101 protein-coding genes, 3 tRNA genes and 1 riboswitch (2 of these 105 cut by a window edge) are annotated in these 115,343 nt (G+C 32.7%); of the genes, 51 read left to right on the forward strand and 53 right to left on the reverse strand.

From position 1 onward, the window contains the following. The 12 genes from ACI5KZ_RS11315 to tsaB form a co-directional block, all read left to right on the forward strand. A protein-coding gene (locus tag ACI5KZ_RS11315; protein ID WP_109309816.1) for a cytochrome c oxidase subunit 3 crosses the window boundary here: on the forward strand, window positions 1–844 show its 3' portion. Its footprint begins 137 nt before the window's first position; the window shows 844 of its 981 coding nt (coding positions 138–981); its start codon lies beyond the left edge, outside the window; its stop codon occupies window positions 842–844. 54 nt (window positions 845–898) lie between these two features. Further along, window positions 899–1,285, forward strand: coding sequence for a cytochrome C oxidase subunit IV family protein (locus ACI5KZ_RS11320; RefSeq protein WP_109309815.1), 387 nt, complete (start codon window positions 899–901; stop codon window positions 1,283–1,285). A 145-nt stretch (window positions 1,286–1,430) separates the two neighbouring features. Continuing rightward, window positions 1,431–2,153 (forward strand): hypothetical protein, encoded by a 723-nt coding sequence (locus tag ACI5KZ_RS11325; RefSeq protein WP_406847681.1) that lies wholly within the window; start codon window positions 1,431–1,433, stop codon window positions 2,151–2,153. Beyond that, window positions 2,143–2,886 carry an SCO family protein gene (locus ACI5KZ_RS11330; RefSeq protein WP_406847682.1) on the forward strand — a complete coding sequence of 248 codons (744 nt, stop codon included), beginning with the start codon at window positions 2,143–2,145 and terminating at the stop codon, window positions 2,884–2,886. Before ACI5KZ_RS11325 ends, ACI5KZ_RS11330 begins: the two co-directional genes overlap by 11 nt. Then, window positions 2,879–3,424: a DUF420 domain-containing protein gene (locus tag ACI5KZ_RS11335; protein ID WP_109309812.1), complete on the forward strand. Its 546-nt coding sequence runs from the start codon at window positions 2,879–2,881 to the stop codon at window positions 3,422–3,424. Before ACI5KZ_RS11330 ends, ACI5KZ_RS11335 begins: the two co-directional genes overlap by 8 nt. Window positions 3,425–3,436: 12 nt before the next feature. Next, window positions 3,437–3,664: a hypothetical protein gene (locus tag ACI5KZ_RS11340; RefSeq protein WP_406847683.1), complete on the forward strand. Its 228-nt coding sequence runs from the start codon at window positions 3,437–3,439 to the stop codon at window positions 3,662–3,664. Between the two features lie 82 nt (window positions 3,665–3,746). Further along, on the forward strand, window positions 3,747–4,448 hold the full coding sequence (locus ACI5KZ_RS11345) for an ABC transporter ATP-binding protein (protein WP_109309810.1): 702 nt from the start codon (window positions 3,747–3,749) through the stop codon (window positions 4,446–4,448). Then, entirely contained in the window at window positions 4,441–5,670 is a 1,230-nt protein-coding gene (locus ACI5KZ_RS11350; RefSeq protein ID WP_109309809.1) for an ABC transporter permease, read from the forward strand. Before ACI5KZ_RS11345 ends, ACI5KZ_RS11350 begins: the two co-directional genes overlap by 8 nt. A 1-nt stretch (window position 5,671) precedes the next feature. Further along, the gene (locus ACI5KZ_RS11355) at window positions 5,672–6,916 is read left to right on the forward strand and encodes an ABC transporter permease (RefSeq protein ID WP_406847684.1); all 1,245 of its coding nucleotides are present in this window, start codon (window positions 5,672–5,674) and stop codon (window positions 6,914–6,916) included. 75 nt (window positions 6,917–6,991) lie between these two features. Continuing rightward, on the forward strand, window positions 6,992–8,107 hold the full coding sequence (locus ACI5KZ_RS11360; RefSeq protein WP_406847685.1) for an efflux RND transporter periplasmic adaptor subunit: 1,116 nt from the start codon (window positions 6,992–6,994) through the stop codon (window positions 8,105–8,107). Beyond that, window positions 8,094–9,431 carry a TolC family protein gene (locus tag ACI5KZ_RS11365; RefSeq protein WP_406847686.1) on the forward strand — a complete coding sequence of 446 codons (1,338 nt, stop codon included), beginning with the start codon at window positions 8,094–8,096 and terminating at the stop codon, window positions 9,429–9,431. The genes ACI5KZ_RS11360 and ACI5KZ_RS11365 overlap by 14 nt, the downstream gene beginning before the upstream one ends. Window positions 9,432–9,436: 5 nt before the next feature. Continuing rightward, window positions 9,437–10,111: a tRNA (adenosine(37)-N6)-threonylcarbamoyltransferase complex dimerization subunit type 1 TsaB gene (gene tsaB, locus ACI5KZ_RS11370; protein WP_109309806.1), complete on the forward strand. Its 675-nt coding sequence runs from the start codon at window positions 9,437–9,439 to the stop codon at window positions 10,109–10,111. A 4-nt stretch (window positions 10,112–10,115) separates the two neighbouring features. On the opposite strand, the gene ACI5KZ_RS11375 is transcribed toward tsaB, so the two are convergent. From ACI5KZ_RS11375 to ACI5KZ_RS11395, 5 genes are all read right to left on the reverse strand, one after another. Further along, entirely contained in the window at window positions 10,116–10,928 is an 813-nt protein-coding gene (locus ACI5KZ_RS11375) for a mechanosensitive ion channel family protein (protein WP_109309805.1), read from the reverse strand. A gap of 77 nt (window positions 10,929–11,005) precedes the next feature. After that, on the reverse strand, window positions 11,006–11,362 hold the full coding sequence (locus tag ACI5KZ_RS11380; RefSeq protein WP_109309804.1) for a DUF1304 domain-containing protein: 357 nt from the start codon (window positions 11,360–11,362) through the stop codon (window positions 11,006–11,008). Next, window positions 11,359–13,404: a thioredoxin domain-containing protein gene (locus ACI5KZ_RS11385; RefSeq protein ID WP_406847772.1), complete on the reverse strand. Its 2,046-nt coding sequence runs from the start codon at window positions 13,402–13,404 to the stop codon at window positions 11,359–11,361. Before ACI5KZ_RS11385 ends, ACI5KZ_RS11380 begins: the two co-directional genes overlap by 4 nt. A gap of 146 nt (window positions 13,405–13,550) precedes the next feature. Beyond that, complete coding sequence (locus ACI5KZ_RS11390; protein ID WP_109309803.1) at window positions 13,551–13,751, reverse strand: dodecin family protein; 201 nt, start codon at window positions 13,749–13,751, stop codon at window positions 13,551–13,553. A gap of 50 nt (window positions 13,752–13,801) precedes the next feature. Continuing rightward, the gene (locus ACI5KZ_RS11395) at window positions 13,802–14,704 is read right to left on the reverse strand and encodes a NifU family protein (protein ID WP_406847687.1); all 903 of its coding nucleotides are present in this window, start codon (window positions 14,702–14,704) and stop codon (window positions 13,802–13,804) included. 222 nt (window positions 14,705–14,926) lie between these two features. On the opposite strand from ACI5KZ_RS11395, the gene ACI5KZ_RS11400 reads away from it, so the two are divergent. The 3 genes from ACI5KZ_RS11400 (at window position 14,927) to ACI5KZ_RS11410 (ending at window position 17,044) form a co-directional block, all read left to right on the forward strand. Then, complete coding sequence (locus tag ACI5KZ_RS11400) at window positions 14,927–15,937, forward strand: type IX secretion system membrane protein PorP/SprF (protein WP_109309801.1); 1,011 nt, start codon at window positions 14,927–14,929, stop codon at window positions 15,935–15,937. A gap of 95 nt (window positions 15,938–16,032) precedes the next feature. Next, window positions 16,033–16,551, forward strand: coding sequence for a gamma carbonic anhydrase family protein (locus ACI5KZ_RS11405; protein WP_109309800.1), 519 nt, complete (start codon window positions 16,033–16,035; stop codon window positions 16,549–16,551). 1 nt (window position 16,552) lies between these two features. Continuing rightward, the gene (locus ACI5KZ_RS11410; RefSeq protein ID WP_406847688.1) at window positions 16,553–17,044 is read left to right on the forward strand and encodes a DUF6265 family protein; all 492 of its coding nucleotides are present in this window, start codon (window positions 16,553–16,555) and stop codon (window positions 17,042–17,044) included. 7 nt (window positions 17,045–17,051) lie between these two features. Here ACI5KZ_RS11410 and murI read toward each other — a convergent pair whose 3' ends face one another. The 8 genes from murI to ACI5KZ_RS11450 form a co-directional block, all read right to left on the reverse strand. After that, a complete protein-coding gene (gene murI, locus ACI5KZ_RS11415) occupies window positions 17,052–17,831 on the reverse strand; it encodes a glutamate racemase (RefSeq protein ID WP_109309798.1) in 780 nt (259 codons plus the stop codon). 68 nt (window positions 17,832–17,899) lie between these two features. Continuing rightward, complete coding sequence (locus tag ACI5KZ_RS11420; protein ID WP_109309797.1) at window positions 17,900–18,409, reverse strand: OmpH family outer membrane protein; 510 nt, start codon at window positions 18,407–18,409, stop codon at window positions 17,900–17,902. 31 nt (window positions 18,410–18,440) lie between these two features. Beyond that, the gene (locus ACI5KZ_RS11425) at window positions 18,441–19,448 is read right to left on the reverse strand and encodes an OmpH family outer membrane protein (protein WP_406847689.1); all 1,008 of its coding nucleotides are present in this window, start codon (window positions 19,446–19,448) and stop codon (window positions 18,441–18,443) included. A gap of 162 nt (window positions 19,449–19,610) precedes the next feature. Continuing rightward, a complete protein-coding gene (locus ACI5KZ_RS11430; protein WP_109309857.1) occupies window positions 19,611–22,214 on the reverse strand; it encodes an outer membrane protein assembly factor in 2,604 nt (867 codons plus the stop codon). Window positions 22,215–22,224: 10 nt separating this feature from the next. Next, window positions 22,225–22,965, reverse strand: a complete 741-nt coding sequence (locus tag ACI5KZ_RS11435) for an isoprenyl transferase (protein ID WP_109309796.1) — start codon at window positions 22,963–22,965, stop codon at window positions 22,225–22,227. Continuing rightward, window positions 22,966–23,655 carry a DUF6089 family protein gene (locus tag ACI5KZ_RS11440; protein ID WP_109309795.1) on the reverse strand — a complete coding sequence of 230 codons (690 nt, stop codon included), beginning with the start codon at window positions 23,653–23,655 and terminating at the stop codon, window positions 22,966–22,968. A 100-nt stretch (window positions 23,656–23,755) separates the two neighbouring features. Further along, window positions 23,756–24,640, reverse strand: a complete 885-nt coding sequence (locus ACI5KZ_RS11445; RefSeq protein ID WP_109309794.1) for an NAD kinase — start codon at window positions 24,638–24,640, stop codon at window positions 23,756–23,758. Window positions 24,641–24,645: 5 nt separating this feature from the next. Then, window positions 24,646–25,305, reverse strand: coding sequence for a CBS domain-containing protein (locus ACI5KZ_RS11450; RefSeq protein WP_109309793.1), 660 nt, complete (start codon window positions 25,303–25,305; stop codon window positions 24,646–24,648). Between the two features lie 89 nt (window positions 25,306–25,394). Between ACI5KZ_RS11450 and ACI5KZ_RS11455 the strand changes: the two genes are divergently transcribed. The 6 genes from ACI5KZ_RS11455 (at window position 25,395) to clpX (ending at window position 30,825) form a co-directional block, all read left to right on the forward strand. After that, window positions 25,395–26,108: a pyridoxine 5'-phosphate synthase gene (locus tag ACI5KZ_RS11455; protein WP_406847690.1), complete on the forward strand. Its 714-nt coding sequence runs from the start codon at window positions 25,395–25,397 to the stop codon at window positions 26,106–26,108. A gap of 56 nt (window positions 26,109–26,164) precedes the next feature. Next, the gene (locus tag ACI5KZ_RS11460; protein ID WP_109309791.1) at window positions 26,165–26,941 is read left to right on the forward strand and encodes an alpha/beta fold hydrolase; all 777 of its coding nucleotides are present in this window, start codon (window positions 26,165–26,167) and stop codon (window positions 26,939–26,941) included. A 45-nt stretch (window positions 26,942–26,986) separates the two neighbouring features. Next, on the forward strand, window positions 26,987–27,328 hold the full coding sequence (locus ACI5KZ_RS11465; RefSeq protein WP_109309790.1) for a phage holin family protein: 342 nt from the start codon (window positions 26,987–26,989) through the stop codon (window positions 27,326–27,328). An 86-nt stretch (window positions 27,329–27,414) separates the two neighbouring features. After that, window positions 27,415–28,743 (forward strand): trigger factor, encoded by a 1,329-nt coding sequence (tig, locus tag ACI5KZ_RS11470; protein WP_406847691.1) that lies wholly within the window; start codon window positions 27,415–27,417, stop codon window positions 28,741–28,743. Between the two features lie 95 nt (window positions 28,744–28,838). Continuing rightward, window positions 28,839–29,513: an ATP-dependent Clp endopeptidase proteolytic subunit ClpP gene (gene clpP / locus ACI5KZ_RS11475; RefSeq protein WP_109309788.1), complete on the forward strand. Its 675-nt coding sequence runs from the start codon at window positions 28,839–28,841 to the stop codon at window positions 29,511–29,513. A 79-nt stretch (window positions 29,514–29,592) separates the two neighbouring features. Continuing rightward, complete coding sequence (gene clpX / locus ACI5KZ_RS11480; RefSeq protein WP_109309787.1) at window positions 29,593–30,825, forward strand: ATP-dependent Clp protease ATP-binding subunit ClpX; 1,233 nt, start codon at window positions 29,593–29,595, stop codon at window positions 30,823–30,825. Between the two features lie 176 nt (window positions 30,826–31,001). Here the strand turns inward: clpX and ACI5KZ_RS11485 are convergent, their stop codons facing one another. Then, the gene (locus ACI5KZ_RS11485) at window positions 31,002–32,426 is read right to left on the reverse strand and encodes a fasciclin domain-containing protein (RefSeq protein ID WP_109309786.1); all 1,425 of its coding nucleotides are present in this window, start codon (window positions 32,424–32,426) and stop codon (window positions 31,002–31,004) included. 151 nt (window positions 32,427–32,577) lie between these two features. On the opposite strand from ACI5KZ_RS11485, the gene ACI5KZ_RS11490 reads away from it, so the two are divergent. Then, complete coding sequence (locus ACI5KZ_RS11490) at window positions 32,578–33,450, forward strand: MerR family transcriptional regulator (protein WP_406847692.1); 873 nt, start codon at window positions 32,578–32,580, stop codon at window positions 33,448–33,450. Between the two features lie 328 nt (window positions 33,451–33,778). Here the strand turns inward: ACI5KZ_RS11490 and ACI5KZ_RS11495 are convergent, their stop codons facing one another. Continuing rightward, complete coding sequence (locus ACI5KZ_RS11495; protein WP_109309784.1) at window positions 33,779–35,293, reverse strand: GH3 auxin-responsive promoter family protein; 1,515 nt, start codon at window positions 35,291–35,293, stop codon at window positions 33,779–33,781. A 41-nt stretch (window positions 35,294–35,334) separates the two neighbouring features. On the opposite strand from ACI5KZ_RS11495, the gene ACI5KZ_RS11500 reads away from it, so the two are divergent. Beyond that, on the forward strand, window positions 35,335–36,129 hold the full coding sequence (locus ACI5KZ_RS11500) for a DUF2797 domain-containing protein (RefSeq protein WP_406847693.1): 795 nt from the start codon (window positions 35,335–35,337) through the stop codon (window positions 36,127–36,129). A gap of 1 nt (window position 36,130) precedes the next feature. Here the strand turns inward: ACI5KZ_RS11500 and ACI5KZ_RS11505 are convergent, their stop codons facing one another. From ACI5KZ_RS11505 to ACI5KZ_RS11525, 5 genes are all read right to left on the reverse strand, one after another. Then, window positions 36,131–36,574, reverse strand: a complete 444-nt coding sequence (locus ACI5KZ_RS11505) for a GNAT family N-acetyltransferase (RefSeq protein WP_406847694.1) — start codon at window positions 36,572–36,574, stop codon at window positions 36,131–36,133. Between the two features lie 5 nt (window positions 36,575–36,579). Further along, window positions 36,580–36,774, reverse strand: a complete 195-nt coding sequence (gene rpsU, locus ACI5KZ_RS11510; protein ID WP_109309781.1) for a 30S ribosomal protein S21 — start codon at window positions 36,772–36,774, stop codon at window positions 36,580–36,582. A 41-nt stretch (window positions 36,775–36,815) separates the two neighbouring features. After that, window positions 36,816–37,679: an RNA polymerase sigma factor RpoD/SigA gene (locus ACI5KZ_RS11515; RefSeq protein WP_109309780.1), complete on the reverse strand. Its 864-nt coding sequence runs from the start codon at window positions 37,677–37,679 to the stop codon at window positions 36,816–36,818. A 167-nt stretch (window positions 37,680–37,846) separates the two neighbouring features. Beyond that, window positions 37,847–40,477: an AsmA-like C-terminal region-containing protein gene (locus ACI5KZ_RS11520; protein WP_406847695.1), complete on the reverse strand. Its 2,631-nt coding sequence runs from the start codon at window positions 40,475–40,477 to the stop codon at window positions 37,847–37,849. Window positions 40,478–40,569: 92 nt separating this feature from the next. Further along, entirely contained in the window at window positions 40,570–41,286 is a 717-nt protein-coding gene (locus ACI5KZ_RS11525) for a queuosine precursor transporter (protein WP_406847696.1), read from the reverse strand. Between the two features lie 71 nt (window positions 41,287–41,357). Between ACI5KZ_RS11525 and folK the strand changes: the two genes are divergently transcribed. Continuing rightward, window positions 41,358–42,500, forward strand: a complete 1,143-nt coding sequence (gene folK / locus ACI5KZ_RS11530) for a 2-amino-4-hydroxy-6-hydroxymethyldihydropteridine diphosphokinase (protein ID WP_406847697.1) — start codon at window positions 41,358–41,360, stop codon at window positions 42,498–42,500. Beyond that, window positions 42,487–42,978 carry a GyrI-like domain-containing protein gene (locus tag ACI5KZ_RS11535; protein WP_109309776.1) on the forward strand — a complete coding sequence of 164 codons (492 nt, stop codon included), beginning with the start codon at window positions 42,487–42,489 and terminating at the stop codon, window positions 42,976–42,978. The genes folK and ACI5KZ_RS11535 overlap by 14 nt, the downstream gene beginning before the upstream one ends. 22 nt (window positions 42,979–43,000) lie before the next feature. Here the strand turns inward: ACI5KZ_RS11535 and ACI5KZ_RS11540 are convergent, their stop codons facing one another. From ACI5KZ_RS11540 to ACI5KZ_RS11550, 3 genes are all read right to left on the reverse strand, one after another. Continuing rightward, window positions 43,001–43,660, reverse strand: coding sequence for a class I SAM-dependent methyltransferase (locus tag ACI5KZ_RS11540; protein WP_406847698.1), 660 nt, complete (start codon window positions 43,658–43,660; stop codon window positions 43,001–43,003). Beyond that, a complete protein-coding gene (locus tag ACI5KZ_RS11545; RefSeq protein ID WP_109309775.1) occupies window positions 43,661–44,200 on the reverse strand; it encodes an RNA methyltransferase in 540 nt (179 codons plus the stop codon). It lies immediately after the preceding gene. 68 nt (window positions 44,201–44,268) lie between these two features. Further along, window positions 44,269–44,718: a DUF1573 domain-containing protein gene (locus tag ACI5KZ_RS11550; protein ID WP_406847699.1), complete on the reverse strand. Its 450-nt coding sequence runs from the start codon at window positions 44,716–44,718 to the stop codon at window positions 44,269–44,271. 155 nt (window positions 44,719–44,873) lie between these two features. Here ACI5KZ_RS11550 and mutS point away from each other — a divergent pair, with 155 nt between their 5' ends. The 3 genes from mutS (at window position 44,874) to ACI5KZ_RS11565 (ending at window position 47,764) form a co-directional block, all read left to right on the forward strand. After that, window positions 44,874–47,486 carry a DNA mismatch repair protein MutS gene (mutS, locus tag ACI5KZ_RS11555; protein ID WP_109309773.1) on the forward strand — a complete coding sequence of 871 codons (2,613 nt, stop codon included), beginning with the start codon at window positions 44,874–44,876 and terminating at the stop codon, window positions 47,484–47,486. A 97-nt stretch (window positions 47,487–47,583) separates the two neighbouring features. Further along, window positions 47,584–47,655, forward strand: a tRNA-Gly gene (locus tag ACI5KZ_RS11560). Window positions 47,656–47,680: 25 nt separating this feature from the next. Beyond that, window positions 47,681–47,764 (forward strand) — tRNA-Leu (locus ACI5KZ_RS11565). A gap of 206 nt (window positions 47,765–47,970) precedes the next feature. Here the strand turns inward: ACI5KZ_RS11565 and ACI5KZ_RS11570 are convergent. From ACI5KZ_RS11570 to ACI5KZ_RS11605, 8 genes are all read right to left on the reverse strand, one after another. Continuing rightward, complete coding sequence (locus ACI5KZ_RS11570) at window positions 47,971–48,855, reverse strand: ChaN family lipoprotein (protein ID WP_406847700.1); 885 nt, start codon at window positions 48,853–48,855, stop codon at window positions 47,971–47,973. A 9-nt stretch (window positions 48,856–48,864) separates the two neighbouring features. Beyond that, entirely contained in the window at window positions 48,865–49,620 is a 756-nt protein-coding gene (locus ACI5KZ_RS11575) for an NYN domain-containing protein (RefSeq protein ID WP_109309771.1), read from the reverse strand. A 57-nt stretch (window positions 49,621–49,677) separates the two neighbouring features. Next, window positions 49,678–49,974 (reverse strand): chaperone modulator CbpM, encoded by a 297-nt coding sequence (locus tag ACI5KZ_RS11580; RefSeq protein ID WP_406847701.1) that lies wholly within the window; start codon window positions 49,972–49,974, stop codon window positions 49,678–49,680. A 2-nt stretch (window positions 49,975–49,976) separates the two neighbouring features. Further along, the gene (locus ACI5KZ_RS11585) at window positions 49,977–50,864 is read right to left on the reverse strand and encodes a DnaJ C-terminal domain-containing protein (protein ID WP_406847702.1); all 888 of its coding nucleotides are present in this window, start codon (window positions 50,862–50,864) and stop codon (window positions 49,977–49,979) included. Between the two features lie 38 nt (window positions 50,865–50,902). Next, window positions 50,903–51,358, reverse strand: a complete 456-nt coding sequence (locus ACI5KZ_RS11590) for a pyridoxamine 5'-phosphate oxidase family protein (protein WP_406847703.1) — start codon at window positions 51,356–51,358, stop codon at window positions 50,903–50,905. Window positions 51,359–51,440: 82 nt separating this feature from the next. Continuing rightward, window positions 51,441–52,535, reverse strand: coding sequence for a metallophosphoesterase (locus ACI5KZ_RS11595; protein WP_406847704.1), 1,095 nt, complete (start codon window positions 52,533–52,535; stop codon window positions 51,441–51,443). Window positions 52,536–52,839: 304 nt separating this feature from the next. Further along, window positions 52,840–53,217 (reverse strand): hypothetical protein, encoded by a 378-nt coding sequence (locus ACI5KZ_RS11600; RefSeq protein WP_109309766.1) that lies wholly within the window; start codon window positions 53,215–53,217, stop codon window positions 52,840–52,842. 118 nt (window positions 53,218–53,335) lie between these two features. Continuing rightward, window positions 53,336–54,526 carry a 3-deoxy-D-manno-octulosonic acid transferase gene (locus tag ACI5KZ_RS11605; protein WP_406847705.1) on the reverse strand — a complete coding sequence of 397 codons (1,191 nt, stop codon included), beginning with the start codon at window positions 54,524–54,526 and terminating at the stop codon, window positions 53,336–53,338. Between the two features lie 127 nt (window positions 54,527–54,653). On the opposite strand from ACI5KZ_RS11605, the gene ACI5KZ_RS11610 reads away from it, so the two are divergent. From ACI5KZ_RS11610 to ACI5KZ_RS11620, 3 genes are all read left to right on the forward strand, one after another. Continuing rightward, a complete protein-coding gene (locus ACI5KZ_RS11610) occupies window positions 54,654–55,787 on the forward strand; it encodes a DegT/DnrJ/EryC1/StrS aminotransferase family protein (RefSeq protein WP_109309764.1) in 1,134 nt (377 codons plus the stop codon). Then, window positions 55,780–56,802 carry a UDP-glucose 4-epimerase GalE gene (gene galE, locus ACI5KZ_RS11615; protein ID WP_406847706.1) on the forward strand — a complete coding sequence of 341 codons (1,023 nt, stop codon included), beginning with the start codon at window positions 55,780–55,782 and terminating at the stop codon, window positions 56,800–56,802. The genes ACI5KZ_RS11610 and galE overlap by 8 nt, the downstream gene beginning before the upstream one ends. Before the next feature lie 169 nt (window positions 56,803–56,971). Continuing rightward, window positions 56,972–57,163, forward strand: a complete 192-nt coding sequence (locus ACI5KZ_RS11620; protein ID WP_109309855.1) for a hypothetical protein — start codon at window positions 56,972–56,974, stop codon at window positions 57,161–57,163. Between the two features lie 32 nt (window positions 57,164–57,195). Here ACI5KZ_RS11620 and lspA read toward each other — a convergent pair whose 3' ends face one another. From lspA to ACI5KZ_RS11690, 14 genes are all read right to left on the reverse strand, one after another. Beyond that, window positions 57,196–57,693, reverse strand: a complete 498-nt coding sequence (lspA, locus tag ACI5KZ_RS11625) for a signal peptidase II (RefSeq protein WP_406847707.1) — start codon at window positions 57,691–57,693, stop codon at window positions 57,196–57,198. Next, window positions 57,693–58,586, reverse strand: a complete 894-nt coding sequence (fabD, locus tag ACI5KZ_RS11630; protein WP_109309761.1) for an ACP S-malonyltransferase — start codon at window positions 58,584–58,586, stop codon at window positions 57,693–57,695. The genes lspA and fabD overlap by 1 nt, the downstream gene beginning before the upstream one ends. A gap of 165 nt (window positions 58,587–58,751) precedes the next feature. Beyond that, the gene (locus tag ACI5KZ_RS11635) at window positions 58,752–60,308 is read right to left on the reverse strand and encodes an NAD(P)/FAD-dependent oxidoreductase (RefSeq protein ID WP_406847708.1); all 1,557 of its coding nucleotides are present in this window, start codon (window positions 60,306–60,308) and stop codon (window positions 58,752–58,754) included. A 120-nt stretch (window positions 60,309–60,428) separates the two neighbouring features. Then, window positions 60,429–61,709: a chloride channel protein gene (locus ACI5KZ_RS11640; RefSeq protein ID WP_109309759.1), complete on the reverse strand. Its 1,281-nt coding sequence runs from the start codon at window positions 61,707–61,709 to the stop codon at window positions 60,429–60,431. A 24-nt stretch (window positions 61,710–61,733) separates the two neighbouring features. Then, window positions 61,734–62,636, reverse strand: a complete 903-nt coding sequence (locus ACI5KZ_RS11645; protein WP_109309758.1) for a dihydrofolate reductase — start codon at window positions 62,634–62,636, stop codon at window positions 61,734–61,736. A 43-nt stretch (window positions 62,637–62,679) separates the two neighbouring features. Then, the gene (locus tag ACI5KZ_RS11650; RefSeq protein ID WP_406847709.1) at window positions 62,680–63,504 is read right to left on the reverse strand and encodes an energy transducer TonB; all 825 of its coding nucleotides are present in this window, start codon (window positions 63,502–63,504) and stop codon (window positions 62,680–62,682) included. 173 nt (window positions 63,505–63,677) lie between these two features. Beyond that, window positions 63,678–66,218 (reverse strand): M4 family metallopeptidase, encoded by a 2,541-nt coding sequence (locus ACI5KZ_RS11655; protein ID WP_406847710.1) that lies wholly within the window; start codon window positions 66,216–66,218, stop codon window positions 63,678–63,680. 229 nt (window positions 66,219–66,447) lie between these two features. Beyond that, the gene (locus ACI5KZ_RS11660; protein ID WP_406847711.1) at window positions 66,448–68,586 is read right to left on the reverse strand and encodes a helix-turn-helix domain-containing protein; all 2,139 of its coding nucleotides are present in this window, start codon (window positions 68,584–68,586) and stop codon (window positions 66,448–66,450) included. Window positions 68,587–68,684: 98 nt separating this feature from the next. After that, entirely contained in the window at window positions 68,685–69,509 is an 825-nt protein-coding gene (locus tag ACI5KZ_RS11665; protein ID WP_406847712.1) for a thymidylate synthase, read from the reverse strand. A 192-nt stretch (window positions 69,510–69,701) separates the two neighbouring features. After that, window positions 69,702–71,414: a NupC/NupG family nucleoside CNT transporter gene (locus ACI5KZ_RS11670; protein ID WP_109309754.1), complete on the reverse strand. Its 1,713-nt coding sequence runs from the start codon at window positions 71,412–71,414 to the stop codon at window positions 69,702–69,704. Between the two features lie 17 nt (window positions 71,415–71,431). Continuing rightward, window positions 71,432–72,046 carry a bifunctional nuclease family protein gene (locus tag ACI5KZ_RS11675; RefSeq protein WP_109309753.1) on the reverse strand — a complete coding sequence of 205 codons (615 nt, stop codon included), beginning with the start codon at window positions 72,044–72,046 and terminating at the stop codon, window positions 71,432–71,434. A gap of 120 nt (window positions 72,047–72,166) precedes the next feature. Then, window positions 72,167–73,126, reverse strand: coding sequence for an electron transfer flavoprotein subunit alpha/FixB family protein (locus ACI5KZ_RS11680; RefSeq protein WP_109309854.1), 960 nt, complete (start codon window positions 73,124–73,126; stop codon window positions 72,167–72,169). A 102-nt stretch (window positions 73,127–73,228) separates the two neighbouring features. Further along, window positions 73,229–73,975, reverse strand: coding sequence for an electron transfer flavoprotein subunit beta/FixA family protein (locus tag ACI5KZ_RS11685; RefSeq protein ID WP_109309752.1), 747 nt, complete (start codon window positions 73,973–73,975; stop codon window positions 73,229–73,231). Window positions 73,976–74,173: 198 nt separating this feature from the next. Further along, window positions 74,174–75,310, reverse strand: coding sequence for a T9SS type A sorting domain-containing protein (locus ACI5KZ_RS11690; RefSeq protein ID WP_406847713.1), 1,137 nt, complete (start codon window positions 75,308–75,310; stop codon window positions 74,174–74,176). Between the two features lie 122 nt (window positions 75,311–75,432). Between ACI5KZ_RS11690 and ACI5KZ_RS11695 the strand changes: the two genes are divergently transcribed. Further along, on the forward strand, window positions 75,433–76,410 hold the full coding sequence (locus ACI5KZ_RS11695; protein WP_406847714.1) for a pyruvate dehydrogenase complex E1 component subunit beta: 978 nt from the start codon (window positions 75,433–75,435) through the stop codon (window positions 76,408–76,410). Between the two features lie 65 nt (window positions 76,411–76,475). Then, entirely contained in the window at window positions 76,476–78,977 is a 2,502-nt protein-coding gene (locus tag ACI5KZ_RS11700) for a DUF5686 and carboxypeptidase-like regulatory domain-containing protein (RefSeq protein ID WP_109309749.1), read from the forward strand. A gap of 20 nt (window positions 78,978–78,997) precedes the next feature. Here ACI5KZ_RS11700 and ACI5KZ_RS11705 read toward each other — a convergent pair whose 3' ends face one another. Then, entirely contained in the window at window positions 78,998–81,223 is a 2,226-nt protein-coding gene (locus ACI5KZ_RS11705) for a M1 family metallopeptidase (protein ID WP_406847715.1), read from the reverse strand. Window positions 81,224–81,524: 301 nt separating this feature from the next. Here ACI5KZ_RS11705 and ACI5KZ_RS11710 point away from each other — a divergent pair, with 301 nt between their 5' ends. Further along, complete coding sequence (locus tag ACI5KZ_RS11710) at window positions 81,525–82,052, forward strand: inorganic diphosphatase (protein ID WP_109309747.1); 528 nt, start codon at window positions 81,525–81,527, stop codon at window positions 82,050–82,052. 119 nt (window positions 82,053–82,171) lie between these two features. After that, entirely contained in the window at window positions 82,172–84,628 is a 2,457-nt protein-coding gene (locus ACI5KZ_RS11715; RefSeq protein WP_109309746.1) for a sodium-translocating pyrophosphatase, read from the forward strand. 72 nt (window positions 84,629–84,700) lie between these two features. Here the strand turns inward: ACI5KZ_RS11715 and ACI5KZ_RS11720 are convergent, their stop codons facing one another. Beyond that, window positions 84,701–85,315 carry a deoxynucleoside kinase gene (locus ACI5KZ_RS11720; protein WP_007647993.1) on the reverse strand — a complete coding sequence of 205 codons (615 nt, stop codon included), beginning with the start codon at window positions 85,313–85,315 and terminating at the stop codon, window positions 84,701–84,703. Window positions 85,316–85,321: 6 nt separating this feature from the next. Then, window positions 85,322–86,098, reverse strand: coding sequence for a hypothetical protein (locus ACI5KZ_RS11725; RefSeq protein ID WP_109309745.1), 777 nt, complete (start codon window positions 86,096–86,098; stop codon window positions 85,322–85,324). Between the two features lie 176 nt (window positions 86,099–86,274). Here ACI5KZ_RS11725 and ACI5KZ_RS11730 point away from each other — a divergent pair, with 176 nt between their 5' ends. Continuing rightward, window positions 86,275–87,153, forward strand: a complete 879-nt coding sequence (locus ACI5KZ_RS11730; protein WP_406847716.1) for a GLPGLI family protein — start codon at window positions 86,275–86,277, stop codon at window positions 87,151–87,153. A 30-nt stretch (window positions 87,154–87,183) separates the two neighbouring features. After that, window positions 87,184–89,889: an outer membrane beta-barrel protein gene (locus ACI5KZ_RS11735; RefSeq protein ID WP_406847717.1), complete on the forward strand. Its 2,706-nt coding sequence runs from the start codon at window positions 87,184–87,186 to the stop codon at window positions 89,887–89,889. Window positions 89,890–90,025: 136 nt separating this feature from the next. Here ACI5KZ_RS11735 and ACI5KZ_RS11740 read toward each other — a convergent pair whose 3' ends face one another. Continuing rightward, window positions 90,026–91,621, reverse strand: coding sequence for a T9SS type A sorting domain-containing protein (locus ACI5KZ_RS11740; protein WP_406847718.1), 1,596 nt, complete (start codon window positions 91,619–91,621; stop codon window positions 90,026–90,028). Between the two features lie 187 nt (window positions 91,622–91,808). On the opposite strand from ACI5KZ_RS11740, the gene ACI5KZ_RS11745 reads away from it, so the two are divergent. Next, entirely contained in the window at window positions 91,809–95,849 is a 4,041-nt protein-coding gene (locus ACI5KZ_RS11745) for a choice-of-anchor J domain-containing protein (RefSeq protein ID WP_406847719.1), read from the forward strand. An 86-nt stretch (window positions 95,850–95,935) separates the two neighbouring features. Here ACI5KZ_RS11745 and ACI5KZ_RS11750 read toward each other — a convergent pair whose 3' ends face one another. Both ACI5KZ_RS11750 and ACI5KZ_RS11755 read right to left on the reverse strand, forming a co-directional pair. Then, a complete protein-coding gene (locus tag ACI5KZ_RS11750) occupies window positions 95,936–96,637 on the reverse strand; it encodes a response regulator transcription factor (protein ID WP_406847720.1) in 702 nt (233 codons plus the stop codon). Further along, the gene (locus tag ACI5KZ_RS11755) at window positions 96,612–98,015 is read right to left on the reverse strand and encodes a sensor histidine kinase (protein ID WP_406847721.1); all 1,404 of its coding nucleotides are present in this window, start codon (window positions 98,013–98,015) and stop codon (window positions 96,612–96,614) included. The genes ACI5KZ_RS11750 and ACI5KZ_RS11755 overlap by 26 nt, the downstream gene beginning before the upstream one ends. 267 nt (window positions 98,016–98,282) lie before the next feature. Between ACI5KZ_RS11755 and ACI5KZ_RS11760 the strand changes: the two genes are divergently transcribed. Continuing rightward, window positions 98,283–99,839, forward strand: a complete 1,557-nt coding sequence (locus ACI5KZ_RS11760) for a M20/M25/M40 family metallo-hydrolase (protein WP_109309742.1) — start codon at window positions 98,283–98,285, stop codon at window positions 99,837–99,839. 198 nt (window positions 99,840–100,037) lie between these two features. After that, a tRNA-Tyr gene (locus ACI5KZ_RS11765) sits at window positions 100,038–100,119 on the forward strand. A 282-nt stretch (window positions 100,120–100,401) separates the two neighbouring features. Here ACI5KZ_RS11765 and metK read toward each other — a convergent pair. After that, window positions 100,402–101,691 carry a methionine adenosyltransferase gene (gene metK, locus ACI5KZ_RS11770; protein ID WP_109309741.1) on the reverse strand — a complete coding sequence of 430 codons (1,290 nt, stop codon included), beginning with the start codon at window positions 101,689–101,691 and terminating at the stop codon, window positions 100,402–100,404. Between the two features lie 255 nt (window positions 101,692–101,946). Next, a riboswitch (SAM riboswitch) is annotated at window positions 101,947–102,069 on the forward strand. Between the two features lie 282 nt (window positions 102,070–102,351). Between metK and ACI5KZ_RS11775 the strand changes: the two genes are divergently transcribed. The 8 genes from ACI5KZ_RS11775 to ACI5KZ_RS11810 all read left to right on the forward strand — a co-directional run bounded on the left by ACI5KZ_RS11775 (window position 102,352) and on the right by ACI5KZ_RS11810 (window position 111,583). After that, window positions 102,352–103,527: a PLP-dependent aspartate aminotransferase family protein gene (locus tag ACI5KZ_RS11775; RefSeq protein WP_109309740.1), complete on the forward strand. Its 1,176-nt coding sequence runs from the start codon at window positions 102,352–102,354 to the stop codon at window positions 103,525–103,527. Further along, window positions 103,514–104,596, forward strand: a complete 1,083-nt coding sequence (locus ACI5KZ_RS11780; protein ID WP_109309739.1) for an aspartate kinase — start codon at window positions 103,514–103,516, stop codon at window positions 104,594–104,596. Before ACI5KZ_RS11775 ends, ACI5KZ_RS11780 begins: the two co-directional genes overlap by 14 nt. Before the next feature lie 68 nt (window positions 104,597–104,664). Continuing rightward, window positions 104,665–105,663: a homocysteine S-methyltransferase family protein gene (locus ACI5KZ_RS11785; protein WP_406847722.1), complete on the forward strand. Its 999-nt coding sequence runs from the start codon at window positions 104,665–104,667 to the stop codon at window positions 105,661–105,663. 20 nt (window positions 105,664–105,683) lie between these two features. Continuing rightward, window positions 105,684–106,043: a four helix bundle protein gene (locus tag ACI5KZ_RS11790; protein WP_406847723.1), complete on the forward strand. Its 360-nt coding sequence runs from the start codon at window positions 105,684–105,686 to the stop codon at window positions 106,041–106,043. Between the two features lie 2 nt (window positions 106,044–106,045). Further along, the gene (gene metH / locus ACI5KZ_RS11795) at window positions 106,046–108,748 is read left to right on the forward strand and encodes a methionine synthase (protein ID WP_406847724.1); all 2,703 of its coding nucleotides are present in this window, start codon (window positions 106,046–106,048) and stop codon (window positions 108,746–108,748) included. A 2-nt stretch (window positions 108,749–108,750) separates the two neighbouring features. Continuing rightward, a complete protein-coding gene (gene metF / locus ACI5KZ_RS11800) occupies window positions 108,751–109,707 on the forward strand; it encodes a methylenetetrahydrofolate reductase [NAD(P)H] (RefSeq protein WP_406847725.1) in 957 nt (318 codons plus the stop codon). A gap of 34 nt (window positions 109,708–109,741) precedes the next feature. After that, window positions 109,742–110,833 carry an acyloxyacyl hydrolase gene (locus tag ACI5KZ_RS11805; protein ID WP_406847726.1) on the forward strand — a complete coding sequence of 364 codons (1,092 nt, stop codon included), beginning with the start codon at window positions 109,742–109,744 and terminating at the stop codon, window positions 110,831–110,833. A 3-nt stretch (window positions 110,834–110,836) separates the two neighbouring features. Further along, window positions 110,837–111,583, forward strand: coding sequence for a head GIN domain-containing protein (locus ACI5KZ_RS11810; protein WP_406847727.1), 747 nt, complete (start codon window positions 110,837–110,839; stop codon window positions 111,581–111,583). A gap of 1 nt (window position 111,584) precedes the next feature. On the opposite strand, the gene gldA is transcribed toward ACI5KZ_RS11810, so the two are convergent. Continuing rightward, complete coding sequence (gldA, locus tag ACI5KZ_RS11815) at window positions 111,585–112,481, reverse strand: gliding motility-associated ABC transporter ATP-binding subunit GldA (RefSeq protein ID WP_406847728.1); 897 nt, start codon at window positions 112,479–112,481, stop codon at window positions 111,585–111,587. Window positions 112,482–112,758: 277 nt separating this feature from the next. Here gldA and ACI5KZ_RS11820 point away from each other — a divergent pair, with 277 nt between their 5' ends. The 3 genes in view from ACI5KZ_RS11820 to ACI5KZ_RS11830 are tightly spaced (at most 1 nt apart) and all read left to right on the forward strand, a layout consistent with a single transcriptional unit that may run on beyond the window. After that, window positions 112,759–113,589 carry a prephenate dehydratase gene (locus ACI5KZ_RS11820; protein WP_406847729.1) on the forward strand — a complete coding sequence of 277 codons (831 nt, stop codon included), beginning with the start codon at window positions 112,759–112,761 and terminating at the stop codon, window positions 113,587–113,589. Then, window positions 113,582–114,727 (forward strand): pyridoxal phosphate-dependent aminotransferase, encoded by a 1,146-nt coding sequence (locus ACI5KZ_RS11825; RefSeq protein ID WP_406847730.1) that lies wholly within the window; start codon window positions 113,582–113,584, stop codon window positions 114,725–114,727. Before ACI5KZ_RS11820 ends, ACI5KZ_RS11825 begins: the two co-directional genes overlap by 8 nt. 1 nt (window position 114,728) lies before the next feature. Continuing rightward, window positions 114,729–115,343, forward strand: partial view of a prephenate dehydrogenase gene (locus tag ACI5KZ_RS11830; protein WP_406847731.1) — the 5' portion only. Its footprint extends 237 nt past the window's final position; 615 of the gene's 852 nt are visible here — the first part of the coding sequence; its start codon is at window positions 114,729–114,731; its stop codon lies off the right edge, out of view.

The raw sequence follows: 115,343 nt of genomic DNA on the forward strand, positions 1-115,343 counted from the left end.
AGCATCTTACGGATTCTCAAGATTTAAATTTGCCGACATTTGGCCTATTGCAGATAATGTGTTTACACACGTTCCTTTTATTCATGGAAATTATCCAATGATTTTCGTGGCATTCATGACCTTTATTTTAATTATGTCATCGGTAACTATGGTGTTAGCTGTAGATGCTGGTCATAAAATGGATAAATCAAGAACCACCATATATATGTTCTTAACAGTAATTGGAGGATTGATATTCTTAAGCTCACAGGCTTATGAATGGACTACATTTATAAAAGGAGAGTATGGAGCTGTTGGAACTCATAGCGGAAATATTATTCAGTTTGTTGATACCGATGGAAATCGTGTAGCTTTAAAAGATTTTGCAGTTGCTGAAGAAAAACAACGTGTTGTACATGAGAGCAAAAGTGGATTGTGGTTTATTAAAGAAGGAACCTTACCAACCTATACGGTTGAAGAAGTAATAGCTGGTTTCGAAGCCAATCAAAATTTATTGGTTAAAACAACTTATATAGACGAAGCTACAGGACATAAAACTATTTTATCTAGAAATGAATCTTTAAAAGAATTAAAAACTAAAGGGAAAAATGTAGTTGAAGGTGCTAACCTTATTCAAAACGAATACGGACCACCACTATTTGCAAACTACTTCTTTTTTATTACTGGTTTCCACGGTTTCCACGTTTCAATTGGAGTATTACTAAACATCATTATTTTCTTTAACGTCATTCTTGGAACATACGAACGAAGAGGAAGTTATGAAATGGTTGAGAAAGTAGGATTGTACTGGCACTTTGTAGATTTAGTTTGGGTATTTGTATTTACATTCTTCTACCTGGTTTAATTAAATAAAATATATTTCATCCCAATAGAAAAGGGATTTAAAATACAGTAAATAATGGCAGACACACACGCACATAAATTAGAAATATTTAGAGGATTAATTAAATTTAAATCCAACACTCAAAAAATTTGGGGTGTATTAATCTTTTTATCGATTGTTACAGCTATTGAAGTTGTTTTAGGTATTTATAAACCTGAAATCTTGATGGGACACTTGATGGGTATGAAAATTTTAAATTGGATTTTTATTATCTTAACAATTGTTAAAGCATATTACATTACTTGGGATTTTATGCATATGAGAGACGAAGTAGCGGCTTTAAGACGCATGGTTGTTTGGACAGGTGTTTTCTTAATTTGCTACCTGGTATTTATTCTTCTACAAGAAGGAGGTTATGTAGGAAGTGTTTTAACGAATGGCTTCGTTAAAAGTGATTTTTAAAAGCTATATTATAGTTAAATAGATATTAAAAGGCGGTTTTTCAACCGTCTTTTTCTATTTTTGCACTATAAGACTTAGAGCAAGTTTAAAATTTATTATTATCGATTTTTATGAAGGTAAAATCGATTCTTTTTACAGCTTATAAATGAATAAAAAGCTTATAAAACGTTATACTACCTTAGGAATATTATTCTTTCTTCCTGTCATTTTCTTATTAATGTTGTTCCCAGCTAAACATCATTATAACCCGTTAGATGTTGTGCATCGTAATGTTGCCGATTTAAACAATTTTATTTCTGAAGAAAACCAACAGATTGTTTTAAAAGATCACATTACAGTTCTTGGATTTTTGGGAAAGAATCCTATCAATAATACCATTGCCGCTTCAAATTTAAAAGAATTGGTTTACGATAAGTTTAAAGGGTTTAAAAAATTTCAAATTGTGTTGTTATTACCTTATGGAACAGAAAATCAAATAGACCTTTTAAAAAGAGAAATAAAATCTTACGAAGATTTAAAATATTGGCATTTTGTTTTTGGCGAGGAAACAGATATAAAAAATGTCTTTAAAAGTTTAAAGTCCACACATTCATTAAAAGAAGACTTATCCACACCAGATGTATTTATAATAGATAAAGACTTAAACCAACGTGGAAGACTTGACGACAGAACAGATAATGAAAAAGAGAAGAAAAAAGCTGCATACCCTCTTTATGCCTATAACTGTATAGAGGTAGCCGAAATAAAAAATAAAATGAGTGCCGATGATTTACGTGTCTTATTTCAAGAATACAGAGAAAAAAGAAAAGGAAATTTCGACTCATCTTCAAGAAGAGCTAACGATTTAAATAATAGTCATGAGCAATAAAACAACTTATTCATACGTAGGAATTGCATTTATTATCCTAGTATTCGGAATTTTATTTATTCCAAGAATAATAGATAGAATATCAAATAATTCAATAGTTCAAGAGGACAGATTGAATGTAAAAACAGGAAATATTAATAAATCTGAAAGCGATTTAGCTTTTATGGTAATCGACGGAGAATCTAAAAAAGTGCCGTCATTTTCTTTTACAGACCAAAATGGGAACCTCATATCAAATAAAGATTACGAGGGGAAAGTATACGTAGTAGAGTTTTTCTTTACCACTTGTCCTACCATTTGTCCTAAAATGAACGATAACTTAGTTCAAATTCAAAACGCTTTTAAAGAGAACGAAGATTTTGGAATCGCTTCTTTTTCAATAAACCCAGCACACGATACCATTCAAGTTTTAAAAGATTATGCCGAACAATATGGAATTACAAATCCAAATTGGCATTTAATGACTGGAAAACAAGAAGATATTTATGAGTTAGCAAATCAAGGATTTAATCTTTATACAGCTCAAGAGGAAGACGTAGAAGGAGGTTTTGAGCATTCTGGTAATTTTGCTCTAATTGATAAAAACGGTTTTATTCGTTCTAGAATTTTAAACGGAAACCCAATTATTTATTATAATGGAATTATTTCTGAAACAGAAAGAATAGATGATGATGGTCAGGAACAACAAATCACAATGCTTAAAGAAGACATAAAAAAATTATTAAATGAGTAGTCATTCTCCAAAAGACATAAAAAAATATAATAGATGGATAGTTGTACTATCCATAGTAATTCCTTTAGTTGTTGCTGCATTGTTTGGAATTAATTTACGAGACTTAGGTTTTAATGTACAGCCCTTAACCATGTTGCCTCCAATCTATGCTACCATTAATGGTTTAACAGCCGTTATTTTAATTATTGCATTTATTGCAATTAAAAATAAAAACATAGTACTCCACGAAAATTTAATGACAACTGCAATTGGATGTTCAGCTGTATTTTTAATTTTATATGTGGCGTATCATATGACTAGTGATTCAACGAAATTCGGAGGCGAAGGTGCAATAAAATATGTCTATTACTTTATATTAATAACTCATATTATACTTTCTGTAATAATCATTCCATTTGTTTTAATAACTTTTGTTAGAGCTATCACAGAAGATTTTGAAAAACATAAAAAAATTGCAAGAATTACTTTCCCATTATGGCTATATGTAGCTATCTCTGGTGTTTTGGTTTATATTATGATCTCCCCTTATTATGCTTAAATATTTCTGATTATGAAACGTAAAATATTCTTTTTCTTAATTACTTTCTTCATTTTTCTACAAACAAATGCTCAATGCGCCATGTGTCGTGCTGTATTAGAAAGCGAAGAAGGCCAAGAAACAGCAAAGGGCATTAACGATGGTATTGTTTATCTAATGGCCATTCCATACATACTTGTTGGGGGGCTTGGCTTTTTAATTTATAAAAAGTTTAACAAGTCAAAAAAAACGACCCCTTAAAATATATTTACTTTTGTTGTAACATTTTAACCTTTATATAGTCTAACTTTTATAAGGCTATTAAAAGCAACAAAAAATAAATATGTTAAATATTAAAAAGCTTCATAAATCCTATCCAATAGGAGATTCTAGTTTACATGTATTAAAAGGAATCGATCTGTCTGTTGATAATGGCGAGATGGTTGCGATTATGGGTTCTTCGGGATCTGGAAAATCTACCTTACTAAATATTATTGGTATGTTGGACGAAGCAGATGATGGAGAATATATTCTAGACGGTGTTCCAATTAAAAATCTAACAGAAAAAAAAGCAGCTATTTATAGAAATAAGTTTCTTGGATTTATCTTTCAATCTTTTAACTTAATAAACTACAAGAATGCTTTAGACAATGTCGCTTTGCCTTTGTATTATCAAGGTATAAAAAGACAGGAAAGACAAGAAAAAGCCTTGTTCCATTTAGAAAAAGTTGGATTAAAGCCTTGGGCAGAACATTTGCCTAACGAATTATCTGGAGGTCAAAAACAGCGTGTCGCCATTGCCAGAGCTTTAGCTGCAAATCCTAAATTGTTATTGGCAGATGAGCCTACAGGAGCACTAGACACCAAAACATCTTACGAAATAATGGACTTTATCCAGAGTCTAAACGATGAAGGAAAAACTATCCTAATAGTTACACATGAAGAGGATATAGCCCATATGTGTAAGCGTATCGTTCGTTTAACAGATGGTGTAATTCTGGAAGATGAAAAAGTTGAACAAGTAAGAGCCTCTCAATATGTTTGATAGAGACCTTTGGAGAGAGATATTTCAAAGTATCAATATGAATAGAACCAGAAGTGTACTTTCTGGTTTTACAGTCGCATTTGCTATTTTATTGTTTACCATACTTTTTGGAATTGCAAACGGTTTAAATAACACCTTTGCCGAAGCTTTTGCCGACGACGCCAACAACTCCATTTTTATCCAATCTGGTACAACTACCAAAGCAAACAAAGGGTATCAAGCTGGAAGACAAATTCAATTTAAAAATAAAGATCTCAATTACATTAAAGAAGAATACAACGAAAAAGTACAATATATTACGTCTAGAATTTACTTAAATGTAAATGCTTCTTTTAGAAATGAAAAAGATTCATACTCGGTAAGAGCTGTAAATCCAGACCACCAGTATTTAGAGAATACAAAAATTAAGGAAGGCCGATTTATCAATCAATTAGATATTGATAATAAATCCAAAGTTATAGTAATAGGAAGGTTGGTTGAAGACGATCTATTTTTAAAAACAACAGCATTAGGGAAGTATCTTAGTTTGAATGGTCTACAGTATAAAATTGTTGGGACTTTTGAAGATGATGGAGGAGATAACGAAGAGCGTTTAATCTATATGCCAGTAAGTACAGCTCAAAGAGTCTATGGGAATAACGATTATATAGATCAAATTAACTTAACCTACAATCCAGAAATGGATTACGATAAAGCTATTTCATTTAGTAATGCACTTACCAAAGATTTAAAAGACCGTTTTGATGTAGCAAGTAGCGACCAAAGGGCTATTCGTGTTAGAAATTTAGCAATTGAATCGAAAACAGTAAACCAAATGACTTTTGGGTTAGGAGTTATTATTATCGTTATTGGTTTTGGTACTCTTATCGCTGGAATTGTTGGCGTAAGTAACATTATGATTTTTATTGTAAAAGAACGAACTAAAGAAATTGGTATTCGTAAAGCTTTGGGTGCTCAACCTAAATCTATTATTACTATCATTTTAACAGAATCGGTTTTAATTACTGCTATTGCAGGTTATGTAGGTTTATTGGTTGGGATGGGAGTTCTAGAATTAATAGGACCAAGTTTAGAAACCTATTTTATAAAAGACCCTAGTGTTAGTACAAGTTTGGTTGTTGGAGCAACCATAACACTTATTGCTGCTGGTGCAATAGCAGGTTATTTGCCAGCTAAGAAAGCATCACAAATTAAACCAATTGTAGCCCTAAGAGACGATTAATATGATAAAGTTTTTATTAGAAAGAGATACATGGCAAGAAGTATGGGATAGTCTTAGTAAAAACAAACTAAGATCTATGCTAACCATGGTTGGTGTTTGGTGGGGAATTTTATTGCTTATTGGACTGCTTGGTTCTGCTAAGGGTTTAGAAAATTCTTTTAATAGACTCTTTGGAAGTTTTGCTACAAATAGTGTTTTTGTTTGGGGACAAAGTACCAGTAAGCCCTTTAAAGGATTTCAAGAAGGGAGACGTGTAAAACTAACACTTACAGACGCTAAATTGGTTGAAGAAAATGTTGAAGGTATCGAGTTTGTAGTGCCAAGAAATCAAAATCAATCCTTAGTTGTTAGAGATTTTTTATCTGGAACTTATAGTGTTAATGGCGACTTCCCGTTGCTTGATAAGGTCCAAAAAAAGAAAATGATGTTTGGTCGCTTTATCAATCAAAGCGATATAGAAGAAAATAGAAAAGTAGCTGTTATTTCAGAAGATATTTACAAGCAATTGTTTGAGAAGGACGAAGAAATGATTGGCCAATATATTAAAATCAATGGCATGAATTTTACCATTATTGGCATGTTTGAAAATGGCAATGTTAATATGGGGCCAACTAGCGATATTCATATACCATTTACTACGTTTCAGCAAATATATAACCAAGGAAACCAAATAGGATGGATGATGCTTACTGGGAAACCAGATGCAGATATCTCTCAAATTGAAGCAGATGCCAAACTCATTTTAAGAAATTTAAACAACATACATCCAGAAGATAAACGTGCTTTTGGAAGCTTTAACCTAGGTAAAGAATTCGCCAAAATAACAGGCTTTTTAATAGGAATGCAATTTTTAACATGGTTTGTTGGTATAGCAACCCTAATTGCAGGTGTGTTTGCTATTGGAAACATACTCTTAATAACAGTAAAAGAAAGAACCAAAGAAATTGGAGTACGTCGAGCTTTAGGTGCAACACCGTTTGAGATAAAAAGACAAATCGTGGTTGAAGCTGTTTTTATTACGCTTTTAGCTGGAGTTTTTGGAATTATCACTGGAGGTTGGATATTGATAGGTATCGATTCTGCTTTTGGTCAAGGAGACGAAGCTGTTATTGTAAATGCATCTGTGTCTATTGCAGTTGTATTTATTGCATTAATCATATTAGTTGTATTAGGTACTTTAATAGGATTAATTCCAGCATTTAAAGCAACTAGTATCAAACCAATAGATGCCTTAAGAGAAGAATAAATAATCAAATAATAAAACAGAGTGAATCATTATTAATGAGTCATTTAAACCAATCAAAACAATAAAAAGAGAGAAATGAATAAAACAGTAAAAATCATAATTGGAATTGTATTGCTGATACTTTTTGTATGGGTAATTAAATATTTTAAAGATTCAAATTCTAAATCTATTGAAGATTTTAAAGTAGAAGAACCTTTCTATACTTCCATTAAAACAAAAGTGGTTGCAACAGGAAAACTTAATCCTGAAGAAGAAATTGAGTTAAAACCTCAAATTGCTGGAATTATTGACAAAATATTTGTTGAAGAAGGAGACATTGTTAAAAAAGGAGACTTAATTGCTAAAATTCGTGTTGTACCAAACGAACAAAATTTAGCAAGTGCGAATAGTAGAACACGTACTGCAAGATTAGCCTTAGATAATGCTCAAATTCTTTACGATAGAAATAAAGGCTTATTTGAAAAAGGAGTTATTTCTAAACAAGATTTCGAAAACAGCGAGTTATCTTATAATCAGGCAAGAGAATCTTTAATTCAAGCGCAAAACGATTATCAAATTATTAAACAAGGGTCACTTTCTGGTGGAGGTTCTGCAAATACCAATATTGTAGCCCAAATACCTGGAACAGTATTAGAAATTCCGGTTCGTGAAGGAGATCAAGTTATCGAATCTAATAGCTTTAATGCAGGAACAACAGTTGCTACTATTGCAGACATGAGTAAAATGATTTTCGAAGGAAAAGTAGATGAAGCTGAAGTAGGTAAAATAGAAGAAGGTAGAGAAATAATCGTAGTTCTTGGAGCATTAAACGAACAAGAATTTCCAGCAAAATTAACTTTTGTAGCTCCTAAAGGACAAGAAGAAAATGGCGCAGTACAATTTACAATTAAAGCCGATGTTTCTGTAACACCATCTACAAAAATAAGAGCTGGTTACAGTGCCAATGCAGAAATTGATTTAGAAAGCAAAGACAGTGTTTTAGTAATTAAAGAAGCTTTATTACAGTTTAATAGAATTACCGAAAAACCTTTTGTTGAAATTTCAAATGGAGATAATTCGTATGAAGAAGTTTATGTAGAACTTGGGATTTCTGATGGAATTAATGTAGAAATCACCGAAGGTGTTAAAGAAAGTGATAAAATTAAAGTGTGGAACAAAGCATCTAAAGAAAATAACGATGATGAAGATTAATAAAAACATATTTACAACAGTTGTATTAACTATTTTTATAGGTGTTTCTTCCTTCGCTCAAGACAAATTATGGACGCTTGAGGAATGTGTAAATTATGCTTTAGAAAATAATATTACTGTTAGAAAAGGAACTAATGTTCTATTGTCTAATGAACAAGATGTAATTGAAACTAAGGGTAATTTTTTGCCAACTGTTAGTGCAAACGCTAGTCAGAGTTTGAACTTAGGGAACCAGGAAATTTTTCAAGGACAGTTTGTCGACAGAACAAGTCATAGTACTAATCTTGGGATTAATATTAATCAAACTATTTTTAACGGATTTAGAAATACGAATCTATATAAACAAGCACAACTTAATTTGGAATTAAACCAGATGGAGTTAGATAGAATAAGAGACGATATATCTTTAAATGTGGTTAATGCCTATTTAAATGTGCTATTTAATAAAGAAAATTTAGAAATAGCTAAGGCACAAGTTGCATTTTCAAAAGAGCAATTAGAACAAGTAAATAAATTAGTTGATGCTGGAGTTCAGGCTAAAGCAAACACATACGATGCTATAGCTACTTTAAGTAAGGATGAACAAAATTTAACCATAGCAGAAAACAATTATGATTTAGCATTGCTTAGCTTATCTCAATTACTACAATTGCCTTATGAAGGGTTTCAAGTCGCCATTGAAGAAGTTGAAAGCCCTTCAGCAGCTTTAATGTATAATGATGTAAAACCAATCTTAGAATATGCTTATGAAAACAGACCTGAAGTTAAAGTCGCTGAAAAGAATATAGAAGGCTCTTTATTAAGTACAGAGCTAGCTAAAAGTGGGTTTTTACCAAGAGTATCTTTTGGCTATGGTTTTGGTTCCAATGTGTTTTTCTCTAATTTAACTCAAGATGAAGAAACTTTTTTTAACCAATTGAATGACCAAAAGTCTCATAATTTTCAATTGAGTGTTGCAGTTCCAATATTTTCAGGTTACGATAATAAAACAAATGTGGCTAAAACGAAAATTCAGCAAGAAAACAGCTTGTTGGATCTAGAACAAACCAAATTAAATTTAGAAAGCAATATTCAACGTGCTTTTACAGATGCAAAAGCTGCATTTAAAACATACGAAGCTTCAAAAAAATCTTTAGAAGCTCAGGAAATGTCATTTCAAAATGCACAAGAACGTTATAATTTGGGTGCACTAAACGCATTCGATTTAGAACAAACCAGAATTCAGTTAGTGAATGCACAATCTAATCTTACTAATTCTAAATACGATTTTGTATTTAAAACAAAAGTATTAGATTTCTATCTTGGAAAATCATTAGTAGATTAAATAAAGTGGATATTATATTAAGCATAGAAACATCGACAACAAATTGCTCAGTCTCTCTTTCTAAACAAGGAGAGACTTTTGCGCTTTTGGAAGATAATAGCAAAGAGTATTCTCATGCAGAACGCTTACATGTCTACATTGAAAAGTTATTATCAGATAATAATATTGAAGCCAATCAATTAGTAGCTATTGCCGTTAGCAAAGGTCCTGGCTCCTATACTGGGTTAAGAATTGGCGTTTCGGCAGCAAAAGGACTTTGTTTTGCTTTAGATAAGCCTTTAATTGCTGTTTCCACTTTAGAAGCTTTGGCACATCAGGTTTCTATTGAAAAAGGCATGGTAATTCCTATGTTGGATGCCAGACGTATGGAAGTCTATTCAGCAGTTTTTGATCAAGATTATAAAGAAGTTAGACAAGTTGAGGCACAAATTCTAGAAGCAGATTCTTTTTCAGCATATCTAGAACAGGGGGCTGTTTATTTTGTAGGGAATGGAGTTGAAAAAACAAAATCTCTTATTAAACATCCAAATGCTTTCTTTGTAGAAGACATATTACCTTCAGCTAACCAAATGGGTCAAATAGCTTATTATAGGTACAAAAAAAACGACATCGAAGATGTCGCTTATTTTGAACCTTATTATTTAAAAGATTTTATAGCATTAAAGCCAAAATCTAAATAAATAATTATTCGTTTTTATGAATTTCAACTTGATGTGGATAAGGAATTTCAATTCCAGCAGCATCAAGAGCTTCTTTAGTTTGTTCGGTAACGTCGAAGAAAACAGCCCAGTAATCTTCAGTTTTACACCAAGGTCTTACAGCAAAATTTATAGAGCTATCAGCTAATGCAGATACATTGACTGTTGGAGCTGGATCTGCAATAACTTTAGGATGTGAACTTATTACATTCATTAAAACCTCTTTGGTTTTTTTAATATCAGAATCGTAACCAACGCCAAAAGTTAAATCAACTCTTCGAGTTCCTTCGGTAGAATAATTTACAATGTTTCCATTTGACAGTGCTCCATTTGGAATGATAATTTCTTTATTTGAAAGGCCGATAAGTTTCGTAGTAAAAATTTCAATTTCTTTAACTACGCCTATTTCGCCTTGAGCTTCAATTAAGTCGCCAATTTTAATAGGTTTAAAAATCATAATTAAAACACCTCCAGCAAAATTCCCTAAAGAACCTTGAAGTGCTAAACCAACAGCTAAACCAGCAGCAGCTAAAATAGCAGCAAACGAAGTGGTTTCAACGCCAAGTTGCGATAAAATAGCAAGAATTAAAAGTATTTTTAATATCCAACCTACTAGATTTAATAGGAACTTTTGAAGACTAATATCAAAACCTCTTTTGGTCATGACTTTACTAGTTCCATTAAGCATTTTTTTAATAATCCAAGAACCAATAATCCAAATAATAATGGCTCCTATAATTTTTAAGCCATATTCGGTTGCTAATTCAATTCCTTTTGTTGTCCACTTTTCTATATCCATAGTTTTGATTTTAAATTAGTTGTAAAGTTAAAGAAAATGATTGAAACTAGTTGTTTTATTGAATACATAAAAGAATATTATCTAAATATTAATAAGCCTAAAGTTATTATGGCTGGTATGGATTGTAAGTAAAATAATTTTATTTTTTTAGTTGAATAAGCTCCGTAAATGCCAGCAATAGTTACGCAAACCAAAAAGAATATGGTTGTTTTTGGATCTTTTATTAGTAATGAAAAAATAAGACCAGCAGCTAGAAACCCATTATAAAGACCTTGATTGGCAGCTAATACTTTCGTGTCTTCTGCAAATTCTTTAGTTTTTAATCCAAAGGCCTTGATGCCTTTGGGTGTGGTCCATAAAAACATTTCTAATATTAAAAAATAAAAATGTTCTAAAGCTATAAGAGCAATTAAGATGGTTAAAATTAAAGTCATAGGTTATCAGTTTTTATTAATTCAACAGCTTCTACAGCTTCTTTAACAGGTAGCTTACAAGCTTTATTAACACATACATATATATATGTTTCATTTTCAATATATCTGTTTTTTAATAATGGTAAGTTAGATTCTTCAGTACTTCCAATAAGTAATTTATTGGGTAAATATGTTTTATTTAGTTCTTTAGTTTTTTGATGTGCTTCAATTCCAGAAATAGCAACTTCATAAAATGGATGTGTATAATTTAGCATTAAATCTAACCAGTTTGAATAGTTAGATCCATAATTTGCTATTTCAGGTTTTACATTATTCAACATATTAGTTGCTGTGTTGAAATAATAATCATTCTCAAAATAATGAGATAGTTTGAATAGATTCTTAGCCATAATGGAATTACTTGCTGGAATAACATTGTCTCTATATTCAATATTTCTTGTTACTAGAGCAGGATCTTCGTTTGACGTAAAATAAAACATGTTATTCGTTTCTTCGAAAAAATGATCGAATACATAATTGGTTAAATCTCTGGCTGTAAGTAACCATCTATTGTCTAATGTGTTTTCGTAAAGAGAAATAAAAGCTTCAATTGTTGTTGCATAATCCTCAAGATAACCATTAATTGTACTTGTGTTGTTTTTATAATTATGATTCAAACCACCATCTTCACGTAATTGGTTGTTCAATATAAAATGAGCATTTTTTTTAGCTGAAATCAAAAAATGGTCTTCTTCAAACACACGATAAGCATCTACATAACCTTTGAGCATTAAGGCATTCCAAGAGGTTAGAGTTTTGTCGTCTAGTCTGGGTCTCGATCTTTTTTCACGTGTTTTTAATAGTAGCTCTTTCCAGTTTTGTTTCTTTTTATTTAAAATATCGATGGCAATATTGTGTTTTTTTAGAATCTGATCATCTGATTTCTTTCTAATTAAAACATAATGAGTGTTTTCCCAATAGCCATAATTGTTAATGTTATAATAATCTGAAAACAAGTCAAAATCTGAAGTTATTAATTTTTGCAGTTCTTCCTTTTTCCAAACATAAAAAGCACCTTCTTCTAAATGACCTTCTGGGGTGTTACTGTCTGCATCTAATGAAGAATAAAAAGCACCATTTTCAGCTGTTAATTCTCTTTCTATAAAAGCTATGGTTTCATAAACAACATCTTTATAAAGCTTGTTTTTTGTAATTAAATATGCGTCGGAATACAAACTAACCAATTGTCCATTGTCATAAAGCATTTTTTCAAAGTGAGGGATATGCCAATTAACATCTGTGGAATATCTTGAAAAACCACCACCAACTTGGTCGTAAAGCCCTCCATAAGCCATTTGTGTTAAAGTAAGATTTACAAATTCTTGTAATTTTTTTTGATTATTTTGATATGCATAGCGTAATAAAAACAGATAGTTATTAGGCATCATAAATTTTGGTGCTCGTTTTAATCCACCTTCTTTATGGTCGAAATATTGCGACCAATTTTCTAGAGTTTCATCAATGAATTCTTCACTAAAATCGACCACGCTTTTATTTAAAGTAACCACATCCATAGCTTTGATTCCATGCTCTAACTTGTCTGCATACTCGTAAAGTTTTTCAGGTTTTCTTTGGTATAAATCTGAGATTTGCTCCAAAGCACTCATCCATTGTTCTTTTCTAAAATAGGTGCCTCCCCAAACGGGTCTGCCATCTGGAAGTGCAATAACATTCATAGGCCACCCGCCACTTCCTGTCATTAGCTGCACGGCATTCATATAGACTTGATCTATATCTGGACGCTCTTCTCTATCGACTTTTATGTTTATAAATTTTGAGTTCATTAGTTGAGCAACAGTCGTATCTTCAAAACTTTCATGTTCCATTACATGACACCAATGGCAAGCCGCATAACCAACACTTATTAATAGTAGCTTATTTTCTGTTTTAGCTAGTTCAAGGGCTTCTTCGTTCCAAGGGTGCCAATCTACAGGGTTGTGTGCATGCTGTAATAAATAAGGGCTAGTTTCGTGAATTAAATTATTTGTATATGGTTGGTTCATGGGCTCTTTGTTTTGTCCTTGGCAACTTATTAAAATGCTTAAAATGAATAACTGAACATATTTCATCTATCAAAGTTAAGGATTTAAAGACACAAAAAAAGCGTTCTTTAACGAACGCTTGATTGATTTAAGATGTTTAAATTGATTTACTTGACTTCAAAAGTAAGTTTTATATTTACTCTAAACTCTGTAACTTGATCTCCATTTACAATGGCACTTTGCTCTTTTACATAGACAGATTTGATGTTTTTTACAGTTTTAGAAGCCTCTTTTACTGCTTTCCTAGTTGCATCTTCCCAACTTTTATCTGAATTAGATAATACTTCAATAACTTTTAATACTGCCATAATTTTTAATTTTATTAGTTCAACTTTAATGAATCTTAAAGTTAAGAAAATTAACCGTTTATAGCAACAACGCTACTCACTTTGTCTTTCAGCATTTCTTTTAAAATGTTTTCAATACCACTTTTAAGTGTGTAAGTTGAAGATGGGCAACCGCTACAAGCACCTTGAAGTACCACTTCTACTACTTTGCTTTCTGGATTGTAAGATGTAAATTGAATATTTCCACCATCGCTTGCAACGGCTGGTTTAATATACTCATCAAGAATATTAATTATTTGTTTAGAAATATCGTCTAGTTCTTCAGAAGAGTTATCTAATTGTTTGGTTGTGTTATCTGATGCTTTTGGAGCATTCGAAGCTATGATCTCTTTACCTTGTTCAATATAGCTTCTAATAAATTCACGAAGTTCCATAGTTATTTCACTCCAATCGGCTACTTCATATTTAGTTATTGACACAAAGTTTTCATCTATATAGACCCCCTTTACAAATGGAAAATGAAATAGCTCTGTCGCTAATGGAGATAATTTAGCCTCGTCTATGGATGTAAACTCATAAGTGGTGGTGGTTAGTTTTTTGTTTACAACAAATTTCATTGCTGAAGGGTTTGGAGTGCTTTCAGCGTAAACAGTTACAGGTACTTTTTTAGGAGCAGTTGTTTCTTCTACAACTATACCACCATTATTTAAATACGTTTCAATTTGACTAGCTACTTCCTCTTGAACATCTTTCCATTCTACAATATTATAGCGTTCTATAGCAATAAAATTACCTGAGATATAAATTTTTTTTACAAAAGGAAGGTAGAATAATTGCTGTGCTAAGGGAGATTTTTTCGCTTCATCAATATTGTTAAATTCGAAACTTTGATGTTGGGTAATAAACTGATCTATTTCAAACTTTATTATGCTATTATTGGAAGTTTCTTGAATGGAAACTTGAAAAGTATTCATAAGGATAAAATTTTTGGCAAAAATACTAAAAGATAACTTTAGATATCCATATATTTGACTTTTTCGCTTTTAAAAAAGCACAATTTTATTTTTTCTCCCAAAATAAGTTCAACCTTTAACTTTATAAGGGACAGATAAAAAGTAATTTTTATATATTTGGTTTCTATTTATAATTTTATTGCTAAAATTAAGTTTTAAATAGAGTCCCTGAAAACTAAAATTATGATATTAAAACGGTTCTATATTTTAGCTTGTGTGTTTTTACTTGCACAGACAGCTAAATCTCAAGAAGGAATGCCTATCTACTCAGATTATTTAACCGATAATTATTACTTGATACATCCATCGATGGCTGGAGCTGCTAATTGTGCTAAAATTAGAGTTACTGGCCGCCAACAATGGTTTGGAGATGAAGATGCACCAAGTTTATTAACTGCTAGTATTAATGGAAGAATTGGAGAATCTAATTCTGGTGTTGGTGCTATTTTGTATTCTGATAAAAACGGATATCATTCCAACACTGGTGTTTACCTTACATATGCACACCATATTATGTTTTCTAGAAGCGAATTAGATTTAAACATGCTTTCTTTTGGTTTAAGTATTGGAGCTATTCAGTATAAATTAGATGAAACTGCTTTTATTGATGAACCTTTTGATCCAATTATTGCAGGTATTGAGCAAAGTGCTACAAATTTTAATATAGATTTTGGTTTTTCTTATTTTTTATACAATTTTTATGCGCACGCTACCGTAAAAAATATGCTTAAAAATGAAGGTGTAAATTCTAACGAAAACGGGCTTTTTGCCTATGATAATCCAAGACAATTTTTATTTAGTGCCGGAACTGTTTTTCAAAAATACGGTAGTGAATGGAGTTTTGAACCTTCGGCCATGTTTATGTATAAAGATGGTACTAAGGAATCTTCAATAGATATTAATGCCAAAGCATATAAAGGAATGGATTTTGGTACAGTTTGGGCTGGTCTTTCTTATAGAAGAAGCTTAGATGGCGCTGAATTTCAAGACGGAACAGAAGTTGCTAGTCAAAAACTACAATATATTACTCCTATATTAGGTATTGATTATAAAGATTTTATGTTTGCTTACACCTATTCTTACCAAGCAAATTCTGTTGTATATAACAATGGAGGCTTTCATCAATTAACCTTAGGGTTTAAATTTGGTTGTAAAAAAGAACGTTACCATTGTAATTGTCCTGCCATAAATTAAAGAATCTAAAGCCTTGAAATTTCAAGGCTTTTATTTTTTTACTACATTTATTTTTTAAAAATTGAATTTAATAGATTAAAACTAATAACTGCATTATGCCTCTTATAAAACCTGTTAACGGAAAAGGACCTCATATTCCAAAAGATTGCTTTATAGCAGAAAATGCGACTATAGTAGGAGATGTAACCATGGGAAACGCGTGCAGTGTTTGGTTTAATGCCGTTATAAGAGGCGATGTACATTTTATTAAAATGGGAAACAAGGTGAACGTTCAAGATGGCGCTGTGATTCATGCTACATACTTAAAATCGCCAACTACCATTGGTAATAATGTGTCTATTGGACATAATGCGATAGTACATGGTTGTACTATTCAAGACAATGTGCTTATTGGAATGGGAAGTATTGTAATGGACGATTGTGTTGTAGAAAGTAATACTATTATTGCAGCTGGAGCTGTAGTTACTAAAAATACTAGAGTTGAAACTGGTAGTATTTATGCTGGAATACCTGCAAAAAAAGTGAAAGACATTAGTATGGAATTAATTTCTGGAGAGATTAATAGAATTGCCGAAAACTATGTAAATTATTCTAGTTGGTTTAAAGAGGATTAACATGAAAAATATTATAATAATACTTGCCTTTGGTGTATTTGTTTCATGTAAAAATGAGGGGAAACAAGCTATTGAGCTCATTAATAGTTATAATGAAATTGAAGACTTACAATGGCTAATAGGTCATTGGACAAATATTACAGAAGAAGAAAAATCTTATGAAAACTGGTCTAAATTAAACGATAGTACTTTAATTGCTCATAGTTTTACTTTAGTTAAAAATGATACAGTTTTTGCAGAACGTGTCACATTACAACAAAATAAAAATGAAGTATTATTTACTGTTGTAGCTTATAATCAAAATGATAATCTACCAGTCACTTTTAAATTAAGCTCAAAGGAGAAAGGTGTGTTTACATTTGAAAACCCAGAACATGATTTCCCTAGTCGTATATCGTATTCAAACCCAGTAAAAGATTCTATTCATGCCTTGATTGAAGGAACGATTAAAGGCGAGAAGCAAAAAGTAAATTTCTATTTTAAACGTCAATAAGATGTCGTTAAAAGTCTAAATATTCAATGCTGTGTTTTTCTCCAACAAGTGACGTTAAAACCTCTAAATCTCCATTAGAAAAAAATTGAAATTTTGGCTGTTGTTTTGAACTGTTTAAAATTTGGTTTTGTTTTAACACGGAAAGAGTTTGTTTAGCAACAGCTTCGCCAGAATCAATTATTTTAATATGTTTTGGTAGAATCTCTAGAAGTTGAGGCATTAAATAGGGGTAATGCGTACAGCCTAAAACCAAATAATCGATATTGGCATCTAACATGGGTTCTATATAAACTTTTAAAAGCGAACTCATCTCTTCTGAATTTATTTTACCAGATTCAATTAATTGTACTAAGCCTTCTCCAACTTGCTCTATAACTTTAATGCCATTAGTATACAGATCTGATGTATCGTGAAATAACCTGCTAGAAAGTGTGCCTTTTGTTGCAAGAATCCCAATAGCTTTAGTTTTAGTTTGTAGGGCTGCAGGCTTAATTGCTGGCTCAATACCAATAATAGGAATGGAGTAGCTGTCTCTTAAAATAGCTATTGCATTTGTGGTTGCCGTATTACAGGCGACAACAATTAATTTGGAATCTTTACTTAAAAGTAAATCGATGTTTTTCTTACTAAGTGCTACAATCTCATCTTTGGTTTTTTCACCATAAGGCGCATTCTTACTATCAGCAAGGTATAAAGTGTTTTCATGAGGTAATAAAAGTTTGAGCTCTCTCCAAATGGAAGTGCCACCAACACCAGAATCGAAAATACCTATAGGTTGTTTACTCATAGTTACCCAAAAATAAAAAAAGCCACTTATATAAAGTGGCTTTTAAAAAATATATTTTAAAAAATAAATTAGATTCCTAATTCTTTTTTAACATCGTCTAATAAGTTTTTACCGTCAGCCATAATTACGCCACCACCTTGAGTAGAATCTAATACATAATCAAAACCTTGAGCTCTTGCAACTTTAAGAATAGCAGCTTTTGCTTTTTCAGTAATTGGCTTTAATAAGTCAACTTCTTTTTTCTGCATTTCTTGTTGCGCATTGCTTTGGTATTGTTGAATGTTTTGTTGCATTGTTTGTACTTCAACTGCACGTTTTTGATTTTCTTCGTCAGTTTTAGTAGCAACTTCAGCTTCGTATTGTTTCATTTTGTTTTGATACTCAGTAACCATAGCTTGAATATCTGCTTCGTAAGTTTTACCAAGCTTATCCATTTCAGCTTGAGCAGTATTCATATCTGGCATAGCTTGAATTAATGTTTGTGTATTAATATGAGCTACTTTACTTTGAGCTTGTGTTAAACTTGTTGCTCCAATAAATAAAGCTGTTGCCAATAAAAGGGTCTTGAAATGTTTCATTTTTAAATAGTATTAATGTGTGTTATAAATTTTAATTGTTATTTGTGTCATCAGGCTCTGTGCCGTCAGTATTATTATTCTCTTCAGCTTGTTTTTCTCTTTCTTCTTTTGCTTTTTGTCTTTCTTCTAGAATTTGTTGTTTTCTTGCTTCTAGTTCTTGCTTTCTAAGTTCTCTATCTTTTAATTTTTGTTGCTTACGTTCTTCTAAAATTTCTTCTCTAGTTTTTTGTTCGCCTTCAATAACTTCGCCATCTTCACCTATTGTTTCATTACCATCATTCAATCTAGCATTTAATCTCTCTTCTTTTAAACGAGCTCTTTCTGCTATAATACTATCTCTTCGGTTCTGAACTTCTAATTGTCTTTGTTCGCGTTCGTCTAAAGCTTCTTGTCTTTTTGCTTCAGCAGCAGCTTCTTTTGCTTCTTGTTCTTTATCTATTTCTGGATGAAGTTCTTCATCTTCAGCAGCTCTTCTTTCAGATCTTGATTCGGCCTGTGTACGTTTAGCGCTTCTTGAAATACTTCTAATAACTTCTTCACTAAAATCGAATCTTTCTGCTGAATACAGCATCACAACATCTGCAGATTTATCGAATACAAAATCGTATTTTCTTTTTTCAGCAATATCTTGAACAGCTGCAAAAATCTGATCTTGAATGGGCTGAATTAATTGTCTCTTCTGAATCATTAAATCACCATTTGGACCAAAACGATTTTGCTGATAATCTAAAATTTCTTTTTCTTCAAAACTTATATCTTCTTCACGCTCTTCAATAAGTTCTTTAGTTAAAAGTGCTTTTTCGTTACTTAAATCTTTGCGTTTTTGTTCTATCTCGCTTAATTGACTTTCAATTTCAGTTTTCCATTTTTGAACTTTACTGTTTAATTGAGCCGTAGCTTCTTGATATTCCGGAACGTTTTGTAAAATGTACTCAGTATCTATATACCCAATTCTAACACCACGTTGTGCTTGAGCAGATAGACTAATTATACATACTATAACCAGTAAGAAAAGAACTTTTATTTTCATCTGTTTCATATTTTATAATTTTTGGTCTATAAATTCTAAAAGAGACAGAGGATTATTTAATATGTCTGTCAATTTTTGAACTAATATTTTCAAAATTAACGAAATTTAACTTTAAAAATTTTAATTCTTAAATTAAATAATCAAATTGTTATTAGAAAATATCGTGCCAAATTAAAATTGTTGCCCAATAATAAAGTGTGTTTCCCATCCATTAGGTTGTGTTTGACCAGGAACTGGATCGAATCCATAACCAAAGTCAATCCCTAATAAACCAAATGCTGGCATGAATACACGTAAGCCTACACCTGCAGATCTCTTAAGATCATAAGGGCTATAATCTTTAAAATCGTTAAATGAAATTCCACCTTCCATAAAACCTAAAACAAATATTTTTGCTTGTTGTTTTAAGGTAATAGGATATCTTAACTCTAGTGAAAATTTATTATAAATAGTTCCACCATCATTTGTTACATTTCCGTTTGAATCTACTGGCTGAATAGATTGGTTTGGGTAACCACGTAATGCAATAGACTCTCTACCATCTAAACTATAAGAACCTAAGCCATCTCCTCCAAGAAAGAATCGTTCGAATGGAATATCACCTCGGTCTTGATTGTATGCTCCTAAGAATCCAAATTCTGCACTAGGTTTTAAAACCAACTTTTTAATAATTTCTTGGTACCATTCGGCTTTAAATTTTATTTTATAAAATTCTAACCATTTAAAACGTTCTTGATCTATTTCTGAAATTCCTGCGTATGCTTCATTACGTGCATCTTGATCTGAAGAATTGTTAACAATGTCGTATAATTCTTCTCTTTCATGTTTTAACGCGTTATAATCTACATTATTGAATAAAGAATATGGTAATGTTAATTTAGCGCTTACACTAAAATTTGAACCACCAACTGGAAACACAGGGTCGTTATAGGTACTGTTTCTACTTAATCCAATGGTATATGCTAAGTTATTTGAGTAGCCATCACCAAAGGTAAATAGCCCCGTATTATAATTTTTTAAATTATAATGTTGGTAACTTACAGATTGAGATAATGTAAAGTAATTATCTGGCACATTTAAACGTTTTGCTAAACCTACTGAGATTCCCGTAATATTAAAACGCTTGTCTTTATCGGCTTTTCCAGTTTGAGAGTTGTATAAAAATTGTTTTGTATGCGAAACAGATGTAGATAATTGTACTGGTTTTTCACCTCCTAACCATGGTTCAGTAAAAGAGAAGCTATAGGTTTGGTAGAACTGACTAGCTTGTAAACGTAAGGCTAATTTTTGGCCATCACCTCTAGGTACTGGTTGATAAGATTTTAGATTAAAAATATTTCTAAGTGAAAAATTATTAAAAGATAAACCTAAGGTTCCAATAAAACCACCTCCACCATAACCACCTTGTAATTCTATTTGGCTAGATCCTGTTTCTACAACAGTATATTCTAAATCTATGGTCCCTTCGTTAGGGTTAGGGTTAGGGAAATCGGTTGTTAGTTGTGCTGGATCGAAGAATCCTAATGCACTTAACTCTCTAATGGTTCTAATAACATTAGATTTGTTGTATAATTGCCCTGGTCGGGTATGCAGTTCTCTATAGATAACATGATCGTTTGTAACATCGTTACCAACAACAGTGACATTGTTAAAATAAACGGGTTTTCCTTCTGAAATTCTAATCTCTAAATCGATAACATTACCTTCAGCACTTACTTCTACTGTATTAATATTTGAGAATAAGTAACCGTTGTTTTGATATAAGTTTGTAATATCGTTTGCTTCAGGGTTTTCTACATCTGCAATTCTTTTTTCAAGTAAAACACCATTATATGTCTCGCCAGGATTGATTCTTAAAACTCTATGTAATAATTCGTCTGAATAAACCGTATTACCAATAAAATCTATTTTCCCAAATTTATAGAGTTCTCCTTCTTCAAGATCAATATAAAGAGCCACATTTTTCTTATCTAAAACAACAATACTATCTGAAGTGATTCTAGCATCTCTATAGCCATTCTCTTTGTATTTGTCTACAATACTGTTAAGGTCTGTTTTATAATCTGCTTCAATGTACTTTGAACGTTTAAGAATATGTGTAATGTTTTTCTGTTTGGTGTTTTTCATAGCTTTTTTAAGCTTGCTATCTTTTAAAACCGTATTCCCATTAAAAACAATTTCTTTTACTTTTACTTTTTTACCTTTATCAATATTCACAACCATATTCATAGCTCTGGTTGAAGTTTGAAGTGTATCAACCTGTTCTATCTCTATAGTATTTATGTTTACTTTAGCATTGTAGAATCCTTCTTTTTTGTATTTACTTTCAAGATAATTTTTAGTAGTTGTTAACAGGTTTTCCGTTACTTTGACTCCTTTGTTTAAAGTATTTTCTTCAATAATTTTTTTCTTTTTATTCTTTTTAACACCATTAATCTTTACCTCGTTAATTTCAGGTAAATCTTCCAATCTTATTTCTAAGAAAACTTCATTACCTTCTATTCTATTAATATACATTTCTATATTATTAAATAGATTAGAGTTCCAAAGTTTTTTAATAGCAGCACTAATTTTATCTCCAGGAATTATAACCTCTTCACCAGCTCTAAGGCCAGAATAAGTAATAATGGTTTGTTCACTAAAGCTGGTGTTTCCTTTAACTGAAATACCTCCTATAATATATTTTTCACCATTTTGTACATTGTCTTGTGCTTGTATAGATTGAATATTTACAAAAAGTATTAATGTAAAGATTGATAGTAAATATGTTTTCAATAGTATTTTATTAGTTAATTTGTTCACTTGTTTTCCCAAACCGTCTTTCTCTTTTTTGATATTCTATAATTGCTTCGTATAAATGTTCCTTTGTGAAATCTGGCCAAAGTACATTTGTAAAATACAATTCTGCATAGGCAATTTGCCATAATAAGAAGTTGCTTATGCGTTGTTCGCCACTTGTTCTAATAAGCAAATCTACATCATGTAAATTTCGCGTGTAAAGATGCTCATTAATAACCGATTCATCAATATTTTCGGGCGAAATTATATTATTTTTAACTTTAATGCTTATTTTTTTAACTGTATTTATTAATTCTTCTCTAGAACCATAACTCAAAGCAAGCGTCAAAACCATGCGACTGTTGTCTTTGGTTTTTTCAATAACTTCATTAAGTTCTTTTCGAGCTTTTTTAGGAAGCTCGTCTAAATTGCCAATTGCTAACAGTTTGATATTATTATCTTGAAGTGTTTTTATTTCTTTTTTTAAGGAAGAAACTAGTAACTTCATAAGTGTTTGAACTTCAAGTTTAGGTCGGTTCCAGTTTTCGGTAGAAAACGCATATAGGGTTAAGTTCTCTATGCCTAATTCGGCACTTCCTTCTACTACTTGTCTTACTGCTTTTGTCCCATTTTCATGTCCAAAAGCGCGCAACATTCCTTTTTGTTTAGCCCAACGTCCATTACCATCCATGATAATGGCAAGATGTTTTGGTAATCTGTCTGTTTGTATTTTAGATTTTTTATCCATTTAGAAAACGCAATAACAAGGTTTTTTACCAAAGGTATAGGTTAATGTTATTCCTGTAAACACATACCAATCGTTATTATTTTTATTTCCAAATGCTGTAGGAGCATCATTGTCATAATCTGGAACACTTCCATCAATTTCGTCGCTAAAGGTATATCTGGCGCCAATTTCTGCTGCTAAAACAAAGCTTTGCAAGAAGTTTGTTTTAAAACCAAGAACCATTGGTATGCCATAAGCAATACTTGTTGTGTTTTCTGAAGTATATACGCCTTGTCTTGTAAAGAAAAAATTATCGTGATAGGCTACAGTGATACCAGAATATAAATAGGGTGTTGCTTTATTTTTTTCAGCATGAAGATCGAAATCTAAAAATGTAAATTCTAATCCAAGAGAGGCCTCAACAAGGTGGTTGTTAAAATTATAGTCTCTTTCTTGACGTCTTGGATCATCAGATTTTGAATCTTTTCCTTCTAATTCAGAATATATTAACGAGAACCTAAACGAATGTCTAGGGCTTCTATTCCATTTATAAATACCACCAAAAGCAGGTTTGTTTGGAGCAATGTAAGTTGTTGCACCAACATCTCCTATAAAATTACTCCCACCCAAAAACACCCCAATTTCGTGTGTTTGAGAATGACTTAATTGAATGGTAATTATGGAAAAAAATATTATGGTTAAATACCTCATAAATGTTCAAAAGTTTGCAAATATAATAAATAAGATTAGCCTATAACAATTTGAATCAAATTGTATTAGGAATAAAACAGTTTTTCTTACAAATTATTGTTTAATTACGTCTGTCTTCACCCCAAAGTAGCTTTTTGCGAAGTGTATCTAAAAAACTTTCTTTTAGAAGTTCAATCATTTTTATTTTAAATGGGGCTTTTTTTATTGTAACAACTGTATTATTGCTTAAAGTTGCAATTCTTGAATCTAATGATATTAAGAAATTGTCTTCACGACCACTTACTTTGAGCTGAATCTCTGTAGAATCTGTAATTATTAATGGCCTAGCACTTAAATTATGTGGGGCTATTGGTGTTAGAACCAGGCTGTTAGTGTCTGGGGTTATTACTGGGCCACCACAACTTAAAGAGTATCCTGTAGAGCCAGTTGGTGTGGAAACTATTAAGCCATCGCTCCAATAAGATGTTAAGTACTCTCCGTTTAACCTAGTTTCTACAGTTATCATCGAGGTTGTGTTTTTTCTGCTTATAGCAATCTCATTTAATGCAAAATTTAAATCTTCAAATTCTTTATGTTCCGGAGATGTTTTTATTGCCAGTAAGCTGCGTTCAGATATTTTATAATTGCCAGATAATATATCGTCTATGGCTTCAATAATGTTTTCGTTTTGAATGGTGGCCAAAAAGCCTAAACGACCTGTATTAATACCTACAATTGGTATGTCTAAATCCTTAACTAAGGTCGTGGTTCTTAGCATGGTACCATCGCCTCCAATACTAATTAAAAGGTTGAAGCTTTTGTCTAAAACTTGAAAGGTTTTAAATTTGTCATAATTTTTATGGCTGGTAAGTTGATGGTTTATAATGTCGTAAAAGTTTTCTTCTATATAAACATCAATTTGCTTGTTAAAAAGATAATCTAGTAGAATTTCTACAGCTTCTTCCGCATTTTTATGATAGAATTGTCCAAAAATTGCAATTTTCATATATATCACATGTTTAAATACTTGTTTAAATAATCCGATCGCTCTTTTAAACTTTCTATATAACTATCTTCTTCGTGTCCAGAAACAATATTATAACTGTAGCGTCTAAAGGTTTGCATGATGTCGTTTAATCCTGTACTTCCAATTTTTAGTGTTATTTGCGCTACATCGTTCTCGATTTTAGAAATAAAAGCTCCTAGAATTTTTCCATCGTTCGATTCTACGATCTGGCTAATTTCACTAAAAGAATAATCGTTTAAACCTTTCTCAACAATTAAAATGCTTCCAGCTCCTGCAAAAAACGGGGTTTCATTAAAAAGGCTAATAATGTCATTTAATTCATAATAGCCCAAATAAGTGTTCTTTTCGTTTAAAACAGGCATGATATTGGTAGAGTTTTGCGCGAAAGCTTCTAAAACATCCAACCAAACCGTATTTTGTCTAACAAAAAAACCTTCAATAGCATGGGAGTATTCCGAGATGTTTTTATTTTTATTATAACAATGAGCATCAGTTTCAGACATGCAGCCTAAATAAACACCATCTTTGTTTTTAACTGGAAAATGCGAATACGTTAATTGATTAAACAATAATTGGATATCGCCAATTTTGTCTTCAATGCTTAATGGTTTTATATCGTTTATAATATACTCTGAAAGATTCATACGTCTTTTAATGTTACTGCAAATTAATCAAAAAAATACTATAATAACCTTGATTGACTTTGTATTTTTGTCTGAATAAACTCAAGGTCATGACAAAATTAAGTGTTAATATTAACAAGATAGCTACTTTAAGAAACTCCAGAGGAGGAGATGTGCCAAATGTCATTCAGTTTGCGAAAGACGTGCAAAGATATGGAGCAGAAGGTGTTACTATTCATCCAAGGCCAGACGAAAGACATATTAGATATCAGGATGCTTACGATTTGAAATCGGAAGTTTATACGGAATATAATATAGAGGGAAATCCAATAGACAAATTTACCAAAATGGTTTTAGAATTAAAACCAACACAAGTCACTTTAGTTCCAGATGCTGATGATGCCATAACAAGTAATGCAGGTTGGGATACCATAAAACACAAGCTTTTTTTAATTGATATTATTAAAGAATTTAAAGATCACGGCATTAGAACTTCTATTTTTGTTGATCCAGATTTAAAACAAATTGAAGGAGCCAAAGCAACAGGTGCAGATAGAATTGAGCTTTATACAGAAGCTTTTGCCCATGAGTTTAGCTTGGGGAATAAATCGGTTATAAAACCTTACACTGCCTGTGCAGAGTTGGCAAACTCTTTAGGTTTGGGAGTCAATGCAGGACACGACTTGTCTCTTGAAAACATTCAATTTTTTAAAGAACACGTTCCAGATTTATTAGAAGTATCTATTGGTCACGCATTAATTTCAGAAAGTTTATATTTAGGAGTTGAAAATGTGATTCAGATGTATTTACATAAACTTAGATAGTATGTCATTTTCAATCTAAGTTAACAGATATAACAATTAAAAACATTTGTGAATTTGTGAAAAATAAAGAACCATTACACGCAAACATATTAGGGGAAGGGAAGCCATTTGTTATTTTACATGGTTTTCTTGGCATGAGCGATAACTGGAAAACTCTTGGAGCTAAGTTTAGTGAAGCTAATTACCAGGTTCATTTGTTGGATCAAAGAAATCATGGGAGAAGTTTTCATAGCCATGTGTTTAATTATGAAGTCATGGTCGAAGATTTAAAATCTTATTGTGAATTTCATCAACTAAAAGACCTTGTTTTGTTAGGTCATTCTATGGGAGGAAAAGTAGCTATGCTTTTTGCTGCAACACACCCAGAATTGGTTTCAAAATTATTGATTGCAGATATATCTCCTAGATTTTATCCAACGCATCATGATGCTATTCTAGAAGGTTTAAGTCGCCTAGATTTTAACGAATTAAAGAGTAGAGGTGAAGCAGATAAACAATTGTCAAAATATGTTTCTGATTTTGGTACGCGACAATTTTTATTAAAAAACCTCTATTGGAATGAAGAAAAAGAACTTGCATTAAGAATTAATCTAGAAGTTTTAAAAGAGAATATAGAAGAAATAGGTGAAGCTTTACCAATACATGCGCAATATAAAGGAGACACCCTCTTTTTGCGTGGAGATAGATCAGAATATATTGGGCAGCAAGACGAATCTATTATAAAAAACCATTTTCCAAACTCTAAACTTGTTACCATTCCTAAATCAGGACATTGGTTACATGCAGAAAACCCAAAGGCTTTTTTTAACGAAGTCATGAAATTTTTAGGATAGTTTCGCATAGAACATTATCTTTAAATCTAACTTAAACAATATTTTATGAACTTAATTATTCGAATATTATTAACAGCTGTAGCAGTTGTAATTTTAGCAAAATTTTTACCAGGAGTAGCTGTAGAAGGCTTTACTTCTGCTATTATAGTTGCCGTAGTTTTAGGGTTGTTAAACATTTTTATAAAACCTATATTGGTTATTTTAACCTTACCAATTACAGTGGTTACATTAGGCTTGTTTTTGCTTGTAATTAATGCCTGCATCATCCTTTTGGCAGATAAATTTATAGATGGTTTTGCCGTCGATGGTTTTTGGATAGCCTTGTTGTTTAGCTTGTTGCTATCTTTCCTTCAATCTATCTTATTTTCATTATTAAAAGAAGATTAAAGTAGGCTGAAATACAATACGTTAAAAACTTTGTTGGGTTGCAAAAAATATGTATTTTTGCAACCCAATTTTTATGTCATAATATAATGAATATTACAAGAGAAAACATCGATGCATTAAATGCTGTAGTAAAAGTAGATATCGCTAAAGAAGATTATAGTGATAAAGTTGAAAAAATCTTAACAGATTATAGAAAAACAGCTAACATTCCAGGTTTTAGAAAAGGACACGTGCCTATGGGAATGGTTAAAAAACAATACGGAAAAGCTGTTTTAGTTGATGAAGTAAATAAATTATTGCAAGAAGCTTTAAATAAATATTTAACAGAAGAAAAGTTAGATGTTCTTGGACATCCACTACCTAAGCCTCAAGATGATTTAGATTGGGATTCAGAAAAACTATCTTTCGAATTCGAACTAGGTTTGTCTCCAGAATTTGACGTTGAGTTAAAAAGCAAAAAAGCGATAACGAGTTATACCATAGTTGCAGGTGATAAAATGATCGACGATCAAATAATAAATATCCAAAAACAATATGGAAAATTGTTACCTCAAAATGAAATAACAAAAGATAGCGAAGTTACTGGTGTTTATAAAAATGAAGAAAAAGAGATTGAAAACACGGTAACGTTAACCTTGGATAAGTTTAAAGGAAAAGCAACTGAAAAGAAATTTATAGGAGCTAAAGTTGGAGATGTTATTACATTAAAAACAAAAGGACTATATAGCGATGAACACGAATTAATGCATGCTTTAAAATTAGAACATGGTGATGTACATGGTCTAGATATTGAAGTAACGTTTACTATAACAGAAATTAATGAGCGTGAATTAGCTGAATTAGACCAAGAGTTATTCGATAAATTATTTGGAAAAGATACAGTTAAAACAGTAACCGAGTTAAAAGAGAAAATTAAAGAAGATGCCGAAAAGCAATTCAAACAACAAGCAGATCAGAAATTATTAAATGACGTTACTGAATACCTTGTAGATAACACCAAATTCGATTTGCCAGGAGAATTTCTTACAAAATGGATGCAAAACTCTGGGGAAAATCAATTAAGTGAAGATGAAGCTAAAGACGAGTATGAGAAATCTGAAAAAAGCTTACGTTATCAGTTAATAGAAGGGAAGTTGATTACAGATAATAACATCCAAGTAACCATGGATGATATTAAAGATCACGCCAAGCAAATGATTAAAATGCAAATGGCTCAATTTGGTCAAATGAATCCTTCAGATAAAGAACTTGAAGATATAGCTGCACGTGTATTGTCTAACCAAGACGAAGCTAGAAGAATATCAGAACAAATTATTAGTCAGAAACTTTTAGCGCTTTATAAAGAAAAGGCAAACCTTAAAACAAAAGAACTTACCTACGAAGACTTTATAAAAGAAGTTTACGGAGATAAATAACTTAACAAAGTTTTAAAGAATAAATCCTTATATTTAGGCGTTAAAAATGTATTTTTAACGCCTTTTTAATTCAATTTAATTATATAAAACAATTTATGGATTACGGAAAAGAATTTGAAAAATTCGCTATAAAAGATCAAGGGATAAGCAGTACGTACTACAATAAAATTATTAGTAGTATGTATCCAACAAACTTGACACCAAACATTATTGAAGAGCGCCAAATGAATATCGCCATCTTCGATGTGTTCTCACGTTTAATGATGGATCGTATTATTTTCCTAGGGACAGGAATTAACGATCAAGTGGCTAATATTATTCAAGCACAGTTGTTGTTTTTAGAGAGTACAGACTCATCTAAAGATATTCAAATTTATATCAATTCTCCTGGAGGATCAGTTTATGCTGGGCTTGGTATCTATGATACTATGCAATTTATAAAACCAGACGTAGCAACTATCTGTACTGGAATGGCAGCTTCAATGGGAGCCGTTTTATTATGTGCAGGAGAAAAAGGAAAACGTAGTGGTTTAACACACTCACGTGTTATGATTCATCAGCCATTAGGAGGTGCTCAAGGTCAAGCAAGTGATATTGAAATTACTGCTAGAGAAATCTTGATTTTAAAAGAAGAGCTTTATAAAATAATCAGTAAGCATTCGGGACAAGATTACGACAAAGTATATGCCGATAGTGATAGAGATTATTGGATGAAATCTGATAAAGCAAAGGAGTACGGAATGATTGATGAAATTTTAGTACGTAGCTAAATTTCATTAGAATTAAAATATTAAAATTAATTCTAATCCAGGACAGACTTGGAATTTGGAATTTATAATTTATTTAGTAATGGCAAAGGAAGATTTAGAATGTTCGTTTTGTGGTAGGAAAAAGCCAGAAACAAATTTATTAATTGCAGGGTTGGATGCGCATATATGCGACAGGTGTATCGAGCAAGCTCATGGTATTGTTTTAGAAGAATCTAAACAAAGTGACCAAAGTGAACTCTCGGCAGAACTTATGTTGCGAAAGCCAAAGCAGATTAAAAAATTCTTAGAAGAGTATATTATTGGGCAAGAAATGACTAAAAAAGTCATGTCGGTAGCTGTTTATAACCATTACAAAAGACTTTTACAACCAGCTAGTGATGATGATATTGAAATTCAAAAATCAAACATCATCATGGTTGGACAAACAGGAACGGGTAAAACCCTCATGGCAAAAACCATTGCTAAAATGCTTAATGTGCCTTTAGCTATTGTAGATGCCACAGTTTTAACCGAAGCTGGTTATGTAGGTGAAGATGTTGAAAGTATTTTAACACGTTTGTTGCAAGCTGCAGATTATAACTTAGACAAAGCTGAAAAAGGCATTGTATTTATTGATGAAATAGATAAAATTGCTCGTAAAAGCGATAACCCTTCTATAACTAGGGATGTCTCAGGGGAAGGTGTACAACAAGCTTTATTAAAATTGTTAGAAGGAACCGTTGTAAATGTACCACCAAAAGGAGGACGAAAACATCCAGACCAGAAATTTATAGAAGTGAATACAGAAAACATCCTGTTTATTGCAGGAGGAGCTTTCGATGGTATTGAAAAAGTTATCTCTAAAAGATTAAACATGCAAGCCGTTGGTTATAGTGCATCAATGTCTGATGAACGTGTAGACCACGATAATTTATTACAATACATTATTCCAAAAGATTTAAAAGATTTTGGTTTAATACCAGAAATTATTGGACGTCTTCCTGTATTAACATATATGGACCCATTAGATGCTAAAACGTTGAGAGCCATTTTAACGGAACCTAAAAATGCCATTATTAAGCAATATAAGAAGTTGTTTGCAATGGATGAAATAGATTTTACTATTACAGATGGTGCTTTAGATTTTATTGTTGAAAAAGCTATAGAATATAAACTTGGAGCACGTGGATTGCGTTCGTTATGCGAAGAAATATTAACCGATGCTATGTTTGAGTTGCCTAGTACAGATGAAAAAGAAATTAAGGTAACAAAAGCTTACGCTGAAGAAAAGTTAACAAAAACAACTATTAAGAAACTGAAAGCGGTTTCTTAAAAATCAATTTAGTTATCATTAAAAAAGTCATTCATAATCTTATGAATGACTTTTTTTGTAAATTAATATTGTTCATAATTGTTTTAACATAATTAAACCGACAACCACAAGAATTGCCGGTTTGCTACTAACTAAAACCTATTCTTTTTCATTAAATTTAAATTCAATAACCTATGTTATAGATTTGGAATCATTACTTTATTAATAACATGAATTACACCATTTCCAGCTTGGACATCTACAGCTATAACACCAACATCTGAAGCTCCAGAACCATCAGTTATATTTGCAATGTTATCTCCCGTACCTGGAAGAGTAATTGTAATATTATCTCCTTGTAAAGTGGCAGCAGTTGTATCTCCAGGATTGTTTAAATCTCCAGAAGTAACATTGGCTTCACTAATAACATGGTGTAATAAAACTTGAGTTAAAATCGGTTCTGCAGGAACAGAAGCTAAAGCATCGAAGGCATCATCTGTTGGTGCAAAAATTGTGTAATTTGGATTAATACCATCTGCATTACTTCCTTCAGTTCTCGATAATATAGATACAAAGTCGGTAGCAGGTGTTAATTCTGTTAAAGCAAGTACTAAAGTAGAAAAGTTTGGATCTGCAGTAGCAAAAGTAACCACACTAGGAATGTTTATGACTGTATCTACTGCATGAATTATTCCATTAGTGCCAACAACATCTGCTTGAGCTACAGTTGAAATGCCGTTAAACATGACACCATTTGAAGTATTATAATATAAACTCATAGAATTCCCTCCTGCACCAGTAGCGCCTGTATTTGTATATCCTGCTCCTGCATCAACTAAGATGCTAGAGTCTATTGCTGAGCCTATAATGACGTGGTTTAATAATAATTGAGAAAGCACTGCTGTATCTACGTTTCCAAGTGGAGTTCCATCTAAAAAAGTATCAAAAGCATTGTTGTCTGGTGCTAATACAGTAAATGGCCCAGTTCCTTTTAGAACGTTAACTAAATCACCATCTGCAGTTCCTAATGCAGCAACTAAACTTGAAAACGATGGATTAGCTAAGGCATGATCTACAACATCTGGTAGGCCTAAAACACCATCAATTACATGAATGGTTCCGTTAGAAGCATCTACATCAGCATTTATTACTGAAGCGACATTGTTAAACCTAACACCATTGGCTGTATCAAAAAAGATACTGATGTTTTGATCTCCTGCTCCAGTTGCACTTCCAGCAGCATATCCAGAACCAGTTGAGATTAAATCGCTAGCCATAACATCTGCCATAATTACATGGTTTAATAATATTTGCGATAATACATCTGTTGGTACTTGTTCTAAGGAACTAAAACCATTATCTGTAAGAAATGCAGCAAAAGCTGTATTTGTTGGAGCAAGAACTGTAAAAGGACCATTGCCACTTAATACGTTTACTAAATTTCCATCTGCTCTAGAGAGTGCTGTAACCAACGAGCTTAGTTCAGGAGTTTCTTGGGCTATCTCAACAATGTTTTTTTGTTGAGATGGGGGAGTTGTTGTCGTACTGTCATCATCATTACTACAAGATGTAATAAATAAACAAAGACTAAATAATGCGATTAATAATTTGTTTGTTTTCATTTTTGTCTAATATTTTTTAATTTAACTTGGACAAATATATAAATTATATTTTCTTTGTCAAAGAAATTATAATAAAAGTTAGACAAAATAATTTTAAGTTCTATCAATTAACTTTATTTTTTGTTTAACTTTGCTTAGTAAAATATTAGACATGAGTACATATTCAATGGCGCAAATTGTAGCATTAACAGGTGTTAAAGCACATACTTTAAGGAAGTGGGAAACTAGATATAGCTTTTTAGCGCCTGAAAGAACAGAAACAAACATTAGGTATTACACTGATATACAATTAAAAAAATTGATGAATATTAGTATTCTTACTCGAAATGGGTATCGAATTTCTAAGATTGATAAAATGTCTGAAAGTGAAATTAATTCTGTCATTGCTAATAAATTAATTGATAGTACGCAAGAAGATGATATCAGTGCATTGATTGTAAGTACACTCGATATGGACGAGAAAGCATTTGATGAGGTCTTGAACGTACAGATCAAAAAAAATGGTTTATTACTAACGACTACTAAAATTATATATCCTTTTTTAAATCAGATTGGTGTGCTTTGGGGTATTAATAAAGTAATGCCAGCTCAAGAACATTTTGTTTCTAATTTAATTAAGAAGAAAATGTTTTCAGCCATCGATCAATTGCCTTATGCCAATAAAAAAGCTCCAGTTATTTTAATGTTCTTAACTGAAAATGAACATCATGAGATTGGGTTGTTATTAGCTTACTTTTTAGCTCGAAAAATGGGATGGAATGTGTATTACCTTGGACAAAACGTACCAACAGAAAACATTAAGAAAGTTGTTGATGTGGTTTACCCAAAAGTGTTGTTGTCAATGTTTATTACACCAACTCAAGATTCTATAAAACTGAAATTAGATGCTATTTTAGAGCAATCTTCTGTTCCATTATTGGTTTCTGGAAACCCAGATATTATAGATGGGTTTAAGGAAGATAAACGAATAACCTATTTGTCGCATCCAGACGATTTGATAGAGAAATTAAAAACAATGTATTAAACCCTATTAAAGAAGCGTTTTTAATAATAAAAACCACTCAAAAAGAGTGGTTTTTTATTTAGGGGATATGGATGTTTAATTAATACTTTGACATTATGATATAATTTCTATTATCAAAAATCTTTAGGTAATGTAATCTTAGGAAACGATATCTATCTGGCATTTACTTGTCATAAACACCAGACAAATAATATCGTTTATTATTAATAGCATGGTAAAACTAGTATTTTAATTGTAAGAAAAAAACGACTAGTATGGTTTTTAGACAAAGCACAAAAAAAAGTCGTTGTAAGTTTTTTTTCTACCTTTTTTTCCGATAAAAAACCTGCTATTTATTTAAAAGCAGCAAGTCATCTAAATAATCTCGAGTGTTTGAGAGCCTTGGTACTTTGTGTTGCCCTCCAAGTTTATTATTTTGCTTTAACCAGTCGTAAAACAATTGCTCTCTTGCTATATGTATGGTGGGTTTGTTTAACGTCATATTGTTGTAACGTTTAGCTTCATAATCTGAATTTATAGACTTTAAGGCATTGTCAAATAGCTCATTAAAATAATTAATATCAGTTGGAGGTGTCTTAAATTCTATAAGCCATTCATGCGCTCCTTTTTCTTTGCCTTGCATAAAAATAGGTGCAGCTGTATAATCTACAATCTCTGAATTTGTTTTTTTACAGACCTTTCTTAAGGCGTCTTCAGCGTTTTCAATAATTAATTCTTCACCAAAAGCATTTATATGATGTTTTGTTCTGCCTGTAACTTTAATTCTATAGGGATTTGTCGAAGTAAATTTTACGGTGTCACCAATTTTATAACGCCAAAGTCCTGCATTTGTAGTTATAATTACAGCATAATTTTTATCAGTTTCTACTTCACTTAAAGGGATTGTTTTTTCATTTTTAGTGCCATAAGTGTCCATAGGAATAAATTCATAAAAAATACCATAATCTAACATGAGCAGTAATTCACTGGAATTGTTATGGTCTTGAATGGCAAAAAAGCCTTCAGAAGCATTGTATATTTCGTAGTATCTAAAATCTTTTTTGGGTAATATGTTTTTGTACTGGTCTTTATATGGCAAGAAACTAACACCTCCATGGAAATAGACTTCTAGGTTTGGCCAAATATCAAATAAATTATCTTTATCTGTAGTTTCTAAAACATTATTTAATAGAACCAACATCCAGGATGGTACACCAGCCAGACTTGTTACATTTTCTTGAATGGTTTCGTCTACAATAGCCTGCATTTTTTCTTCCCAATTACTCATTAAAGAAACCTTGCTACTTGGTGTACTGCTAAATTCGGCCCAAAATGGCATGTTATCTATTAAAATAGCCGAGAGGTCGCCAAAAGCTGTGCCGTTTTCTTTATAAAGTTCTTTACTGCCACCAAGTCGTAAACTTTTTCCTGTAAATAATTGTGAGTTTTCATTGTTGTTTAAATACATGCATAGTAAATCTTTACTTGCTGCATAATGACAATCTTCAAGAGAGTCCTCACTTACTGGAATAAATTTGCTTTTGGCATTAGTTGTTCCACTAGATTTTGCAAACCATTTAATGGGTTGTGGCCAAAAGATATTGTTTTCTCCTTTTCGAGATCGTTCAATAACTTCTTGATATTCCTCATAAGTAGATATTGGAACTCGCTCTGTAAATGTTTTATAATCTGTAATAGATTCAAAACCATATTGTTTGCCAAATTCAGTATCTTTTGCTTTATTTAAAAGATGCGTAAGTAGCTCATGCTGAACTTCGTTAGGGTATTTTAAAAATAGATCTATTTGATGAAACCGTTTTTTTAAAAACCAGGAAGCAATAGAATTAACTATAGGAATTGGCATATTTGCATTATATTTAAAAAATAAAAATAAGACTTTTTTTCATGACCTACCAAGGTGTTTTAACAAAAATGGCAACGGAGTTTTTCGAACCCATTCAATATTATTTAGTATTTGAATCAGATTTTATTAACATGAACCAGATGTTAGGTAAAACCATAAGTATTCAATTTGTTAAGTATCAATGCCTAAACTGTAGTTTAGACAGGCCAATTTATAGACAAGGATTTTGTAAGAGTTGCTTTTTCGACATTCCTCAAGCTGCCGATTGGATTATAAGACCTGAATTAAGTACGGCTCATATAGATAAGGAAGATCGAGATTTAGAATACGAGAAAAAAGTACAGCTACAACCACATGTTGTTTATTTAGCAAATTCTAGCAATGTAAAGGTTGGTGTTACCAGAAAAAGCCAAGTACCAACTCGTTGGATTGATCAAGGAGCACATGAAGCTATTGAAATTGTTGAGGTGCCAAACAGGTATTTAGCTGGTATTACCGAAGTGGCTTTAAAAGATTACGTAGCAGATAAAACCAATTGGCGTACTATGTTGAAAAATGATATAGCTGATGAAGACTTAGTGTCTTGGAGAAACAAATTAAAACAATATATACCAGACGAGGCTAAAGATTATTATATTGAATCTAATTCTGAAACCAACATTGTTTTTCCAGTTTTAAAGTATCCTAAAAAGCCTAAAAGTTTAAATTTAGATAAAACGCCTAATTATACAGGTAAATTAGTTGGGATAAAAGGGCAATACTTGATTTTTGACGACGATACTGTTTTTAATGTTAGAGGTAGTGAAGGTTACGTGGTTGGTATTTTAATTATTTAAATTAATCTTTTTTAAGTCGCATTTCCAAATACTTATTGGTAAACCCTAAAGATTCATAAAGTTTTCTAGCAGGATTGTTGGGTTCAACATGTAGAGCAATATCGCCTTCGGCTAAAGAAATAGCTTTTAGTAGGAGTTTTTTACCAACACCTTTACCTCTTGCATTTTTATGAATAGCAATATAAACTAAGATGTTTTCTGGAATGTAACCCGTCATTCCAGTATTATTAATAATGGTTATTCCTTGGATGGAATGCCCTTCATAAATAAGCAAAACAAAACCTCCAAAAGCTGAATCATTGTTTTTTACTGCGTAATCCAAGCATTTAGAAATGTCCTCTTTGGAATCTCTAAATTCTTGTAAATGTTCATGTAAAAAGTTTACAATGGTTTGTTTGTCTTCTTTTGAAGGTTTTGATTTAGAATGATATACTTTAAAAAGCATATATTTTATATGTCCTCTTGGTCTCTTAAGTTTTGTATATATGCTGCTTTTTGAATCTGTCTTCTTCTTTTTACTGAAGGTTTCGTAAAAAACTGATTCTCTCTTATATTCTGCATAATTTTCACATTTCTGTGTTTCTTCTTATAACGTTTAAGAGCTCTGTCTATTTTTTCGCCTTCTTTAATTTCAATTTTTATCATCTATCTTTTTTTGGGTGTCTAAATTATTCATTTATTTAAGATTAACCTAAATATGTTTTAAGTATTTTGTTTTTAGAGGTATGGCGTAATCTTCTAATACCTTTCTCTTTAATTTGTCTAACACGTTCTCTTGTTAATCCAAAAGTATCTCCAATTTCTTCAAGACTCATAGGTTGTTCGTTATTAATACCATAATAAAGTCTAACCACGTCTGCTTCTCTTTGAGAAAGTGTGTTTAATGCACGATTAACTTCAAGATTCAACGAATCTTTCATTAAGCTAACGTCTGGATTTGGTGATTCGCCAGATTTAACCACATCGTATAAACTTGAATCTTCTCCTTCTTTTAAAGGTGCGTCCATCGATAAATGGCGACCAGAATTTTTCATAGATTGTTTTACATCGCTAATCGTCATGTCTAATTCCTTAGCTATTTCGTCAGGACTTGGAGGACGTTGATGTGCTTGTTCTAAATACGAATAGGCTTTATTGATTTTATTTATAGAACCAATTTTATTTAATGGTAAACGAACAATTCTAGACTGCTCTGCTAAGGCTTGTAAAATAGCCTGTCTAATCCACCAAACAGCATACGAAATAAACTTAAATCCTCTGGTTTCATCAAAACGTTTAGCAGCTTTTACCAAACCTGCATTTCCTTCGTTAATTAAATCTGGAAGAGTTAATCCTTGATTTTGATACTGTTTTGCAACAGATACCACAAATCGTAAATTGGAAGTTGTTAATTTATCTAAAGCTAATTGATCTCCTTCTCTTATTCTCTGTGCTAACTCGACTTCTTCATCTGCAGTAATTAATGGGAGCTTACTGATATCTTGTAAATATTTATCTAAAGATTTAGACTCTCTATTTGTTACCTGCTTCGTGATCTTTAATTGCCTCATATATTCCTTTTAGATTATTTAGTTATTACGGATTCTTACATAATAACCTTTTTTTTTGAAAAACCTAATAAAAGCACACTTCTTTGTTGAAATTGCTTAAAAATCGTTGAATTCTGTTAAATAATTAACAAATTATTTATAAATAAGAATATCTCAATAATATATTATTACTTAATACTGTCTTTTTTTGTTTTCTTGCCATTTAGTATACCACCCAGAAGATCTTTTATACCATTATTAATGGTATTGTTTGTTTTAATGGTGTCTGTTTGTGTCGAAATCGAATCTTGATTAACAGTGTTTGACCCTTCAGATAACCCACTTAATAAATCTTTTATAGTATTAGAACCTTGATTTAATAATTTTTGTTTTTCAATTTCAATAAGTTGTTTTGTTAATTTAGTAGCTGCTGAACTTAAATCTGTTTTAACAGTTGGGTTGTTAAAGGAACCTGTAATATTTGCCGAAACAGGTATGGAGATTTTATTCACTTCTGGATCGCTAATTTTTCCGATAAGTCTATTAATATCGCTTCCTAAATATTTTGCTGGAACATCAAGAGTAACGTTGTAATTTATATTTTTATCGAATCCATGTGCTCCATTAATGTGGATGTCTATATCTTCGTATTTAATGGTGAATGGTTTTAAACTAACCAGGCCATCTTTAAATGTTAAGTTTGTTTTAAAGTCTTTTAAATCCAATTTATCAAAATCAATAAAATCTAAGTTATCACTTAAGGAACTTAGTATCTTACTATTTTCTGTATTAATATCAGTTGTTAATAATTCAGCAAAAGCATCACCAGAAATGGTGTTTAAATCTGGAGCAAATTCTTTGTCTAGTTGACCGCTTAGACTAATGGTTGAGTTTAGCTTTCCCTCAAGTATTTTTGCAATAGGAGCCAAAGCTTGTAATAAATCTAAATCTTTAAATGCTTTCGAAATATTAAAATTAGCAGCGCCAAGATTGATGTTAAATGTTGGGGTTGCTTTTTGTGTTGAAACATTTCCAATAACCGCTAGCTTTCCATCGAAAATATCTGTGGTCATGTTTTTTAAGGTGGCTTGTTGGTCTTTGATAATAAGTGTTCCTTGAACATTTTCTAAATTTAAATTATCATAAACAACTGTTTTTGCATCAGCCTGAATGGTACAATCTAAAAAGGAAGGGATTTTTAACGATTCTTTTTCAGAAGTTGTTTTATTGTTATTGGATGCTGTTTTATTTTCAACCATAAAATCTTCAAGAATAAAAAGATTAGAATTGACATTAAAATTCCCTTGTAATTTGTTGTCGCTAAATAAGAAACCCAGTAAATTATTAATGGTTCCGTTTACATTTATATCACTCTTACCTGTAATAGCTTCAAATTGACTAAGTGAAACCGTTCCTGGATTAAATGTCATATTTGCTTTTTTAATATGGATAGGGTTTACCATATCTTCAGATGAAAAGATAAAATCTGTAATGGAGGCTGAGCCATTGTTTTTTATGCGTTGATAAGCATTGGTTTCAATTGCATTCATGTAGAAAGCTGTATTTAATTTTGCTTTTAGAATCCCATTTAATTCATTTTCTAATTGAATAGGGTAGGCTTTGCTTAAATTGGCTAGATTTAAAACACCATCTATATCTGCATTGACTAACATGTTCTCTGTAATGTTTTTTAAGGTTGCAGACGATTTAAAGACATCTTGATCAATTTTAAAATTTAAAGCTTGGATGTTTATATAGGTGTCTACAGCATTTCCAGTGTTGTTTTTTACAGCTGCATTGATTGTAATGTTATCAACACGTTTTGGCAAATCGGGATATTTAAATGAAGCATTATCTGAAGTGACTTGAATGTCTAAATTCGGGATGGTTTCATTAGACGCTAAACCTTTAATCATTCCTTTTAATTTAAAATTTCCAGTAGTTTCAACTTCTTCAATGTTTTTTGAATAAGCTTTTGGGATTACGGCTAAGAAATCTTTAAAATCGGATCCTAAATTTTCAAACGTAATATCGATTTCTTGTCCTTCTTCAAGCAATTGCACATAGCCTTGAAATTCTATTGGTAACTGATTGATAATAGCTTTATTTTCTTTAAAAGTATATTTATTATTCTCTAAATCAAGACCTATTAAAGCATCAAGTTTTAGTTCGTTATTACTTAAATAATTGGTGCTATCTATTTGTAAACTAACTCTGGTTGTTGTTTTGGTGTCTAATTCAGAAGTGGTTTCAGAAAACTTGCCTTTTCCAGAATGGTTGAATTCGGTAATATAAAATGTTGTGTTAGAACCCTCGTCAAGATAGGTAATAGCACTATTATCTATAGAATAATCTTTAACATCTAAGGTAAACCCATTTGTAGAGTTTTGGTTAGTACTTTCTTTTTCGTTTTTATCTTTAAAAATATCGTAATTGGTTTCGCCTCTTTTGTTTGTTTTAAGTATAATTAGTGCTTCATCTAAATTTATTTGGTTAATAACAATAGGTCCATCGCTCGCTTTTTTAAACAGTTCTTTTATAGACATGTTAAGCGAAATGGATTTTGCTGTCGCTAATTTTTCATCTTTAAAAGGCTCGAAATTGGTAATTACCAAGTCGCTTACATCTACTTGTGCTTGAGGGAAACTTCGTATAAAGCTTAAATTTACATCTCTAAATTCTACATGAGCATTGAGGTTTTCGTTAATCGTTCGTTTTACAATCTCTTTAATTTTAGATTGAAAAGCAAAAGGGATAATAATTAGTATTAATAATATGGTTAATAAAGTAATTCCAATAATTTTGAATACTTTCTTCATGTTAAGTGATTTTCTGGTTAATTGTAAGTATATACGTATAAAATAGCATCAAAGTTGTTTATATACAAAAGTTTAATAAAACTTTAATACTCCTAAAGAAGGTCGATTTCTTCGTTTGTTTTTAAGTTGAAACGTTTTTTGAAAAGATAAACACCTAAATAAAGAAAAGGCGTGTCTAGCATAGCAATTAAAACTTTAAATAAAAAGCCAGCTAAAAGCAGACCGTAAAATTTATCCCATGCAATGATGTTGAAAGAGCAAAGTAAAAGAAGTATGGTACAAGTATCTACAAATTGCGATAAAAATGTTGAAAAATTATTACGTAACCATAAGTGTTTGCCTTTAGTGAGTTGTCTCCAAAAATGATAAATTTGAATATCAACAAATTGAGCAAATAGATAAGCCAACATGCTTGCTGTAACTGCAATTACGGTATTTCCAAAAACTTTAGAAAACAATTGATCGTTTATTGGAGACCAACTTGTTGCAGGAGCCACATTGGATACCGATATAATTAAAAGTGAAAAAAGCGAAGCAAAAATGCCCGTAATAACAACTTGATTGGCTCTTTTTTTGCCATAAATTTCACTAATTAAATCGGTAATTAAAAAGGTAACAGGGTAAGGTAATATACCAACGGAAATCTCGAATAATTTTGTTCCAAATATGCTTTCAGATATGTCGGGATCTATTGGGTGCCAATAAAAGAATTTTTGAAAAATTAAATTTGAAACCACTAATGAGGTTATAAATAATGCAGCCAAAAGCAGATAGATACGTTGTGCAGCAAGTTTGTCTTTTAAACTCATGAAAAATTGTGGATAAATAGGCTTGGTAAATATAAACTATTAAAATTTCTTTTAGTTAATTTGTTTTTTCAATGGATAAGCGACAAAAAATTTACATTTCTCTAGGCAGTAATAAAGGTGACAGATTAAAACATCTGCAGGATGCTATGAATTTAATTTTCAATAAAATTGGAAAAATAAACATCATATCTAAAGTGTATAATACACCTGCTGTAGGTTTTGATGGTGACGATTTTTTGAATTGTTGTGTTATTCTAGAAACAGATTTGGCTCCAGAAAAAGTGATGCAAGAACTACTAGTTGTCGAAACTTCTTTAGGGAGAGTAAGGACAGAATTACAAGGTTATCAATCTAGAATAATTGATTTAGATATCTTGTTTGTAGATGAAGCAGTTATAGATAGTAAGCTACTTCAAGTCCCACATCCAGAACTTCATAAACGAAAATTTGTTTTAAAACCTTTATTAGAAATAGCTCCTAAGTTAATCCACCCTACCTTAGGTAAAGACATGGCAGAATTATTGGAAACATGTGAAGATACCAGTGAATTAGAACCTATAAATATTTGGTTGAAAAACCCAAGCAAACAGTTTCAGTTTTCAAACTACAATTACATAGCTATAGAAGGAAATATTGGAGCTGGAAAAACCAGTCTGGCAAGCATGATCTCTAAAGACTTTAATGCAAAGCAGGTTTTAGAGCGCTTTGCTGAAAATCCGTTTTTACCAAAGTTTTACCAAGACGCCAAGCGTTATGCGTTTACTTTGGAAATGTCTTTTCTTGCTGATAGATACCAACAAATTAGCGACGATTTATCGCAATTAGATTTATTTAAAGATTTTATTATTAGCGATTATGATATTTATAAATCATTAATTTTCTCGAAAATCACCTTGCCTGAAGACGAGTTTAAGCTGTATCGAAAATTGTTCTATTTAATGTATAAAGACATTGCGAAACCAGAATTGTATGTGTATTTGTATCAAAACACAGAACGTTTGCAAGAAAACATTAAAAAACGTGGACGAGAATACGAACAAAATATTGAAAACGATTATTTAGATAAAATTAATTCCGGATATCTTGAGTTTCTTAAAAATCAATCGGAGTTGAATGTAAAAATCATAGATATTTCAGATCGGGATTTTGTTGAAAATAGAGAAGATTATCTTTGGGTATTAAGCGAAATTTGTAAAGAACATGATGCAGCATAGAATTGAGCAAACAGAAGATAGATATGTTATTGGCATAAAGACCAACATGAGCATTCAAACAATTCAGCAAGAAACAGGGAAACTAGCTAGACAATTTATGCCTAGACGTCAAGAAGTTGCATCTCGAGTTGGGAAACATGTTTTTTCAATTCAAAATTATGGAACCCTTAATATAAAAGAGATGAGTCCTCAAACCGTTTTTGAAAAATGGATTGGTGTTGAGGTTTCTAACTTAGACAATATCCCGAATGGTATGGAAACGTTTGTTTTAAAAGCAGGTACTTATGCTGTTTTTACTTATAAAGGTTCCATTCAAGATTTTCCAAAAAGCAGACAATATATTTTTCAGAGCTGGTTGCCGAACTCCAACTACCAATTAGATAACAAAGCACATTTTGAAGAATTATCTGAGAACTATAGTAAAGACTTACAGAATACTGAAGAAGACGTTTGGATTCCTATTAAAGAAAGAAGCTGATTTTTTTAAGGTACCAGTTGGATTAAGGTAGTTTGTATAATGTGGTTACTATACGTCCTTTATTGTTTTCTAGAATATGTTCTCCAAGACTTTTTTCATCTTTAATGTTTAAATTAAATGGAGATTCTGTTAGAATAACACCACTGTGTTGTTTGAGCCTGATGCCTTGACCAGAAATAATATCTTTATTTGGTGTAAACGTACCTAAAGGGATATGTTCTGTGAGAATAATATATTTATAAAGAGCTATTTTTTTAATAAAGCTTTGTATGTCAATATTAGACAAATGTTGCAGTACTTGTCGTATTATCAAACAATCACCGGCAGGAAGATTGTCTTTTATAATGTCTAAACAAAGAAACTCTAAATTATCTTCTTGGTAACGTTTTTGATTTCTAACAATGAGTTTTTCAACAATATCAATAGCTATATATTTTTTGGTGTATTTTGTTAGATGTTTGCCAATATTAAAATCGCCACAACCTAAATCGCAAACCACTAAAGTCTTGTTTTTAGATTCTAAAAATTCGATGACAACATCTAAATATGGATTAATGATTTTTGGGTCGTGTGAGCCTATTCCAGAATAAAAATCGTGTGCTTTTCCTCCCCAGAGTTTTAGGTCATAAATTTGATTCATCACCTCTTTAGTAGGCCAAGGAGACTTTATTTTTTTTGTCACCTATTTTAAGTTTGCTGTAAGTTTTGAAAACAAATCCCAAACCACCACACCACAGCTTACAGAAATATTTAAAGAATGCTTGGTTCCATATTGTGGAATTTCTATAACCAAATCGCTATTACTAACAATGTTTTGAGCCACACCTTTTACTTCATTACCAAAAACCAAAGCGTAAGTTGTATTCTTTTCAGGTGTAAAATTATTCAACATGGTCGCGTTTTCAGCTTGTTCAATAGATATTATTTTAACCTTGTCTTTTTTTAGTTTTTCAACTAATTCTAAGGTGCTTTCTACATATTCCCAAGCAACGGTTTCTGTACTTCCTAAAGCAGTTTTGTTGATGTCTTTATGTGGAGGTGTTGCTGTGATGCCACAGAGATAAATTTTTTCAATTAAAAAGGCATCACTGGTTCTAAAAACAGAACCAATATTGTTTAAACTTCTTATGTTATCGAGCACAATAATTAACGGTGTTTTCTTTACACCTTTAAAGTCTTCAACACTTAGCCTACCTAACTCACTATTTTTTAATTTCCTCATAATACAAATATTCAAAAAAAAACTTCCTTATAAAAAGGAAGTTTTTAATATAACTTTTAAAGCTGAAATTATTTTTCAACAGTAGCAGTAGCAGTAGCTGGAGGATTAACTGTACCTTTAATGTTAATGACTTTTGTTGGTGCATTAACTGCATTTGACGTTATAGTAATACTTTTATTGAAAGCTCCTGTTCTGTTAGTTGCATATTTTACTCCAATAACAGCAGATTCTCCAGGTGCAATTGCTCCTTTTGGCACAGTAGGAACTGTACATCCACAAGACCCTTTAGCATTTGTAATTACAAGAGGTGTATTACCTGTATTTGTAAAATGGAATTCTCTGTTTCCGTCTGAATTGTTTTCAATAGTTCCATAATCTATGGTTTCTGTTTCAAATTCAATTTTTGCTCCATCTTGTGTAGCAATTGCTTTTGTGGCGCTTGTTTCAGTTGTGTTTTGAGCCACACTAACTGTTACCATAGCTAGCATGGTAAAGCTTAATAGCATTATTTTTTTCATATTTAGAATGATTTAATTAAGAATAAGTTACCTCAAAATTACTAAAAGATTACGCAACTATAATTAGATTTTTATTTTTAACATTATTTTATAACAACTATTAAATTGACTAAATTCGCAATGAATTGAAATTAGATAATAAAAACACCTAGCTCTTGGCAAAAAAAACTAAAAAAGTAACGCCTTTAATGAAACAATATAATGCCATCAAGGTAAAATATCCTGATGCCTTGTTGTTGTTTCGTGTAGGAGATTTTTATGAAACTTTTGGAGAAGATGCTATTAAAACAGCTGGGATTTTAGGGATTATCCTAACCAAAAGAGGAGCAGGAAGCGAAAGTGAAATAGAATTAGCTGGATTTCCCCATCATTCATTAAACACCTATTTACCAAAACTAGTAAAAGCTGGCGAACGAGTGGCTATTTGCGATCAGTTGGAAGATCCAAAACAAACCAAAACGATTGTTAAACGAGGTGTTACCGAACTGGTAACTCCTGGAGTGGCTTTTAATGATGAAGTATTGAAGTCAAAATCCAATAACTTTTTGTGTTCTGTATACTTCGGAAAAACACATATTGGAATTTCATTTTTAGATATTACAACAGGTGAATTTCTAACGTCTCAAGGGAATGAAGAATATATCGATAAACTGCTTCAAAATTTCAACCCTAGTGAAGTACTTGTCTCCAAACAAAAGCGAAACGATTTTAAGGCTGCTTTTGGGGATGATTTTCACACGTTTTATTTAGAAGATTGGGTATATCAAATAGATTATTCCAACGAAACTTTAATCAAACATTTTAACACAAAAACCTTAAAAGGCTTTGGTATTGAAGATTTACATGAAGGGATAATAGCTTCAGGTTCTATTTTACATTATTTAACCGAAACACAACACAATAAACTGCAACACATCACGTCCATTAGTAGAATTGCTGAAGACGATTATGTATGGATGGATAAATTTACCATTAGAAATCTAGAGTTGTATTATTCGACAAACAATAATGCAGTCACGCTTTTAAATGTCATTGATAGAACTATTTCACCCATGGGAGGGCGTTTGCTAAAACGCTGGTTAGCACTTCCTTTAAAAGATGTTAAGAAAATAAAGCAACGTCATGAAGTTGTCGATTTTTTGAGGAAAAACAAAAGTTTTCTTCAGAAGGTTCAAAATCATATAAAACATATTGGTGATTTAGAGCGATTAATTTCTAAAGTAGCAACTGGCAAAGTAAATCCTCGCGAGGTTATTCAGCTTAAAAATTCGTTAGAAGCAATTGTTCCTATAAAAGCTTTAGCGTCGAATTGTGAGAATGAAGCTTTAAAAGTTATTGGAGATACACTTCAAAGTTGCGACGTACTTCGTGCGAAAATAAAGGAGACTTTAAATGAAGATGCTCCTGTAAACGTCTTAAAGGGATTTACAATTGCTGAAGGGTTCTCTTCGGAATTAGACGAATTACGTGGGTTATCACTCTCTGGAAAAACCTATTTAGATACTATGCTGAAACGTGAAAGCGAACGCACAGGAATTACCTCTTTAAAAATAGGTTCAAACAATGTTTATGGTTATTATATTGAAGTTAGAAATACACATAAAGACAAGGTTCCAGAAGCATGGATTAGAAAGCAAACCTTAGTAAATGCTGAGCGTTATATTACCGAAGAACTTAAAGAATACGAAGCTAAAATTCTTGGAGCTGAAGAACGCATTTTAGCAATCGAACAACAGTTGTTTTCAGAATTGATTGGTTGGATGATGCAATACATAAAAGCTGTTCAGCAGAATGCCAATTTAATTGGACAATTAGATTGCTTATGTGGTTTTGCGCAATTAGCAAACGATAATCATTATGTGTATCCAACCATGGATAATTCAACCGATTTAGATATTAAAGACGGAAGGCATCCAGTTATTGAAAAACAATTACCACCAAGTGAAGCTTATATAGCAAACGATGTGTTTTTAAATAGAGAAACACAACAAATCATCATGATTACTGGGCCAAATATGTCTGGTAAGTCGGCTATTTTGCGTCAAACAGCTTTAATTGTACTCTTAGCTCAAACAGGTAGTTTTGTGCCAGCAAAAGAAGCCAGAATTGGTGTAGTGGATAAAATATTTACTAGAGTAGGAGCGAGTGATAATATTTCCATGGGAGAATCGACTTTTATGGTAGAAATGAACGAAACGGCTTCTATTTTAAATAACTTATCTGAAAGAAGTTTGGTGTTACTAGACGAAATAGGAAGAGGAACAAGTACCTATGATGGGATTTCTATTGCTTGGGCTATAAGTGAATATCTACATGAGCACCCAGCTAAAGCAAAAACGTTGTTTGCTACGCATTATCATGAGCTTAACGAAATGACTGAAACCTTCGAGCGTATTAAAAACTATAATGTTTCGGTAAAAGAATTAAAAGACAATGTGCTTTTTTTAAGAAAGTTGGTTGCTGGAGGATCAGCACATAGTTTTGGAATCCATGTGGCTAAAATGGCTGGTATGCCACAGCAAGTCTTACATCGAGCAAATAAAATATTAAAAAAATTAGAACAATCTCATTCCAGTGAAGAGTTAACAGAAAAAGTAAAAACTTTAGATAATGAGATGCAGTTAAGTTTTTTCAATCTAGACGATCCGTTGTTGGAAAATATTAAAGAAGAGATTTTACACATTGATATAGATACACTTACACCAGTAGAAGCACTCATGAAACTGAATGAAATAAAGCGTATGTTGGTGAAGAAAAAGATGGCTTAAAAATAATTTACATTATTTTTAAAAAAAGGCTTTGCAGTTCATATAAATATTTTAAATTTGCAACCGCAATCGAGAGATTGTACGTTCATTAAAAACTGCGAAAGTAGCTCAGGGGTAGAGCATCACCTTGCCAAGGTGGAGGTCGCGGGTTCAAATCCCGTCTTTCGCTCTATACACTGATTAAAACATACCAAGCTGAAGTGGTGGAATTGGTAGACACGTTGGACTTAAAATCCAATGTCCATTAGGACGTACGGGTTCAAGTCCCGTCTTCAGTACAGATGAAAAGTCGAAACGAAAGTTTCGACTTTTTTGTTTTAAAAATTTACGGAAAACTCGCTTTCAAGTAAAATTTTAAACAAAAAAGTAATCCAATTATTTGGATTGGCTTTTCTCAAGATGTTGATATGGGACTCGCCTTTAGACTATTTTTATCATCATTACAAAACTTTGATCTTAATAGATTAAAGCTTTTATTCTAAATCTATCCTTTTGTCAGCGTCATAGAATCTGCAACAACAATAATATAATTAGCTATTTCGGCTTTATCTTCTTTACTCATCTCATCCCATTCAGATTGCATAACCGTTGTAATAGATTTTATATTTAAACCAGGTTGAATTTTATTGATCCACCAAATAATGCCTTGATTGTAGTTAGAATGATAAGACCCTTCAAAATGAAAGAGGAAATCTCCAGCATTAAAATTCTGTAAAGAAAAATGTGCCATGGTTGCGTCTTTAGAGGCTTGAGCAATTTGAATATTTAGCATATTTGGTGGTACATGGCCACCCATTTTATCTGCCATTTCTGCATAAGCTTTAACGGTTGGGTCGAAATAGGTTTCTAAATCTGGTCCAATCATTGAAAGTGCTTCAGGGCTTAATTCCTTTAAAGCGTCCATGCCTTTTTTACTCAACATAGAAGCATAACGTCTTGGAATGTTTGTAGCTATAAAACGTAGGTTATTATCTTTGGCAAATTCAACTAAAGGCTTATAATCGGTTTTGTAATTACTCCATAATTGCGTGATTTCTGGAAGCATTTTATCTTCAGCATAAAAACCATTTAAATATTCATTTAAAACCAATTGATTGCCATTTTCAAACATTTCTGCACCAAAAAACAATTTATCTCCTTTAATGTCTAAAAAACTCTTACTCATTTCTAATTGCAGCCAATGCGAAATAGGATTGTTATGGTATTCTCCAAAAAAAACCATGTCACTTTCTGCTAAATCGGTAATCATTTTGTTGTAATCAGCCGTTTTGCCATTATTTTTAAATAATTGATATGCAGGTTTGCTTTGAGCAGTCATAAGACTTACAAAAGCTAAAATGATCAATCCTGTTAATGTGATTTGTTTCATAAAGGAGTATTATTTTTTAGATCTTTTTTTGGACTTTTCTATGTTTTTCACATAAATTAATTTGTGCTTGCTTTTTGGTGTTTCTCTTTGTTCAATTTCAAAACTTTCAGTCGATTTAATCAAAGGAGTTAATTTTTCAAACCCATAGTTTCTAGAATCGAAATTGGGTTGTTTCTTTTGAAGTAAACTTCCAACATCTCCTAAAAACGCCCAGCCTTCCTCATCTGATAGATCGTCAATAGTTGTAGAGATAAGCTTGATTACTTGAGGTGTAATTTTATCGATGCTGTCTTTACTTTTATCTTTATTGCTAGTTTCGTCTTTCTTTTCAGATTGATTTCTTAATATTTCAACGTATATAAATTTATCGCATGCTACAATAAAAGGCGTTGGTGTCTTTTTTTCTCCAATACCAATTACTTGCATGCCAGCTTCTCTTAGTCTGGTTGCTAATCTTGTAAAATCACTATCGCTAGACACCAAACAAAAGCCGTTCACTTTATTGGAATATAGAATATCCATAGCGTCGATTATCATAGCAGAATCTGTGGCGTTTTTTCCAGTAGTATAAGCGTATTGTTGAATGGGAGTAATGGCATTTTGTAGCAAAAGATCTTTCCATTTAGAAAGATGAGGTTTGGTCCAATCTCCATAAATTCTTTTAATAGTTGGATTGCCATACTTTGCAATTTCTTCCATCATTTCTTTCACGTGAGCCGAAGGTATATTATCTCCATCTATAAGAACTGCTAGGTTTAAATTCATATTATTAATTGTGTTTTTTCAAGTTTTTTACAAGATATTGAATTAAAAGGAAGGATTTTATTCTCTTTCGTAAAAATCAATCTTATTATGTAGTTTCTTAATTTCCTCCTGCAAGGTTTCTACTTTATCCAATAAATTTGAAATAGCATGGATACCTTCCAGGTTAATATCCATTTCGAAATGAAACCTGATGAGTTTTTCAATATTTTTTATCTGTGTAACACTTACACTTTGGGTATTTTCAGTGGTTGTAATTTCAATTAATTCGTATTCGTATAAGGAGGCAATAAACGTTTCTGGAACCTTATATATTGAGCAAAAGTCTTGTATTGGTATTAAATTCTCTCTGTCCATGATCATCTTAATTTTGATAATTCGGTGAATAACTCTTTTTCCTTATCTGTCAAGTTTGTAGGTGTTTTTATGTTGAAAGTAATGTATAAGTCGCCAAACTGACCATCTTTTTTATACACAGGAAACCCTTTGTTTTTGAGTTTTATTTGAGTTCCGTTTTGGGTTTCTGGTTTTACTTTTAGTTTTACTTTTCCGTCAAAAGTATCAACGGTAACCTCTCCACCTAAAAGCGCATTGTATAAATCTAAATCTATAGTTGTATATAAGTTGTTTTTGTCTCTTTTAAAATGAGTGTTGTTTACAATATTGAATGTAATATATAAATCGCCATTTGGACCATTATTGATGCCTTTGCCACCATGACCAGTAATTTTAATGACTTGACCATTTTCGATACCTGCAGGAATGGTGATTCTAATATTTTTATTATTGACCGTTAAAGTGCGTTTATGGCTTGTGTAAACATCTTTTAAATTTAGTTGTAATTCAGCATTAAAATCCTGTCCTCGAAACATGGTATTACTACTTCTTTGTTTAGAAGATCCACCAAACATTGATTCGAAAAAATCTGAAAAATCACTTTCATTAAAGTTGCCAGAATATTGTTGTTGTCTATTGCCTTGATACTGTTGCTGCTGTTGTTTGGCTTTTTCAAACTCTTCAGCATGTTTCCAGTCTTTCCCGTGTTCATCGTATTTATTACGATTTTCCGGATGACTTAAAACCTCATTAGCTTCGTTAATTTCTTTGAATTTCTTCTCTGCTTCTTTATCGTTAGGATTTAGGTCCGGATGGTATTTCCTAGCTAATTTTCTATATGCTTTCTTTATGTCCTTTTCTGTGGCATTTTTAGGGATGCCTAATATTTTATAATAATCGATATATGGCATTTTTTTAAGATTTTTAATTTTAATAGAAACGAATGTATTTAATGCATTCTTTTTTTACCTGTTATATCTGTAATTTTAATTAAAAATACAAAAGGTGTTTCACCTTTGTAAATTTTACTTGAAAAATCGCTTATTTGATTTGGTTTTATATGTTCTTTCTCGATAATGACATCTTTTACGCCTAAAGAAAATTCATGAAGATAGGCTTTGGCTTCACTACCAAAATAAAGTTCAAAATGTCCATGAATTAAAACAGACTTCCAGTTGTTTACAGATGCTATTTCTGCTATCTGTATGGAGACTGTATTGTTTTTTCGCATGGCTTGAATTTTGTGTCCTTCGCCAGAATAGCAAATAATATGGTTGTTTTTTTTATCAAAATAGTAGGTAATTGGAACCACAAAAGGTTTGTTCTGGAAAATGTATCCTAAATGGCCTATGTAATTGTTTTCAAGGATAAAGTGGCATTCCTTGGTTTCTATATTTGTAATCATAACTATGTGTTTTTGCAACTAAATGTATATACGAACCTAATGCTTTTTAAACTTAAAGACTATGACATAAATCAGTAAACACTTAATCTTTTAGTAATTCAATGAATGTGATTTCAGGTCGCATGCCTAATCTTCCAGGAAATCCAAGCCACCCCAAACCTCTGTTTACATATAAACATTGCTGGTTTTCCTTATACAAACCAGCCCAATGTTTGTATTTGTATTTTATTGGACTCCATTCTTTATTTTTCAATTTAAAAGCAGCTTGCATGCCGTGTGTGTGTCCCGAAAGGGTTAAAGCGATGTTGGTTTGATCAATGACTTCTTCTGGCCAATGAGATGGATCGTGAGATAAGAGAATTTTAAAAGGAATGTCTTCAGTACCTTTTAATGCTATTTCTAAATCGCCATATTGCTTAAATGGTGGTTTTCCCCAGTTTTCAACACCTATTAGTGCTATTTTATCGTTTTCTTTTTCAATGATTTCAGATTCGTTAAGTAGCAGTTTAAAATCGTTTTCTTTATAAAACGTTTTGATGGCATTAAAATTTTCTTGTTTAGCTGTTTTAGAATCCCATTTGCAATAATCTCCATAATCATGATTCCCTAAAACAGCAAACTTGTTAATCTTAGGAGAGAAATTTCTAAAAGCTTTTCTCCAGCCACGTAATTCCCATGCAAAGTTATTAACTAAATCTCCTGTAAAGAAAAGCAAGTCTGGTTCTAATTGATTGATTTTATAAATGGCACGATCTAAAATATGAAACTGATGGTTGAAACTTCCTAAGTGTAAATCGGAAATTTGAACAATTTTCAAACCATGGAATACGTCTGGTAGTTGTTTGAATGACAGCTTTATATGGTGTACTTTAAAGTGATATCTAGCTTTAAAAATGCCATATACTATCACGAAAAAAGGAAGAAATCCAGCAAACAGCCCTATAAATGGAATGATTAATAGCGATGTTTTTTCTGAAATTATGTAATTGCTAAAAAAGAATACAGCCATAACAATGACAAAAATTATTTTTGGAATAAAAGATGAAATTGTTAAACCATATAAGGAAGAAATGAGTAACTGTTTTCTTCTAGGTTGTATGTGGTCCAGCCTGATTTTTAAAATAATAATAGCTGTTATTAATCCAATAGTAAAGAACCAGAATACGATATGAATCAAGTTTTTTAAGAAGGGAGAACTGATGAGATTCGTGATAGATTTTAGCCAATGGAAAGCAAGAAAATCTACGATAAATATGGCTAAACAGAGAAGTAAGATAGTGAAGAATGAATAACTTTTCATGGATTTTATTGCATTTCAAATTTTTGTAGTAATAAATTTGACTTTTTTAGATTAGTCAATTAAGATACGAATAGAACTGCAAAAGAAAAAGAAAGAATTTAATGTGTTAAGGACAAAAATAAACAAAAAAAGACCCTCAAGTTATTGAGGGTCTTTATTAATTTTCTTGAAGTATGTAATATTAGTTACCTCCTTTTACTGCGTTAGCAGCATCGTTAGCAGCTTTTTTAGTTGCATCAGCAGCATCATTAGCAGCTTTCTCAGTTGCATCAACAGCTTTGTCTACAGCATTACCAGCAGCATCAGTAGCATCGTTGATAGCATCGCCAGCAGCATCAGTAGCTTCGTCAATAGCGTCACCAGCATCTTCAGCAGTTTCTTCAACAGCATCCATTGCGTCATCAGCAGCTTCTTCAGTTGCATCAGCAGCATCTTCCATTGCGTCAGCAGCATTTTCCATTGCGTCTTCAGCAGTTTCAGCATTCTTAGTGTCTCTACAAGAAGTGAAAGTTAAACTTAAGCATAATAATAATACAGTACTTAATAATAATTTTTTCATTAGTTTAAAGTTTTAGTGTTATAAAATAATTCACGAATTTAATAACTTTATGCCAAACATTGTATAAGTTTATTAACATTTTTTAACATTATTTATTAATCTTCACAAATTAATCTTCTTATATACGTATGTAAGACATGATTTGGATTATTGCTCCTCGGTTATTTTTTATGTAATTTAAATTTTGCTTACCATTTTCAATTCTAATGTTTTTGTTATGAATCAGATTATCAAGATGTTGGTTGAGCTGGTTTTGAGTACTAACAGAAACCATTCCATGATTCTTAATCATAGTTTTTGCTTCAGGAAAATTGGTAAAGTGTTTGCCTATTATAATAGGAATTCCAAAAATGGCTGGTTCTAGAGTGTTGTGTAAACCAGTTTTACCTACTGCTCCACCTACATAAGCTATATCTGCATAGCTATAAACTTTAGAGAGAAGTCCAATGGTATCTAAAATGAGCACTTGACAAGTAGAAAGAGTGCTTTCGTTTTTTTCAGAAAAGAGCACTGTTTTTTTAGTAATAGCCTGTTTAAGCTTCAGTATTTGAGCTTTTTTTATATTGTGTGGTGCAATGATGAATTTTACGTGTTCTGTTTCAATAGCATTTATGTATTTTATTAAATATACTTCATCTTCCGGCCATGTGCTTCCCGCTACTACGCAAAGTTTGTTGTCTTTAAACTGTTTAATAAAATCTAATGAGTTGTCTTGTTCTAATTGATTATAAACACGATCGAACCTCGTGTCTCCAGACACAGTAACATGATTATAGTCAATACTCTCTAATAAGGTTTTTGAATCTACATCTTGAGTAAAAATATGTTCAAAAGCAAACAAGGCTTGTTTCATAAAACCGCTATATGACTTGAAGTATATTTGATTACCTCTAAACAAAGCTGAAATCAATATCGCTTTAAGCTGTCTTTTTTTTAATTCTATTAAAATATTTGGCCAAACATCATACTTTACAAATATGGTTAATTCTGGGTGTACTACATTTAAAAATCTTTTTGCATTAGATTTTGTATCAATTGGAAGATAGACAACTACATCAGCAATGTCTGTGTTTTTTCTAATTTCATAACCAGAGGGTGAAAAGAAGGTTAAAACAATCTTGTGGTTTGGATGGTTTTTTCGTAATTCCTTAAAAACTGGTAGTCCTTGTTCATATTCGCCTAAAGACGCACAATGAAACCAAAAGGTTTTATCTGTTTCTGAAATTCTTTTTGTTAAGATTTTGAAAGTTTCCTGTCTTCCTTTAACGCCAAGTTTTATTTTATGGTTGAAAATAGAAATAATTCTCAACGCTATTTGGGTTATGAAAATGCCTATATTATAAATTAGCTGCAATTTTAAATCTTTCCTGCTAAAATACACTTCTTTGATAAAATTTCATTGGTTAACGTTTACTAATTTCGTAATTTCGTACAGTATGAAAAAAATTCAAATGGTTGACCTTAAAGGTCAGTATAAAGGTATCAAAGATGCTGTTAACCCTGCCATTCAGGAAGTTATTGAGAACACATCTTTTATTAATGGACCAAAGGTTCATGAGTTTCAAAAAAATCTTGAAAACTACTTAGGTGTTAAACATGTTATTCCATGTGCTAATGGTACAGATGCTTTGCAAATAGCTATGATGGGATTGGGTTTAAAGCCAGGAGATGAGGTTATTACTGCAGACTTTACCTTCGCAGCAACTGTTGAAGTGATTGCTCTATTGCAATTAACACCTGTTTTGGTGGACGTAAATCCAGACGATTTTAACATAGATGTTGCAGCCATTAAAAAAGCCATAACACCAAAAACGAAGGCTATTGTTCCTGTTCATTTATTTGGTCAATGTGCCAACATGGAAGCGATTATGGAACTTGCCAAAGAGCATAATTTATATGTTATTGAAGATAATGCCCAGGCAATTGGCGCTACTTATACCTTTAAAAATGGTGAAAAAGCAAAAGCAGGAACTATAGGTCATGTGGCTTCAACTTCTTTCTTTCCTTCTAAAAACTTAGGTTGTTATGGAGATGGTGGTGCTATTTTTACTAACGATGATGATTTGGCTCATATGATTAGAGGTATTGTAAATCACGGTATGTACGAACGTTATCATCATGATGTGGTTGGTGTCAATTCGAGACTGGATTCTATTCAAGCGGCCGTTTTAGATGTTAAATTAAAATTTTTAGATAGTTATAATCAAGCTAGGAGAGAAGCAGCCAATAAATATAACGAAGCTTTTAAGAATATAGAAAAAATAACAACACCTTATGAGTATGGGACAACAGACAACCATGTGTATCACCAATATACACTTAAGTTAAATGGTGTTGATAGGGATGGACTTGTTAAGTTTTTAAATGAAAACAATATTCCATGTGGTGTTTATTATCCAATCCCACTTCACAAGCAAAAAGCATATCAAGACTCACGCTATAACGAAACAGATTTTGTAATCACAAATCAGTTAGTAAAAGATGTTATTTCTTTGCCAATGCATACAGAATTAGATAACGAACAAATCTCATTTATTTCAGAAAAAATCATTCAATTTATAAATGGCTAAAATTTTAGTTACTGGAGGTTTAGGTTTTATTGGGTCTCACACAGTTGTCGAGCTTCAGGGTAAAGGTTTTGAAGTCGTAATTATTGATAATTTATCTAATTCTTCTTTAGAAGTTATAGATGGTATTACTGCAATTACAGGTAAAAAGCCTGAATTTGTAAAGTTAGATTTAAAGGATAAAAATCTAGTTCAAAATTTCTTTAAAGAACACAATAATATTCAAGGTGTTATTCATTTTGCTGCAAGTAAGGCAGTTGGAGAAAGCGTTAGCGAACCCTTGTTTTATTATGAAAACAATATTAATTCTCTAGTTTATTTACTTCAAGAATATAGCAATTTAAATAGAAGTAATTTTATTTTCAGTTCATCTTGTACTGTATACGGAGAGCCTGATAAATTGCCAATAACTGAACAAGCCCCTATAAAATCAGCATTATCGCCTTATGGAAATACTAAGCAAATAGGAGAAGAGATTTTAAAAGATGTTTCCCATATTAATCCGAATTTTAATGTTGTGTCATTAAGATATTTCAATCCTATTGGAGCTCATGAATCTTATCATATTGGCGAATTACCACTTGGGATACCACAAAATTTAGTGCCATTTATTACACAAACGGCCATTGGGAAAAGACATCAGCTTTCAGTTTTTGGTAACGATTATCCAACTTCGGATGGGACTTGTATTAGAGATTATATTCATGTGGTAGATCTTGCCAAAGCACATGTAGTAGCTTTAGAGAGATTATTAGCTAATAAAAACAAAGAAACTTTTGAAGTATTTAATTTAGGGACAGGAACAGGGAGTTCTGTTTTGGAAGTGATTCATTCTTTTGAACGAGTTTCTGGTGAAAAACTAAACTTTAAGTTTTCTGAAAGAAGATCAGGAGATGTAATTTCAGTATATGCAGATACAAAAAAAGCAAATGAGGAACTTGGTTGGAAAGCCAAATTATCACTTGATGATGCTATGCGTTCTGCATGGAAATGGGAACAAAAACTTTCAAAACTCTAAAATTTAAGAATATTCATACAAAAGGCCTAGATGCTGACAATCTGTTAATGATATGTCCTATCTGTTGAAGAATCCAAAATAATATATTGATTAACAAGGTTTTAGTATTGGTTCTTTGGTGTTTCGTATGGATTTTTGTAAATTTGTACCCTAAATGATAACGGAAAACATGAAATTGATTACAGTACAAAGAGAAACAAAAGAAGAGAAAAGGTACACACCTAAAATGGGAGAGCTACTTACAAAAGTGACTTATATTAAGAAAGCTTTTTTAAGTATTCCAATTAAAACAATTCACAAATATCGAGAAACTTACTATGGTGAAGTTAAAGATTGTGAAGCATGCAAATTAACAAGATAAAAAATATAAGCCTCTTTTTAAGAGGCTTTTTTTTATGCGTTTTTTGTTTCTTTTTGGTTTTTGAAACCTGCAAACAAAAGTAGTCCAAGTCCCAGCATAACCGACATGTCGGCTAGATTAAAAATACCAGTTCTAAAGACTCCGCCTAAATCAATATGGAAAAAATCTGTAACAGATCCATAGACTATCCTGTCGTAAACATTAGCAACTCCTCCACCAATAATGCAGCAGAAACCTATTAAAGATAATCTGTCTAGCTCTTTGTTTTTAATAATATGAACGGTTACATAGCCTAAAACAAGAATTGGTAGAATTAATAGGAAAATGAGTCTTAATGTGGGATTTAAATCGCTTCCCATTCCAAGAAAAGCTCCAGAGTTCTCCACATTATGCAAAGTGAAAAAATCTCCAATGATAGGTGTTTCGCTTCCTGGTGCTACATAAAGTCGCGTCAATATTTTTGTAATTTGATCTAAAGCAATATTAAGGACTATAAGAAGAACAATAAAAGTGTTGCGTGATATTTTCATTAAGCTTCTTTTGTATATGCAGCAGATGCTGTTTGGGCTTCTCTATTAATTTTCTTTACCAAACCTTGTAACACATTTCCGGGTCCCACTTCAGTAAATAACGTAGCACCATCAGTAATCATTTGTTGTACAGATTGCGTCCATTTTACAGGAGCTGTTAATTGTGAAATCAAGTTGGTCTTTATTTCAACCGCATCATGAACGGCAGCGGCAGTCACGTTTTGGTAAATAGGGCAATTAGGTTTATTGAAAAATGTATTCTCAATAGCTGCAGCCAATTCTTCACGTGCAGGTTCCATTAAAGGGGAGTGAAAAGCACCACCAACTGGTAATACTAAAGCACGTCTAGCTCCTTCTTCTTTTAAACTTACGCAAGCTCTATCTATGGCATCCACTTCACCTGAAATAACAAGTTGCCCAGGACAGTTATAATTTGCAGGAACAACAATACCTTCAGTAGTTGCACATATTTTTTCAACAATATCATCGTCTAAACCTAAAACGGCAGCCATAGTGCTTGGTTGTAATTCGCAAGCTTTTTGCATGGCAATAGCTCGTTGAGAAACTAATTTTAAACCATCTTCAAAGGTTAATGTGCCATTTGCAACTAAGGCAGAAAACTCACCAAGTGAATGCCCTGCTACCATGTCTGGTTTAAAACTGTCTCCTAAAATTTTAGCTAAAATAACTGAGTGTAGAAAGATGGCAGGCTGTGTCACTTTTGTTTCTTTTAGATCTTCTGCAGATCCTTGAAACATGACATCTGTTATTGAAAAGCCTAAAATATCATTGGCCTGTTCAAATAATTCTTGTGCTAAAGTCGAGCCTTCATATAGGTCTAAGCCCATTCCTGAAAATTGTGCTCCTTGTCCAGGGAATATATATGCATTCATATGTTTCTAGTTTTAATTGCTGCAAAAATAGGAATTTATTATTAGTTTTCAGTCTCAGTTAACGGTATTCAGAGGATACTAAATTAATGATTGAAAAATTTTTAAAGGATTAAAAATAGGTCTTTGTTCTTGGTTCTAAAAGCGTAGCGATCTTGGTTCTATTTATTATAACCCAACAATTGCAGCCTCAGCACACCGTTCGCCGTCCATAGCTGCTGAAACAATACCACCAGCATAGCCACCACCTTCACCACAAGGAAATAAACCTTCAATTTCTGGATGCTCTAGTTGTTCATTTCTAGGAATACTTACTGGAGATGAGGTTCTACTTTCAACACCAACAATATTGGCTTCATCAGTATAATAGCCTTTCATTTTATTGCCAAAAGCTTTAAAGCCTTGACGTAAATTTCCTCCAATAAGTTTTGGTAAAAGTGAATGCAATGGTGCCGATTTTAATCCTGGTTGGTAAGATGTTGGATTTAAATCTACTGATAACCTACCTTCTACAAAGTCAGTTAAACGTTGTGCTGGAGCAGCTTGAGTTCTTCCTCCAGCTGTAAATGCCAAACGCTCTAAATCTTTTTGATACTCTAAGCCTTTTAGTACACCAAAGTGTTCGTATTTAGGAAAATCTCTCTCCACATTTAACTCAACGACTATTCCTGAATTTGCAAATTGGTTATTTCGTCTGGATGGAGACATTCCGTTTACAACGACCTCACCATTGTCTGTAGCAGCTGGTACAATAAAGCCTCCAGGACACATGCAAAAGGAATAGACACCTCTATTATTTATTTGTTGTACCAAACTATAAGAAGCAGCAGGAAGTAGTTCGTCTCTTTGTCCAGAACAATGATATTGAATAGAATCGATAATATGTTGTGGGTGTTCCACACGTACTCCCATGGCAAAAGATTTCGCTTCTAAAGCTATTTTCTTTTTATGCAACATGTAAAAAATATCTCTTGCCGAATGTCCTGTTGCTAGGATGACACGATTGGCAGGCAATTCTTCACCATTCAATAAATGAATGGCTTGTATTTTATGATTCTTTATTTTAAAATCGGTTACACGAGCTTCAAAATGAACTTCGCCACCATATTTTAAAATGGTTTCACGAATATTTGTCACCACTTTTGGGAGTTTATTAGTACCAATATGCGGATGAGCATCTACCAAAATTTGGTCTGTGGCTCCGTGAAATACTAGATTTTCAAAAATCCTTCGAACATCACCACGTTTTAAACTTCGTGTGTATAGTTTTCCATCGCTATAGGTTCCTGCACCACCTTCACCAAAGCAATAGTTAGAGTCTTCGTTTACAAAGTGGTCTTGATTAATGGCTTTTAAATCGCGACGTCTATCTTGAACATTTTTACCACGTTCCAAAACTATTGGTTTGAAGCCTAATTCAATACAACGCAATGCTGCATACATACCTGCTGGACCAAAACCTATAATATGAATGGCTTTGGCCTTAGAAACATCTTTATAATCGAAAGTGTATTCAGAAGTTTCTGGAACGGGTTCGTTTATGTAAACAGCAACTTTATAGTTTAAAATTATTTTAGGTTTACGAGCGTCGATAGACTTTCGAAGTACTTTGATACCAGAAATTTGATCTCTGGACATGCCTAAGTTTTCAGCAGATTTAATTAAAAGAATATTTGGAATTTCTTCTTCTTTTAAACTTATGCGTAACTGAAGGTCTTTTATCATGTGGCAAAATTAGGAAAAAATAGGAGATGCTTGTTACGTTCTTCTAAGTTGTTTAGTTGTAATTGCTTTAATTTGGAATACATCAATATTAATCTCTGTGAAACCTTAACTAAACAATCACTAAATCATTTTTTTCTCACTCTTCAACTGTGCCGAAATAAAAGGAATTTTTGGTGCTAAAAAATACCCTGTTAAACTCGCAAACAGTATAGGGATAAAATATGAAAATCCAGTTAGGGTTGCCAGCAAGATGGTGGTGCTCATTGGCGTTCGGGTAACACAGGCATTTATTGCAGCCATACAACTTACAATGGTAAGTGATAAATTTATGGAAGGAATAAAATGATGAATTATTAATCCTAAGGTAGCACCTGTAAAAAATAATGGAATTATAAATCCGCCTCGCCATCCTGAAGTAACAGTAATAGAAATGGCTATTATTTTTAAAAATAAGATAGCAATTAACATTTGGATTGAGAACTCGCTAGATAAAAGCGTGGACAGTTCGTAATGACTAAAGTATCTAGTAATTGGTACATAAAACACGATTACTCCAAGTAAAACTCCTCCAATGAACGTTTTTATATAAATTGGAACATGTAACTTTTTAAAAAGGTTTTTAAAAAATTTGGTGCAAAAAATAAAAAACCAACCAAAACAAGTTGCTATTATTGCAAAAAACACAGCATATAAAAAATCAAATTTATCTAGCATTTCATAGCTTGGTAAAATCCAAAGTGCACCAAGATCTAATTGTGTTATTAGTGCGAAAATGACATAGCTAAAACAGCTGGCAACAAATGCTGGCATAATAGCTTTGTAATATTCAACAGCATGCTCATGATGTAAAATTTCTAAAGCAAATAAACTTCCTCCTAATGGTGCACCAAACATTGCCGTAAAACCAGATGCCATACCAGCAATACTCATAGAGCGTAAATCTTCACCTTTCAATCTAAACAGTTTCCCTAACCAAGTTCCTGAAGAACCTATTACTTGAACCAATGGTGCTTCTGGACCTAAACTTCCTCCTGAACCAATACAAAGTAAAGAGGATAATAGCATGGATGGATTGTTTTTAGGGTCTAATTTCCCTTTATTAAAACGAATGTTGTTTACAATTAATTGAATTTCTCCTGGATCTCCAATAAAGTGAATTATTAACCCAGCAAATAAACCACAAATAGCCATAGTTGGAATAACTAACCAGCCTTGAAAATAACCTAGTTGATGTGTTATAAACTCTAAGGTTATCCAATATAATCCTGCTATTAGTCCACCAAACAAACCTAATAATGCCCATAATAAAAACTTTCTGCTAAACACAAAAGGATTAAATTGAATGGGTTGATCTAAAAGATTGAGGTAAGTAACTAATTGCCTTTTTCGTTTTAGTTTCACTTTTTGGTTGTTTATAAATGAAATTTACCCTCTTATGTAAGTTAAAAACGAAAAAGCATGTTGGTGTTTTTCATCTTTAGGATGATTAGTATTGTTAACTTCTTTCCAAATCGCTGTATCAATTTTAGGAAAAAAGGTGTCTGCATCAAACGTTTCATGAACTCTAGTAAGCTCTATTTTATTAGCATAAGCCATGGCTTGTTTATAGATTTCGCCACCACCAATTACAAAAGGTTGTTTGTCTGATTTGGCAGCATCGAAAGCATCTTCCAGATTATTAACCACGATGACACCAGAAGGAACTTGGTAATTTGCTTGCCTAGAAATTACGATATGTGTTCTGTTTGGTAGAGGTTTTGGAAAACTCTCAAAAGTTTTTCTCCCCATAATAATATGATGTCCATTGGTAAGTGCTTTGAAACGTTTAAGGTCATCACTTAAATGCCAAATTAATTGGTTGTCTTTTCCAATTTCATCATTTTCTCCAGCAGCAACTATTAAGGTTACTTCAGATTTTTTAGAACTTGGTAACGGTATTTTTTTTTCAGTGGGAAGAGGATTATTTTTTTCGACTTGTTGCTGTAATTTAGCGATTCGTTCTTTTTGAAGTGCAACTAATTTTGTAAGCTGTTCTTGTTCCCAAGCGTCGCCTAAAAATTTATTCGTAAAATAGACACTGAATGCATGGTATAGTAAAATTAAAAACCAGATAAGTATGGCATACACGAACCAGTTAATGCCAAATAAATTAACCATGACGCCCACATCAAAAACAAGACTGGCAACAATCATGGCAACGGAGCCAATTAAAAACAGGACAAAATGAATGTATAAGCTTCTTTTCTGCTTGATGCGTTTTTGAGCTGTTTTAATTAATTCTAACTGCTCTTTATCTATTTGTGGCGTCTCTTTTTTCTTTCCAAACATCATTTGAATAGTTTATGTAAATTTAGTACTTTTCTTGATACACTTAGAAATAGATGGTCATTAAAATTTCCATTTTAGTATCAACAGGTTTGCCGTATTTATAACCTGGCTCTTTTAATTTCGGCATCCTTCTAAGGACATTAATGGCTTCAGCTGCCATCTCTTTTTTGTGGGCTTTAGCCGTAATATTTTCTGTTTTTCCTTTTTTGTTTATTGTGAAATTTACTAAAAATTGTGTGGATTTATCCAAAGGAAAAAGTTTGTCGGCTAAATCGTAATTGATACTTACTTTTATATAGTCCTTTATTTTATTTGTGGTACATTCTTTTTGAGCTTCGAAACTTAATGTTTCATCACAACTTCTATAGACTGGAAATTTTTCGCCTTTTGCTGGTTTCGGGTTGCTTACTTGAAATTTAATTGGTAAAGAATAAGGAACGATTACAGGTTCGTCTTTAAAATAACCTGGTTTTAGATTTGGTATTAAATTCACCACACGAATAGCTTCTGCTTCAAGTTCAGGATATTCGGTTTTTGCTACTATATCTACTACTTGACCTTCTTGGTTTATATTGAAGGTTACTTGAATATTTATATTGCTTTGGTCTGGTAAACCTAAATTATTAGCAATAGTTGAATCAAAATTTTTACTGATTAATGCACTCACTTTTTCACCAAAACACGCCATTAAAGCTTGACTTCCCATGTTTTCGTCGCAACCTTTGTAAACGGGAACTTGTTCAATGATATTGAATGGGACAGGTTCTGTAATTTCATTTTTGTCATTAACTTTTAATTCTATGGTATTTTCTTGAGCAAAAGTTAATATGCTAGTTGCAAGAAAAAATAATAGTAGGTACTGTTTCATGACTGGGGTTTTTAATTAAATAATTACAACTCATTCATTTTGTTGATTAAAATCTGCCAACATCTAAAACAAGTATGTCTGCAAGCTACTAATGTGATTTTTATTAAGCAAACAAAAAAAGTGCTTTCTTTAATTGAAAGCACTTTTAAATTTAATAAAAATTGTAATACTTATTATTTTTTAACCAATTTCACAACATGTTTTGAGTTGTTAGTGCGAATGCTCATAAAATACATGCCAGAAGCCACCGCAGATAAATCTATGGTTCTATTATCTGACATGTTTTTGAGATCGATGGTCTTTATTATACGTCCATTAATATCGTAAATATTTGCGTTTAATAAATCTAAACGATTTGTTTTTTGCAAGGTGAAAATCCCGTTGGAAGGGTTTGGATATACTTTAATGGTATTTTCTAAAGTAAATTCTTCTGTAGATAATAAGCCACAATTGTAAATCATAACTTCGTCAAGAACCCAACCAATATCGCCAAAACAAGCATCTGTTCCAATTTCAAATCTAAATTGAACGGTTGAGTTTTCTACAACACCTAAGGACATTAAATCTATAATACTAGTGCCCCAAATGAATTCATTTGTTCCTATATCAGTACCCGTAAAAGCTGGTTCCCCTGATAAGGGATTATCACTATTCCATAAACTAGTATCATTATATCCATTCTCAATAAAGGCACCTATGGGTAATAAAGTCCATGCACCACTATTGAGGCTATATTTTAAATTAGCACCATCCCATTCTGATTCAATAAAGATTGAATGATTAAATGCCATTTCAAAAGTAGCATCTGGATTATCTGGCATAGTAATTTCAGGACTTGTTAAACGAATAATGCCATTTTGTAAATTTAAAATACATTCTTGTGAAATATTAGGAGCTGGGCCAAAAGCAATATTTCCCTCTCTATTATATTCAGGGCCATTAGATATTTGCCAGTCTCTTGCAACCCAAGTTGCTGGATTTGAAGGTACTTGTTCAAGTGTCCAGTTTTCCATCCCAGCTTCCCAATCTTCAAAGAAGATAGGGTTATTGGTTGCAACTTCACATAATTCATTTTCTAAGGGAGGCAAAATTGGTATAACATCTGGACAACCTGGATCAGTCCTTAATTCTACAGCCAATATAACATTGGCAACTTGAATACAATCGTTTGTGGTAATAATTTCACCTGATGGTCCAGTAGCACTTTCTGTAGATAAGCCTTCTAAATTGATGCCTAATAAATCGGTACAAGCTGCCTCTAAAGCATCGGCTAATGACACAAAATCGCTAGCTGCAGTTAAATATTGACTTTGTGCTCTCCAAAAGATATGAGCCGCTTTAGTAAGGCCAATACCTGTTATGGTTTGACCATTATAAGTGCCACCATCAACCAATAGAGCATATGCATGATTAGGTACGCCTGAATTGAAATGCACACCACCAAAATCTCCTGTTGAGCACCAATACTGAGTATCGGTAACTTTTCCTGGGTCGCCTTTACAAGTTGGATCCCACAAATCACGTAAGCCATTCCACACTGTGTCTTCTCCATTTATCCAACGGTCGGAACTATTACATCCTGTTCTCAAGGACAAATCTTCACCATCATCTTCGTAATTATTTATTAAATCAATGGTTTCTCCCCAAATATCAGAATACGACTCGTTGATAGCTCCAGACTGCCACGCATAAATTAAACCAGATGTGTATTCAGTATAAGCATGTCCCCATTCATGGCCTAATATGTCATCTGAAGCTGTTCCATCACAAAAGTTAATGGTAGTTCCATTCCAATTAGCATTAGGGCAATTAATAGTTGGGTCGTTATTTATTACTCTCATTTGTGCATCTGCATTATCGTAAGATACATGTCCAAAAGTATTATTAAAGAAATTATATACATGCCCAGTAACCACTACCTCATTTTGTTGCCAAATGCTTAATGGTCCTGGAAAGGCATCACCTTCTTGCCATACAATATTTGAAGTATTGCCTTCATATATAACACGATCAAGCGCATGTGCGATTCCTGTAAATTGTTCAATGATGTCTCCAGTATGCGCATCTACAAAAACAAACTCTCTCACATCGGTGTCATTAGCTGCTTCCATTCTATAAACTAAATAATTAGCACCACGATAACCTTGTACCAACCCTTTTTGAAATATGTAAAGGGCACTTTCTTTTATTTGTAATGGTTTTCCAGAAAAATTAAGATCTTGATTATTCACTGTTTCTATAGCGATGTTAGAAGCTTGTTCGATACTTAAACTAGGAACTTGATTTACTTTAATATTAGGAATATAGTTGCCATTTATAGCAGTCAATTTTTCATCTGCATTAAAATGAAACTTCAGTTTCCCATCGTAGATGGGAACACCATGATGGGTTTGTAGTAATGTGACATGTTTAAAACCATATTGGTCGGTTTTAATGGTATCGAGTATGAAAGCGTTTTCAACAGTTTTTAAATTGAAAATGCCTTTGTTCGTTTCTAAAAAGGTCATGGCTTTCTGGTAAATAGAATTGCCTTCTAATTCTAATGGATCGTTATTTGGAAACTTCACAAATTCTGCAATTCCAAAGGTTTGGTTTAATGTAATTGTTGCATCTGTTTTAGATGTAAGGTCGTCAATAGATTTTTGAATGTTTTGAGCAAATGATGCTAAGCTTATTAGCAAAATAGCTACTACGGTAATCGTAATTTTTTTCATGATACTTGGTTTTAATAGATTAATAGCTGTTGACATGATGTCAATTTTTCTATTATTAAAGTACAGAAACCATTAGGTTAAGCCTTCTAGAAAACAGGCAATTCCTTTCATATTTTCAGCAAAACGTTTAAATTTTTGAGCATAGGCATCGTTTGTATGTCAATGCTGGCTTGAAGTAGTAATAAATAATGATAATTTTAAAAGAGGTTAAGTGTTAGAATAATAGAAACTAATCATTAAGAACAGGTAAATAATTTTTTCTTAAAAAGGCTTTATAACGCGCTTCGTTTCTATAGGGGTCAACGTCCTTATTGCTATTGAGCATTAAGATTTCATAATTAATTAGCATTTGTTCTAAATAGTAATACATAGAATCTCTGTCCTTTAGGGCTGCATGTATATTTGCCTTATGTCTATACCAATCTGCTATCCCTCCAGTTCCCCATGGATACACCTTATTCATACTATCCACTTTTTTTCTATTTCCCATTTGTGCATAAGTATAGGTATGCCTTAAATAGTGATTTGTATATAGACTATCTTTTAAAACCTCTAGCGCTGCAGAATAATTTTTCTGGCTGTAATTATAAAACCATAATTGATTCAATAGGGTTCTTTTACTTACAGTCGATTTATACGTATTCGTTTGCATTTGGCTATGAGCTTCTTTAAATTCCTCGTATTTTATTAATAAATCTACATATTGAGCTACAAGAGTTGAATCTAAGGCATAAGCTTGTTTCGCATATTTGATGGCATTTATTTTGTCATTTAGAATTTCATCATAATCCTGTGCGAGACCTAAGTGGTAAATAGCGTTTTCCGGATGTGCTTCAATTTTAGATTTACTTATGGGGATCACAGAGGTCCAATCTTTATTTTTAAGAGCTGTTACTTCATTTAAATAGAGATGAATTTTGTATTCATCTATTAAAAACGTAACTTTTTCTAGATGTGTTTGGGCTTCTTCAAGTAGTTTGTTTTTAATTAGGCCTTCTAACAAATTTAGACTTGCGACTGCTGATAAAGGATCTAATTGATAGGCAATCCTTAAAGCTTTAAGTGCTTTTTTTAAATCACGGTTATTTAAGGGGCCTAAGACGAAATAAATTGCTATTCCAGTTTGAGTACGGGGATTGTTGGGATTTATAGAAATAGCTTCATCTAAATAAATTTTTGTTTGATCCCAATCTGAATACATAGAAAGCATTGCTTTAGTTAGCCAAGCAACATCGTTTTTAGTGTCTAGTTGTAACGCTTTGTCTATATAATAGCGACTCTTCTCTCTAAAATCAACTATATCCACAGTTTCAAAATGGCGATGGGATAATGCATGATATGCATAACCAACATTTGAAAAGGCCTGTGAAAAATTAGAATCTAAAACAATTGCTTTTTTGTTCATTTCTATTCTCAATTCAAAATCTTTTTTTTCAATGCCATTTATATTTAGCCCTTTTAAATAAAAGGAGTAAGCTTCCATATTATCAGTTGGATACTTTTTTAAAATGGTCTCTTCTTCAGGATTTAGGGTATTTTTTAATTGTTTCATCACCTCTAGAGCCACATTGTTTTGAATAGAAATGATATCATTAAAACTCTCATTATACTCCTTGGACCAAACGTGCTTGTCATTTGAATCTATAAGTTGTGCAATGATTTTTATGTTTCCTTCATGCAATACCACGCTACCCTCTAAAATATAAGAGACTCCTAATTCTTTAGCGATCTCAGGAATTTGTTTGTCAGAACCTCTATAGGTTGATGATGAGGTAAAAGAGGTGACTGTTAAATCGTTCATTTGTGCCAAAGAATGTAAAATATTATCTGAAACGCCATCGCAAAACCATTGGTTGTTCTCTGGACTCAAGTCTTTAAAAGGTAAAACAGCAATAGAATTTGATAAAGAAGAGTTTTTGGGAAATGACTTATTAATAATAAAATAGCCGAAAATAGCTACTAGAATAGCAACTAAAGTATAAAGAATTGGTTTTTTTGAGTTTATTCCATACGCTTTAATTGGTGTAACTTTATCTAGAGCACCAATAGTTTTATCAGGTTGGGTTTTATATTCGCCTGGAGCAACACCAAAATGCTTGCTAAATGTCGTGTTGAAATAGGAAGGACTTCTAAAGCCTACTTTATATGAGATTTCGGCAATGGTGTCATCGGTGTTTTTAATTAATCTGGCAGCTTCTTCTAATCTAAATTCTCTAATATATTGATTGACAGATTTACCAGTGGCTGCTTTTACTTTACGAAGCGTTTGAGAGTTACTCAGCCCTAATTGAGACGCTAAGTCATTAACTCCAAATTTTTCGTCAGAAATGTGTTCTTGGACAATGGTATTTATTTGGTCTAAGAACATGTGCCCATTTTCATATTAATTGGTCGATATTCTTAAAGATAAGAATTTTATTACAGTTACATGTAGATAATTAATAATTAGAAAAAAAGGAGATTAAATTAAACAGCAACAACGCCTTTAATATGTGGATGTGGATGGTAGTCTACCAACGTGAAATCTTCAAATTTAAAATCGAAAATGTCTTTAACATCCGGGTTAATTAGCATTTTTGGAAGGGGTTTTGGGTCTCTTGAAAGTTGTAATTTTAACTGTTCTTTGTGGTTGTTATAAATATGTGCATCTCCAAAGGTATGGATAAACTCTCCTGCTTCATACCCACAAACTTGAGCCATCATCATGGTGAAAAGGGCATAAGAACCAATATTAAAAGGCACGCCTAAAAAAATGTCTGCACTACGTTGGTAGAGTTGACAAGACAATTTACCATCAGCAACATAAAATTGAAAAAACGCATGACAAGGAGGAAGCGCTGCTTTGCCATTAGCAACATTTTCGCTAAAACTCTTTGACGTATCTGGTAATACCGACGGATTCCAAGCAGAAACCAACATACGTCTGCTATTTGGATTTTTCTTTAAAGTATCTATTATATCTTGTATTTGGTCAATCTCGTCGCTATTCCAATTTCGCCATTGATGTCCATAAACAGGGCCTAAATCGCCATTCTCGTCGGCCCATTCATTCCAGATTCGAACGCCATTTTCCGTTAAATAGTTAATATTCGTGTCGCCTTTTAAAAACCAAAGTAATTCGTAAACAATAGATTTTAAATGAAGTTTTTTGGTGGTAACCATGGGGAAACCTTTGCTTAAATCAAAACGCATTTGATAGCCAAAAACACTTTTAGTTCCTGTACCTGTTCTATCTCCTTTTTCATTTCCGTTCTCTAAAACGTGGCTAACTAAATCTAAATATTGTTTCATGTTTATTTTTCGCGAAAGCGAAAATTTCTTTTTAATTATACAAAAGATGCTGAAATAAATTCAGCATGACGCTAAAAGCTAAAATAAAAAAAAGCTTCAACTCTAATAAATTGAAGCTCTTATTTATATTAAAAGTTATTAACTAATTATTTTGCGTACAAATAGTGTAAATTTATCTGTGGTGATTCCTCATTAGCCGATAATCATTCCAGCAATAGTTGCTGAAATTAAAGAAGCTATGGTTCCACCAATTAAAGCTTTCATTCCAAATTCTGACAACACTTTACGTTGTCCGGGAGCTAAAGACCCAATACCACCAATTTGTATTCCAATAGAAGCAAAGTTGGCAAAACCACAAAGCATGTAAGTTGCCATTATGATGGATTTATTATAATTTAAATGTACCTCATTAGCGACATTTTTTAAATCGGCCAATTGGATATATCCAACAAATTCACTAGCTACAAGTTTAATGCCTAACAATTGTCCCATCATCATGATGTCTTCATTTGCAACACCAATAAGCCACATTAATGGCGCAAAAATAGTTCCTAATAGAGCTTCTAATGAAAGGGCAGGATAAGGTGTGTTTGCAGCCATCCAGGTGTTGATGGTAGAAAAATCGCCAATCCAACCTAGAATACCATTTATCATGGCAATAAATGCTACAAAAACTAAAAGCATGGCTCCAACATTTACAGCCAATCTTAAGCCTTCGGTCGTTCCGTTGGCAATAGCGTCTAGTATGTTAGATCCTATTTTTTCAGAAGACACTTCTACTTCAGAATTAATTTCTTCAGTTTGAGGATATAATATTTTTGAAATGACAATGGCGCCTGGTGCAGCCATGACAGAAGCCGCTAATAAATGTTTAGCATAAATCAGTCTCAATGCGGGGTCGTCACCACCTAAAAACCCAATATAGGCTGCTAGAACAGCTCCAGCAACGGTTGCCATGCCTCCAATCATGACTAGTAGCATTTCACTTTTAGTCATTTTTTCTAAATACGCTTTTATTAAAAGAGGCGCTTCCGTTTGTCCTAAAAAGATATTTCCAGCGACGCTTAAACTTTCTGCTCCAGATATTTTTAAGAGTTTGGTTAGGAGCATAGCCATTAGTTTTACAACTCTTTGTATGATGCCCATGTAAAATAATACAGACGTTAGCGCTGAAAAGAATATTATGGTAGGTAAAACTTGAAAAGCAAATATAAACCCAAAGGTGTCCATATCTACCACTAAGCCTTCAAATAGAAATTTACTTCCTGCTCTGGTGAAATCTAAAATACTGATAAAAACTTGTCCAACAGATTCGAAAGCACTTTGAATAAATGGAACTTTTAAAACGCCAATAGCTATTATTAATTGAAAAATTAAACCAATTCCAACCGTTTTCCAGTTAATGGCTTTTTTGTTTGAACTGAATAAAAAAGCGATAAATATTAATGAAACCATCCCTAAAAGCCCTCTCCAAAGACTATTGAAAGAGAAGCCTTCACTAGGTTTTATAGGGCTATCTGTACTAATTGTTATGGCTTCATTTAACGATGTTTTAGCACTTGAAAAATAATATGTATTCTCATTTTCTTTAACCACTAATGTGGAATCTGTAAGTTCGTTAATTCGGTATCTTTTTACAGAATCAAAAGGTTTGTTATAGTAAAAAACCAAGAGATTATTTTGGTGAATATAATCGCCAGATGCATGGAGCGAATCTTTGCTTACCGAAAATTTAAAAACACCTTGATAAAGCTCTAAGTCGTCGGTATTTTTATTAACTTTTAATTGGTTACCAGCTTGATCTTGAATGTTTTCAAGTTGCCATTTTTTTTCTAGTTCTTGAGATTGTAAGGTTGAAGTAATTCCTAAAAAAATAGCTATAAATGCTAGTAAAAATTGTTTCATTTGTAAAGTTGGGTTAGTTATCGCTTAGAAATTTCATCACGAATTTTTGCTGCTTTTTCGTAATCTTCATTAGCTACAGCTTCATCTAGAAGGGTGTGCAATTCGTCTAGAGTTCTGGTTGAATAAATATCTTTTACAGATGCAGATTCTAATTCTTCTGCTATAAAATCGTCCACCAAAATACTATCTTCTTGACTTTCGTCTTCATCTTTCGGATTTACTTTCAAATAAATTCCGGCTTTGTCTAAGATGTTTTTATATGTAAAAATAGGAGCGTTAAAACGAAGTGCTAAAGCAATAGCATCGCTAGTTCTGGCGTCTATTATTTCTTCAATTTTATCTCTTTCGCAAATTAAGCTTGAATAAAATACGCCATCTACTAATTTGTGAATAATGACTTGTTTTACAACAATATCGAAACGGTCGGCAAAATTTTTAAATAAATCGTGAGTTAGAGGTCTTGGAGGTCTAATCTCTTTTTCAAGAGCGATAGCTATAGATTGTGCTTCGAAAGCTCCAATAACAATAGGTAATTTCCGGTCGCCATCTACTTCGTTTAAAATGAGTGCATAAGCACCATTTTGGGTTTGACTGTAAGAAATTCCTTTTATATTTAGTCGTACTAAACTCATATGATTTTAAAAAACAAAGAACTGTTTAAATTAGGACTTTACCAAACCGAATGAAACAGATTTAGGATAATACACTAATTTAAACAGCCCTTTTGTAAAACACAATTTAAAAAAAAATAGTTATTGTTGTGCTTTAAATTCCTTTAATTTTTCGATTAATTTTGGAACCACTTCAAAAGCGTCTCCAACAATTCCATAATCTGCAGCTTTAAAGAAAGGTGCTTCTGGGTCTGTATTGATAACGACTTTAACTTTACTAGAATTTATTCCAGCAAGATGCTGAATAGCTCCAGAAATACCTATGGCAATATATAAGTTTGCAGCTACTGGTTTTCCTGTTTGTCCAACGTGTTCGCTATGTGGTCTCCAACCTAAATCACTCACAGGTTTAGAGCAAGCTGTTGCTGCACCTAAGACATCTGCTAGTTCTTCAATCATTCCCCAGTTTTCAGGGCCTTTTAGACCACGTCCACCTGATACAACAATTTCGGCATCTGCTATCGTTACTTGTCCAGTAACTTTATCGACAGATTCTACTTTAACACCTAATTCTGGAATGGCAGGCGAAAAATCTTCAGCTGTGGCACTCCCAGAGTTTTCCTTTACTCCAAAAGCGTTTTTTGAGACTCCTACAATCTTGACATCTGTATTGATAGCTGTCATATTAAAAGCTTTATTGGTAAAAGCTGTACGTTTTACTGTAAATGGTGATGTGCTTGAAGGAGCTTCAACCACGTTCGATGCATAACCTGCATCTAGTTTGATAGCTAAAAGAGGTGCTAAATATTTGCTGTCTGCACTTGAGCTTACAACAATAACTTTGGTGCCTTCATTTTTAGCAGCATCTGCAATAGCACTAGCATAACCACTGGCATTAAAAGTTTCTAATTGTGAGTTGTTTACTTTTAAAACCTTGTCCACACCATAATTTCCTAAAACGGATGTGTCGTCTGCATTAAAAGTAATGGCTGTAACAGTAGTTCCCATTTGATCTGCAACGGTTTTTGCATAGGAAGCAACTTCTAAAGCTGTTTTTTTAAAGGTTCCTTTATCGGATTCTGTATATACTAAAACTGACATAATTTTTTGTTTTGTCATCCTGAACTTAATTCAGGATCTCATTAATATTTTTGTAAGCTTGAAAAATACCCCAAATCTAGTTTGGGATGATTTAGTCTATTGCTAAATCACCTTAGCTTCGTTATGAAGTAAGTTTACTAATTCTTCTACATTATCTGGATCAATTAACTTGATAGCGCCTTTTGGTGCAGGTTTTTCAAATTTCACAGATGCTGTCTCTGTATTTGCGTCTACAGGTTCAACCACTTTTAATGGTTTTTGGCGAGCCATCATAATTCCTCTCATGTTTGGAATACGTAAATCACTTTCTTCAACCAAACCTTTTTGTCCACCTATAACTAGTGGTAGAGATGTAGAAACAGTTTCTTTTCCACCATCAATTTCTCTTACTGCTTTGGCATTTGTTCCATCTACTTCTAAACTAATACAGTTAGTAACATAATTGGCATTTAATAAACCAGCTAACATGCCTGGAACCATGCCTCCATTATAATCAATAGATTCACGACCAGCAATCACTAAATCGTAACCACCATCTTGAACTACTTTTGCTAATTGTTGTGCTACAGCAAAACCATCTGTTGCTGCTGTATTAACTCTAATAGCTCCATCTGCACCAATGGCTAAAGCTTTACGTAAAGTTGGTTCAGTTTCTGGACCACCCACATTTACAACATCGACACTTGCTCCTTGTTTTTCTTTAAACCACATGGCACGAGTTAAACCAAATTCATCATTCGGGTTGATTACAAATTGCACTCCTGTAGTGTCAAATTTGGTATCTCCTTCAGTAAAATTAATTTTTGAAGTCGTATCAGGTACATGACTAATACATACTAATATTTTCATTTTTTGAATAATTTATATGTTTATAATATTGTTTTTTTCAGTTGGAATAATAAAAACATCAGGCAGAAAATAACGCACTGAATACAGCCAACAGAAATGAGGCTACGAAGTTACTTATTTTATTCAAAATATTTACTATGCATGCATAATAAATTTTTAATTTTATGAATATTTTTTTAAAAACATATTTAGATCAAGTTATCTTTTTACAAATTTGATGACTCTTGTTGCATTTGTATCAGTAGAAGTGATATTTAAAAAGTACAAGCCAGAGGATAAAGCGTCAATTTTCAAAGTATTATTTACAAAAAATTTCTGTTTTTTTATAACTTGACCAGAAATTGAAATTAACTCTACTTGGTATTGTTTGTTGTCTAATTTCGAAACTTGTAAATACGGATTGCCTTCTTTTTCGAAGATTTTAATTTGGGCTAATTTGTGTTCTTCAACCGAAATCAGATTCGCTTCTGTAAATTCAATAGCATCATAACCAAAAAAAGCATTAACTCTACTAAATCTTATATTGTTAGTTTCTGAGTCTATTTCTACCCTTATATTATCATAATTATAAAAATTATCACAAGAAATACCTAAAATTGAAAATAAGGTGTTTTCGACTTGATAACAAGGTTGCGTATATTCTGATGGAGTAGCAGTCCAATCTGTTACTTCCCATAGGTTTAAAGTATTATTAAGCGGATAACTGCTTCCAGGATAACCACCTTTTAAGCCAATAGAAAATGTGTTGCCACAACTAGATGGATTATTGCTTACTGCATAAATAATATCACTACTCATATCATAATTAAAGGAGACTTGCAGTTCGAAATCTTCTGGAACATCTATTAAAGGACAATCGTAGGTATAAGTGCAAATATCAATGTCAGAGGTGTTTACATATTTAATCAGGTCAAATGTTTTACCCTCAAGTGCAGTTATAATATTAGTGTCAATGGGTGTATTTGTTGGTAAACTAGAAACATAATTTTCTGAATATATAATTCTTAAAATACTCTCAGGGACATCCGTTAAAAGATCATCATTTAGATTATTTGAATTATGAAATATGGTGAAAGTTCTTAAAGCATTAGAAGAGTTTCCTGGATATGTTTTTACAAAATTATAGATGGTGTAATTAGAGAAAATGTCGGTAATATAAGGTTGTGTAAACGTTAAGGTAAAAGTGCCATCGCCATTTTCTGAAGCCGTAGGAATATTGTCAAGATCATCAAAAAAGACTATTAATTCTAGAGTAGGACACAATATATTCTCTTGGGCAAAAGTGGAACTATAAAAGAACAAAGAGAAAAAAATAACAAAGTAGTTTTTGAGCATGATTTAATATTTTGATTCTTAAAGATAAGAAATTTTAAAAGGGGCTGGATTATACCCTTTAAAAATTATATTATTTCTTAGCAATAATTCTTACTTTTGCTTTTCGTAATAAAGTTATACAAATGAAGACAATTCAATTTAGAGAAGCTATATGTGAAGCCATGAGCGAAGAAATGCGCAGAGATGAAAGCATTTATTTAATGGGAGAGGAAGTAGCTGAATATAATGGTGCTTATAAAGCAAGTAAAGGGATGCTTGACGAATTTGGTCCTAAACGAGTTATCGATACGCCTATTGCAGAGCTAGGTTTTGCAGGGATTGCTATTGGTTCTACCATGACTGGAAACAGACCTATTGTAGAATATATGACGTTTAACTTCTCGTTAGTTGGTATCGATCAAATTATAAATAATGCCGCAAAAATCAGACAAATGTCTGGTGGACAATTTAAATGTCCAATTGTGTTTCGTGGCCCTACTGCTTCTGCAGGTCAGTTAGCAGCAACACACTCTCAAGCGTTTGAAAGCTGGTTTGCCAACACACCAGGTTTAAAAGTTGTTGTGCCTTCTAATCCTTACGATGCTAAAGGACTTTTAAAATCGGCTATTCGTGACGATGATCCTGTTATTTTTATGGAAAGTGAACAGATGTATGGCGATAAAGGCGAAGTACCAGAAGGAGAATACACCATTCCATTAGGAGTTGCAGAAATTAAACGTGAAGGAAAAGATGTTACCATCGTATCTTTTGGAAAGATAATTAAAGAAGCTTATAAAGCTGCAGATGAATTAGAAAAAGAAGGTGTTTCTTGTGAAATTATCGACCTTAGAACAGTTCGTCCTTTAGATAAAGAAGCTATTTTAACTTCGGTTAAAAAAACAAACAGATTAGTAATTCTTGAAGAGGCTTGGCCTTTTGGAAACGTTTCTACTGAGATTACTTATATCATCCAATCTGAAGCCTTCGATTATCTAGATGCACCTATTATAAAAATAAATACAGCAGATACACCTGCACCTTATTCACCAGTTCTATTTGAGCACTGGTTGCCAAATAGTGAAGAGGTTATTAAGGCTGTTAAAAAGGTGTTATACAAATAAAATGTTATTATTTTAATTAAAATTGACTTCGTTGGCAATATTGTTGATGAAGTTTTTTTGTTATTATGAAATTTAAGTTATTAGCTATATTTTTTCTATGTACCATTAGCTCTTTGTTTGCGCAAACAAAAGTTAGTGGTCATGTCTTTGATGAATATAACGAGCCAGTAGCTTATGCCAACATTATTTTTAAAAATTCTTCCGAAGGAACCATAACAGATGAAAACGGAACGTTTTACTTAGAGTCTAGTAATACTTGGGAAACTTTAATAGTTTCATTTATAGGTTACGAGACCATAGAATACCCTTTAGATAAGAAAGTTAACTACAATTTGAGTTTTAATATTATTGAAGCAGCATCGGCTTTAAACGAAGTGGTTATCGTTTCCGGAAAACAATCTAAAAAAGCTGAAGAAAACCCAGCTATTGCCATCATGCGTAAAATTTGGGAGAACAAACGTAAAAATGGTCTCAAGCAGTTTAAACAATACAATTACGATCGTTACGAAAAAGTAGAATTTGACATTAATACAGTCGATAGTGCCTTAATGAAAAGCAATCTGTTTAAAGGCATGGAATTTGTTTTCGAACATGTAGACACTTCCAAAGTAACTGGTAAAACATACTTGCCCATTTTTGTAAATGAAGAAGCTGCAAAAGTTTATGGAGATAATATTCTTAAAAAAGAGAAAGTCGAATTAAAAGGAAATAAAAATTCAGGATTTAGTAATAACCAAACCATCATAGATTTTATAAAGGATCTATATTCGGAATATGATATTTACGATAACTATCTTAAATTTTTCGATAAGAGTTTTGTAAGTCCTATTTCTACTACCGGAATTAATACGTATAATTATGTATTAGCTGATAGTGCTTATATCGATAACAAATGGTGTTACAATATTATTTATTATCCTAGACGTAAAAACGAGCTCACCTTTAAAGGCGATTTCTGGGTGGCAGACACAACCTATGCTATTAAAGATATTAATATGCAAGCCTCAAAAAGTGCTAACATCAATTGGGTAAAAGAAATCTATATTGAGCAAGAATTTGATGTTTTAAACGATTCCATCTTTTTAGTGAAACGCGATTATTTTATGTCTGATTTCACCTTTAATAAAAAGGAAAAATCGCGTGGTGTTTATGGAAAACGTACCACTCTTTATGATAATTATGTGTTTAATGAAGTTAAAGACGATAAATTCTATAAAGATGAAGTTTTCGATTATAATAAAGATGCTTACAATCGGGAAGATGCTTTCTGGGATGAAAACCGAATGGAAGCCCTAAGCAAAGACGAAAAAGGCGTTTACAAAATGTTAGACACGCTTAAGACGGTTGGGAAATTTAAAAGGCTTTACAATTTAGGAAGTATTCTGGCTTCAGGATATATTGAAATTGATAAACTAAACTTAGATTATGGTCCTATTTTCTCAAGCTTCGGTTATAATGATGTGGAAGGTTTACGAATAAGAGCAGGAGGAAGAACTTATTTTGGGCCAAACGATTTATGGCGTTTGCAAGGTTTTGTTGCTTATGGTCTTAAAGATGATAAGTTTAAATATGGCTTTTCTGCTAAATGGTTATTAAATCAAAAAAACCGACTCATTATTTCTGCTGGACATAGGCGCGATATTGAACAAATTGGAGCTAGTTTAACCACCTCTACTGATGTTTTAGGACGAAGTTTGGCTTCGAATGCTCTTTTTACAACGGCTCCTAACGATAAATTATCTAATATTAAATTAACGGCTCTGGCTATAGAAATGGAGCCTATAAAAAATGTGTTGTTTAGAATAGGTGGTGATTATAGAACCCTGTCTTCGGCTTCAGATGCCTTTAGTTTGGATTATATAGATCCAGACTCTCCTACAGGTATTTCTTCCGATTTAAAACAATTTGAAAGCACCTTTGCTATTTCTTATTTTCCTGGTAGAAAAATGACTGGTCATGGTGTTGAAAGAAGGAATGCAAACGATACCTATGCATCTATTTTTGCACAATATAGTTTAGGAGATAAACATATCTTTAAAAGCGATTTTAATTATACAAAAATACAACTATCCTATATTCAACCATGGCAATTAGGAGGTATAGGAAGACTTAAATCTACTTTAGAAGCTGGAAAAACATTTGGGACCGTACCACTTGGATTACTAAGTGTTGTACCTGGAAACCAGTCGTATTTTTCTGTTTACAAATCGTTTTCGCAGTTAAACTATTACGAATTTGTTACAGATACTTATGCAGCCATGCACTTGGAGCATAATTTTAATGGACGTTTGTTTTCTAGAATTCCATTCTTACGAAAGCTTAATTGGCGAGAAATTGTTGGTTTTAGAGCTGTTTGGGGAGATTTGTCACAAAAAAACATAGATATAAGTGCACCATCTAATATTCCATTGATAGCTCCAACAGACGAAATATATTACGAATATAGCGTTGGTATTGCTAATATTTTTAGAGTGTTTCGAATTGATTTTAACTTTAGAGGGAATTATTTCGATAACCCAGGTGCTAGAGATTTTGGAATTACTGGTAGCTTCGGTTTTCAGTTTTAACCCATGTGTTTAACCCAAACTTAATCCTTTTTCGTTTTTTTAAAAGCATCAAAATCTGAAGGTGTTTCCACTTTTGGAAAGCTATTGTTTTTTGTGTCTGTATCTGCAAACTCAAAATTTGGATCTAGGTTTATTTGTTTCACTACTTTAGTCTTTACAAAAGTTTTACTTATTTCATATTCATTTAAACGCCAAACTTCAGCAGGTAATTTGTCAATTTCTTTAGTGTTATCTGTATAAATCCACTCTATAGTTACTGGCATGACCAACCCTCCAATGTTTTTAATGGTTAATTCGTAAATATTCTTTCCAGATAATTGTTTTCTAACTTCAGGCTCATCAAGTCTTGATAAAAAACCTCCATAGCTATTCTCTGAGGTTGGAGTCATGGTAATAACTTCTGGACCTCCAGAAAAATCGGTAGCAATAGTCTCAGTGCTTTCGCCTTCTATTTTAAAGGTGGTTTTTTTGTGTTTGTCTTCAATGTTTAAATCATCTTCATATACTTTAAACCATTTTACGTTAGAAAGCTCCATGTCTACTTTATCAGTTGTAAAAAACCAACCTCTAAAAAACCAATCTAAATCTGTAGCAGTAGCATCTTCAAGGGTTCTAAACAAATCTGCAGGATTTGGATGTTTGTATTTCCAACGGCTAGCATACTCTTTAAAAGCTTGGTCAAATAGCTCTGGACCAATAATAGATTCTCTTAACATTTGTAAGCCAACAGTAGGTTTCTGGTAAAAATTAGCTCCAAATTGTGTTAGCAATTCGTTGTCTGAAGTCGTCATAATGGGTCTTAAAATATTTTGGTCGCCACTCATAAATGGTACAATATCTTTAGGTGTGGTGCTATGGAATTCTGGATATTTTTCAGCAACTGTTCTTTGGTGTAAGTAGGTGTTTAAGCCTTCGTCCATCCACATCCATTTTCTTTCATCAGAGCTAACTATCATTGGAAACCAGTTGTGCCCAACTTCGTGGATTATGGTGCCAATCATTCCAGCTTTAGCTCTGTCGCTCATTTTTCCATTTTTAGGTCGACCTCCATTAAAACTAATCATAGGAAATTCTATTCCAATGTTCGATGTGTTTACAGAAATGGCAACAGGATATGGATATTCAAAAGTGGCTTCAGAATATACTTCTAATGCAGCAACAATAGCTTTTGTAGATTCGTCACTCCAAACAGGTAAGCCTTCTTTTGGATAATAAGACATAGCCATAGTAACATGATCTGAAAACTGATGTGCTTGTGCATCCCAAATAAATTTACGTGACGAAGCAAAAGCAAAATCACGCACATTTTTTGCATGAAACCTCCATGTTTTTAATTTACTCGCTTTAGTTTTTTCATTTTGAGTAGCTTCTTCTGGCGTGATTATCATTACAGGTTTATCAAAAGATTTCTCAGCTTCAAGCAAGCGCTGTCTTTGAGTCTTAGTTAATACAGACTCACTATTTTGTAGTTTTCCAGTGGATGCCACAATGTGGTCTTCTGGAACGGTTATTTCCACCTCATAATCTCCAAATTCTAAAGCGAATTCTCCCAATCTATTAAACTGTTTGTTTTGCCAACCTTCGGTATCGTTATACACAGCCATTCTTGGAAACCAATGCCCAAGTAAATAGACTGTGTTGTCGTCTTCTGGAAAGTATTCGTAACCTTCTCTGGACAATAAAAACATACTTCTATCTGTAATTGGGTAGGACCAAGCTAAAGAAAAACTTACAGAAGAACCAGATTTTAAAGGTTGGTTAAGCATCACTTTCATCATGGTGTTGTTAACATAAGTCTTCAGGTCTTTTTCAGAAGCATCTTTAATATATTTTATGGTATATCCAGCAGGAAAATCTACAGCTCTAGTAAGAAACTGCATTTGTCTGGTGCTAATAGAATCTGAAACACCACCAAAAACATCACCAAAATCTTCATTTCCTTTTTTATTAACGTTTTGCTCTAATTGTATCCAGATATAATTTAAGTCATCAGGAGAATTGTTATAATAAGTAATGGTTTCTTCTCCAGAAAGTACATTGTTTTTTTCGTCTAATGTTGCTTTTATTTTATAATCTGCTCGTTGTTGCCAATAGGCTTTTCCTGGAGCTCCACTTGCTGTTCTATAGGTATTTGGTGGAGGAATCATGTTGTCAATAGGCTCAAATTTCCCTTGCCATGGTTGGGTTTGAGACTGTATGGTTGAAAAACTAAAAAGGGACACGAGAAGGATTAATAAGTATTTCATGCTGAGAAGGTTGGTTTTATTTTTGATTGATACAGCAAGATATGAAAAAATGAAATGTAGATTTTTATTTTAACAGATTGATGTTTAGAGTTTAAGAAGAGACTTACTTAAAGGTAGAAATTTTGCTAGCTCGTCTGAAGATTGTTTTTCAGTTTGCACATAACCAAAGACTAAAGTTAAATTCAATCCATTCCATTCGACTTCCAATTAAACGAAGTTAATTAAAAACAACAAAGTCAAATACGTTTTTGTTGCCCAAAACCAAACACTTACGTACCTTTGCAGTCCTAAAAAAAATAAGATGACAAGTAAAGGGAAATTAACGTTTGATGTATTGATAGAAATACCAAAAGGAAGTAGAAATAAATACGAATACGATTTTGAACTAAAGAAAATACGTTTCGACAGGATGTTGTTTTCATCCATGATGTATCCTGCAGATTATGGGTTTATTCCTGAAACTCTAGCACTTGATGGCGATCCATTAGATGTATTGGTCATGGGTGGAGAACCAACGTTTCCTATGTGTGTGGTTGAGGTAAAACCAATAGGTGTATTCCATATGGCTGATGAAAAAGGACCAGATGAAAAAGTGATTTGTGTACCAGTTTCTGATCCTATCTGGAATAATTTAAATGATTTATCAGATATGAACCCTCATCAAATAAAAGAAATTGAGCATTTCTTTCAGGTTTATAAAGATTTAGAGAAAAAGAGAGTTGATGTTGGAGGTTGGGGAGATGCCAAAGAAGCCTACGATATTCTTAATAAATGTGTGAATCGTTATGAAAATAGCGAACATAAAACCAATGGAGATTTCACTATTTAAATAGTAGCTTTAACTTATATTGAAAAAACCCTTCTACAATACATGTAGAAGGGTTTTTAAATGTTAACGTATTTTGTTACATTTGCGCTGCTTAAAACTAATCAAACAAAAAATACAATATGGAATCAATGATGATTTATATGCCAATTGCAATGGCACTTTTAGGATTAATTTACATGATCGTTAAGAAATCTTGGGTTATGAAACAAGATGCAGGAGATGGAAAGATGAAAGAAATTTCAGATCATATATACGAAGGTGCTTTGGCATTCTTAAATGCAGAATACAGACTTTTGGCAATCTTTGTAGTAATTGTAAGTGTTGCTTTAGCGGCTGTATCTTTTATAGTGCCAACAACACATTGGTTAATAGTAGTTGCCTTTATTTTTGGAGCAATTTTTTCTGCTTTCGCTGGAAACATTGGGATGAAAATAGCAACTAAAACTAACGTAAGAACGACTCAAGCTGCTAGAACAAGCTTGCCAAATGCACTAAAGATTTCTTTTGGTGGTGGAACAGTTATGGGACTTGGAGTTGCTGGATTAGCTGTTTTAGGTTTAACAGCATTCTTTATATTTTTCTTTCATTTTTTTATGGGAGGTGTTTGGACAAACACGATGGATATGACTATTGTTCTTGAAACATTAGCTGGTTTCTCTCTAGGTGCTGAATCTATTGCATTATTTGCTCGTGTAGGTGGAGGAATCTATACCAAAGCTGCCGATGTTGGAGCCGATTTGGTTGGTAAAGTAGAAGCTGGTATTCCAGAAGATGATCCAAGAAATCCTGCTACGATTGCAGATAACGTTGGTGACAACGTTGGTGATGTTGCTGGAATGGGGGCCGATTTATTTGGGTCTTATGTAGCTACAGTTTTAGCTGCAATGGTTCTTGGTAACTATGTTATTAAAGACATGGGTGGAAATATTGCAGATGCCTTTGGTGGTATTGGACCAATTTTATTACCTATGGCGATTGCTGGTGCTGGAATAATTATTTCTGTAATTGGTACCATGTTAGTGAAAATTAAAAATAACGATGCTAAAGAGGCTCAAGTTATGGGAGCTTTAAATATTGGTAACTGGACATCTATTGCTTTAGTAGCCATATCATGTTTTGGTTTGGTTACTTGGATGTTACCTGAAACGATGCAAATGAATTTCTTTGGAGAAGGTTTACAAGAAATTTCTTCAATGAGAGTATTTTATGCAACCTTAGTAGGATTAGTTGTTGGAGCTGTTATTTCTTCGGTAACTGAATATTATACAGGATTAGGTAAAAAACCAATTTTAAATATTGTACAACAATCAAGTACAGGGGCTGGAACAAATATTATTGCTGGTTTAGCAACTGGTATGATTTCTACTTTCCCTTCGGTATTATTATTTGCTGGAGCTATTTGGGCATCTTATGCCTTTGCTGGATTCTATGGAGTGGCTTTAGCTGCTTCAGCTATGATGGCTACAACTGCTATGCAGTTAGCTATTGATGCTTTCGGACCAATTTCTGATAATGCAGGTGGTATTGCCGAAATGAGCGAACAAGAACCTATTGTTAGAGAACGTACAGATATATTAGACTCCGTTGGTAATACAACTGCTGCAACAGGAAAAGGATTTGCAATCGCTTCTGCAGCTTTAACATCGTTAGCATTATTTGCTGCTTATGTAACATTTACAGGAATCGATGGAATTAACATCTTTAAAGCACCTGTTTTAGCCATGTTATTTGTTGGTGGAATGGTACCAGTCGTGTTTTCTGCTTTAGCCATGAATGCTGTAGGAAAAGCAGCCATGGAAATGGTAGAAGAAGTGCGTCGTCAGTTTAGAGATATTCCAGGAATTATGGAAGGTACTGGGAAACCAGAATACGATAAATGTGTAGCAATTTCTACGGAAGCATCTTTAAAAGAAATGATGTTGCCAGGTTTATTAACTATTGGATTTCCTTTAGTCATTGCTTTTGTTCCTATGATTTTTGGAATGAACAACATGGCAATTGCTGAAATGTTAGGAGGTTATATGGCTGGTGTAACAGTTTCTGGTGTGCTTTGGGCTATTTTCCAAAACAATGCTGGTGGGGCTTGGGATAATGCTAAGAAATCTTTTGAAGCAGGTGTGATGATTAATGGAGAAATGACTTATAAAGGTTCTGAAGCACATAAAGCGGCTGTAACAGGAGACACTGTTGGGGATCCATTTAAAGATACATCTGGACCTTCAATGAATATCTTAATTAAATTAACTTGTTTAATTGGTTTAGTAATTGCTCCAATTTTAGGAGGTCATGCATTGGATGAAGGTGTCGCTATGGCAGGAACTTCAGTAAGTAACGAAGTTCTTAAAAAAGTGTATGTAGAAATGGAAGTTAAAGAAAACAACCTGGCGAAAGCAGTTGTTAGTATTACGACCAAAGAAAACGGAGAAATAAAAGTTGAAGAACGAGTTATCACTGGAACTTTAGAGGAAGTAAAAGCGAAAGTTGAAGAGCTAAAAGTAGGTGCTTCGGCCATCAAAGTGAAATCTAATCAAGCAGATCTTGATGAAGAATTCTCAGAAGAAATTATTATTAAATAAGACTTTTTAAAATATAATCACAAAAAAAGCCACGAATTTCGTGGCTTTTTTTGTGTAATAAAAAGGCTAAGATTAAAACAAACCATTTATCTCAGCATCTATCTTATTGATAATGCTTCCTAAATCTTCAGGATTTGCAACAAAATCTAAATTATCTACATCAATAATCAAAAGATTTCCTTTGTCGTAACCATGAATCCAAGCTTCATAACGTTCATTCAGTCTGCTTAAATAATCAATACTTATAGAATTCTCATAATCACGACCTCTTTTATGAATTTGAGATACCAAATTTGAAATAGAACTCCTTAAATAAATCAATAAATCGGGACCTTGAACAAAAGACTCCATTAAATCGAATAATGAACGATAATTTTCAAAATCACGATTCGTCATTAATCCCATAGCATGAAGGTTTGGTGCAAAAATATGCGCATCTTCATAAATGGTTCTGTCTTGGATAATGTCTTTACCGCTTTCACGAATTTGAGCCACTTGACGAAATCTACTATTTAAAAAGTAGACTTGTAGGTTAAAACTCCAACGTTCCATTTGATTATAGAAATCGTCTAGATAAGGATTATCAACCACATCTTCTAATTGAGATTCCCATTTGTAATGTTTAGCAAGTAATTTAGTAAGTGTGGTTTTACCTGCACCAATGTTTCCGGCTATTGCAACGTGCATAAGTGTTTATTTATTTAGTTGGAATTTGTGTAAATTTTTAGAATCGTAAATATACAAGGTTTCATTGGTTACTAAAAACTGTTTTGTTAACAATTCAGGTGTTATAATTAATTGATAGACTTGTTCACTTTCATTAAAGTAATAAAGGTTATTTTCTTTTACTAAATACACCTGTTCGTTATTTTCAAATATAGAAGTAAAACCATCGTTTTTTACCTTATAAACCAAACTGCCAAAATAATTATATTTATAGAGAAACTTCTCAGTTAGCATCCATGCATAATTATAATTGCTTTTTAAATCTAAAGCTTTAGACTGTGTCGGTTGTGTGGTAGCTCTTACTTTTCTTGTTTTATAATCGAATAACTCTAATTGCTGAATATCTTGATTAAAGATCCATAACGCATTATCGTTTGCAGTAGACACAAATGCCACATTTTTGTAATATTCTAAACGACTAAAATCGATTTTAATAATTTCAGCAAACCTATTGTCTAGAATAAATGCGGTATTAAAATCTTCATAAAAGACTGTGATTTTTAATGGATTAAAACTGTTTGCCGAAGTTATTTTTCCAAATTGCACATTGCTATAAGAGTAATTATTTTGGTCTTCTATTTTATAAAGCGTATTCTTTTTTATAAAATAAACTGTTCCAAAATTATCAATTCCAATGATTTTATCAGCTTCAAAAGGAGTTTTGGAAACAAAGGTCGTTTCAATGGGCTCTTGCCCAAAGATGGAAAGAGAAATAAAAAATAAAAAGTATAAAAGTGTTTTCATTGAGAATTGAAAAGTACAAAAATAGAACCACTTTTAAACTATTAATTTATAAGCATAACTTCGAATATTAATAATCTGTAAAGAGTATATTTTAACATATCGGTTTAAACGTTTTGACAGTAGCTTAGTCTAATAGTAATTAATTGTACATTAGTTAAAACTAAAACTCTGTAAAAATGAATCAGCTTTTTAAAAAAACATTAATTGTAGTCTTATTTTTTGCATCCACTACTTGGATGTTTTCTCAACAAGATTTTCAAGGTAAAGCCACCTATTTATCAAAAACCACTATAGATATGGATAATTTTGGAGGTGGAAATTTTAGTGAAGAACAAAAAAAGCAATTTGCAGAGAGAATGAAATCCATGCTTGAAAAAACTTATTTCTTAGTTTTTAATAAAACAGAATCCACTTATAAAGAAGAAGAAAAATTAGCTGCACCAGGTCAAGGTGGAGGTTTTAGAATGATGATGGGGAACTTTACGGGAGGTGCACAATACAAAAATGTTAAGGAGAATGTTTTACTACAAGAGCAAGAATTTTTTGGAAAGCAGTTTTTAATTAAAGATTCCTTACCAAAATTAGAATGGAAAATGAGTGGAGAAACGAAACAGATTGGTCAATATACATGTTTTAAGGCAACTGCAACTAAAAAAGTAGATGCTATGGATTTTAGAAGTATGAGAAGAAGAAATAACGACGATGATGCTAAAAAAGAAACAGATAGCACGAAGACCAAAGACCTGATGGAAGACATTGAAATCCCAGAAACTATTGAAGTAACAGCTTGGTACACTATGCAAATCCCAGTGAATCAAGGCCCAGGTGATTTTTGGGGGTTACCAGGACTTATTCTAGAAGTTAATGCAGATAGAACAACCATCTTGTGTTCTAAAATTGTATTAAACCCTGAAGAAAAGGAGGGTATTAAAAGACCAGAAAAAGGAAAGGAAGTCACACAAGACGAGTATAATGCCATCATGAAAAAGAAAATAGAAGAAATGCGAGACATGTATGGAGGTCGTGGAGGTCGTGGAGGTGGAAGAGGCCGTTAATTACTTATTTAACCAATCAAAAAATCACAAATGAAACATATAATTACGCTACTGTTAATACTTGTAGCAAACATCGCTTTTGCACAAGTTAAAATAGAAGGTGTCGTAAAAGATAGTATTGGCAATCCTTTAGAGCTTGCCAATGTGGTGGCTATAAATCAGGCAACAAAAAACATGGATGCTTATGGCATTACGAACGATACAGGTAAATATAAACTTTCCCTAGAAGCTAATTCAAGCTACAAAATTCAAGTTAGTTATATTGGAATGAAAGCGACAGACGCATTGATTGAAACCAAAACCGATAATATATCTCAAGATTTTACACTTCAAAACGATAATACCTTAGATGAAATAGAACTTACCTATGAAATGCCTGTAACCATTAAAGGAGATACCATTGTTTACAATGCAGATTCTTTTAAAGATGGTACAGAAAGAAAACTAGAAGATGTTCTTAAAAAATTACCAGGCGTTGAGATTAACGATGATGGTGAAATTGAAGTAGAAGGCAAAAAGGTATCTAAAGTCATGGTCGATGGCAAAGATTTCTTTGATGGGGATTCTAAATTGGCTTCAAAAAACATTCCTTCGAATGCTGTAGATAAGGTTCAAGTGCTAAAAAACTATTCCGAAGTTGGTCAATTAAGTTCTGTAACTAATAACCAGGACAATGTGGCAATTAATATCAAATTAAAAGAAGGAAAAGAGAATTTCTGGTTTGGAACTGTAACAGCTGGAGGAGGAGCAACAAGCGACAATGGCCTGTATTTAGTACAGCCCAAACTGTTTTATTACAGCCCGAAATTAAGTATCAACGTCATTGGGGATATGAATAATATTGGGGAACAAGCTTTTACACGTCGCGATTATTTTAACTTTTCAGGAGGCTTTAGAATGCCAAGTCGTAAAAGTGGTACAAGCATTGATTTAGGAAATAACGATTTAGGGTTTTTAACGCTTCAAAATAACAGAGCCAAAAGTATTGAGTCTAATTTTGGTGCAGCTAATTTTAGCTATTCGCCAAAAGAAACTCTGGATATCAGTGGTTTTGCTATCTATTCGAATAGTAAAAATGAGTTGCAAGAGAACAATGATATTGTTTATACAGATCCTGAATTAGGAATTCCGGACGAAACAACGCAAAGTAATACCATTCAGCGTAGCGATTTAGGAATGCTTAAATTAAGTGGAAAATACAAACCAAATGGAAATAATCAATTAGATTATGATGTGTTAGGACGGTTTTCAAAAGAATCGCAAGAACAACATGTGTTTTCTTCAGTTTTAGGAAATACAGATATTAACGAAGAATCCAGTCCATTTAGTGTTAAACAAAGTTTGAATTACTACTACACTCTAGATGAAAGAAATATATTTTCATTAGAAATACAGTCATTAATACAAGATGAAGATCCGTTTTACAATGCTATTCTAGAAGAAAAAAGTAGTTATGATGATGTAGCTAATGTTGTTGGTTTTGATACCACACAATCTAATTATAATGTGGCTCAAGATAAACGTGTTAAATCTAACCAGCTTGATGGGAAAATAGATTACTGGAATGTGTTAAATAATAAGAGTAATATTAATGTAACACTTGGAACCATATATAGCAATCAAAAATTTACGTCTGAATTATTTCAATTTTTAGATGATGGTTCAGAATTTAATCCCATTCCTATAGATAACGATGGTCTGGCAACTAACGATATTACATATAATTTCACAGATCTTTATTTAGGAGTTCATTACACTGTAAAATTAGGTAAATTCACACTTACTCCAGGACTTTCAGCACATGCATATAATGTCAATAACACTCAATTTGGAGACAAGTATAAAGATAATTTCTTTAGAATCTTACCAGATTTCGATGCTAGAATTCAATTGAAAAAAAGTGAACAGTTAATCTTCAATTATACCATGCAAACACAATTTACAGACATTACCAATTTTGCACGTGGGTATGTTATGAACAATTACAACTCGTATTTTTATGGAAATCCAGAACTAGAAAATGCCACGGCACACAATATCAATCTAACCTATTTTAGCTTTAATATGTTTAACTATACTAACGTCTTTGCAAATGTAAATTATAGAAAAAGCATTGATCAAATTAGAAACATCACCAATTTCGAAAGTGTTATTAGAAGCAATTCGCCATTTAACTCTAACTATGCAGACGAGTCGCTTTCAGCAAGTGGAAGGTTTCAAAGATCTTTTGGGAAATTAAGAGCAACTGTCAATGGAAACTTTACTTATACGAAGTTTAATCAGTTTATTCAGAATATCCCATCTGTAAACGAAAACTATTCTCAAACCTATGGTGCCGAATTAAGAACCAATTTTAAAACAGCTCCAAATGTTGAATTAGCTTATCGATATACCATTCAAGACAACGATCAGGGTTCTAGCAGAAGTAAGTTTTTTACCAAAGCACCAAGTATTGAATTCGATGCTTTAATATGGGAAAGCCTCACGTTTAAAACATCTTATGCCTATAATAACTTTAGTAATGAAGATCGAACCATTAACACGTTTGATTTCTGGGATGCCTCTTTAGCCTATAGAAAAAATGCGGATGCCAAATGGGAATTTGAACTCAAGGCAACCAACTTATTAAACACACAATCACAGAGTCAAAGTAGTACGAGCAGTATTTCGGTAAGCACTACCGAATATTTTATTCAGCCAAGATACTTAACGCTTAGAGCCATTTATTCGCTATAATATTTAGACGTTTTAATAGTTTTTTTAATTCTATAAAATGCTTTTGAAAAGAAACCAAAAATCAAATTATAATGTAAAAACACCTTAACTTACAAGTTAAGGTGTTCTTTTTTATCTAAAAATATTTATAATCAAACTATCTTTTTACAACTTTAAAATTAGTTGAAGTATTCCCAGAGTTAACAGTAACGATATAAATGCCAGTTGCTAAATTTGAAACATCTAAAGCAATAGATTTATTGTTTGCTTCTCTTGTTAAAACTGTTTGTCCTAAAAGGTTGTTAACAGTAACTTTATTTATATTTTGATTGTAATTTATATTCAAAATATTATTTGTTGGATTTGGAAAATAACTAAAACTATTTGTGTCAAATGTTTCAGTACTTAGCAAATTAGGATCATAAGCTCCAATTCTAAACTTTCCAAATTGATAAGACCAAGCCCAAACTCTTACAATAACAGTTTCACCAGGTGTTTTATCTGTAAATAAAATTCCAGCATATGGATTCCCTCCAATCACAAATTGATCGTTACAAAAAGCCGTTCCTGTATTTGGTGGTGGCAAATTATAGTAATATGGAGTTAAAGTTCCGGTGCCACAAGATCCTGTGTAAGTTTCCATGGCAGTATCACTTAGGTTAGTTTCTGTTGGTTCAGCTCTAGTTTCAATAGTAAAACTTCCAGATGCAGGTACCGTAACAGTAAACCAAATATCTCTACCGTAAATTCCAAAATCAGGTAAAGTTCCACAATCAGGAAAATTTGAATTCCCAGGATTAACACTTGCAGATGTATTAGTAGCAATAATGTAGTTGTCTTCAAAAGTTGCACCAACAGTTAAATTTGTTGGATTTGTACAATCGTCATTTGATGGTGCAGGAGGAGATTTATAAGCACATAAATCAAAATATACTGCCCTTGATGAATTTGAGGATGTGACACTTATATAATATGTTGTTCCAGCTGTTAAATCAGCTAAAACTATATCTTGACATTGTATTGTAGGCGATGTAGGTTCTTCAACAAAAGCATTTAAAAACCCTGGAGTTCCACTGTATATACCTATGTAAAGTGGCGTTGCACCATTTAAAAGACTAGCTTTAAAAGTGTATTCTGCTGTTTCAGTGGGAGTAAAACTATACCAAACATCTGGGTTGGAGGTGCTACAAACAACTTCGCTCGTAAAAGTAGCATTAGCTGTATGGCCTGTTGATGGGTTTTCACAAACTTCAAAAGTAGATTCTATTAAGGTATCTGCATTGGCTGGTTCATCATTACTTGGTGTGTCTGGAAATGGATAAACGCAAACTCTATATTGCGTGGCTGTGTAGGCAGCTCTAACGTGTAAGTAGTACGTTTCTCCCATATTAAGAACAGAACTATGATACCTAGTTGCACAACCTGAGTTGTTTGTTAAGTTACCTGGTGTTCCAGTAAATAATGCCAATCTAACATCAAAAACAAACCCGTTTAATTCTTCAATTTCGATAGCATATAATCGCGTTTCGGAAGGAGTAATAGTATACCATGCATCTACCCAATAGTCGTACTCTGAACCTGCACAAGTAAATTCAGCAGATTTCGTAAATCCAGTAAAATCGCCTGTTTCTTCATTTTCACATGCATAAGTAGTAGATATCGATAATGCTGGAGCTCCAGAAGCCTCATCTGTTTGAGCAAATGAAAATTGGGTAGCTACAGCAACAAATAAGTATAGTAATTTTTTCATCATAATATAGTTTTATTGTTATAAAACAAAAGTCTAAAAAATATGGATGAGCTAGGTAAAACCAAACTGTATTAACTTTGCATTAACCTAGTATAGTTTTTTTTTAAATGGAATTGTAAATAAATTTACCCAATGGTAATATTATCAACTATAATATAGTGATAATTCTAAATTTAAACAAACAACTATTATGAAGAAAATGTACTTCTTATTTTTTACACTATTATCTGTATTTTCGTTTGCACAAGTGCAAATAGGAACAGATACGAACCAATTTCAAGATGGGCCATTTGATCCTTTTAATGTGTATTCTTATTCTCAAAGTATCTATTTAGCTCCAGAAATAAATGCATCTGGAAATATAACAGAATTGCAATGGTATTTTAGCGGAACATCATTATTATCGAATAGCCAAGACTTAACTATTTATTTAGGACACACTACTAAAACAGAATTTACAAATACAAGCGATTGGGAAATATTAACTAATTTGACTCAAGTTTATATTGGTGGTATTGATGTGTCAGCAGGTGAAGGTTGGGTAACACTAACATTTGACACACCTTTTGCTTACAATGGTTCGGATAATTTAATTGTTGCAGTTGATGAGAACATGCTTGGAGCTGATAATAATACAGATGATTTTTACAATTCTCCAGTTTTAAGTCCAAGAACTATAACATATAGAAGTTCTTCTATTAATCCAGATCCAGCCTCTCCACTTACAGCTAATGCAGGAACAGACTCATATGTGCCTAATATTATTTTGGGAGGAATTACTGAGACTTGTCCAATTCCAACAGATGGAATGGCTTTAAGTACAACAACGACTACAGCAAGTTTAGATTGGGCCATTAACGGAAGTGAAACACTTTGGGATATAGAGCTTGACGTTGCTGGTTTTTCTCCAACTGGAACTCCATCAGATACGGGAATTTCTAAACCTTATTCGGCAACAGGATTAACGGCCAATACAGCTTATGAGTTTTATTTAAGAGCAGATTGTACAGGTGGTGATTTGAGTGCTTGGAACGGTCCTTTTTCATTTAGAACTGGTTGTGTGCCAATTGATGATTTTTCGGAAAACTTTGAGTCTATGCCAGACGAATTAGAAACGCCATACTGCTGGAACACCATTGCATCTACAACGGGTAGTACGGCTCCTAGATCCAAAGTAAATACAAGTTCTTTTAGTGCTTATGAAGGTGATAACTATTTTGAAATTTCGTTATTAACAAATGATGATACAATGTATTTGGTCTCTCCAGAGAGTAGTATAATTGCTGATGGTAACCATAGAATAGAGTTTGCTGCTAAGAGTGGTTTTTTAGGCTCTGAAACTATAACTCTAAAAGTTGGGTTAATGACAGATTCAAATGATGAAAGCACTTTTATTGAATTGTCTTCATTTGATTTAACAAATAGTTCTGAGAACAACAATAATTATTCACTTTATGCCATTAATATACCATTAAATGCAACATATAACTATTTAGCTTTCTCTGTAGAAACTACGTCAGCTTCAAATAAAACGGTTTATTTGGATGATATTATAGTAACTAGTCAACCATCTTGTTTTCAAATTCAAGATATTGCAGCTAACAATATTACAGACATATCGTTCGATCTCGATTTAACTTTGGGTTTACAAACTCAAACAGAATGGCAATTAACAGTAAAACAAACAAGCTTAGATTACGACCCAAATATAGAAACTCCAATAGTTGCAACAACACTTACTGCAAATATTACAACAGATTCTGATGCCAATGCCATTGTTCCAAACAGTCCATACCTTGTGTATGCGAGAGCTAATTGTGATGCAGATGGTAGTGATGGTTCTGGTTTTAGTGATTGGTTTGGACCTTTTGAATTAAGATCAGGGTGTGCTGCAATTACAAATGACTTTTCTGAAAACTTCGATAGTTTACCAGATGACTTAGTGACACCTTATTGTTGGACAACGGTAAACTCAACTACAGGAACAACAACCGCAAATATTAAGGTAAATGAAAGCTCACAGGCATATTCTCCTGGTAATTATTATGACATTTCATCTTTTAATAATGATGATACTGTATTTTTAATTTCCCCAGAAAGTAGCATTATTGCAGATGGAACTCGTCGTGTTGAGTTTGCTGCTAAAGTCAATTCAACTACGGGAGGTGATTCTTATTTTAAAATAGGCTTAATGTCCGATCCAAATAATGAAGCGACATTTTTAGAGTTGGCTTCTATGCCATTAGCAATTAGTTCTACTAATACTAATAATTATTCGCTTTATTATGTCAATATTCCATTTAATGCGACTCATAATTATTTAGCGTTTAAACTAGAAACCACTGCTACATCTAATAAAACGGTTTATTTAGATGATATTGTAGTGACGACGCAACCAGCATGTTTTGATGTATTAGATGTTTCTGCAAGTAATATAACAGATTTGTCTTTTGATCTTGATTTAACAATAGACACACAAGTTCAAACAGAATGGGAATATATTATTAAGCAAACAAACTTAAATTTTGACCCCAATGCGCAACCAACAGGAACTGCAACAGCATCAACAATCGCTGGTGTTACAATAGATACAGATGGAGCAGCAGTTATTCCTAACAGTATTTATAGAGTATTTGTAAGAGCTAACTGTGATGCAGCAGGAAGTGATGGCTCTGGAATGAGTTCTTGGTTTGGGCCATATGAGTTTAGAACAGCTTGTGCACCTGTTGGAGAAGGGTTTTCTGAAAATTTTGATTCGTATACTAATGGCGATTTTCCTTTTTGTTGGTATAAGAATGTAACGTCTACTGGTTCGCCATTAGTACAAGTTAGTAATTTTGCAGGATATGCTAATTCTGGGACTAATACCATTATAATGAATGCTGGTAACGATGCAAATGCTAATGTATTATTAGTTTTACCTCAAAATACAGTTGCTAATGATGGTGCTCATAGATTAGAATTTTATGCTAGAAAATCGAATGCAAATGCTGAAGCTAATATTATAGTTGGGACAATGACAGATCCTTTAGATGCCAATACGTTTGCCGAAATTACCTCAGTGTCAATTATAACAGGAGGGACTTCTGGAGATAATGTTCAGTATTTTGTTAATTTACCAGCAAGTACAAATGAATATGTCGTTTTAAAACACGGTGCAGGATCTGCTTCAAGTATTGCATTTTATATTGATGATGTAACAATCACAGATCAGCCAGCTTGTACTGAGGTTTATAACATTACAGTAGAAAATATTACGGCATCTTCAGTTGAGGTAAGTTGGGAGTTTGTTGGAGGACAAACAGATTGGGAGTATGTTGTTCAACCCGAAGGAACCGGAGTTCCATCATCAGGAACACCAACAACTTCTAACACTTCTAATACTGATTTTAATAGCCTATCTGATAATGCTCCTTATGAAATTTATGTAAGAGCAGATTGCGATACTGATGGTGCAAGCCCTTGGGTTGGTCCAATGAACTTTACTACCTCATGTATTGCAGAATCTGGCACTTACTCTTTTGGTTTTGAAGGCTTCACAAATAACGGAGATATAGAACCGTGTTGGTCTAGTCTAGTTGCCCCAACATCAACTAGCCCTTATGTTAGATATAGTACTCTTCAAGCACAAGAAGGTACAGTTAGTGTGAGATTATATAGTGGAAATGATGAAACTTCAGGGATATTTTTAATTACACCTATGTTATCAGATTTGGATGATACAAAACAAATTGTTTTTCAAGTATACGATGATAATAATGGAGGTCTAGAAGTAGGTACCATGACTGACCCAACAGATGCTTCGACTTTTACTTCATATCAAACATACCTTGATGCCGATTTGACGGATGATGCTTGGGATGAAAAAGTGGTCACTTTTGAAAGTTATAGTGGCTCTGCCCAATATATAGCATTCAAATATAATGCAGCCACTACATTTGATAATTTATACATTGATAATTTCACTTATGAGATTAATCCATCTTTAAGTATTAATAATGTTGATTTTGTAAACCAGATTAAAATTTATCCTAACCCAACCAATAGTGTTTTAAACATACAAGGTGAAAATATTGTTAAAGCTGAAGTATATGCAGTTAATGGGAAAAAGGTTGATTTAGAATTTAGTGCTTCAACCTTAGATGTTTCTAAACTTGCAGCCGGAATGTATTTTGTTAAACTGACTAATAGCAGTCAAAATAGTGCTGTTTTGAAGTTTATAAAAAATTAAAGAGTTTGCTTTTTTATTAGTAAAAGGTGATTTTTTTCAAAAAGAAGCCAGCAGATATCATCTGCTGGTTTTTAATTTTATAACGTTTAATCATTTATTAGAAATTCAAGACCAACGCCTCTTACGCTTTTAATATTAATGTTTTTATCATCTTTTAAACGCTTTCTAACTCTGGTAATAAAAACATCCATGCTTCTGCCAGAAAAGAAATCGTTTTGCCCCCAAATTTTTTCTAAAATATCTTCTCGTGGAATAAGTTTGTTTCTATTACTATTTAGAAAGAAAATAAGCTGTGCTTCTTTTTCGGTTATTTTAGTTGTTTTATTGTTAATACTTAGTGAGAGGTTATCAATATCGAAAATGTATTTACCAATCTCAATAAGCTCATTTTTTTTAGAATCTAAAGTTATGGTTTTCTGTTGTTTGGTTCTTTTAATGATGTTATTAATACGAAGTATGAGTTCTTCTACCTCAAAGGGTTTTGAGATATAATCGTCGGCCCCTAAACTTAATCCTTTTATTCGATCTTCTTTAGTTTTTCGAGCAGTCAAAAATAGGAAAGGTGTTTCTGGATTTTTTTTTGAAATTTTTTTAGATAATTTAAAGCCATCCATTTTTGGCATCATAACATCAATAATACATATGTCAAAAGCATGCATTTTAAACACTTCTAAAGCTTCTGCGCCATCTTTTGCCCAAACAACTTCAAACTTGTTAAGTTCTAAATACTTTTTAAGGGTTGTGCCAAAATCAATATCATCATCAGCTAATAAAATTCTCTTTTCCATGATCTATAGGAATTTTTATATAGAATGTTGAGCCTTCATTCAATTTGCTTACAACATCTATAATTCCATGGTGAGCTTTAACAATTTGATTACAGTAGTAAAGGCCTAAACCTAAACCTTTATAATCATGTGTATTCTTTTCACTCACTCGAAAGAATTTATCAAAGATAAGTTTTTTATTTGTTTTGGAAATACCTATGCCATTATCCTTAATTGTTATCCTATGCCAATTGTCTATAGTACTGTAAGTTAACTTTATAACTGTTCCCTCAAATTTAATGGCATTATTTAAAATATTTATAATAGCAGTGCTTAAGTAAAATTTATCAATAGAAACTTCTATTTTTGTTTTTTCAATACTTCTTAAAAACTGAATGTTACTTGGGGTTGTTAAAGCAAAATCATTACAAACTTCAGTAATAAATTCAGAAAGAATAACGGATTCAGAATTTAGGTCAATATCATTATAACCTAGGCTGTTATCTACTACTTGATCTATTAAGTTTTGGAGCCTTTTATTTTGACGGTTAATAGTATCTATTGAATCTTGAGCAATCTCTTTATTGTCTTTTGCAAATTTATTGGTTAATGTTTTAGTTGCAATAGATAAAGTTGCTAGAGGTGTTTTTAACTCGTGTGTGATGTTATTAATAAAATCAGTTTTAATATCAGATATTCTCTTGATCTTGAATAGGTTTCTTATGGAATAAGTTACTAGAGTAATCACAAAAACAAAAAGTAAAAAAGCAATAAAAAAGAGTAAGAGAAGCTGTTTTAGAATAATTTTGTCCCAGTCCAAAATTTTCATATACAGACTTGCTCTGTATTTAATAACAATGTTCTCTAATTCTTGATCTGAATTAATAAAATCTTCATCAAAGGTCCAATTCCAATTATTAATTAATAAACCGTCATCATTTATAAAATCAGTTCCAAGCAAGAATATGGGCTCATCTTTGTTTTCAATTAAAAGGTCTTCAGTATTCCCATTTTTATCAATAAGTTGGATGGTTGATGCTTCTTTTTTAAATAAAACACGTTCATCTAAATCAAAATGTGATTTGCCTTGATTATAGTAGTCTAGAAACTTTACGTTTCTTGCTTTAGCAGCATTTTCTAATTCTAAAAGCAACTCATCTTTAGTAATTTTTCCAGTCTTATAATCTGGAATTTTCTTTACAAAATCCATCCTATAATACCAGGATAAAGAATCGACATAACTCGTACTAACGATACCCCCAATTTTTGTCCTAGATTCAACAGCAAAGCTCTTTTTTCTTAAATCAAAGGTGTTAAAGGTTAGATAACCTTGCATGGTAGTTAAGGCTATTAGAGCAATGATAGCTCCAGCAATAAGGGCTTTAGATTTTATTTGCATGGAGTTAAATTAGACATATTCGTTCTTGTACCATAAAATTTCTCTTTTATTAACTTTATCTTAACCGAGAATGGATAATCAAAAATATAAAATCAAATTAACAAATTGGATTTACTGAATAACATGGAAGAACTTTTTTGATGTTTTAAATAATCAAACGGACTTTTTATGGATACATTTTTTTGAAAATCATTTTAAAATGAAAATATGTTTAAAGAAAAAATTGTAATTTGTTTAACTCTTAAAATTAATCCAAACCAGAGAAATATGAAAAAGACATTTAAATACCTTTTAGCATTTGTTTTATTGCTAAACCACATGAGTTTCCTAGCACAGGAACAAGATCCAGTAGTAAAAAACATTATTGAAGAAGCTACCAATAATTCACAATTAGAGATTTTAGCTCACGAGTTATTGGATGTTATTGGACCACGTCTTGTAGGTACACCACAAATGCAACAAGCCAACGATTGGGCAGTAGATACATATAGCAAATGGGGGATTTCGGCCAGAAATGAGCAATGGGGAGAATGGAAAGCCTGGGAAAGAGGCATTACACATATTGATATGTTAGAACCTCGTGTACAATCTTTAGATGGTATGCAGCTAGCTTGGAATCCTAGTACAGGACCAAAAGGTGTTACAGCTGAAGTGGTTACTATTCCAACTGTCAAAGATTCTTTAGAGTTTCAAAATTGGATGAAAAGCGTGAAAGGCAAATTTGTTATGACGTCTATATATCAAGCAACAGGGCGTCCAGATTATAACTGGGAAGAATTTGCTACTGAAGAATCTTTTGCAAAAATGAAAAGTGAAAGAGATGCATTAGAGAAAGAATGGCGTGCGAATATGGAACGTACTGGTTATGGCAGAAGAGAAATAAATCAAGCTTTAGAAGCAGCAGGTGCAGCTGGTATTATTACATCTTATTGGTCTAAAGCTTTTGGTTCTAATAAAATATTTAGTGCCAGAACTAAAAAAATTCCAACAGTAGATATCGAACTTGAAGATTATACCATGCTTTATAGATTGGCAGAATATGGTAATAAACCAGTAGTTAAAATTGTAGCAGAATCTAAAGATTTAGGAGTTGCACCAACGTTAAATACCATTGCAGAAATAAAAGGCTCAGAAAAACCAGACGAATATGTCATTCTTTCAGCACATTTCGATTCCTGGGATGGAGGCACAGGAGCCACAGATAATGGTACCGGAACTTTAGTCATGATGGAAGCCATGCGTATCCTTAAAAAAGTATATCCTAATCCAAAACGAACTATTCTGGTTGGACATTGGGGAAGCGAAGAGCAAGGTTTAAATGGTTCTAGAGCATTTGTTGAAGATCATCCAGAGATTGTAAATAATACGCAAGCCATGTTTAATCAAGACAACGGAACTGGTCGTGTGGTGAACCTATCAGGAGCAGGTTTTTTACATTCTTACGAATATTTATCCAGATGGTTGGAGGCTGTGCCGAAAGATATTACAAAACATATTGAAACTCATTTTCCTGGTTCTCCAAGTGGAGGAGGATCTGATAATGCCTCATTCTTGGCAGCAGGAGCTCCGGCTTTTAATTTAAGTTCATTAAGCTGGTCTTACTGGAATTATACTTGGCACACCAATAGAGATACCTATGATAAAATTGTGTTTGACGACGTAAGAAGCAATGCTATTTTAACAGCTATTCTGGTATATATGGCTAGCGAAGATCCTAACAGAACCTCAACCGAGAAAATTATATTACCAGTAAATTCTAGAACAGGAGAACAACGTACCTGGCCAGAGCCACGTTCGCCAGAACGTAAAGGAGGATTGGATTAGAAACCAAAAAATCTGAGCATCGTCAGTTCGAGTAATTTTTTTTGAAAAAAATTGTAGCGAGAACTTTTAAATTAATATTAAAAACTCATAATGACTCACTAAAGAAGTCATTATGAGTTTTTTTGTGTTTTAAGAATAAAAAAGTAAAAGATTTTTACAAAATAATTTAAAAACTATAATATATTTGTACTCGGTTTTGGGGAGATACTCAAGCGGCCAACGAGGGCAGACTGTAAATCTGCTGACTACGTCTTCGCAGGTTCGAATCCTGCTCTCCCCACTTTAACTCGAAAAATCCACACGGAAGTGTGGATTTTTTTTGTTTTAAATAATATGCGTGAGTTCACTCAAAAGCATATTTTATAAAACTAAAAAAGAAACTGCAGTAGCAGTTTGATTTTTCATTTTACAAAAGTGTCAAGCAGGATCAACGAAGTTAATCCTGTATATTGTTGTAGATAAAAACTACAGCGCTTATATGAACTCAAATCTGGTTTTTGTATGTTTGATTAAATTAATATTAATTTTGAATGGGAATTTATAAAATAAACAACTAAAGGTTTTACAACCCAAAAGCCGCTTTTACTTTTTCTACATAATTTAATTTTTCCCATGTAAACAATTCTACTTCTACTTTTTTCTTTCTACCGTTAATTTGCTCAAAAGTTTTAGTAATGACTTCGTTTTTTCTTCCCATATGACCATAAGCAGCTGTTTCGCTGTACATTGGTTGGCGTAAGTTTAAACGTTTTTCTATTGCAGCTGGACGCATATCGAAAAGTTCAGTTACTTTTTCTGCAATCTCACTATCGGTTAAATTAAACTCACAGGTTCCAAAAGTGTTAATATAAATTGAAGTTGGCTCTGCAACACCAATAGCGTAGCTAACTTGAACTAATACTTCTGTACAAACACCTGCAGCAACCAAGTTTTTTGCAATATGTCTGGTAGCATAGGCTGCACTTCTATCTACTTTACTAGGGTCTTTTCCTGAAAAAGCTCCTCCACCATGAGCCCCTTTTCCACCATAGGTATCGACAATAATTTTTCGTCCTGTTAATCCGGTATCTCCATGTGGGCCACCTATTACAAATTTTCCTGTTGGATTGATATGGTATTTTATGTTGTCTGTAAATAAGGCTTGAATATTTTGTGGTAAAGAAGCAATAACACGTGGAATTAAAATATCCACAATATCTTTTCTAATTTTTGCTAACATGGCTTCATCGGCAGCAGTCACAGCTTTCTTAGAGTTTGATTTTGGCTTGACAAAATCGTCGTGCTGCGTAGACACCACAATGGCATCAATACGTTGTGGGACATTATCGTCGCTATATTCAATCGTTACCTGACTTTTAGAATCTGGTCTTAAGTAGGTAATGTCTTTATTTTCTCTTCGTAAAGCAGCCAATTCAATAAGAATTCTATGTGCTAAATCTAAAGCTAAAGGCATGTAGTTTTCAGTTTCATTTGTGGCATAACCAAACATCATTCCCTGATCTCCTGCACCTTGTTCTTCTTTGCTTGCTCTATCTACACCACGATTGATATCATCAGATTGTTCGTGAATTGCAGAAAAAACGCCACACGAATTACCGTCAAACATATAAGCACTTTTTGTATAGCCAATTTTGTTGATGGTATCTCTGGCAATTTTCTGAACATCCAAATAGGTGTTCGATTTTACTTCACCTGCTAGCACGACTTGTCCTGTTGTAACAAGGGTTTCACAAGCTACTTTAGAGTCTTTATCGAATGCTAAAAAGTTGTCAATCAAAGCATCACTAATCTGATCTGCTACTTTGTCTGGATGTCCTTCTGAAACACTTTCAGAAGTAAATAAATAAGACATATATTCCTGTTTTAATATTTAATTAATGTATGAAAAAAATATCGGATTGCTATTGCTAGAGGAGTAGATTTTTACTGCTTTAGCATTTTTTTATAGAGGTTGCAATCAGACAAATTTTTCCTCTTGATATTTGAATTGCAAATGTAGAAAAATTAAATGGATGGCAAATTAAATTAACTTTTTTTCCCAAAATATTTGGATATTAAATTTTTCTGATGCTATATTTGTGCTCACAAAGTTCAAAAACTTACTGAAATGTTATCAAGAAAGGTGGAGGGATTAGACCCTGTGAAGCCTTAGCAACCCTTAAGCAATTAAGAAGGTGCTACATTCTACTTAATGATCGATTCATTTATCGATTTATTGGATAGATAACTAAAACGAAATGACTCATCTGTTATTTCAATTTTCTTTTTAACATTTTTCTATTAGGTACGTCTGCAAAGACGCATTTGACTTTTGGTTTAATCGTGCTATTTGTTGAGCGAGATTGATGACGAGGAAACAGATAGATTTTTTGATTAGACAAGAAAGAAAAATTCAGAATAGCATCGCTATTGTTAATTTTTATTTTGAAGTATAAGCGAAAAAAATGCTTTTTACTCCATTTATCTTGTTCTGCAAATAGCACTCATTATTAACTCAAAAAAAATTAGAAAAATGAGTGCAACAAAAATTATTCATTCCATTCCAAGCGATCCATTAACAGGCGCTATTTCGGTACCAGTGTACCAAACATCCACTTTTATTCAGGATGCTCCTGGAGTAAACAAAGGCTTTGATTATGCACGAAGCAACAACCCAACACGTCAAGTTTTAGAAAACGTGGTAGCTCAATTAGAGGGAGGACATTCTGGTTTTGCTTTTGCTACTGGCTTGGCAGCTATTGATGCTGTGTTAAAATTATTATCTGCTGGCGATGAGATTGTAGCTGTAGACGACATCTATGGGGGTGCTTATCGTTTATTTACCCATGTGTACGAAAAACTAGGGATTAAAGTACATTATGTAGATACTACAGATGCTGAAAATGTAGCAAATGTTATTAGCAGCAAAACAAAGTTGGTTTGGATTGAATCTCCAACAAATCCAACCTTAAAAGTATCTGATATTCAGGAAATATCTAAGATTGCCAAGAGTGTGAATGCCCTTTTAGTGGTCGATAATACTTTTGCGAGCCCTATTGCTCAACAACCTATAACTCTTGGAGCAGATATTATTATCCATAGTGGCACCAAGTACATTGGAGGTCATTCAGATTTAGTGGCTGGTTTGGTAGTGACTAAAACACAAGAATTATCTGAAAAATTAAAATTTGTTCAAAATGCTTCAGGTGGCATTTTGGGGCCTTGGGATTGCTTTTTAACCATTCGAGGTATTGAAACCTTAGAGTTGCGTTTTAAAAAACAATGCGAAAATGCTTTTGCAGTTGCTGCCTTTTTAGTGAACCATGATGCTGTTGAAAAAGTGTATTTCCCAGGATTGGTATCTCATAAGAATCATGAGATAGCGAAGCGTCAGCAAAACGGTTTGTTTGGAGGAATTGTTTCTTTCACTCTAAAAGAAGACACGCAAGAAGCAGCCAACCACTTTGTAACAAACACCCATTATTTCAAACTGGCAGAAAGCCTTGGTGGCGTAAAAAGTTTGCTTTGCCATCCACCACAAATGACACATGCTTCTATTCCTCGTGAAAAAAGATTGCAGTCAGGAATTAAAGATTCCTTGATACGTTTGTCTTGTGGGATTGAAGAGGCTGAAGATTTGATAAACGATTTAAGTCAAGCTTTTGCATCTATTAACAAAAATAAAGAAACAGGTTATGTCAAACAGTAAAAGCCTACATGTGGTTATTTTCGGAATAGGGAATGTTGGCAGTACCTTAATTAATCAAATTCAAGCTGCCAAGTCGCAATTACAAGCCCAGCAGAATTTAGACATTCATATTCCTGTTGTTACAAATTCTAAGGTGGCATTTTTCAATGAATTTGGCATTGAAAATTCTTGGCATTCTGATTTTGAAAAGGCTTCGATTCCTTATAAAATTGAAGATATTATTAGTTATGTGAAGACACATCATTTTCAGAATTTAGTAGCTATTGATGCGACAGCAAGCAAAGATTTTGTGCAGAATTATGTGCCTTTAATTGAAAACGGATTTCATATTGTGTCGGCAAATAAAGTAGCGAATACTTTAAGTTTTGATTTTTACGAACAATTGAGACTCACATTAAAAAAACATCATAAGTCCTTTTTATACGAAACCAATGTTGGTGCAGGTTTGCCAATTATTGAAACGGTTAAAAGACTGTATGATTCTGGTGAGCAAATTCAAAAAATACGTGGCGTGTTTTCAGGCTCCTTAAGTTATATTTTTAATGCGTTTTCTTCTGAAAATATTTCTTTTTCAGAAATTTTAAAACAAGCAAATCAGTTAGGTTTAACAGAGCCTGATGCACGAGAAGATTTATCAGGAAATGATGTGGCTAGGAAATTATTGATTTTAGCTAGAGAGCTTCATTTAAAAACGGAATTCCATGATGTTTTAGTAGAATCTTTAGTGCCTAAAACACTTAATGGTAAAACAACGGTTCATCAATTTATTAGTAGAAGCAAGGAATTAGATGTCCCGTTTCACTTGTTAAAAGAACAGCTTTTAGAAAATCAAGTATTGCGTTATGTTGGCGAATTGGATGTTATTAAAAACACCTTGGAAGTGAAACTGGTTTCGGAAGAAAAAAGTTCAGCTATCGGACAATTAAAAGGTGCAGATTCTGTGTTTGAAATTTATTCAGAGTCTTACCAAGACTTCCCTTTGGTGATTCAAGGTGCAGGAGCAGGGAAGGGTGTGACAGCCAGAGGATTGTTTTCAGACATCGTGAAGCTTTCCAACAGTTTAAATTAATATTTACGTCCATTCGAGTGATTTTATAGCGAAGGAATAAGATTGTATCAATTAAAATTTATAGAAATATGAGTAACATAACACACGAAATACAAAAAAGAATCCTAGTTCTCGATGGAGCCATGGGAACCATGTTGCAACGCTATAAATTTTCTGAAGAAGATTTTAGAGGTGAACGCTTTAAGGATTACCCAACCTCGCTAAAAGGTAATAACGACTTGCTTTCCTTGACGCAACCAGAAGCTATTGCCGAGGTGCATAGAAAGTATTTTGAAGCAGGGGCAGATATTGTAGAGACCAATACCTTTTCAGGAACTACCATTGCTATGGGAGATTATAACATGGAAGATTTGGTGTACGAGCTTAATTTTGAATCGGCTAAAATAGCAAGAAAAGTAGCAGATGATTTCACCAAGGCAAATCCTGAAAAACCCCGATTTGTAGCTGGAAGTATTGGGCCAACAAATAGAACGGCGAGTTTGTCTCCAGATGTCAACAGACCCGAATTTCGAGCAGTCACTTTTGATGACCTTAGAATTGCTTACAAACAACAGGTGGAAGCTTTGATTGATGGAGGTGTTGATGTGCTTTTGGTTGAAACTATTTTCGATACACTTAATGCTAAGGCTTGCTTGTTTGCCATTGATGAGGTTAAAGAAGCACGCAACATCGATATTCCAATTATGGTTTCTGGAACCATTACAGATGCATCAGGAAGAACGCTGTCTGGGCAAACCGTTGAGGCATTTTTAACTTCAATTTCTCATATCCCCTTACTAAGTGTTGGGTTTAATTGTGCTCTTGGAGCCGAACAGCTGCAACCATATTTACAAAGACTGTCAAATGCAACACAGTTTTACACATCGGCACATCCAAATGCAGGTTTGCCAAATGCTTTTGGGGAATACGACCAGTCACCCAAAGAAATGCAAGTGTTGATTGAAAATTATTTAAAAGATGGGCTTATTAATATTATTGGTGGCTGTTGTGGTACAAATCCGGAGCACATTAAAGCCATTGCAGATGTGGCTAAAAATTATAAACCAAGAATGGTTGTTAGTGTTTAGTGTTTAGAAAAATATAAATAATGAAAAATTATACGGAATTAGACGTTTGGAAATTTGCAAGAGCATTGGTGAAATCGGTTTATGAACTAACTAAGCACTTTCCAAATACAGAATTATATAGTTTAACAAATCAGATTAATAGAAGTGTGGTTTCGGTACCTTCAAATATAGCTGAAAGTATAGGAAGGCAATCAGACAAAGAAACTATTCAGTTTTTGTATATAGCAAAAGGCTCTTTGTTTGAATTAGAGACACAGATATATCTTGCATTCGATTTAGAATACATTTCTGAAGAACAATTAAATGTAATTCTAGAGCAATTAACATCCTGCAAGAAATTACTAAACGGATTCATTAACTATTTCAAAAACAAATTATAGTAATGAGTGATACCAAATACCAAACATTAAATACCAAACACCAAAAGTATTTAACATTATCAGGATTAGAGCCACTAGTTGTAACTCCTGAAAGCAACTTTATTAATGTTGGTGAGCGAACCAATGTAACAGGTTCTAGAAAATTTCTTCGATTAATTAAAGAAGGGAATTATAACGAAGCTTTGGAGGTTGCCAGGCATCAAGTGGAAGGTGGTGCTCAAATTCTAGATGTGAATATGGATGAAGGCATGCTGGATGGTGTGTTTGCGATGACCAAATTCTTAAATCTTATTGCTTCTGAACCTGATATTGCTCGAATTCCGATTATGATTGATAGCTCCAAATGGGAGATTATTGAAGCTGGATTGAAAGTGGTTCAGGGGAAATCGGTTGTGAATTCAATTAGTTTAAAAGAGGGTGAGGCTGAATTTATTCATCATGCAAAATTGGTAAAGCGTTATGGAGCAGCTGTCATTGTCATGGCTTTTGATGAGAAAGGTCAAGCTGATACTTACGAACGCAGAATAGAAATTTGTAAACGTTCGTATGATATTTTGGTTAACCAAGTTAACTTTCCTCCACAAGACATTATTTTCGACCCTAATATTTTCCCTGTTGCCACAGGCATGGAAGAACACAGAAAAAACGCTTTGGATTTTTTCATGGCTACCAAATGGATTCGCGAAAACCTTCCTTATGCGAATGTGTCAGGAGGCGTAAGTAATGTGTCTTTTTCATTTAGAGGAAATGATACAGTTCGCGAAGCCATGCACGCTTCTTTTTTATATCATGCCATTCAACATGGAATGAATTTAGGGATCGTCAATCCTGCTTTGATAGAGGTTTATGATGAGATTGATAACCAATTGTTAGAGTTGGTAGAAGATGTGTTTTTCGATAGAAGAGAAGACGCCACCGAACGCTTATTAGATTTTGCCGAAACAGTAAAAGGAAATAAAAAAGATATAGAGGCTACGGTTTTAGAATGGCGAGAGCATCCGTTGCAAGAGAGAATCACACATGCTCTAGTAAAAGGAATTGACACTTTTATTATTGAAGATATTGAAGAAGCCAGACTAGCTTCATCGAAGCCAATTGAGGTCATAGAAGGCCATTTAATGATAGGGATGAATGTTGTTGGCGATTTGTTTGGAAGTGGAAAAATGTTCCTGCCACAGGTGGTGAAATCTGCAAGAGTTATGAAAAAGGCCGTTGCTTATTTACAACCATTTATTGAAGCAGAAAAAGATGGGAAACAAGAATTTGCAGGTAAAATTTTAATGGCAACGGTTAAAGGCGATGTACATGATATTGGAAAAAATATCGTGAGTGTAGTCTTGGGTTGTAATAATTACGAGATTGTAGATTTAGGTGTCATGGTGGCGCCAGAAAAAATTATAGAAACGGCCATTAGAGAGAATGTGGACATCATTGGTTTAAGTGGCTTAATTACTCCTTCTTTAGATGAAATGTCTTTTGTTTCTAAAGAAATGGAAAAGAAAAATTTAGATATTCCTTTAATTATTGGTGGCGCCACAACCTCTAGAGCACATACTTCTGTTAAGATTGCACCAAATTATAAGCATACTGTAGTGCATATTAATGATGCGTCACGTGCTGTAACAGTCGTTGGGAATTTATTAAAGAAAGATAATGGTGTTTTTAAAGAAGAAATTAGAGAAGAGTACGAAAAGTTTAGAAATCAATTTTTAAAACGAACCAGAGAAAAAGAATACTTGACGATTGAGGAGGCACGAAAAAACAATTTTCGCATTGACTGGAACATTACAGAAATAGTAAAGCCAAAGCAATTAGGTATTCAGGTTCTTGAAGATTTTGATTTAAGAAAATTAGAAGACTATATTGATTGGAGTCCATTTTTTAGAAGCTGGGATTTACATGGTCGTTATCCAAATATTCTAGAAGATGCTGTTGTTGGCGAACAAGCCAGAGAATTATTTAAAGATGCTAACCTTTTGCTTAAGCGTATTATTGATGATGAACTCTTGAAGGCGAAAGCTGTTTTTGGGTTGTTTCTGGCAAATACAGTCAATGATGATGATATTGAAATTCAGGATTCAAATGGAAAAATTGTAAGCACATTTTTAACCCTTCGTCAGCAATCAAAAAAAGCATCCGGAAAACCAAACTTGGCCTTGGCCGATTTTATTGCGCCAAAAGAAACAGGAATTCAAGATTATATGGGGTGTTTCTGTGTCTCAACTGGTTTTGGAACAGAAGCTTTAGCAAAAGCGTTTGAAAAAAATCATGACGATTATAATGCCATTATGGTTAAAGCATTGGCCGATAGATTGGCTGAAGCCTTTGCAGAATATTTACATAAAGAAGTAAGAACCAATTATTGGAATTATACACAAGACGAAAGCTTAACCAACGACGATTTAATTAAAGAAAACTATAAAGGTATTCGTCCGGCTCCTGGGTATCCTGCTTGTCCAGATCATTTAGAAAAGAAAACTATTTGGAAACTTTTAGATGTAGAGGAAAATATTGGAGTTGAACTTACAGAAAGCCTAGCCATGTGGCCGGCAGCAAGTGTGAGTGGTTATTATTTTGCCAATACGGAAGCTAAATATTTTGGGCTTGGAAAAATAAAAGAAGATCAAATAAAAGATTACGCAAAACGTAGAGGTATTACTGAAGACGAAGCTGAAAAGTGGTTACGTCCTAATTTAGCAGATTAAATATGAAAGTTATAGAACATATAAAAAGAGCCAATGGAAACACCCAGTTTTCATTCGAGATTTTACCACCATTAAAAGGGCAGCATATACAATCTATATTCGATAATATCGATCCCTTAATGGAATTTAAACCTCCATTTATAGATGTTACTTATCATCGTGAAGAATATGTTTACAAAGAGCTTGATAATGGGTTGTTGCAGAAAAAAGTGGTAAAAAAGCGACCAGGAACGGTTGGTATTTGTGCAGCCATTCAAAATAAATACCATGTAGATGCCATTCCACACATTTTATGTGGTGGATTTACTAAAGAAGACACCGAGAATTTTTTAATTGATTTAGATTTCTTAGGAATCAATAATGTCATGGCTTTACGTGGCGATGCCGTAAAAACAGAAACCTATTTTAAAGCCGAAAAAGAAGGCCATAATTATGCAAGTGAGTTAGTCTCCCAGATTTCAGAGTTAAATAAAGGCGTGTATTTAGATGAAGAGCTACTCAATTCTTCAGCAACAAATTTCTGTGTTGGCGTTGCTGCATATCCTGAAAAACATATGGAAGCACCAAGCTTGGATAGTGATATACATTTCTTAAAAAAGAAAATAAATAATGGTGCAGAATATATAGTTACACAGATGTTTTTTGATAATGCGAAGTATTTCGAATTTGTAGAAAAATGTAGAAAAGAAGGTATTACAGTTCCTATTATACCAGGATTAAAGCCTATTGCAACCAAAAAACAACTGAATTTAATTCCGCATCGTTTTCATGTGGATTTACCTGAAGCATTAATATTGGAAATTGTAAAATGTAAAGACAATGAGCAAGTGAGACAATTAGGTATTGAGTGGTGTATTCAACAATCTAAAGAGCTTCAAAAAGCTGGAATTCCTGTGCTTCATTATTACTCTATGGGAAAAAGTGATAATATAAAAGCCATTGCATCACAGGTATTTTAAATATTCTGCTATTTTTGCTTCACAAATAATCTAAATGAGGCAATTAGTTATCTACTTCTTATGTTTAAGTTTCGGATTTGTTTTTTCACAAGAAAAGCAAACCAAATCGTATTTCGATGTTAATTATTTTACTGGAAATATTGCTTTACACAATAACGATATTCTTCATTTAATTAAAGGACATCCTGAAGGAGTTATATTAAGCTGGAACAAAAAATCGTTTGGTGAAAAAGACTGGGAACAGCGTTATGGTTATCCAGATTGGGGAGTGTCTTTTGCCTATCAAGATTTAAAAAACGATGTTTTAGGAAATAACTATTCGCTTTATGCTCATTATAATTTTTATTTCTTAAAGCGCAATTTAATGTTGCGTATTGGTCAAGGTTTGGCTTATAATACAAATCCATACGATAAAGTTGAAAATCATAAAAATGTGGCTTTTGGATCTACTATATTAAGTGCAACCTATTTAATGCTTAATTATAAAAAAGAACGCATTTTTAATAGATTCGGCGTACAGGCAGGTTTTTCATTATTACATTATTCCAATGCCAATGTAAAAGCACCTAATACTAGTGTTAATACCATTGCTTTTAATGTTGGTGTAACATATAATTTAGATGAAGCAGATCCAGAATTTATTAATACAGTTACCAAAGAAAAATTTACTCAGCCAATAAAATACAACGTGGTTTTTAGAAGTGGGATTAATGAAAGTGATGTGATAGGAAGTGGACAATATCCGTTCTATATCCTTTCGGCTTATGCCGACAAACGTTTATCTCGAAAAAGTGCTTTGCAATTAGGAACAGATGTCTTCTTTTCTATGTTTTTAAAGGAGTTAATTTATTATAAATCGGTTTCCTTTCCAGAAGAACATGTTTCTGGAGATGAAGATTATAAGCGTGTTGGTGTTTTTGCAGGACACGAATTATTTATTAATAAAATGTCTTTAGTTACGCAAGTAGGTTACTACGTATATTACCCATACGATTTTGAAGGAAGAACGTATTTAAGAATTGGTTTGAAACGTTATTTTGGAGAGAAAATATTTGCAGCATTAACTTTAAAGTCTCATGGTGCCAAAGCAGAAGCAGTAGAGCTTGGTGTAGGAATCAGATTGTAAAAAATGAAAAAAACACTTTACATATTTATTATAGGATGTCTTTTTGCTTGTGATAGCGAAGATGCTAATGATTGTTTTCAAAAATCAGGAAACATCATTCAGAAAGAAGTGACAGTTGGCGATTTTGAGAAAATATACGTAAATAGAAATATTGAATTAATATTAAAAGACGCTCCTGAAACTCATGTTTTAATTGAAACAGGAGAAAATTTAATGAATGATGTTGAGGTAGTTGTTATTGACAATCAATTACAATTAATAGATAATAATACGTGTAATTTTGTTCGTGACTACGAGCCAACTAAAATATATGTGTCTGCGCCAAATATTACAGACATAAGGAGCTCGACACAATTTGACATCTCTTCGGATGGTGTTTTAAACTATAATAACTTAAAATTGTTTTCTGAGGATTTTAATTCAGAAGGAGCCTTTACCATGGGTGATTTTAGACTGCAAGTAAATAGTAATAATTTAAAAGTAACAGCTAATAACCTCTCTTCATTTTATATTTCTGGTGAAACAAATAAGCTTTATGTTGGTTTTTTCTCAGGAACAGGACGTTTTGAAGCAGCTAATTTAATAGCACAAGAAGTGACTATCTATCATAGAGGGAGTAACGATATGATTGTAAATCCGCAACAATCTTTAGAAGGAGAATTACGAGGTACTGGAGATGTAATTTCTAAAAATAACCCACCAATAGTTGAGGTAGAACAATTTTATACTGGAGAACTCATTTTTGATTAAACTAGTTGCTAGTCAACTCTCTAAACAAACTCTCCAAGCTCACATTTTTCTGATTCAACTGAAGAATTTTTAATTGGTTGTCATGGGCAAAATCAAACACATGAGAACGCATGTCTTCGGTTGTTGAAAACGTAATTTCATAAGTAAAATCGTGCGTATTTATAACCTGTTTGGCATTTGGTAAGTTTAATAAAAAAGCGTCTTCCACTCTGTAATCAAACTCTACAACAACAATTTGTTCTTGTCCATCACGTAGTTCTTTTAGTTTTTTATCTGCAACTATTTCACCTTTATTAATAATAATTACTCGGTCGCACATGGCTTCAACTTCTTGCATAATATGGGTAGAAAGAAAAACAGTTTTTTCTTTTCCAATATTTTTTATCAAACCTCTTATTTCAACCAATTGGTTTGGGTCTAAACCAGTAGTGGGTTCATCTAAAATCAACACGTCCGGATTGTGTAATAAAGCATTTGCCAGACCAACACGTTGTCTATAACCTTTAGAGAGTTGTCCAATTTTTTTATGAGCTTCTGGTTTCAAGCCAGAAAGCTGTATCACTTCTTCAATACGTTCTTTGGTAACACCATATACTTTTGCATTAAAATCTAGGTATTCTCTAACATATTGTTCTAAATATAAGGGATTGTGCTCTGGTAAATACCCAACACTTTGTTGCACCTTTTGTTTGTTGGTGTTTACATCAAAATTATTCACTTTTGCTTGTCCTTCAGAAGCATCAATATAGGTGGTTAAAATCTTCATCATGGTCGATTTTCCTGCACCATTCGGACCTAAAAAACCAACAATTTCTGGTTTATTCACCTTAAAGGAAATATTATTTAATGCTTTTTGTGAACCGTAAATTTTTGTGATGTTTTCAACTTGAATAGACATAAAAGACTTCGATTTTTTTGTAAAAATAACTATTTAGTAACGTTTTTAATTAAAAAATAGTCTTTACATTTTGTTTTTTCAATTTATTGGCTACATTAGCGGTCACATTATGAAAGCAACATCAAATTTTGCATATTACAATTGGTATTATTTCTTTTTTAACAGAAGAAACGAGACGCTGTATGTGTAATTTTAATAAATAATAATACATGTTAAAAAAGTCTCGATGAAAATCGGGACTTTTTTTTTGATAAAAACTCAAATTAGAAAAATAATTTTGATAAAAACAGTAGCCATACAAGGAGTAATTGGATCTTTCCATCATATTGTGTCTCAGCAATATTTTGGAAACCAAGTAACTGTAAAAGAATGTTTAACTTTTGATGAAGCTGTACAAAGCTTGATTGCTGGGAAAACAGATGCTGTAGTTATGGCTTTAGAAAATTCAATTGCAGGGTCTATTATTCCAAATTATGCTTTAATTGACACACATAACTTGCAGATTATTGGAGAACATTATTTAGATGTGCAACATCATTTAATGGCCCTTCCAAATCAGGATATCAATGATATTGTTGAGGTCTATTCGCATCCAATGGCTTTATTGCAATGCAAAGAATTTTTTAAAAAACACCCTCATATCAAACTTATAGAAGATAAAGATACAGCTGAAGTTGCACAACGAATTCAAAGTAAAAATTTAAAAGGAGTAGCTGCAATAGCGAGTAAACTAGCCTCTCAGTTATTTGAATTAAATATTATTTCAGAAAGCATACAGACCATTAAGCACAACGAAACACGATTTGTTATTGTTAAAAGAGAAAATCATGAAATTTCAGAGAATAAAAGAAACAAAGCCTCTTTAAAATTCGAATTAGAACACAAAAGAGGTAGTCTGGCAACCATGTTAAATGTGATGAGCGATTGTAAATTAAACTTAACCAAAATACAATCTCTGCCAAAAATAGAAACTCCCTGGAAATATGCCTTTTTTGTAGATGTGACATTTAATGATTTTGAGGATTATGTGAAGGCAATATCCATCATGGAAATCATGACAGAAGACTTTAAAATATTAGGCGAATATAAAACACAAAACAATGATTGAAGCAGCGCAAAGATTGCAAACCATTGAAGAATACTACTTTTCCAGAAAATTAAGAGAAGTAAGATTGCTAGAAGCTAATGGCAAACCAATCATTAATTTAGGGATTGGAAGTCCAGATTTGCAACCACCACAAAAAGTAATAACCACATTATGTGAAAGTTTAAAGGATGCATCAGCTAATCAATATCAAAGTTACCAAGGCTTACCAGAATTACGCGAAGCCATGGTGTCTTTTTATAGAGACCAATTTCAAGTGCATTTAAGTCCAACAACAGAAGTGTTACCACTAATGGGAAGTAAGGAAGGAATTATGCATATATCAATGGCTTTTTTAAATCCAGGAGATCAGGTGCTTATTCCAAATCCTGGGTATCCAACCTATGCGTCAGTTACAAACTTAGTTGGAGCTAAACCTGTTTTGTATGATTTAAATGAAGATGAAAATTGGTTGCCGGATTTTAAAAAACTTGAAGAACAGGACTTAAGCAACGTTAAAATAATGTGGACCAATTATCCACACATGCCAACAGGAGCTTTGGCAACGGAAGCTTTTTTTGAAGAATTAATTGCTTTTGCAAAAAAGCATCAGATTTTAATTGTAAACGATAATCCTTATAGCTTTGTTTTGAATGATTCACCACGAAGTATTTTAAGTGTTCCAGGAGCTAAAGATGTTTGTTTAGAGCTGAACTCTTTAAGCAAAACATTTAATATGTCTGGTTGGAGAGTGGGGATGGTTTTAGGGAATTCAGAGTATATAAATCATGTGTTAAAAGTAAAAAGCAACATGGATTCAGGTATGTTTTATGGTATTCAGAAAGGCGCTATAGAAGCTTTAAAATGCTCTAAATTATGGTATGTAAGTTTGAACAATGTATATGAAGAAAGACGTAAATTAATTTGGCAATTAGCCGATGGTTTAAACTGTACTTACAATAAAGATGCAGCCGGATTATTTGTTTGGGCAAAAACTCCAGCGTTTTTAAAATCTGAAGAATTCATCGATTTATTACTAAAAGAACATGACATTTTTATAGCGCCAGGAACCATTTTTGGAAGCCAAGGAGAAGGTTATGTTCGGTTTTCTCTTTGTGCCACAACAGAAGCTATAGAAGAAGCAATTGCAAGAATTAAATAATATGAAAAACATATATATCATAGGAGTAGGATTAATTGGAGGAAGTATCGCTAAAGATGTCAAAAAATTAAATCCAGAAATAATGATTCATGGCGTTGATAAAAACGAAGCCCATTTAGATGAAGCGTTATCCTTGAAAATTATAGACCATAAAGCAACTTTTGAAGATTTAAATCAAGCAGATTTGGTTATCGTTTCCATTCCAGTAGATGCTACAGAAACTTTGTTACCCGAAATTTTAGATAAAGTCTCAGATAACACCTTAGTTATTGATGCTGGATCCACAAAAGTAAGTATTTGTAAAGCTGTTGAAAATCATCCAAAACGCAGAAATTTTTTAGCAACGCATCCCATTGCTGGTACCGAATTTTCTGGACCTAAAGCTGCCATTGAAGGCCTGTTTGTAAACAAAACAAACATTATTTGTGAAATAGAAAAAACAGCTTTTAAGTTGCAAGAACGTGCTTTAACCATTTTTAAAATTATGGGAATGAATATGCGCTATATGAATCCAGTTGCACACGATAAACACATTGCTTATGTGTCGCATTTGTCTCATATCAGTGCATTTATGCTTGGTAAGACAGTGATTGAAAAAGAAAAAAATGAACGCGAT

The sequence above is a fragment of the Xanthomarina sp. GH4-25 genome (genome assembly GCF_045363175.1).
Classification (GTDB): Bacteria; Bacteroidota; Bacteroidia; order Flavobacteriales; family Flavobacteriaceae; genus Xanthomarina.

Bases quoted from the DNA above. Each gene is read 5' to 3' on its own strand.
- ACI5KZ_RS11320 (WP_109309815.1), top strand. From the start codon at position 899: ATGGCAGACACACACGCACATAAATTAGAAATATTTAGAGGATTAATT.
- ACI5KZ_RS11325 (WP_406847681.1), top strand. From the start codon at position 1,431: ATGAATAAAAAGCTTATAAAACGTTATACTACCTTAGGAATATTATTC.
- ACI5KZ_RS11330 (WP_406847682.1), top strand. From the start codon at position 2,143: ATGAGCAATAAAACAACTTATTCATACGTAGGAATTGCATTTATTATC.
- ACI5KZ_RS11335 (WP_109309812.1), top strand. From the start codon at position 2,879: ATGAGTAGTCATTCTCCAAAAGACATAAAAAAATATAATAGATGGATA.
- ACI5KZ_RS11340 (WP_406847683.1), top strand. From the start codon at position 3,437: ATGAAACGTAAAATATTCTTTTTCTTAATTACTTTCTTCATTTTTCTA.
- ACI5KZ_RS11345 (WP_109309810.1), top strand. From the start codon at position 3,747: ATGTTAAATATTAAAAAGCTTCATAAATCCTATCCAATAGGAGATTCT.
- ACI5KZ_RS11350 (WP_109309809.1), top strand. From the start codon at position 4,441: ATGTTTGATAGAGACCTTTGGAGAGAGATATTTCAAAGTATCAATATG.
- ACI5KZ_RS11355 (WP_406847684.1), top strand. From the start codon at position 5,672: ATGATAAAGTTTTTATTAGAAAGAGATACATGGCAAGAAGTATGGGAT.
- ACI5KZ_RS11360 (WP_406847685.1), top strand. From the start codon at position 6,992: ATGAATAAAACAGTAAAAATCATAATTGGAATTGTATTGCTGATACTT.
- ACI5KZ_RS11365 (WP_406847686.1), top strand. From the start codon at position 8,094: ATGATGAAGATTAATAAAAACATATTTACAACAGTTGTATTAACTATT.
- ACI5KZ_RS11375 (WP_109309805.1), bottom strand. From the start codon at position 10,928: ATGGATATAGAAAAGTGGACAACAAAAGGAATTGAATTAGCAACCGAA.
- ACI5KZ_RS11380 (WP_109309804.1), bottom strand. From the start codon at position 11,362: ATGACTTTAATTTTAACCATCTTAATTGCTCTTATAGCTTTAGAACAT.
- ACI5KZ_RS11385 (WP_406847772.1), bottom strand. From the start codon at position 13,404: ATGAACCAACCATATACAAATAATTTAATTCACGAAACTAGCCCTTAT.
- ACI5KZ_RS11390 (WP_109309803.1), bottom strand. From the start codon at position 13,751: ATGGCAGTATTAAAAGTTATTGAAGTATTATCTAATTCAGATAAAAGT.
- ACI5KZ_RS11395 (WP_406847687.1), bottom strand. From the start codon at position 14,704: ATGAATACTTTTCAAGTTTCCATTCAAGAAACTTCCAATAATAGCATA.
- ACI5KZ_RS11400 (WP_109309801.1), top strand. From the start codon at position 14,927: ATGATATTAAAACGGTTCTATATTTTAGCTTGTGTGTTTTTACTTGCA.
- ACI5KZ_RS11405 (WP_109309800.1), top strand. From the start codon at position 16,033: ATGCCTCTTATAAAACCTGTTAACGGAAAAGGACCTCATATTCCAAAA.
- ACI5KZ_RS11410 (WP_406847688.1), top strand. From the start codon at position 16,553: ATGAAAAATATTATAATAATACTTGCCTTTGGTGTATTTGTTTCATGT.
- murI (WP_109309798.1), bottom strand. From the start codon at position 17,831: ATGAGTAAACAACCTATAGGTATTTTCGATTCTGGTGTTGGTGGCACT.
- ACI5KZ_RS11420 (WP_109309797.1), bottom strand. From the start codon at position 18,409: ATGAAACATTTCAAGACCCTTTTATTGGCAACAGCTTTATTTATTGGA.
- ACI5KZ_RS11425 (WP_406847689.1), bottom strand. From the start codon at position 19,448: ATGAAACAGATGAAAATAAAAGTTCTTTTCTTACTGGTTATAGTATGT.
- ACI5KZ_RS11435 (WP_109309796.1), bottom strand. From the start codon at position 22,965: ATGGATAAAAAATCTAAAATACAAACAGACAGATTACCAAAACATCTT.
- ACI5KZ_RS11440 (WP_109309795.1), bottom strand. From the start codon at position 23,655: ATGAGGTATTTAACCATAATATTTTTTTCCATAATTACCATTCAATTA.
- ACI5KZ_RS11445 (WP_109309794.1), bottom strand. From the start codon at position 24,640: ATGAAAATTGCAATTTTTGGACAATTCTATCATAAAAATGCGGAAGAA.
- ACI5KZ_RS11450 (WP_109309793.1), bottom strand. From the start codon at position 25,305: ATGAATCTTTCAGAGTATATTATAAACGATATAAAACCATTAAGCATT.
- ACI5KZ_RS11455 (WP_406847690.1), top strand. From the start codon at position 25,395: ATGACAAAATTAAGTGTTAATATTAACAAGATAGCTACTTTAAGAAAC.
- ACI5KZ_RS11465 (WP_109309790.1), top strand. From the start codon at position 26,987: ATGAACTTAATTATTCGAATATTATTAACAGCTGTAGCAGTTGTAATT.
- tig (WP_406847691.1), top strand. From the start codon at position 27,415: ATGAATATTACAAGAGAAAACATCGATGCATTAAATGCTGTAGTAAAA.
- clpP (WP_109309788.1), top strand. From the start codon at position 28,839: ATGGATTACGGAAAAGAATTTGAAAAATTCGCTATAAAAGATCAAGGG.
- clpX (WP_109309787.1), top strand. From the start codon at position 29,593: ATGGCAAAGGAAGATTTAGAATGTTCGTTTTGTGGTAGGAAAAAGCCA.
- ACI5KZ_RS11485 (WP_109309786.1), bottom strand. From the start codon at position 32,426: ATGAAAACAAACAAATTATTAATCGCATTATTTAGTCTTTGTTTATTT.
- ACI5KZ_RS11490 (WP_406847692.1), top strand. From the start codon at position 32,578: ATGAGTACATATTCAATGGCGCAAATTGTAGCATTAACAGGTGTTAAA.
- ACI5KZ_RS11495 (WP_109309784.1), bottom strand. From the start codon at position 35,293: ATGCCAATTCCTATAGTTAATTCTATTGCTTCCTGGTTTTTAAAAAAA.
- ACI5KZ_RS11500 (WP_406847693.1), top strand. From the start codon at position 35,335: ATGACCTACCAAGGTGTTTTAACAAAAATGGCAACGGAGTTTTTCGAA.
- ACI5KZ_RS11505 (WP_406847694.1), bottom strand. From the start codon at position 36,574: ATGCTTTTTAAAGTATATCATTCTAAATCAAAACCTTCAAAAGAAGAC.
- rpsU (WP_109309781.1), bottom strand. From the start codon at position 36,774: ATGATAAAAATTGAAATTAAAGAAGGCGAAAAAATAGACAGAGCTCTT.
- ACI5KZ_RS11515 (WP_109309780.1), bottom strand. From the start codon at position 37,679: ATGAGGCAATTAAAGATCACGAAGCAGGTAACAAATAGAGAGTCTAAA.
- ACI5KZ_RS11520 (WP_406847695.1), bottom strand. From the start codon at position 40,477: ATGAAGAAAGTATTCAAAATTATTGGAATTACTTTATTAACCATATTA.
- ACI5KZ_RS11525 (WP_406847696.1), bottom strand. From the start codon at position 41,286: ATGAGTTTAAAAGACAAACTTGCTGCACAACGTATCTATCTGCTTTTG.
- folK (WP_406847697.1), top strand. From the start codon at position 41,358: ATGGATAAGCGACAAAAAATTTACATTTCTCTAGGCAGTAATAAAGGT.
- ACI5KZ_RS11535 (WP_109309776.1), top strand. From the start codon at position 42,487: ATGATGCAGCATAGAATTGAGCAAACAGAAGATAGATATGTTATTGGC.
- ACI5KZ_RS11545 (WP_109309775.1), bottom strand. From the start codon at position 44,200: ATGAGGAAATTAAAAAATAGTGAGTTAGGTAGGCTAAGTGTTGAAGAC.
- ACI5KZ_RS11550 (WP_406847699.1), bottom strand. From the start codon at position 44,718: ATGAAAAAAATAATGCTATTAAGCTTTACCATGCTAGCTATGGTAACA.
- ACI5KZ_RS11570 (WP_406847700.1), bottom strand. From the start codon at position 48,855: ATGAAACAAATCACATTAACAGGATTGATCATTTTAGCTTTTGTAAGT.
- ACI5KZ_RS11575 (WP_109309771.1), bottom strand. From the start codon at position 49,620: ATGAATTTAAACCTAGCAGTTCTTATAGATGGAGATAATATACCTTCG.
- ACI5KZ_RS11580 (WP_406847701.1), bottom strand. From the start codon at position 49,974: ATGGACAGAGAGAATTTAATACCAATACAAGACTTTTGCTCAATATAT.
- ACI5KZ_RS11585 (WP_406847702.1), bottom strand. From the start codon at position 50,864: ATGCCATATATCGATTATTATAAAATATTAGGCATCCCTAAAAATGCC.
- ACI5KZ_RS11590 (WP_406847703.1), bottom strand. From the start codon at position 51,358: ATGATTACAAATATAGAAACCAAGGAATGCCACTTTATCCTTGAAAAC.
- ACI5KZ_RS11600 (WP_109309766.1), bottom strand. From the start codon at position 53,217: ATGAAAAAATTATTATTAAGTACTGTATTATTATTATGCTTAAGTTTA.
- ACI5KZ_RS11610 (WP_109309764.1), top strand. From the start codon at position 54,654: ATGAAAAAAATTCAAATGGTTGACCTTAAAGGTCAGTATAAAGGTATC.
- galE (WP_406847706.1), top strand. From the start codon at position 55,780: ATGGCTAAAATTTTAGTTACTGGAGGTTTAGGTTTTATTGGGTCTCAC.
- ACI5KZ_RS11620 (WP_109309855.1), top strand. From the start codon at position 56,972: ATGAAATTGATTACAGTACAAAGAGAAACAAAAGAAGAGAAAAGGTAC.
- lspA (WP_406847707.1), bottom strand. From the start codon at position 57,693: ATGAAAATATCACGCAACACTTTTATTGTTCTTCTTATAGTCCTTAAT.
- fabD (WP_109309761.1), bottom strand. From the start codon at position 58,586: ATGAATGCATATATATTCCCTGGACAAGGAGCACAATTTTCAGGAATG.
- ACI5KZ_RS11635 (WP_406847708.1), bottom strand. From the start codon at position 60,308: ATGATAAAAGACCTTCAGTTACGCATAAGTTTAAAAGAAGAAGAAATT.
- ACI5KZ_RS11645 (WP_109309758.1), bottom strand. From the start codon at position 62,636: ATGTTTGGAAAGAAAAAAGAGACGCCACAAATAGATAAAGAGCAGTTA.
- ACI5KZ_RS11650 (WP_406847709.1), bottom strand. From the start codon at position 63,504: ATGAAACAGTACCTACTATTATTTTTTCTTGCAACTAGCATATTAACT.
- ACI5KZ_RS11655 (WP_406847710.1), bottom strand. From the start codon at position 66,218: ATGAAAAAAATTACGATTACCGTAGTAGCTATTTTGCTAATAAGCTTA.
- ACI5KZ_RS11660 (WP_406847711.1), bottom strand. From the start codon at position 68,586: ATGTTCTTAGACCAAATAAATACCATTGTCCAAGAACACATTTCTGAC.
- ACI5KZ_RS11665 (WP_406847712.1), bottom strand. From the start codon at position 69,509: ATGAAACAATATTTAGATTTAGTTAGCCACGTTTTAGAGAACGGAAAT.
- ACI5KZ_RS11670 (WP_109309754.1), bottom strand. From the start codon at position 71,414: ATGAAACAATTTTTACTAGCATTTATAGCTATTTTTTTAGGAATTACT.
- ACI5KZ_RS11675 (WP_109309753.1), bottom strand. From the start codon at position 72,046: ATGAGTTTAGTACGACTAAATATAAAAGGAATTTCTTACAGTCAAACC.
- ACI5KZ_RS11680 (WP_109309854.1), bottom strand. From the start codon at position 73,126: ATGTCAGTTTTAGTATATACAGAATCCGATAAAGGAACCTTTAAAAAA.
- ACI5KZ_RS11685 (WP_109309752.1), bottom strand. From the start codon at position 73,975: ATGAAAATATTAGTATGTATTAGTCATGTACCTGATACGACTTCAAAA.
- ACI5KZ_RS11690 (WP_406847713.1), bottom strand. From the start codon at position 75,310: ATGCTCAAAAACTACTTTGTTATTTTTTTCTCTTTGTTCTTTTATAGT.
- ACI5KZ_RS11695 (WP_406847714.1), top strand. From the start codon at position 75,433: ATGAAGACAATTCAATTTAGAGAAGCTATATGTGAAGCCATGAGCGAA.
- ACI5KZ_RS11700 (WP_109309749.1), top strand. From the start codon at position 76,476: ATGAAATTTAAGTTATTAGCTATATTTTTTCTATGTACCATTAGCTCT.
- ACI5KZ_RS11705 (WP_406847715.1), bottom strand. From the start codon at position 81,223: ATGAAATACTTATTAATCCTTCTCGTGTCCCTTTTTAGTTTTTCAACC.
- ACI5KZ_RS11710 (WP_109309747.1), top strand. From the start codon at position 81,525: ATGACAAGTAAAGGGAAATTAACGTTTGATGTATTGATAGAAATACCA.
- ACI5KZ_RS11715 (WP_109309746.1), top strand. From the start codon at position 82,172: ATGGAATCAATGATGATTTATATGCCAATTGCAATGGCACTTTTAGGA.
- ACI5KZ_RS11720 (WP_007647993.1), bottom strand. From the start codon at position 85,315: ATGCACGTTGCAATAGCCGGAAACATTGGTGCAGGTAAAACCACACTT.
- ACI5KZ_RS11725 (WP_109309745.1), bottom strand. From the start codon at position 86,098: ATGAAAACACTTTTATACTTTTTATTTTTTATTTCTCTTTCCATCTTT.
- ACI5KZ_RS11730 (WP_406847716.1), top strand. From the start codon at position 86,275: ATGAATCAGCTTTTTAAAAAAACATTAATTGTAGTCTTATTTTTTGCA.
- ACI5KZ_RS11735 (WP_406847717.1), top strand. From the start codon at position 87,184: ATGAAACATATAATTACGCTACTGTTAATACTTGTAGCAAACATCGCT.
- ACI5KZ_RS11740 (WP_406847718.1), bottom strand. From the start codon at position 91,621: ATGATGAAAAAATTACTATACTTATTTGTTGCTGTAGCTACCCAATTT.
- ACI5KZ_RS11745 (WP_406847719.1), top strand. From the start codon at position 91,809: ATGAAGAAAATGTACTTCTTATTTTTTACACTATTATCTGTATTTTCG.
- ACI5KZ_RS11750 (WP_406847720.1), bottom strand. From the start codon at position 96,637: ATGGAAAAGAGAATTTTATTAGCTGATGATGATATTGATTTTGGCACA.
- ACI5KZ_RS11755 (WP_406847721.1), bottom strand. From the start codon at position 98,015: ATGCAAATAAAATCTAAAGCCCTTATTGCTGGAGCTATCATTGCTCTA.
- ACI5KZ_RS11760 (WP_109309742.1), top strand. From the start codon at position 98,283: ATGAAAAAGACATTTAAATACCTTTTAGCATTTGTTTTATTGCTAAAC.
- metK (WP_109309741.1), bottom strand. From the start codon at position 101,691: ATGTCTTATTTATTTACTTCTGAAAGTGTTTCAGAAGGACATCCAGAC.
- ACI5KZ_RS11775 (WP_109309740.1), top strand. From the start codon at position 102,352: ATGAGTGCAACAAAAATTATTCATTCCATTCCAAGCGATCCATTAACA.
- ACI5KZ_RS11780 (WP_109309739.1), top strand. From the start codon at position 103,514: ATGTCAAACAGTAAAAGCCTACATGTGGTTATTTTCGGAATAGGGAAT.
- ACI5KZ_RS11785 (WP_406847722.1), top strand. From the start codon at position 104,665: ATGAGTAACATAACACACGAAATACAAAAAAGAATCCTAGTTCTCGAT.
- ACI5KZ_RS11790 (WP_406847723.1), top strand. From the start codon at position 105,684: ATGAAAAATTATACGGAATTAGACGTTTGGAAATTTGCAAGAGCATTG.
- metH (WP_406847724.1), top strand. From the start codon at position 106,046: ATGAGTGATACCAAATACCAAACATTAAATACCAAACACCAAAAGTAT.
- metF (WP_406847725.1), top strand. From the start codon at position 108,751: ATGAAAGTTATAGAACATATAAAAAGAGCCAATGGAAACACCCAGTTT.
- ACI5KZ_RS11805 (WP_406847726.1), top strand. From the start codon at position 109,742: ATGAGGCAATTAGTTATCTACTTCTTATGTTTAAGTTTCGGATTTGTT.
- ACI5KZ_RS11810 (WP_406847727.1), top strand. From the start codon at position 110,837: ATGAAAAAAACACTTTACATATTTATTATAGGATGTCTTTTTGCTTGT.
- gldA (WP_406847728.1), bottom strand. From the start codon at position 112,481: ATGTCTATTCAAGTTGAAAACATCACAAAAATTTACGGTTCACAAAAA.
- ACI5KZ_RS11825 (WP_406847730.1), top strand. From the start codon at position 113,582: ATGATTGAAGCAGCGCAAAGATTGCAAACCATTGAAGAATACTACTTT.